At 40.0% G+C, this 115,343-nt stretch carries 75 protein-coding genes and 3 pseudogenes (2 of these 78 cut by a window edge); 40 read left to right on the top strand and 38 right to left on the bottom strand.

Annotated elements, in window-relative coordinates:
• The 5 genes and pseudogenes from NXV01_RS12445 to NXV01_RS12425 all read left to right on the top strand — a co-directional run.
• Positions 1-1,110: pseudogene (locus tag NXV01_RS12445) on the top strand (cellulase family glycosylhydrolase); its annotated part reaches 22 nt to the left of the window's first position; the annotation flags it as partial.
• A gap of 132 nt (positions 1,111-1,242) precedes the next feature.
• Positions 1,243-3,690 carry a beta-galactosidase GalB gene (gene galB, locus NXV01_RS12440; RefSeq protein WP_259022584.1) on the top strand — a complete coding sequence of 816 codons (2,448 nt, stop codon included), beginning with the start codon at positions 1,243-1,245 and terminating at the stop codon, positions 3,688-3,690.
• A 261-nt stretch (positions 3,691-3,951) separates the two neighbouring features.
• Positions 3,952-4,401: a nuclear receptor-binding factor 2 gene (locus NXV01_RS12435; RefSeq protein WP_259022583.1), complete on the top strand. Its 450-nt coding sequence runs from the start codon at positions 3,952-3,954 to the stop codon at positions 4,399-4,401.
• A 49-nt stretch (positions 4,402-4,450) separates the two neighbouring features.
• The gene (locus NXV01_RS12430) at positions 4,451-6,886 is read left to right on the top strand and encodes a DUF3160 domain-containing protein (protein WP_259022582.1); all 2,436 of its coding nucleotides are present in this window, start codon (positions 4,451-4,453) and stop codon (positions 6,884-6,886) included.
• A complete protein-coding gene (locus NXV01_RS12425; RefSeq protein WP_259022581.1) occupies positions 6,880-7,806 on the top strand; it encodes a CapA family protein in 927 nt (308 codons plus the stop codon). The genes NXV01_RS12430 and NXV01_RS12425 overlap by 7 nt, the downstream gene beginning before the upstream one ends.
• A gap of 1 nt (position 7,807) precedes the next feature.
• Here NXV01_RS12425 and NXV01_RS12420 read toward each other — a convergent pair whose 3' ends face one another.
• Together NXV01_RS12420 and NXV01_RS12415 are read right to left on the bottom strand one after the other, a co-directional pair.
• The gene (locus NXV01_RS12420; RefSeq protein ID WP_217722946.1) at positions 7,808-8,494 is read right to left on the bottom strand and encodes a TrkA family potassium uptake protein; all 687 of its coding nucleotides are present in this window, start codon (positions 8,492-8,494) and stop codon (positions 7,808-7,810) included.
• Positions 8,495-8,498: 4 nt separating this feature from the next.
• A complete protein-coding gene (locus NXV01_RS12415) occupies positions 8,499-10,328 on the bottom strand; it encodes a TrkH family potassium uptake protein (protein ID WP_148367968.1) in 1,830 nt (609 codons plus the stop codon).
• A gap of 132 nt (positions 10,329-10,460) precedes the next feature.
• On the opposite strand from NXV01_RS12415, the gene NXV01_RS12410 reads away from it, so the two are divergent.
• A complete protein-coding gene (locus tag NXV01_RS12410; RefSeq protein ID WP_195650169.1) occupies positions 10,461-11,831 on the top strand; it encodes a TrpB-like pyridoxal phosphate-dependent enzyme in 1,371 nt (456 codons plus the stop codon).
• A 132-nt stretch (positions 11,832-11,963) separates the two neighbouring features.
• On the opposite strand, the gene NXV01_RS12405 is transcribed toward NXV01_RS12410, so the two are convergent.
• On the bottom strand, positions 11,964-13,109 hold the full coding sequence (locus NXV01_RS12405) for a helix-turn-helix domain-containing protein (protein WP_148367970.1): 1,146 nt from the start codon (positions 13,107-13,109) through the stop codon (positions 11,964-11,966).
• A 210-nt stretch (positions 13,110-13,319) separates the two neighbouring features.
• Here NXV01_RS12405 and NXV01_RS12400 point away from each other — a divergent pair, with 210 nt between their 5' ends.
• From NXV01_RS12400 to NXV01_RS12315, 18 genes and pseudogenes are all read left to right on the top strand, one after another.
• Entirely contained in the window at positions 13,320-14,060 is a 741-nt protein-coding gene (locus NXV01_RS12400) for an anti-sigma factor antagonist (RefSeq protein ID WP_229128671.1), read from the top strand.
• A gap of 11 nt (positions 14,061-14,071) precedes the next feature.
• Positions 14,072-15,022: an ABC transporter substrate-binding protein gene (locus NXV01_RS12395; RefSeq protein ID WP_217722947.1), complete on the top strand. Its 951-nt coding sequence runs from the start codon at positions 14,072-14,074 to the stop codon at positions 15,020-15,022.
• A gap of 13 nt (positions 15,023-15,035) precedes the next feature.
• Positions 15,036-16,973 carry a SpoIIE family protein phosphatase gene (locus NXV01_RS12390; protein ID WP_259022580.1) on the top strand — a complete coding sequence of 646 codons (1,938 nt, stop codon included), beginning with the start codon at positions 15,036-15,038 and terminating at the stop codon, positions 16,971-16,973.
• Positions 16,974-16,985: 12 nt separating this feature from the next.
• Entirely contained in the window at positions 16,986-17,393 is a 408-nt protein-coding gene (locus NXV01_RS12385) for an ATP-binding protein (RefSeq protein ID WP_004325354.1), read from the top strand.
• Between the two features lie 97 nt (positions 17,394-17,490).
• Complete coding sequence (locus tag NXV01_RS12380) at positions 17,491-21,552, top strand: two-component regulator propeller domain-containing protein (protein ID WP_259022579.1); 4,062 nt, start codon at positions 17,491-17,493, stop codon at positions 21,550-21,552.
• A 590-nt stretch (positions 21,553-22,142) separates the two neighbouring features.
• The gene (gene hepC, locus NXV01_RS12375; protein ID WP_217722949.1) at positions 22,143-24,278 is read left to right on the top strand and encodes a heparin-sulfate lyase HepC; all 2,136 of its coding nucleotides are present in this window, start codon (positions 22,143-22,145) and stop codon (positions 24,276-24,278) included.
• Between the two features lie 16 nt (positions 24,279-24,294).
• Positions 24,295-26,555 (top strand): annotated as a pseudogene (locus NXV01_RS12370) (glycosyl hydrolase family 95 catalytic domain-containing protein).
• Positions 26,556-26,805: 250 nt separating this feature from the next.
• Positions 26,806-29,025 (top strand): heparin-sulfate lyase HepC, encoded by a 2,220-nt coding sequence (gene hepC, locus NXV01_RS12365; RefSeq protein WP_259022578.1) that lies wholly within the window; start codon positions 26,806-26,808, stop codon positions 29,023-29,025.
• Positions 29,026-29,043: 18 nt separating this feature from the next.
• Positions 29,044-31,242 (top strand): surface glycan-binding family protein, encoded by a 2,199-nt coding sequence (locus NXV01_RS12360; protein WP_259022577.1) that lies wholly within the window; start codon positions 29,044-29,046, stop codon positions 31,240-31,242.
• Between the two features lie 26 nt (positions 31,243-31,268).
• Positions 31,269-34,425: pseudogene (locus tag NXV01_RS12355) on the top strand (SusC/RagA family TonB-linked outer membrane protein).
• A gap of 14 nt (positions 34,426-34,439) precedes the next feature.
• The gene (locus NXV01_RS12350; RefSeq protein WP_259022576.1) at positions 34,440-36,113 is read left to right on the top strand and encodes a RagB/SusD family nutrient uptake outer membrane protein; all 1,674 of its coding nucleotides are present in this window, start codon (positions 34,440-34,442) and stop codon (positions 36,111-36,113) included.
• Between the two features lie 189 nt (positions 36,114-36,302).
• Positions 36,303-37,589 carry a DUF4995 domain-containing protein gene (locus tag NXV01_RS12345; RefSeq protein ID WP_217722953.1) on the top strand — a complete coding sequence of 429 codons (1,287 nt, stop codon included), beginning with the start codon at positions 36,303-36,305 and terminating at the stop codon, positions 37,587-37,589.
• Between the two features lie 28 nt (positions 37,590-37,617).
• Positions 37,618-39,618 (top strand): heparin-sulfate lyase HepC, encoded by a 2,001-nt coding sequence (gene hepC, locus NXV01_RS12340; protein ID WP_148364554.1) that lies wholly within the window; start codon positions 37,618-37,620, stop codon positions 39,616-39,618.
• 54 nt (positions 39,619-39,672) lie between these two features.
• Positions 39,673-41,289: a sulfatase gene (locus NXV01_RS12335; protein ID WP_259022574.1), complete on the top strand. Its 1,617-nt coding sequence runs from the start codon at positions 39,673-39,675 to the stop codon at positions 41,287-41,289.
• Between the two features lie 165 nt (positions 41,290-41,454).
• Positions 41,455-43,083, top strand: a complete 1,629-nt coding sequence (locus tag NXV01_RS12330) for a Tat pathway signal sequence (RefSeq protein WP_167511734.1) — start codon at positions 41,455-41,457, stop codon at positions 43,081-43,083.
• A 45-nt stretch (positions 43,084-43,128) separates the two neighbouring features.
• Positions 43,129-44,070, top strand: coding sequence for an ROK family protein (locus NXV01_RS12325; protein WP_195650156.1), 942 nt, complete (start codon positions 43,129-43,131; stop codon positions 44,068-44,070).
• A gap of 142 nt (positions 44,071-44,212) precedes the next feature.
• Positions 44,213-45,481, top strand: a complete 1,269-nt coding sequence (locus NXV01_RS12320; protein ID WP_259022573.1) for a sugar MFS transporter — start codon at positions 44,213-44,215, stop codon at positions 45,479-45,481.
• Positions 45,482-45,515: 34 nt separating this feature from the next.
• On the top strand, positions 45,516-48,137 hold the full coding sequence (locus NXV01_RS12315; protein WP_259022572.1) for a DUF4962 domain-containing protein: 2,622 nt from the start codon (positions 45,516-45,518) through the stop codon (positions 48,135-48,137).
• 81 nt (positions 48,138-48,218) lie between these two features.
• On the opposite strand, the gene NXV01_RS12310 is transcribed toward NXV01_RS12315, so the two are convergent.
• The 6 genes from NXV01_RS12310 to NXV01_RS12285 form a co-directional block, all read right to left on the bottom strand.
• Entirely contained in the window at positions 48,219-48,731 is a 513-nt protein-coding gene (locus tag NXV01_RS12310) for a RagB/SusD family nutrient uptake outer membrane protein (RefSeq protein WP_259022571.1), read from the bottom strand.
• A gap of 17 nt (positions 48,732-48,748) precedes the next feature.
• Positions 48,749-50,338 carry an IS66 family transposase gene (tnpC, locus tag NXV01_RS12305; RefSeq protein WP_259022514.1) on the bottom strand — a complete coding sequence of 530 codons (1,590 nt, stop codon included), beginning with the start codon at positions 50,336-50,338 and terminating at the stop codon, positions 48,749-48,751.
• Between the two features lie 73 nt (positions 50,339-50,411).
• Positions 50,412-50,780, bottom strand: coding sequence for an IS66 family insertion sequence element accessory protein TnpB (gene tnpB, locus NXV01_RS12300; RefSeq protein WP_195650752.1), 369 nt, complete (start codon positions 50,778-50,780; stop codon positions 50,412-50,414).
• Positions 50,764-51,096 (bottom strand): IS66 family insertion sequence element accessory protein TnpA, encoded by a 333-nt coding sequence (gene tnpA / locus NXV01_RS12295; protein WP_217723764.1) that lies wholly within the window; start codon positions 51,094-51,096, stop codon positions 50,764-50,766. Before tnpA ends, tnpB begins: the two co-directional genes overlap by 17 nt.
• 78 nt (positions 51,097-51,174) lie before the next feature.
• Positions 51,175-52,272: a RagB/SusD family nutrient uptake outer membrane protein gene (locus NXV01_RS12290; RefSeq protein ID WP_259022570.1), complete on the bottom strand. Its 1,098-nt coding sequence runs from the start codon at positions 52,270-52,272 to the stop codon at positions 51,175-51,177.
• A gap of 13 nt (positions 52,273-52,285) precedes the next feature.
• A complete protein-coding gene (locus NXV01_RS12285; RefSeq protein ID WP_229128670.1) occupies positions 52,286-55,432 on the bottom strand; it encodes a TonB-dependent receptor in 3,147 nt (1,048 codons plus the stop codon).
• A gap of 731 nt (positions 55,433-56,163) precedes the next feature.
• Between NXV01_RS12285 and nfo the strand changes: the two genes are divergently transcribed.
• Complete coding sequence (nfo, locus tag NXV01_RS12280) at positions 56,164-56,997, top strand: deoxyribonuclease IV (RefSeq protein WP_217722961.1); 834 nt, start codon at positions 56,164-56,166, stop codon at positions 56,995-56,997.
• A gap of 184 nt (positions 56,998-57,181) precedes the next feature.
• On the top strand, positions 57,182-59,134 hold the full coding sequence (locus NXV01_RS12275; RefSeq protein WP_259022565.1) for an LruC domain-containing protein: 1,953 nt from the start codon (positions 57,182-57,184) through the stop codon (positions 59,132-59,134).
• A gap of 87 nt (positions 59,135-59,221) precedes the next feature.
• On the opposite strand, the gene NXV01_RS12270 is transcribed toward NXV01_RS12275, so the two are convergent.
• From NXV01_RS12270 to NXV01_RS12200, 15 genes are all read right to left on the bottom strand, one after another.
• Complete coding sequence (locus NXV01_RS12270; protein WP_148364549.1) at positions 59,222-60,793, bottom strand: ClC family H(+)/Cl(-) exchange transporter; 1,572 nt, start codon at positions 60,791-60,793, stop codon at positions 59,222-59,224.
• Positions 60,794-60,883: 90 nt separating this feature from the next.
• Positions 60,884-63,640: an outer membrane beta-barrel protein gene (locus NXV01_RS12265; protein ID WP_259022564.1), complete on the bottom strand. Its 2,757-nt coding sequence runs from the start codon at positions 63,638-63,640 to the stop codon at positions 60,884-60,886.
• Positions 63,641-63,688: 48 nt separating this feature from the next.
• On the bottom strand, positions 63,689-64,249 hold the full coding sequence (locus NXV01_RS12260) for a hypothetical protein (protein WP_234133325.1): 561 nt from the start codon (positions 64,247-64,249) through the stop codon (positions 63,689-63,691).
• 32 nt (positions 64,250-64,281) lie between these two features.
• Entirely contained in the window at positions 64,282-64,626 is a 345-nt protein-coding gene (locus NXV01_RS12255) for a hypothetical protein (protein ID WP_148364586.1), read from the bottom strand.
• 4 nt (positions 64,627-64,630) lie between these two features.
• Entirely contained in the window at positions 64,631-65,170 is a 540-nt protein-coding gene (locus NXV01_RS12250) for an RNA polymerase sigma factor (RefSeq protein WP_004302175.1), read from the bottom strand.
• Between the two features lie 164 nt (positions 65,171-65,334).
• Entirely contained in the window at positions 65,335-65,847 is a 513-nt protein-coding gene (locus NXV01_RS12245) for an RNA polymerase sigma factor (protein ID WP_259023448.1), read from the bottom strand.
• 28 nt (positions 65,848-65,875) lie between these two features.
• Positions 65,876-67,495, bottom strand: a complete 1,620-nt coding sequence (locus NXV01_RS12240; RefSeq protein WP_259022563.1) for a DUF1080 domain-containing protein — start codon at positions 67,493-67,495, stop codon at positions 65,876-65,878.
• Positions 67,496-67,578: 83 nt separating this feature from the next.
• Entirely contained in the window at positions 67,579-68,541 is a 963-nt protein-coding gene (locus tag NXV01_RS12235; protein ID WP_259022562.1) for a VOC family protein, read from the bottom strand.
• A 7-nt stretch (positions 68,542-68,548) separates the two neighbouring features.
• Entirely contained in the window at positions 68,549-69,547 is a 999-nt protein-coding gene (locus tag NXV01_RS12230; RefSeq protein ID WP_259022561.1) for a sugar phosphate isomerase/epimerase, read from the bottom strand.
• A 39-nt stretch (positions 69,548-69,586) separates the two neighbouring features.
• Positions 69,587-70,738: a hypothetical protein gene (locus tag NXV01_RS12225; RefSeq protein WP_259022560.1), complete on the bottom strand. Its 1,152-nt coding sequence runs from the start codon at positions 70,736-70,738 to the stop codon at positions 69,587-69,589.
• Between the two features lie 57 nt (positions 70,739-70,795).
• Positions 70,796-71,740 (bottom strand): sugar phosphate isomerase/epimerase, encoded by a 945-nt coding sequence (locus NXV01_RS12220; protein WP_259022559.1) that lies wholly within the window; start codon positions 71,738-71,740, stop codon positions 70,796-70,798.
• Positions 71,731-72,567, bottom strand: a complete 837-nt coding sequence (locus tag NXV01_RS12215; RefSeq protein ID WP_259022558.1) for a sugar phosphate isomerase/epimerase — start codon at positions 72,565-72,567, stop codon at positions 71,731-71,733. Before NXV01_RS12215 ends, NXV01_RS12220 begins: the two co-directional genes overlap by 10 nt.
• 4 nt (positions 72,568-72,571) lie before the next feature.
• Complete coding sequence (locus NXV01_RS12210) at positions 72,572-73,213, bottom strand: divalent metal cation transporter (RefSeq protein WP_259022557.1); 642 nt, start codon at positions 73,211-73,213, stop codon at positions 72,572-72,574.
• Positions 73,140-74,045: a divalent metal cation transporter gene (locus NXV01_RS12205; RefSeq protein WP_259022556.1), complete on the bottom strand. Its 906-nt coding sequence runs from the start codon at positions 74,043-74,045 to the stop codon at positions 73,140-73,142. Before NXV01_RS12205 ends, NXV01_RS12210 begins: the two co-directional genes overlap by 74 nt.
• An 11-nt stretch (positions 74,046-74,056) precedes the next feature.
• Positions 74,057-75,355: a Gfo/Idh/MocA family protein gene (locus NXV01_RS12200; RefSeq protein ID WP_259022555.1), complete on the bottom strand. Its 1,299-nt coding sequence runs from the start codon at positions 75,353-75,355 to the stop codon at positions 74,057-74,059.
• 74 nt (positions 75,356-75,429) lie between these two features.
• Between NXV01_RS12200 and NXV01_RS12195 the strand changes: the two genes are divergently transcribed.
• The gene (locus NXV01_RS12195) at positions 75,430-76,518 is read left to right on the top strand and encodes a LacI family DNA-binding transcriptional regulator (RefSeq protein ID WP_008651343.1); all 1,089 of its coding nucleotides are present in this window, start codon (positions 75,430-75,432) and stop codon (positions 76,516-76,518) included.
• A 339-nt stretch (positions 76,519-76,857) separates the two neighbouring features.
• Here NXV01_RS12195 and NXV01_RS12190 read toward each other — a convergent pair whose 3' ends face one another.
• The 3 genes from NXV01_RS12190 to NXV01_RS12180 are packed head-to-tail and all read right to left on the bottom strand — an operon-like array spanning position 76,858 to position 82,067.
• The gene (locus NXV01_RS12190; protein ID WP_259022554.1) at positions 76,858-77,211 is read right to left on the bottom strand and encodes a hypothetical protein; all 354 of its coding nucleotides are present in this window, start codon (positions 77,209-77,211) and stop codon (positions 76,858-76,860) included.
• 51 nt (positions 77,212-77,262) lie between these two features.
• Positions 77,263-79,056: a RagB/SusD family nutrient uptake outer membrane protein gene (locus tag NXV01_RS12185; protein ID WP_259022553.1), complete on the bottom strand. Its 1,794-nt coding sequence runs from the start codon at positions 79,054-79,056 to the stop codon at positions 77,263-77,265.
• 11 nt (positions 79,057-79,067) lie between these two features.
• The gene (locus tag NXV01_RS12180; RefSeq protein WP_259022552.1) at positions 79,068-82,067 is read right to left on the bottom strand and encodes a SusC/RagA family TonB-linked outer membrane protein; all 3,000 of its coding nucleotides are present in this window, start codon (positions 82,065-82,067) and stop codon (positions 79,068-79,070) included.
• A 583-nt stretch (positions 82,068-82,650) separates the two neighbouring features.
• Here NXV01_RS12180 and NXV01_RS12175 point away from each other — a divergent pair.
• Both NXV01_RS12175 and NXV01_RS12170 read left to right on the top strand, forming a co-directional pair.
• A complete protein-coding gene (locus NXV01_RS12175; RefSeq protein ID WP_259022551.1) occupies positions 82,651-83,817 on the top strand; it encodes an Ig-like domain-containing protein in 1,167 nt (388 codons plus the stop codon).
• A gap of 43 nt (positions 83,818-83,860) precedes the next feature.
• On the top strand, positions 83,861-89,323 hold the full coding sequence (locus tag NXV01_RS12170) for a TIM barrel protein (RefSeq protein WP_259022549.1): 5,463 nt from the start codon (positions 83,861-83,863) through the stop codon (positions 89,321-89,323).
• 95 nt (positions 89,324-89,418) lie between these two features.
• On the opposite strand, the gene NXV01_RS12165 is transcribed toward NXV01_RS12170, so the two are convergent.
• The 5 genes from NXV01_RS12165 to NXV01_RS12145 form a co-directional block, all read right to left on the bottom strand.
• Complete coding sequence (locus NXV01_RS12165) at positions 89,419-89,595, bottom strand: DUF4250 domain-containing protein (protein WP_004302174.1); 177 nt, start codon at positions 89,593-89,595, stop codon at positions 89,419-89,421.
• A 61-nt stretch (positions 89,596-89,656) separates the two neighbouring features.
• Positions 89,657-91,201, bottom strand: a complete 1,545-nt coding sequence (locus tag NXV01_RS12160; RefSeq protein ID WP_259022548.1) for a carboxypeptidase-like regulatory domain-containing protein — start codon at positions 91,199-91,201, stop codon at positions 89,657-89,659.
• 21 nt (positions 91,202-91,222) lie between these two features.
• On the bottom strand, positions 91,223-92,077 hold the full coding sequence (locus NXV01_RS12155) for a FecR family protein (RefSeq protein WP_259022547.1): 855 nt from the start codon (positions 92,075-92,077) through the stop codon (positions 91,223-91,225).
• Positions 92,077-92,628, bottom strand: a complete 552-nt coding sequence (locus tag NXV01_RS12150) for an RNA polymerase sigma-70 factor (protein ID WP_259022546.1) — start codon at positions 92,626-92,628, stop codon at positions 92,077-92,079. Before NXV01_RS12150 ends, NXV01_RS12155 begins: the two co-directional genes overlap by 1 nt.
• Before the next feature lie 50 nt (positions 92,629-92,678).
• Positions 92,679-93,938: a carboxypeptidase-like regulatory domain-containing protein gene (locus NXV01_RS12145; protein WP_259022545.1), complete on the bottom strand. Its 1,260-nt coding sequence runs from the start codon at positions 93,936-93,938 to the stop codon at positions 92,679-92,681.
• 168 nt (positions 93,939-94,106) lie between these two features.
• Between NXV01_RS12145 and NXV01_RS12140 the strand changes: the two genes are divergently transcribed.
• From NXV01_RS12140 to NXV01_RS12110, 7 genes are all read left to right on the top strand, one after another.
• A complete protein-coding gene (locus NXV01_RS12140; protein ID WP_032843206.1) occupies positions 94,107-94,553 on the top strand; it encodes a GNAT family N-acetyltransferase in 447 nt (148 codons plus the stop codon).
• 84 nt (positions 94,554-94,637) lie between these two features.
• On the top strand, positions 94,638-95,069 hold the full coding sequence (locus NXV01_RS12135; protein WP_122136839.1) for a hypothetical protein: 432 nt from the start codon (positions 94,638-94,640) through the stop codon (positions 95,067-95,069).
• A 149-nt stretch (positions 95,070-95,218) separates the two neighbouring features.
• On the top strand, positions 95,219-95,854 hold the full coding sequence (locus tag NXV01_RS12130) for a DedA family protein (protein WP_004305686.1): 636 nt from the start codon (positions 95,219-95,221) through the stop codon (positions 95,852-95,854).
• Positions 95,855-95,991: 137 nt separating this feature from the next.
• Positions 95,992-96,582: a DUF47 domain-containing protein gene (locus NXV01_RS12125; protein ID WP_259023447.1), complete on the top strand. Its 591-nt coding sequence runs from the start codon at positions 95,992-95,994 to the stop codon at positions 96,580-96,582.
• Positions 96,583-96,597: 15 nt separating this feature from the next.
• Complete coding sequence (locus NXV01_RS12120) at positions 96,598-97,614, top strand: inorganic phosphate transporter (protein ID WP_259022544.1); 1,017 nt, start codon at positions 96,598-96,600, stop codon at positions 97,612-97,614.
• A gap of 51 nt (positions 97,615-97,665) precedes the next feature.
• On the top strand, positions 97,666-99,921 hold the full coding sequence (locus NXV01_RS12115) for a cation:proton antiporter (protein ID WP_259022543.1): 2,256 nt from the start codon (positions 97,666-97,668) through the stop codon (positions 99,919-99,921).
• 474 nt (positions 99,922-100,395) lie between these two features.
• Complete coding sequence (locus tag NXV01_RS12110; RefSeq protein ID WP_259022542.1) at positions 100,396-105,270, top strand: RecQ family ATP-dependent DNA helicase; 4,875 nt, start codon at positions 100,396-100,398, stop codon at positions 105,268-105,270.
• A gap of 106 nt (positions 105,271-105,376) precedes the next feature.
• Here NXV01_RS12110 and dnaK read toward each other — a convergent pair whose 3' ends face one another.
• Positions 105,377-107,290 carry a molecular chaperone DnaK gene (gene dnaK / locus NXV01_RS12105; protein ID WP_143260363.1) on the bottom strand — a complete coding sequence of 638 codons (1,914 nt, stop codon included), beginning with the start codon at positions 107,288-107,290 and terminating at the stop codon, positions 105,377-105,379.
• Between the two features lie 325 nt (positions 107,291-107,615).
• Positions 107,616-108,404: an META domain-containing protein gene (locus tag NXV01_RS12100; RefSeq protein WP_148364544.1), complete on the bottom strand. Its 789-nt coding sequence runs from the start codon at positions 108,402-108,404 to the stop codon at positions 107,616-107,618.
• A 144-nt stretch (positions 108,405-108,548) separates the two neighbouring features.
• Here NXV01_RS12100 and NXV01_RS12095 point away from each other — a divergent pair, with 144 nt between their 5' ends.
• The 4 genes from NXV01_RS12095 (at position 108,549) to recA (ending at position 112,668) form a co-directional block, all read left to right on the top strand.
• Positions 108,549-109,832, top strand: a complete 1,284-nt coding sequence (locus tag NXV01_RS12095) for a hypothetical protein (protein WP_259022541.1) — start codon at positions 108,549-108,551, stop codon at positions 109,830-109,832.
• Between the two features lie 97 nt (positions 109,833-109,929).
• Positions 109,930-111,123, top strand: a complete 1,194-nt coding sequence (locus tag NXV01_RS12090) for a saccharopine dehydrogenase family protein (protein WP_004302080.1) — start codon at positions 109,930-109,932, stop codon at positions 111,121-111,123.
• 29 nt (positions 111,124-111,152) lie between these two features.
• The gene (bcp, locus tag NXV01_RS12085) at positions 111,153-111,608 is read left to right on the top strand and encodes a thioredoxin-dependent thiol peroxidase (RefSeq protein ID WP_004325328.1); all 456 of its coding nucleotides are present in this window, start codon (positions 111,153-111,155) and stop codon (positions 111,606-111,608) included.
• A gap of 25 nt (positions 111,609-111,633) precedes the next feature.
• A complete protein-coding gene (recA, locus tag NXV01_RS12080) occupies positions 111,634-112,668 on the top strand; it encodes a recombinase RecA (RefSeq protein ID WP_148364542.1) in 1,035 nt (344 codons plus the stop codon).
• A 117-nt stretch (positions 112,669-112,785) separates the two neighbouring features.
• On the opposite strand, the gene NXV01_RS12075 is transcribed toward recA, so the two are convergent.
• The 4 genes from NXV01_RS12075 to NXV01_RS12060 all read right to left on the bottom strand — a co-directional run.
• Positions 112,786-113,778: a YeiH family protein gene (locus NXV01_RS12075; RefSeq protein WP_148364541.1), complete on the bottom strand. Its 993-nt coding sequence runs from the start codon at positions 113,776-113,778 to the stop codon at positions 112,786-112,788.
• A gap of 120 nt (positions 113,779-113,898) precedes the next feature.
• Complete coding sequence (locus NXV01_RS12070) at positions 113,899-114,273, bottom strand: YccF domain-containing protein (protein WP_148364540.1); 375 nt, start codon at positions 114,271-114,273, stop codon at positions 113,899-113,901.
• A gap of 18 nt (positions 114,274-114,291) precedes the next feature.
• Positions 114,292-114,723 (bottom strand): DUF1810 domain-containing protein, encoded by a 432-nt coding sequence (locus NXV01_RS12065; RefSeq protein ID WP_258979851.1) that lies wholly within the window; start codon positions 114,721-114,723, stop codon positions 114,292-114,294.
• A gap of 59 nt (positions 114,724-114,782) precedes the next feature.
• Positions 114,783-115,343, bottom strand: partial view of a GNAT family N-acetyltransferase gene (locus NXV01_RS12060; RefSeq protein ID WP_258979848.1) — the 3' portion only. The gene runs 372 nt beyond the window's last position; the window shows 561 of its 933 coding nt (coding positions 373-933); the start codon falls outside the window, past its right edge; the stop codon is at positions 114,783-114,785.

Genomic DNA, 115,343 nt, shown 5'->3' with positions numbered 1-115,343 from the left:
CCTTTATTTGTTTGATATCCGTCTTTGTCAAAGTGCAGGGCAAATCATCCTCTACACCTATTATATATAGATGGCAATGGGGTAATGCGTTGGAGTGACACCCGCCAGGAGGCTTCCTTTTTCGGTGTTAATTATACGCTGTCTTCCGCCCATGCTTACCGTGCCATTGGATATTTGGGACTAGACCGCAAAGCTGCCGTAGATAAAGATGTATATCATATTTCCCGTTTGGGGCTAAATGCTTACCGTATTCATTTATGGGATGTGGAACTAACAGACGAACAAGGAAATCTCCTCGAAAACGAGCATCTCGACCTGATGGACTATCTGATAACCAAACTCAAAGAGCGCAATATCCATATTGTGATTACCGCACAGACTAACTTTGGAAACGGATATCCCGAACGAAACATATAAACGGGCGGTTTCTCCTATCAATATGATAAATGCGATATGCACTCCCATCCGGAAGCTATCGTTGCACAAGAAACCTATCTTCATGGTTTGGTAAAGCACGTCAATCCATATACGGGGTTAGCTTACAAAGACGACCCTTCCATCGTAGGATTCGAGATCAATAATGAACCTTGTCATTCCGGTACGAAGGAAGAGGTAAAAGTCTATATCAACCGGATGCTGAAAGCGATCAATAAAACAGGAAACCGCAAACCTGTATTCGATCGGACTGGTATCCGGACAGACACAGCAGGGAAATTTCCTTCCCTATATAGACCGCTATGATATTCCCTTTTCCGATAGGTGCTTATTTCATGGATTGCTTCGAAGCGGGAGTCTGGAGACTGGAAGTGATGCCGGACGCGGTAGTAGTGAACGATCCGTTTGCTAAACCGTCTTGTCTGCCGGGGCAACAGCACTCGCACTTATCCCACAGGAAATTCCGGTTACAGGAATCCATCATCGGGAATAAAGGGAAATCCACTGGACTGGAATTATACTTCCGGAGCCTATTGGACTACTCGTGTTGTTGCCTCAGATAATGCGATACCACTATTGACTATTACGGATGCAGATAGCCGGATAGAAGCATACACGCTTCCCGAATGGAATGATCTCCAACGTACTTTGGTTGATTCTTCTCCGGTGGAAAGGCTATCACAAAGGCTTGTTTGACGATACCGGTAAACCCACTAACGCATTTAATGCTTTCAAGAGATAAGATTATTGAATCATTTTTTATAACTTTACCCCGAATCCAAAATATTTTATACCTGAAAAGCAAAAATGAACATGAAACACCAAAAACAGTTATTAGCTGTACTTTTGATGGGCACCGCTTGCACATTGCAAGCGCAACGCAGTGAGACGCTGCTCGAGAAAAACTGGAAATTCAGTAAAGGAGATTTTAAAGAGGCTAGCCAGCCGGAGTTTAATGACACAAAATGGGAGTCGGTTGTTATTCCACATGACTGGGCGATTTTCGGTCCATTCGATATGAATAATGACCTGCAGAATGTAGCTGTGACACAGAACTTCGAGAAAAAGGCTTCCTTGAAAACAGGACGTACCGGTGGGCTCCCTTATGTAGGCACCGGATGGTATCGAACCAGTTTTGATGCTCCTGCCGATAAGGAGGTGACACTGCTCTTTGATGGCGCCATGAGCGAAGCACGTGTCTATGTAAATGGAAAAGAGGCTTGTTTCTGGCCTTTCGGCTACAACTCTTTCCACTGTAATGTGACGCCCCTAATGAATAAAGACGGAAAGAACAATACGCTGGCCGTACGTTTGGAAAATCGTCCGCAGTCCTCGCGCTGGTATCCGGGAGCAGGTTTGTATCGCAATGTGCATCTGATCGTGACAGACAAAGTGCATGTGCCTGTATGGGGAACACAAATCACAACTCCTCATGTTAGTAAGGACTTTGCAGCCATACGTCTTCAAACGAAGATTGACAATGCGGGTGAGAAAACACAAATCCGTGTAGAGACAGAGATTCTTTCTCCGGACGGAAAAGTGGTTACCAGCAAAGAGAATACGAACCGCATTAATCACGGACAACCATTCGAACAAAACTTTATTGTAAATGCGCCCGAACTCTGGTCACCGGAAAGTCCGTCGCTCTACAAGGCTGTTTCCAAAATTTACGCAGATGATAAACTGGTGGATACTTATACGACCCGTTTCGGTATCCGCAGCTTTGAATATATCGCTGATAAGGGTTTCTATCTGAACGGAAAACACCGCAAATTCCAAGGGGTATGTAATCATCATGATTTAGGTCCGCTGGGTGCCGCTATTAATGTGGCAGCACTTCGCCATCAGCTTACATTGCTGAAAGATATGGGATGTGATGCTATCCGTACTTCTCATAATATGCCGACTCCCGAACTCGTAGCGTTGTGTGACGAAATGGGATTTATGATGATGATTGAACCGTTTGATGAATGGGACATCGCCAAGTGTGAAAACGGTTATCACCGTTATTTCAATGAATGGGCAGAACGTGATATGGTAAATATGCTCCATAATTATCGGAATAATCCATGTGTGATTATGTGGAGTATCGGTAATGAAGTACCGACCCAATGTAGCCCCGTCGGCTATAAAGTGGCTAAATTCCTGCAAGACATTTGCCACCGAGAAGATCCGACACGTCCTGTCACCTGCGGAATGGATCAGGTTACTTGTGTACTTGCGAACGGATTTGCAGCCATGATTGACATTCCGGGACTTAATTACCGTACCCAACGCTATAAGGAATCTTATGACCAACTCCCGCAGAATCTGATTTTGGGTAGTGAGACTGCTTCTACTGTCAGTTCACGTGGGATATACAAATTCCCGGTAGAGGATAAGAAAAGCGCCAAATATGAAGACCATCAATGTTCCTCTTATGATGTGGAAGCCTGTTCATGGTCAAATATTCCGGATGAGGACTTTGCACTGGCCGATGATAACCATTGGACAATCGGACAATTTGTATGGACAGGATTTGACTATCTGGGCGAACCATCACCTTATGATACGGATGCATGGCCCAATCACAGTTCCATGTTTGGTATTATCGACCTTGCCAGTCTGCCTAAAGACCGCTATTACTTGTATCGCAGTGTATGGAACAAGGATGCGGAAACCTTGCATATTCTGCCTCACTGGACATGGCCGGGACGTGAAGGTGAAGTGACTCCTATATTTGTATATACCAACTATCCTACAGCCGAACTGTTTATCAACGGTAAAAGTTATGGTAAACAAAGCAAGAATAATAGTTCGTTGAAGAACCGCTATCGTCTGATGTGGATGGATGCTGTATATGAACCGGGAGAAGTAAAAGTAATAGCCTATAACAAAGATGGAAAAGCAGTAGCGGAAAAAGTGGTTCGCACTGCCGGAAAGCCTCATCACATCGAACTGGTCAGCAACCATAACGAATTGACTGCAGACGGAAAAGACTTAGCGTATGTGACTGTGAAAGTTGTAGACAAAGATGGTAACCTATGCCCTACTGATAATCGTCAGATAAACTTCTCTGCAAAGGGAACCGGTAAATATCGTGCTGCAGCCAATGGCGACCCGACAAATCTGGAACAATTCCATCTTCCGAAGATGCATACTTTCAACGGAATGTTGACAGCTATCATACAAGCTGGTGAAACTGCCGGAGAAATTGTATTTACAGCCAAAGCAAATGGAGTGAAAGCCGGAAATATTCGTATTCAAACGAAATAAGGCATACGCTTTATAATATCTGATAAGCCACCGGATTTCTTGACTAAAGAGAAGTCCGGTGGTTTTCATATATAATATACTGGACTTTTCACTTTTACGAGAAAAGAGGCAAGTAAATACAGGTTAATGTCTATCTTTGCCAAAGAAAACGTTACAGATATGTCGCACAGGATTCACTTCCTTATTTTTACAGGTCTTTTACTGATGTTCTGTTCATGCCGGAAAGAAAACAGGTTTGAATGGCAAGTAAATCAAAGACACATGGAAGTATCTCTGAACAAAGAATCTGATTCGCTCTATGTCATTCATTTGAATACAGACCAACCCTCCCACTCTGTTTGGAAATTGCCTTATCCTGTCTATCAATTTGATTATGGAGATGTTACAGGAGACGGGATGCCGGAAATTATTGTGGGGGTTATCAAGCCTACCCGATTCGATCCCAAACCTGACAAGCGGTTATTCATTTACCGGATTGCAGATGAAGCGTATATCCGCCCACTTTGGTTAGGTTCGAGGGTAGCACAACCTTTGGAAGATTTTAGAGTGATTCGTGAACATACTCCTGTATTGATACGTACCATGGAACGGGAACGAATTGGAAAATTTCTGATAGCGGAATATGCATGGAGAGGTTTTGGTCTGGATTTTAAGGGATATCTGAAACGCGAGACAGAAGAAAAGGAGGCCAAACGCATTCTTGAACGTTAACGTTAGATACTATCATTTATATATAGTAATTTATAGAATAATGAAAAACATGAGACGACTATTATTACTGTCCTGTACACTAATTCTTATTCTCTGCGGATGCAAGAACAAGAACAAAAACACCTCAACGGCATCGGCACAAGATACTGTTATGACTGCCACCTCATTATTGACCGATACTGTTCTACCTCAATCTATTGATTTGAAGCAGGATATCAGTCGTTACTCTTTTCAGGAGTTACGTTTATTACGTAGTTATCCATACGCTATACATGGTTATCATTTTATGGAAGCGGACATCAATGCTTTCTTCTCGGCCAATACGAAATGGTATAATGATCTTGTCTGGAAGTTATGGGATGAATCGGAGGCAGACGGAGAGAATAAATTTCCGGAAAACTATGATGAAGTCAAACTGACGGCTGAAGAGAAGGCTTTCGTAGAACGCATCGATGCTCGCATGGCAGAAATGCGTCAGCAACAGTTTACTCAACGAGACTCTTATTATTTAGGAAATGCAAATAATATAGTCAACCTGTTCCAATTCAAAGATATAGACGAGGCATTACTAGCCAAGTTGCAACAGAACAACTTTGCCATTACAGAGGGAAGTAACTTACAGTTGTTTCATGCTTACGAAGAGAATGATTATCGCCAAGTGCCCAATTTCATTACCACTGACTTATATTTACAGGCATTCCACATGTATTTCTCTTATGTACTGAAAAGTCTGGAGAAACAACACGTCATTCCTACTTTGGAAAGACTATGTCTATCACTCAACGCAACTTGCATAAGCATCTCCCGCCAGACAGAAGACGAATCTCTGAAAGATATGGCAGAATATGCCGCTACTTTTTATGCTATCCCTTATTATTTGCTGACAAAGGAAACGCCCAGCCTCCCTGCTAAGTATCAAAAAGCATATCAACAGGAAATAGAACATATTAATGCACAAGAAGATGATTTCTCGGAGTTTCTTTCATACAAAGATGCATACTTCCCATACAGTCTTTTCAAACCACGCGGACATTATACCCGTGAACCCCAATTACAGGCATACTTTCAGGCTATGATGTGGCTTCAAACTGCCTGCTTTTGCAGAGAACAACAAGAACAGCTCAAACAAGCAATCTTTCAGGCTACCGTACTATCTAGTTATAAGGATATGACCAGGACACCACTAATGGAACTATACCAACGCGTCTATACACCACTTACTTTCCTGATGGGTGAGACTGATAATCTTTCTCTTCTCGATATTGCACAGATTCTGAAGAAAAATAAAGCAGAATATACTGAAGATGCATTGACTCCGGTTCAAATAGAAAAGGTGAATCAAGCGCTCATTGAACTGGCAAAAAGCAAGAATAGGATCAAACCTAAAATAGAAATCTCCTGCCGGGACAAAATCAACTTTATGCCACAAAGATATCTGGCAGATAATGAAGTACTTCAGGAATTGGTAGATGTCACCCCAAACAGCAAACGTGCTTATCCGAAAGGATTGGATGTCTTTGCCGCTTTCGGAGTAAACTCCGCCGAGACTTTACTGACTGATTTTTACAAAGAACCGGGCAACTGGAACCAGTATACCGGAGAATTACAAAAACTGAAAGATAAATTCAAAGCTTCCCAGCCTGCACAAGTATCTGTCTACGAATTATGGATGAAAAGTCTGTTCACCATGCAGAAAACGGACAAGAGCCAGCCGGGATTTATGCAAACACCCGAATGGGGATACAAGAACCTGAATACAGCTCTGGCATCTTGGGCTGAATTGAAGCATGACGCGATCCTTTACGGAGAACAGCCCATGGCTGCAGAATGTGGAGGTGCCGGACCTCCTGATCCGATCGTAGTGGGGTATGTAGAACCGAATCTTCCTTTCTGGAAGAAAATGTCAGGGATTCTGCAAGCCACCCAACTGGTTCTGCAACAAAGCAATTGCCTGACGGATGACTTGAAAGGAAAAACTGAGCAGTTGCAGGACTATATCAGCTTTCTGATTCAAGTAACAGAAAAGGAACTGCGGGGAGAAAAACTGACCGAACAGGAATATCGCACTCTTGAGTATATGGGAAGTAGTATAGAATATTTCACTCTGTCTGTGCTCGATCCGGATTTACATCTGGATAACTGGTCATTAGTGCAAGGTCCGGACAAGTCGATAGCTGTAGTGGCTGATATTTATACACGCAACGTGAGGGGATGTGATAAGAATGGAGTACTGCATGTGGCAACAGGAAATGCCAACAATATCTATGTGATAGTAGAAATAGAGGGTAATCTCTATCTTACCCGTGGTGCCACATTTAGTTACTACGAGTTTGTCCAGCCACTGGATACCCGGCTCACGGACGAAGAGTGGCAGAAAATGCTGGAAGAAAAGAAAGCGCCTGCCGTCCCGGAATGGATGAAAAATATCCTGTTGGAGAAAGAACCTAAAGTAGATGACAGAGTTTTTTATAGTTCAGGATGCTAATATCCTTTTCCCGAATTAACCGGATTATAGGTAGTATAGGTCTGTTATTACTTACTGCCTGCCAGCACCCGTCAGAAGAATGTCTCTCTATCGCTTTCACCGGAGATGTTCTTTTGGACAGAGGGGTACGCCAACAGATTCAACGGGGAGGTGTCGAAGATTTATTTGCGTCGGTAGCTCCTCTCTTTCATCAAATGGACGCTACGGTAATCAACCTGGAATGTCCCGTCACTTCGGTTCGTTCACCACTACACAAGAAATATATCTTTCGCGCGGAACCGAGATGGATGGAAGAATTGGTTAAAGCCGGCATCAGTCATGCGGCTTTAGCGAATAATCATACTATGGATCAGGGGCGAAACGGATTGACAGATACTTATCAGCATCTCTTATCGGCAGGAATCACTCCGATAGGATATGGTAATACTTCTTCCGAGAGTTGCCAACCTGTAGTGATAAAGAAAGGAAAAATTAAAGTAGCACTCTTCAATTCAGTTACACTTCCTTTGGAGAATTGGGTATATTTAGAAAATGATCCCGGTATTTGCCAGCAAACCACGGAAGAAATAGAAGAGGAAATCAGGAACTTCAAGCAAGAGAATCCCGAAAGTTATGTGGTCGTTATTCTCCATTGGGGAATCGAATACCAATCTTCCCCTACTCTGAGCCAAAGAAAGGGAGCACACCGACTCATTCGTGCAGGTGCGGATGCTATCATCGGACATCACCCGCACATCATTCAGAAAGAGGAATATTTCAATGGTAAGCCCATCTTTTATAGTCTGGGCAACTTTGTATTCGACCAACGAAAACCGGCAACATCACAAAGCCAGATTGTGCAGCTTGATTTCACATCTACGGCATGCAAAGTTAAAGTGCATCCCGTAACGATCCATCAATGCAAACCGGAAATCCAATAAATTAAATAGCTTTCCAAAAAGTTTGGAAATCTCGGTATCTGCCGTAACAAACCAGCTCATCTCCCTCTTCCACTTTCTCATCCGCCGATAATTCATTCTTCACATGAAGTTCGGTCAGAGAAATACCCAGGCAATTGGTTATCTTATTTGCCCGTTTCAAGCCTATCATTTTCAGATGAAATTCTTCATCCAGATTTAACTCATTCACAAAATATCCTACAAATTTTTCTGGAACCGTGAACTTCACAACATAATAATCCTGATCAATGCGGAACCCTTCCATGTTTGTGCCGAAATCGAGCAGTTGCACCAGACTACGGGCAGCATCTTCTTCCGGAGTCAGGATTCTTTCAAGATCAAAGGCTTCAAGCACTGCTTTATGTACTGCATCAATAGCACGGGCAAAGATGCGGGGAACCTTTTTCTGCTTCAACAGAGCAACAACACGTATCGATGCACCAAAATTCTCACCAATCGCTACAATCACTATATCCACACTATTCAACGGTAACACTGACAATGATTGTTCGTCAGTGGCATCAATGACAAAAGCTGTAGCAACCTTATCTTTGATTGAATCTATACGACTTTCACTAATATCCGCACCAATAATCTCGTGTCCTAACGCAGACAATTCCTCGGCCAACACATGACCGTAATTTCCTAAACCGATAATAATATACTTCATATCTTTAGTTTATTATAATGTTATCACTCGGATAACGGTATTTTGTATTCTTTTTCTGTTTTACAATTCCCAACATCAATGTTATCAATCCCACACGTCCGATAAACATCAACAAGGATACCAACAACTTACTGGCATCACACAAATGAGGGGTCAGATTCAGACTGGATCCCACAGTACTAAGTGCAGAGACACATTCGAAAGTCAATGCCATGATGGAAACACCCGGTTCGAGTATGCTCAATGTGAAAATAAAGATGAATAACACTCCCAATGACATGACTACTGTTGCGTTGGAACGCCGGATTGAATCGTAAGACAATTCCCTGCCGAACACTTCTACCCGTTCAGTACCACGCAATACGGCTACAAGATTCAGAACCACGACCGCAAAAGCATTCACTTTCACACCACCTGCCGTAGATTGTGAACCACCGCCAACCCACATCAAGAATAGATAAACCAATAAAGTCTGCACGCTCAACGATGCCAGATCGACACTACTGAAACCGGCTGTTCGCGGACAAGTGGCATTAAAGAAGGCTTGAGTCCATTTGTCTGCCAAAGGCATACCGGCAAAGGAAGCATTCCACTCAAAAGCAGCAATAGCTAATGTACCGATTAATAAAAGCAGGAAAGTCATGATTAACACAATTTTCGTATTCAGGTTATAGAGATGCTGCATTTTGTGACGATCCAGTTTGCGTGTACAGACCAATTTCCAGAAACGACGCAGGTGATACAATACAATATCCTTGAAATTGACAAGAATGGGGAAGCCGATCCCCCCGAAGATTATCAGTAAAGAAACAGAAATAAACAGTCCATTATGATTGGTCATCACCATCGGATTCCCTAAATTACCGGAAAGTGTAGAAAAGCCTGCATTACAAAAAGCTGATATAGAATGGAAAGCAGCAAAACCTAACTCCCCTTCCAAAGTCATTCCCAACGTACCGTGAATACTAAACCAAATCGAGGCCATGCCAATCCCTTCAATCACTAAAGTAAAACCTAATATATATAGTAAGGTAGACAGTAATGAGCCTAACGAATTGGAACTAACCATATCACGCACAACGAGCTGATTGTAAATGGAAGTGTTCCCCATGAAGAACATGGCAAAGAAGCTGGTTAATGTCATCACTCCTAATCCGCCGATCTGAATCAATAGAATTATGACAACTAATCCGGAAGTGGTGAATGTTGTAGATACATCTACCGGAACCAACCCTGTAACACATACGGCACTGGTAGCCGTAAATAAAGAGTCCACCCAAGTAATGCCATTCACCGTGCAGCGCGGAAGCATCAACAAGCCTGCTCCAATCAGGATAATAGCCATAAAACTGACTGCCAATATCAAGGACGGATTGGTACGCCGTCCCAACAGGCGCACTAGCCCATTGGACAAGTTGAGGAAGGAAAGGACTAATAGTAACAGGAGATGATAAAACTTCCCATGCAAGAATTCCCAAATCTGCAAAATAGCTCCTTCTTCTTCCGGACGGTGAAAAATGACGGGTATTAGAGTGAGATATAACAATCCGCTTAATATCCAGGCCAATCGCCGGTATTGTTTTTTAGTATTCCGGTATTCCAGTGAGATATGTAAAGTTACATCAATCAGAAAGATGATCCAGACTGTTTTATACAATGTCTGCAAATTCGCCACTTCATCTATGGATAAGGGAAAGCCGTGTTCATATACTACTCCGACAATCAACAACAGAGATGCCAGATAGGTGAGTGCTTCTACCAGTCCTAACAAGATACGTACATAGGGTTTTAGCAGTTTATTCTGATACAATAAAAACTTATGATAAATCTTCATATCATCTTTTTTAACAGGGTCGTGCAAACTTAAGTAAAATAACAATTAGAACCGATTCTTTGTTGACAAAATTTTCTGAATATTAAAAATTTGAGTACTTTTGGCAACAAGAAACTAAAAAACTACAATATTATGAGTGAAAAAAGAAAACGGTATATTTTACCCGAAGAAGAAATTCCACACTACTGGTACAACATTCAGGCTGATATGGTAAACAAACCTATGCCTCCGTTACATCCGGGAACCAAACAACCACTGAAAGCGGAAGACTTGTATCCGATTTTCGCTAAGGAACTGTGTCATCAGGAACTGAATCAGACCGATGCATGGATCGAAATACCGGAAGAAGTGCGCGAAATGTATAAATACTATCGCAGTACTCCGCTAGTTCGTGCTTACGGATTGGAAAAAGCACTCGGTACTCCGGCTCATATCTATTTTAAGAATGAGAGTGTCAGCCCTATCGGTTCACATAAGTTGAACTCTGCATTGGCACAGGCTTATTATTGCAAAGAAGAAGGGGTGACCAACATCACCACTGAAACCGGTGCCGGACAATGGGGAGCCGCTCTTTCTTATGCAGCTAAGGTTTTCGGTTTGGAAGCTGCAGTTTATCAGGTAAAGATCAGTTATGAACAAAAGCCATACCGCCGCAGCATCATGCAGACTTTCGGAGCACAGGTAACCCCTTCTCCATCCATGTCTACCCGTGCCGGTAAGGATATTCTAACTAAACATCCCACTTATCAGGGTTCGTTGGGAACAGCTATTTCGGAAGCTATCGAACTGGCACAAATGACTCCCAACTGTAAATATACGCTCGGTTCTGTACTTAGCCATGTTACTCTTCACCAGACTATTATCGGACTGGAAGCTGAAAAACAGATGGAAATGGCAGGTGAATATCCGGATATCGTAATCGGTTGTTTCGGAGGTGGTTCCAATTTCGGAGGTATCTCTTTCCCATTCATGCGTCACACGATACAGGCAGGAAAAAAGACTCGTTTTGTTGCTGCCGAACCTGCTTCTTGCCCGAAACTGACACGTGGTAAGTTCCAGTATGACTTCGGTGATGAAGCCGGATATACTCCGTTGCTACCGATGTTTACCTTGGGACACAATTTTGCTCCGGCCCATATTCATGCCGGTGGTCTTCGTTATCATGGTGCAGGTGTCATCGTTTCACAGTTGCTCAAGGACAATCTGATGGAAGCAGTAGATATACAGCAATTGGAATCTTTCGAAGCAGGCTGTCTGTTTGCACAGTCTGAAGGTATTATTCCGGCTCCAGAGTCCAGCCACGCTATTGCAGCGGCTATCCGCGAAGCCAACAAATGCAAGGAGACAGGAGAAGAAAAAGTAATCCTGTTTAATCTTTCCGGACATGGCCTGATTGATATGGCTTCTTATGATAAGTATTTGGCCGGTGACTTGGTAAACTATTCATTGACTGATGATGATATTCAGAAGAATTTAGACGAAATAGGAGATTTAGCTAAATAAATAACCTGTTAGTTTCAAGTTTCACCACAGATTACATAAAAGAAACATTGATTCTGCATTGATAATCTTTGAATTACAATCAAATCCGTGCTAATTCTATGATCTGTGGTGATTCTTTTCCCACACTCCTTATTAATTTTCTCTATTGAGCATCTCCATATATTCACTGGGAGACATTTTTTCCACACTCGCAAAATAACGGTAAAAACTGGAACGGGAGGTAAAGCCGCTCAAAAACATTAATTCCTTTACTGTAAGGTCTTTTTTCAGCTGTGCCTGTTCTTTAAAATACTGCAAACGGTAGAAATTAATATAATCTCTGAAACCGGAAAAGCCATCATAATGAAGAGCCTTATTGAGTCTGTTTTCATTCGTATTCAAATCATTCAAGAAATCCTGTAAGGAATATAGAGGATTAGTAAACGATTTACTATGTTTCATAAGACTTTGCATCTGATTGGATAGTTCAAGAACGACAGGTGAAACTGCAATTTCCCGAATGGCTTCTATTTCTTCCATCTCCAGCTCTTCTACAGGCTGGGGAGGTAAAGAAAGCGGATTCTCATTACGCAAATATAGTATATTTAAAAAAAGGACGGGAAGGATTACAATATAACCGAACACGTTAAAGCATAATCCACTAGTACCCAGCATCAGCCAAATATAGCCGGACATGATGATAGCAAAACACATCATATAAATCGACATTGCCTTACTCTGTTTACGTCGGACTGGGATCCATCGTCTCATATATGGAAAGAGGAAATTTACGGAAGGAGTAATTACACTGATTATAAACAGCATCAGCCTTACCCGTACATCCTGTTCACCAATATTCTCCCGAATGGAGGCAAAAGATTTTAGAGTAGTATAGTGACCGTTGAAAAACTCATAACAACAAGCTATACATGTGATCAGCAAAATAGGAATACATAAACTGACGACTCTTGAAAAAGTCATCCATCCCGGTTTCAATGAGGCTATAGGAAAAATAGAAAAGAATTGAAAAAAGACAATCACCCGGACAATATGCCATATCGAAAGATGATTCATCGGAACTTCAGTAAAACGCGGAATCGTCTCCTCACCTCCTCTACTGAAAATCCACATCCATTCCAGATTATCACACAAAAGAAGAAGGGACAGAGTGATAGCCAATACTCCCCATGCTTTTGTAAGTCCATTATTGTCTGAAGAACGTGAATAAACAAGTATTCCCAATACCAAGCCCACAATATCCAGCAACAATTCAATGCAGAGAACAATTACGTTTACCATGTTTTTTTGTTTTGAGCGACAAAAGTAGTCTTTTCGCGAAAAGAACGGGAGCATCCCACTTGCAAAAAGCGTCCCAATATAGGGAGATTAGCTAAAATGGGAACTATTTGGGGGTAATATATTTCAGACTTTTCACCTTTACTAATACTTTTGTGGCAGCATTCACCCCAAACAAGAATAAATTATAATATGACGCGCTACTTAAAGAATATGGAAAAGGAAATCACTATCGAAAATCAGGTAGAGGAAATTGCAATAATTGCCCAATTCATCGAAGAATTAGGCATATCATTACATTTACCTTCCGGCATTACAATGAGTCTCAATCTTGCTATTGAAGAAGCAATAAGCAATATTATCCATCACGGTTACCCTCAAAATCAAAAAGGTGAAATCATATTGAAAACTTCCGTGGCACCCGGACTACTGATTGCCCAAATTATTGACGATGGTATTTCATTCGATCCCACAAAATCTGAAAATGAAGCATCAGGAGATGCACTATCTCTGGAACAGCAACTGACACAAGGTTTGGGGCTCTTTCTGATTCGCCGCACCATGGATAAAGTAGAATATCATTCGACGGACAGTCAAAACGAACTAATCCTGACTAAAAAAATAGACATGGATTTCAAACCGGAAGCAACTCTTAAAACGAACTTATGTAAAATAGAGGAAGTTATCATACTCACTGTTGAAGGACGATTGGACACTGCCAATACGAACGAATTCAATGCTCTCATCCAACCTCTGCTAAGCATTCAGAATCCTAATATAATAATCAACTGCGAAGGATTACTATATATCAGCAGTTCCGGTTTAAGAAGTCTGATAACCCTCCAGAAAAGTGTAAAGCAACACAGCGGACAACTTGTATTGGAAGCTATGCGTCCGGAAATACGGAAAATATTCGATATGACAGGCTGTTCCGGCCTTTTTATCATTCGTTAATCCCACTTATAATGAGAAAAGCATCTATTATTTGCTGTATCTTGCTATCTCTGTTCTTTCTGACAGAACCGGTGAATGCGCAGTCGATTAACCTCACACCTAAATGGACGGCACAAGCACAATTTGCAGGCTATTACGTAGCTGACAAACTAGGATTCTACAAGGAAGAAGGACTTGACGTACACGTAGTACATCCTTCGCTTTCGGCAAGCTCTTTTTCTTTCCTGCAGAAAGGATATTCGCAAGCGGTAGTTATGAACCTATCGTATGCCCTGACTGAATATTTTGCAGGTGCACAGGTAGTCAATATCTTGCAAACCTCACAGGAAAACAGTCTGATGCTTGTCAGTCGTTCGCCACTCAAGGGTATTTCATCTTTGCAACATAAGAAAATAGGGGTATGGAATCATCTTAGTCAAGAACTACTGGATCAAATAGCCAACAAATATCAACTGCAGGTGGAATGGATACGTTTCAATGGGGGAGTCAACATTTTCCTATCAAAAGCTGTGGATATTTGTCTCGTAGGAAGTTACAATGAGTTTCTACAACTAATTGAAGCCGGTGTAAAGACTGATTCAATTCATATCATGCATTTCTCGGATTATGGATATAACCTGCCGGAGGACGGACTTTATGTTAGCAGAGAATTCTATCAGAAATATCCTCAAGCAGTACAGAAATTAGCCCGTGCCAGCATGCGTGGCTGGGAATGGGCAAATGAACACCGCGAACAAACATTGGACATCGTAATGGAACAAGTGCATCAACACAACATAGGAACCAACCGGTATCACCAACGTAAAATGTTGGATGAGATACTAAGGTTACAAACAAACAAGAAGAGCGGGCAACGTCCCTATCGGCTAAGCCGGGAAGAGTTTAATCTGGCAACAAGTATTTTGTTGCCGGATCAAACTCAAAATTCCAATGATATCCGTTATGAAAATTTTGTAAAATAATAGACATTCATTCATGAAATACACATTCTCCCATTCTTTTGCAACCCGGCTAAGTATCTACGTACTATCTTTTACGTTAATTATCTTTGCTACTATCATGGCGTTATTTTATTATTATAGCCAACAGAAAGTAACGGGCTTTGCAATCGAACGCACTCATGGACTATTAAGTAACATTGCTACAGAAATCAGCGGTCAGCTACTGTCTGTTGAGACGACTGTCAACCAATCTGTCTGGGTCTTGGAAAAGAATATTGATCACCCGGACTCTTTACACAATATTATAGAATCTGTTGTAAGAAACAATCAGTTCATCGTCGGAAGCGGCATAGCTTTCGTTCCCGACTATTACAAAGAAAAAGGGAAATATTTCATGCCTTATGCTTCTTTCAAGGATGAAATAAATGGAGAAATAACCTATCAGGTATTGGGTAGTCAGAATTATGACTATCCATGCATGGATTGGTATCTTATTCCCCAGTTACTTAAACAACCTTATTGGAGTGAGCCTTACTATGACGACGGAGGGGGAAACTTCATCATGAGTACTTATGCCAAACCTCTGTTTGACAGCAAAGGGGAACTATATGCAGTTTTCACTGCCAATATATCCCTGACACAATTCACTGATACAATCAGTCTACTGAAGCCTTATCCTTCCAGCTACACCTATTTAATTAGCCGCAACGGAAGCTTTCTGACTCACATGGACCGAAGCAAGATCATGAATGAAACGATATTCTCCGAAGCTTTCGCCAAAGAAAATCTAGCACAGGAACAGATCGGACACGAAATGCTGGCAGGACATACCGGAACTATGTGCTTCAATAATAAAGGAGTCGACTCGTATGCATTTTACACAACCATTCCTCAAATAGGATGGTCGGTATGTACTGTTTGTCCAAGCCAGATTATTCTTCAGGAATTGGATAACACCTCACGGAAAATCATCTATACCTTTATGGTTGGTATGATAGCTTTATTTCTAATCATATACAGCATTATCCGACGCCTTGTCAGTCCACTGGAGAAATTCTCCGAATCAGCCCGGGAAATTGCGACCGGACGGTTTGATGTTATCCTGCCGGAAGTACATTCCAAAGATGAAATAAAGGATTTACATGATTCACTTGTCTTCATGCAACACTCTTTATCTACCTACGTAGGTGAACTAAGAGATACCACTGCCAGCAAAGAACGGATTGAAAGCGAGCTTTCCATAGCACGGGAAATTCAAATGGGGATGCTTCCTAAGATATTCCCTCCTTATCCCGAACGCAATGATGTAGATTTACATGCTATACTCCATCCCGCCAAAGAAGTAGGTGGAGACCTTTATGATTTCTATATGGATGGCAATCACCTCTACTTTTTAATCGGAGATGTTTCGGGGAAAGGAGTGCCCGCCTCTCTATTTATGGCTATCACCCGTAGTTTATTCCGCACCTTGTCACAACAGGTACTTTCGCCGGCTAAGATTGTGACGGATATGAACAACTCGATTTCTGATAATAACGAATCCAACATGTTTGTTACGCTTATTGTCGGAATCCTTGATTTGGAAACAGGTAAACTGAAACTGTGTAATGCCGGACATAATCCTCCCATATTGATTCGTCCGGACGGACAGGTTTCTTTCCTTGAATTCAAAACACAGATATTTGTCGGTGTCATTGAAGAATTTGCCTATACCGAAGATGAAACAACATTGGAGAAAGGAAGTAAACTGTTCCTCTACACCGATGGAGTGACAGAAGCTGAAAATACAGACAAAGAACTATATGGAGACGAAAAGTTATTGAAAACATTGTCTGATAATAGCACGTCTGATGTACGCACCACTGTTAATGGTATAGTGGACTCTATAGCAGAGCATGTCAAAGAAGCAGAAGCCAGCGATGACTTGACTATTTTACTTATTCAATATGAACCCGGGACAACAAACAATTAAGCACATATCATTATGGAAAGAGAAATAAAGATCTCAAACGATTTAAATGAAATTTCAGTTTTAGCCAGTTTCATCGAAGAACTGGGAGAGGAACTTTCTTTGTCATTTGAAACGACAATGAATATTAATCTGGCATTGGAAGAGGCCGTAGCCAATATAATTATGTATGCCTATCCGACTCAAGAACAACACACCATCCTATTAAGAGTAACTTACAGCGAAAAACAACTCGTTTTCCTATTAACGGACAAAGGAGCCTCTTTTGATCCGACACAAGTAGACGAGGTAGATGTTACGCTTTCTTTGGAGGAACGTCCAATCGGGGGGCTGGGAATATTCCTTATACGAAGCATTATGAACGAAATATCATACCAACGTATCGACAATGAGAATCACCTCATTATGAAAAAAGACATTTAACGCGGGGCGGAAAGATTGTATAGTTTTCCGGTCAATTCATGGGGTATATCAAAGATTTCACTATCTTTGATGCCATTATTAATCTTATGAACTAATAATGAGCAGCCTTAACAAAATAACAATCTGTCTACTTTTTCTATGTGCAGGGGTTAATTATGCTTTTTCTGATATTCCGGAGCAAATCAACTTCTCCTATATCTCTATTAATGAAGGATTGTCACAAAGTACCGTATTCTCTATCGATCAGGACCAACGAGGCAATATGTGGTTCGCAACTTATGACGGAGTAAACAAGTACGATGGGTATTCATTTACAGTTTATCAGCATAATGAAGATGATCCGAACAGTATCGCTAATGATATTTCCCGAATCGTAAAGACCGACAGTCAGGGACGGGTTTGGATCGGTACACGGGATGGTTTGTCATATTATGACGAAGAGAAAGACAAGTTCAGGAATTTCTTCTATGAGAAAAAAGGCAAGAAACAGCAAATCAATGGTATTGCAGAAATCTCGCCTGAGCAGTTGCTTATAAGTACACAGGAAGGTCTGACTATGTTCGATATTAAAGAATCACGATTCGTTGATGATTCTTTTAGCACAGCCATGCATAAGATAGTGGCTTCTGCTCTTTACCGGAATGGTGATATTATCTATATCGGTACCCCTGTTGACGGGCTTTACAGCTATTCCATTCCCCGAAAGAAACTGGAGAAAATTAGTCCGATAACAGGAACTAAACAGATTCAGGCCATTTTACAGCAATCCCCTACCCGCATCTGGATAGCTACCGAAGGAGCCGGTCTACTTCTACTCAATCCGAAAACGCAAAAAGTAAAAGCTTATCATCATTCTTCTTCCAATCCTAAAAGTATCAGTTCCAATTATATCCGTTCCCTGGCACTAGATTCGCAAAATCGCCTATGGATAGGAACATTCAATGATTTAAACATTTATCATGAAGCAAACGATTCTTTCGTTTCTTATAGCAGCAGTCCGGTAGAAAGCGGGAGTCTGTCACAGCGTTCGGTCCGCAGTATCTTTATGGATTCGCAGGGCGGAATGTGGCTTGGAACATATTTCGGAGGACTAAATTATTATCATCCGATCCGCAACAGATTCAAGAATATTCAGCGTATTCCATATAAGAATTCTTTAAGTGACAATGTAGTCAGTTGCATTACCGAAGATAAGAATAAGAACTTATGGATAGGAACGAATGATGGTGGATTGAATCTATATAACCCAAAGACACAACAATTTACACACTATATTCTACAGGAAGACGAACGGGAAATCGGTATTGGTTCCAACAATATCAAAGCCGTATATGTAGATGAACAAAAATCACTTGTATATATAGGAACACATGCGGGTGGTCTGACTGTTCTCCACCGTAACAGTGGACAAATGGAAAGTTTTAATCAGCTGAATAGCCAGTTGGTCAATGAAAATGTATATGCCATTCTTCCTGACAAGGAGGGTAGTATTTTATTAGGAACTTTAAGTGCGCTGGTTAGTTTTAATCCGGAGAAACGGAGCTTTACCACCATAGATAAAGAAAAAGACGGTACGCCATTTACTTCACAACGAATCACAATCCTGTTCAGAGATTCCCGTAAACGTCTTTGGATCGGTGGCGAAGAAGGTATATCAGTCTTTCAGCAGGAAGGGATCGAAATAGAAAAAGCTCCTATTCTTCCGGAATCATCTGTAACAAAGATGTTTACCAATTGCATTTATGAAGCTGCCAATGGCATCATTTGGGTAGGTACGCGTGAAGGTTTCTACAGTTTTAATGAAAAAGAGAAGAAAATCAAACGATATACAACAGCTAACGGTTTACCCAATAATGTGGTCTACGGTATTCTGGAAGATACCTTCGGGCGTCTCTGGGTAAGCACCAACCGCGGTATCTCCTGTTTCAATCCGGAGACAGAGAAGTTCCGTAATTTTACGGAATCCGACGGGTTGCAGAGTAATCAGTTTAATACTTCTTCATTCTGCCGCACCTCTAATGGGCAAATGTACTTCGGGGGTATCAACGGTATCACAACTTTCCGCCCGGAACTCCTACTGGACAACCCTTACACTCCTCCGGTAGTTATCACTAAACTTCAACTGTTTAACAAGACAGTCCGTCCGGATGATGAAACCGGTATCCTGACTAAGAATATCAATGAAACAGAAAGTATCACGCTAAAATCATGGCAAACAGCTTTCACTATTGAATTTGTGGTATCCAACTATATTTCAGGTCAACACAATACTTTCGCTTATAAATTGGAAGGATATGATAAAGAGTGGTATTATCTGACAGACAAACGTACTGTCTCCTACTCCAACTTGCCGCAAGGTACTTATCATTTTCTGGTGAAAGCAGCTAATAGTGACGGAAAATGGAATACCGTACCTACAATGTTGGAAATCATAGTTCTCCCTATATGGTACAAGACTTGGTGGGCAATCATGCTTTTCCTTGCTGTTTTTATCGGCTTTATCACTTTCGTCTTCCGCTTCTTCTGGATGCGGAAGAGCATGGAGGCAAAACTGGAGCTCGAGCGCAAAGACAAGGAGCATCAAGAAGAAATCAACCAGATGAAGATGCGCTTCTTCATCAATATTTCCCATGAACTTCGTACGCCGTTGACTCTTATCTTGGCTCCTTTACAAGAAATAATCAATAAGATCAGTGACCGTTGGACTCGTAATCAACTGGAATATATCCAACGTAATGCTAATCGTCTGCTACATCTTGTGAACCAACTGATGGATTATCGCCGAGCCGAATTGGGAGTTTTCGAGTTGAAAGTTAAGAAAGAGAATGCGCATCAACTAATACAAGATAATTTCTTGTTCTATGATAAACTGGCACGCCACAAAAAGATTACTTATACTCTCCATTCTGAATTGGAAGATAAAGAGGAACTTTTTGATCCTAATTATCTGGAACTGATTGTTAATAACCTGCTTTCAAATGCTTTCAAATATACGGAAAGCGGTCAAAGCATCACTGTGACATTGAAAGAGGAGAATAATTGGCTGGTACTGCAGGTTAGTGACACCGGCATCGGCATTCCTATCAACAAACAGGGAAAAATATTCGAACGTTTTTATCAGATAGAGAGTGAGCACGTAGGAAGTGGTATCGGTCTTTCATTGGTACAACGTCTGGTAGAATTACACCATGGCCGTATCGAATTGGACAGTGAAGAGGGCAAAGGCAGCACTTTCTCTGTTTATCTGCCACAAGACATAAATACCTATAAGTCCTCCGAACTGGCTTCTAATGACAGTCTGAATGAGGAAGGTCAGGTATATTCCACCAATTCGAAAGAAATGTATTTCATTGATACGGAAAAGATCGAAAGCGAAACGATCGAAGCCGGTGACAAGAAGCGTGGCACTATTCTTATTGTAGAGGACAATAATGAAATCCGCCATTATCTTAGTAGCGGACTTGCCGAACTTTTCAATACGCTGGAAGCCGGGAATGGTGAAGAAGCTTTGGAAAAACTGAAAGACAATGAAGTTGACATCATTGTAACTGATGTCATGATGCCTGTGATGGATGGTATTAAATTATGTAAGAATGTGAAGCAAAATATCCGTACCTGTCATATTCCCGTGATTATCCTGTCTGCTAAAAGCGAAGTCAAAGACCAGATGGAAGGTCTGCAAATGGGTGCGGATGATTATATCCCGAAACCATTCTCGCTGGCTATCCTGACTACGAAGATACAGAATATGATGCGTACCCGCAGACGTATGCTTGAACGGTATTCTAAATCTCTGGAAGTGGAACCGGAAAAGATTACGTTTAACGCCATGGATGAAGCCTTACTGAAACGTGCCGTAGCCATTGTAGAAAAAAATATGGATAATATTGAATTCTCTACTGACGAGTTTGCCAGAGAAATGAACATGAGCCGTTCTAATCTACATCTCAAATTGAAAGCTATTACAGGCGAATCGACTATTGACTTTATACGAAAGATCCGTTTCAATGAAGCGGCCAAATTATTAAAAGATGGTCGCTACACGATAGCAGAAGTCAGCACAATGGTAGGTTTCAATACACCTTCTTACTTTGCTACGAGTTTCAAGAAGTATTTCGGATGTTTGCCTACGGAGTATATCAAGAAAGCAAAAGGATAATTCCAGAGAAATCATAAATCCATAACCTGCCACATTATTGTATTTATTCTAAGTATTATAGGGGGAAATATAAAAATGTGGCAGAACTAAAAATCAGCTATTTAACCCTAAAAATAGAGTAAAATAAAGATTAGTTTACAAAAAAGAACAGGATGATTTTGCTTTTTTCCGAAAGAAAACTGCATTTTGCATATAATACTTTATTTATCAATCCATTATCCAAGAATTCCGTCTATTGCTTTCATTAGTGAACTGCAGTTGTGCAACCATCAAGTTACACTTGTCCATCTAAGTAGATACACAACTGCAACCAGCGAGTTGTCTAACTGTAACTGACTAAACTAATTAAAAGAAGTTACTAAAAAGATAGCATGATTTATAAAATTCAATTAGATGAAATCGTTAATACTTCTGCATCATTTAGAGAAAGAATACTGTCCTTTATATATATCAAGCAGAATCATTGCACAAATTTGATATACTATTCGATAAAACTATTAGCAACAAAGCTACTTTACCCCATATATTTGCATAGAGTTAATAACCAGCTCTCATATAAATTAAAATCTATCCAAACTAAAATTTATACTATGAATTTCAAAAACGGTTTCCGGATTAATATATTGCTAGTCTTTGTCTTTACAATCGTAGGATGTACTGATAATGATATCCCTCAAAAAGAGAACAATGACATTCCGTCAAAAGAGGAACCGACACCTCCGAAAGAGAATACTGAAGAATATTTATTTGAAATACTCAATCTTGATTATCCCGGATTGGAGGAGGTAAAATCTCTGTATGAAACCGGTGACAGTGATGCTGCCCTGAAAAAGCTGCTCACCTATTACAAAAATAGAACAGAGATAATAAATCCAAACCTATCTACTACCCTTAATGAAACGGAACAAGGATATGCCGACTATGCAATAAACGAATATCGCTTTTATGTCAATGACAATTATCTGGAAGACAAAACCAGAAAGATCCCTTATTCATTGCAAAACAACGATAAAACAATTAACTGGGAATTTGCTCCCAAAGGAGCCGACAATGAATATCAAAAACAATTACATCGTCATAACTGGATGCCCCTTCAAGGGAAAGCTTACCAAAACTCTCACGATGAAAAATACATATATTCATGGAAAGAAGTATATACCGACTGGATTGCCAAGAACCCCAAACCTGATGGAAAACCGGACAAGTTCAAATGGTATCAACTTCAGGTATCCACACGTATCATGGGACAAACAGAATCATTCGAGCATTTCAAGTCCTCTCCCAACTTCACAACCGAATGGCTTTCTTTTTTCCTCATACACTTTGCAGAACACGCCGACTATTTGTCCATGTACAAATACACCGGAGAAAACAATATTCTACTAAGCCAAGCAGTAGCATTAGTCTTTGCAGGAACCTTATTCCCCGAACTAAAAAATGCCCCACAGTGGCAAAAAACAGGATGTAACATCATTAATGAGCAAACCACAAAATTGTTTTTAAGAGATGGGATGACGAATGATCTCTCACTCCACTATCACATAGGTATAGTGGACGGGCTATATGATTTAAAGAGATTAATCCAATTAAATAAGCTACCGGACAACCTGCTTTCTCCAGAACTCGACAACGTCTTGCTGAAAGCCACTAAAGTCGTCATGCACTTTACATATCCTAGCTACTTCATTAAAGGAAGTAAGGATTGCAGTCCTGCATTCAACGATTCGTGGATAAAAACACGCAGTGTACTGAACAAGAACTTCGTAAAATATGCCAAAATGTTCCCGGATGATTCAGAACTTGACTACATGAAAACATACGGAAAAGGAACTCCACCCGATACCAAAATCAAAACGTTCGAATACTCTGGATTCTATGTATTACGCAATGGCTGGACTCCCCAATCAACAATGTTGGTACACAGCAACAATGTATCTTCCAAATTAGAAGATTCAAGTCACAACCAACTCGACAATGGGACGTTCGAACTATATCACAATGGTCGCAACTTCTTTCCGGATTCCGGCGTTTGTTCATATATGAAAGAAAATGATACGGAAGTAATGGAATTACGCAGGTGGTTCCGTCAGACCAAAGCGCACAATACTATGGTTTTGGGACAATTGGAAGAGCATGAAGCCACCGGAACCGAAGACATCAACAAGGCACAAGGCAAACTATTATTATCAGAAGAAAACGATAACCAACAACTAATAATAACAGAAAATCAAGGATATAGTAACTTCAAACACCGCCGTGCCATCTTCTATGTGAAAAAGCCTGTCGAATTCTTCGCTTTTGTAGATGAAGGCTTTGGAGCAGCTACCGGATATTCCAAATTATATTTCCATCTTTGTGACGAGACATCAGTCAACAATGTCAATTTGGATATTCAAGAGATGGGTGCGCATACAACTTTTGAAGATAATAACAACTTGCTTATTCGCAGTTTTGGGAATCAAGACATTGTATTAAAACCTTTTGAGGGACGAATCTCATATCAGACAGATAGAAAATTCTCTGTCAGAAAAGCTTATTCATTAGTTATGGAGAAAAAGAAAAACACATCCGTACGTTATATTACCATATTATATCCGGTAACAACAGCTTCCAATCACAAGATTAACGCTAAATTCACAGATAATCCTTCAGATTCAGATAATGTTTCTATTGAAGTGACAATTGATAATGAAACATATAATCTAAATTACGAACTTAAGAATTAATATAAGAGATAGCACTATGAATATTCGACGTAAATACCTTAACTGTATCTTTCTATTTTTAATCTGTTCTTTCACTGTAGACGCCCATTCTACAACTCTTAAACAGGATATTAATTGGCCTGAATTCATGAGCCAGCAAGATATGGTATGGGAAAAGCTGCCAGAATACTGGTATGAATCAGCTTATCTAGGCAACGGCAAATTAGGATTAATGATCTACAAAGCACCCGGTGAAAACTACTTGCGTCTGGAAACCGGTAACTGTGATGTGCATGACCATCGTACAAAAGAGATGTATTCGGGATCCCCCGACTACTTACCGGTTACTTTGCCCTGCATCCTAGAGGAGAAATAATCAGCGGTAAGATGCGCCTTGACCTTTGGAATGCCGAAGCATCAACAGATATTATCACCACCAAAGGGGTTATCCACCTACAAACCTTTGCCCATGCTGACAATATGATAATAGCAGTAAAAGCAACTACAGAAGGAGAAGAACATGACTTCAAATGGGAATGGGTAGCGGCTGAAGCCAATAGTCCCCGCTATCTACTTTTTAAAAGGCGGGGACAAATCAATAAAATTCCCAAAGACTATGAACTCAATCCTGGACCAACAATCACTCGAAAAGAATATATCAACTTATCTGTTCAGAAGCTATTGGCAGGTGGTGAAACAACAGTAGGCTGGAAAGAGACTCAATCAACTAAAAAGGAACGTACCTTATGGATAAACCTTACACATACATATCCTCAAAATAACTCGAGTGAAATATGTAAAACTGAAATCCGGAAAGCTATAAGCGAAGGCTATCCATCCTTGCAAAAGACACATCGTAAATGGTGGAATTCCTTTTATCCAAATAGCTTCATCACATTACCGGAAGCACAAAAAGAGAACTTTTATTGGATTCAAATGTACAAACTAGCTTCTGCTACCCGTGGCGACCGTGCTCTAATAGACAATACAGGTCCATGGCTGACGGAAACTCCCTGGCCAAATGCTTGGTGGAACCTCAATGTACAGCTCACATACTGGGCACTAAATGCTTCCGACCATTTAGATCTCGCAGCCTCTTTAGAAAATGCACTTTACAATCACATAGACCAGTTACGTCTCAACATTCATCCTAATTATCGTCATAATTCATTAGGCATAGGAGTCGCTTCCAATTTGGAATGTATGACTACAGAAGTAGGTATTCCCGGAAAAGGTAAAGCGCAAGTAGGCCTGCTCCCATGGGCCTGTCACAACCTATGGCTTATCTACCGTCATAAAATGGATGATGACATTCTACGGAATAAACTATTTCCTTTATTAAAAGAGTCAATCAACTACTACCTGCATTTTCTTAAAAAAGGAGAAGATGGGAAATTTCACCTTCCGGCAACTTATTCTCCTGAGTACGATAGTACGGAAGATTGTAATTTTGATCTTGCATTATTACGTTGGGGATGCCAAACTCTATTGGAATCAGCCCATCGTCTGAACATTCAAGATCCATTGGCTAATACATGGAAAGACGTCCTTTATAATCTAACTCCTTATCCTATGGATAAGAATGGATTACTTATTGGGAAAGATATGCCATATGCATTCTCTCATAGACATTATTCGCATCTACTCGCCATCTATCCGCTGTACCTTATCAATAAAGAACAGCCGGGCGGTATCGAAACGATTGAAAAATCACTCACTTTCTGGCAAAGCAAGCCCAAAGCTCTCTTAGGTTATTCATGTACAGGTGCATCTTCCATATCCTCTGCCATCGGAAAGGGAAATGACGCACTAACTTATTTAAACAAATTATTTGGCAAGTTTCTCAGTCCAACCACCATGTATAGGGAGAGCGGTCCTGTTATTGAAACGCCTCTTTCCGGTGCTCAAAGTATTCACGACATGCTACTACAAAGTTGGGGTGGAAAAATCCGCATTTTTCCAGCTATTCCTGATGCATGGAAAGACATCGCCTATTCCGGTCTGCGTACGGAAGGAGCGTTCAAAGTTTCTGCTAGCAGAAAACAGGGAAAAACACAATTCATCCATATCAAAAGTCTGGCTGGAGAACCTTGCATTATAACGACTGATATAGTTAACCCTATCTTTAAAGGAGAAAGAGACTTCACTGTACAATCACTCGAAAGCAATACTTATCGGATTGATTTAAAAAAAGGAGAAGAGGTCTACATTTCCCCTCAAGGAGAAAAGCCAGATTTTATTATTTCTCCGATTCCTCATACTTCCAAAAATCATTATGGATTAAAAATCATCCAATAGAACACCTAAAAATGTACAAAACCAACCTTGTAAACACTGGTAGATTAGATTACATTATGATACAAAAATAGCCTTCTATCAGTTCCACAACAGTTTTTTTAGACAGAAATAACATATGATTCAACAAATTTAATATCAAAAAAATCATTTTTGAACAAAGTGTGAACAAGGTAGACTATAGTCTATAATTTAATAAGCTAATTTTGCAAACAGTAAAATATAACTTTTAATAATTAAAACCTAATAAAGTATGAAGAACATCTTCTTTATTTGTATGTTCGCAACCGTTGCTTTTACCGGATGCGTAGATGATGATGATGACTTATTAACAGGTGAAGTTAGTTCAGGAGTAGAAATACTTCCTGAAAACAAACCTAATGAAGTTGTAGACTCAAAGTTATTTGAGATCATTAACCTCGATTACCCTGGATTAGAAAAAGTGAAAAAATTCTATGAAAATGGAGAATACTATTATGCAGCTAACGAATTACTAGAGTATTATAGAACAAGAGTAGACGTAAACAACCCTAACGTCAACTTAATTAACCCAACAATTTCAGAGAAAGATCAACGCATTGCTGATCAAGCACTTGAACATCGTTTCTATGTAAAAGGATTCGTCGAAAGTGTAGATGAGGCAACTAAACTAGAAACATATTATTCTTTCTATGATGCATCTGCAAAAAAAATAGATTGGAATGCCAACGAAGATAAACAGAAAAAAGAACAGGAATTCAGATACCAACTTCATCGTCATCAATGGATGCTTCCCCAAGCAAAAGCATACCGTATTAGTAAAGATGAAAAATATATTCAATCATGGATTGAAGCATACGGCAGTTGGATAGAAACATTCCCATATACTCCCGGAACCATATTCCCACCAGCTGGCGGTTCTGAAAATGATGTAGACTATCAATGGAAAGGCCTACAAGTAGCAGAAAGAGTTCTTTCCCAAGTAGACATCATGCCCTATTTTATTCATTCCACAAATTTCACTCCGGAATGGCTTTCTACTTTCTTGGTTGCATTTGAAAAAGAGGTAGAGTGTATTCGATTGAATTATTATCAAAGTGGTAATATCTTGATATCACAATATCAAGCCGTAGCTACTGCTGGCATGTTAATGCCGGAATTTAAGAACGCATCAACATGGGCTACAGAAGGAACACAAGGATTAAATGAATCATTAGACACACAATTTAATGATGATGGAGTAGAATATGAGTTAGATTTTAGCTATCACACTGCTGCCATTAGCGACTTCCGTGAAATATATCTTATAGCCCAAGCCAATAACAAAACTAATTTATTGTCTCCCAGCTACATTAGCAAACTAAAGAAAGCAACAGAATTTGTTATGGATATGATTTACCCTAATTATACTATAGACAATTTCAATGATACTCGTTCAGCTTCATATTCTAAAAGCACTTTATTGAATAGACTAAAGGAATATTCAGCTATGTATCCTGACAATAATGAGCTATTATGGGTAGCAACAGAAGGAAAGAGCGGAAGTAAACCTTCATACACAACCAAAGCTTATAGCACCTCTGGATATTATATGTTACGTAGTGGTTGGGATAAAGACGCAACCATGATGATTCTAAAAAACAACTACAATCCTACCAATCAATGGCACTGCCAACCTGACAATGGGACCTTCGGTTTATACCGCAAAGATCGTAACTTCTTCCCTGATGCAGGTGTATTTACCTACAATACTGGAGCTGCTCGTACTAAATACGCTTCAACTGTTAATCATAATACAATGACTATTATGAGTAAAACTATTGGAGTTGCTAAGCCAACCGGCCAAGGTGGCGTAATGGAAGGAAAAATGGTCAAATTAGAAACTAAAAATAATGTAGACATTTTAGTTACAGAAAACCAACAATCAGATGATATAACCCACCGTAGAACCGTATTCTTTGTTAATCAGAAATTCTTTGTGATTGTAGACGAAGGTTATGGCACATCCACACTTGGTACTAAGACAAATATAAATTTCCATCTGCTTAGTGATAAAGATACTCCCTCCGTATTTGACAAAAATTTGCAAACATCTGTAAACAATAATAAGTATTATCAGGCATATACTAGTTTTACTAGTAATAACATTTTTGCTGGCACATTTACAGAAACGAGTCAAGATCTAACAGCCAAAACATTATCTACAACAGATGTGACCAATGTAGTATCTACAAACACAGATAAAGAAGATGGTCCTATACGTCTAGGCTACCAAATCACTCTTCGTCAGCCTAAAATTACACCTATTGAAATCAGTGCAACCCGCTATATAACAATTCTCTACCCATTTGAAAACGATGCAGAACGGGAGGAGCTGAAAGTAGATGCCAAATTCACTGATAACGAAGATGGAACAGCTGGAACCTTCCATTCGGAAGGTGTATCTATTCAAGTGACGGTTAAAGGTACAGTATACGATCTTTCTTCAAAATAAATCTAATAATCACATAATATGAAATCTAAATTACTAAAAGGCATTTCGCATTTTTTAGGTATCTTGATGGCAGTTGTATTAGTTATGACCTATACATCTTGTTCAGATGAGGATACCACTGACACTACTGGTTTCTCACTCTATTATTTAGGCATGACCGATATAGGTCCATCTATGAGCGGAATCATTTCAGAGCCTTCCTACAAAGGGAGTGTTCCGTCCGATTTTACAATCACAAGCATCACATTAAACGGTGAACCTTATACGGGTAATGACTTTATTATCAATAAAGAAACCGGTGCTATTGAAATCAATAGTGCAAAAGACACCCCGGTAGGTTTATATAAAATTTCCATTTCATGTATGGCTGATGGTTCGTATCATGAGTATAAGAATATTGTAGAAATAAACATGATGAAACCTGTACCAGATGGCATCACTGTAGAACCTAATGAAATTCAAATAGAATACAGCATTGTTTCAGATACAGAAAGCACGGAAGAATTACCTACAGCACAAGTTAAGACTGATGGTAATCATGTATCTATTACTAAATATGAAATAGCAAAAAGTGACATTTCTTCATTCTTCAATATCTCCCAAACAGGAGAAATTACCATTGTAAGAGGAAGCGATATTACACCTGGAATACATACTCTTTCATTAAAACTCACTACCGGCGCATCGTCTGAAGATGAAGGAATCTTTGAGAATGCATTGACTATCAATGTCACATCTAAACCTTTAGGATTAACTTATGAACCTAACGAAGGATTGATAGAAGCTGAAACAGCGGAAGAACCCGAAACTACTTTCAAAAGCGAAGCTCCAATGCTAAAAGGCTCTTTGGAAAATATAGCCTATTCTATTGAAAGCATAGAACCATCAACAGATAAAATTAAAATTGATCCGACAACAGGTGTACTCTCTGTTGACAAACATCACGGTTTTGAAATAGGTCAGGAATATGTAATATCTATAAAAGTAGCAAATAAATATGCTACAGATGGAGTATTATTCAACAATGTATACACTCTTAAAGTAGTAAACAGAATTGTACCTGTAGCAAACTTTAACTATCCTGTGAATGTAGAAATATATGAATCATCACCACTAAAAGTAACTCCTGATGAAGGACTTGAAGGAGATGGAATTACATTCACATTAAAGGATGATCTAAATAAACAGTTGTCTATTGACAAAAATGGGGTAGTATCTGCAAAAAAAGGCCATACCATACCAAACGGAGACTATACCATTACAGTGACTGCATCTAATACTAAAAATTCAAAAGAAGCGTCATTCAACTTAAAGGTTAAGAATAATCCGAATAAATTTAGCTTCATACGCTACGGAAATAACATCGGTGTAGATGCAGTGAGCAATGCCAATCAATTTAGAATTACAGTAGATAAAGCTGCCAATGCTGCTACAACTCTAAGCAAATTCACAATAGATGCTCCTACAACAGATATCACAGGAAAAAATATACGATGGAGTATCAGAAATGGAAAGAACTGTGACAAGCTAGAAATAGATGAAAATGGTAAGATTTCATTTACAAATGCTATATGGCCAGGATTAGATGCAACAACCCCATCAGCTACAAACGGGTCAGGATTCTTCTTTGTGACAGCCACTGTCGGTGAAGATAAAGATTCAGAATTCTCATTGGAAGTACCCGTCTTTATACATTATGACTTGGTTGTAGCTGGTGTTCATGTACAATACAATCCATTTGTATTCCAAGTTAACCCAAAAACAATTGGTAACAGTACTTATTCAGAAAAACCAATTATTAAAGGTATAGATGTGGAAGCTTTATCATTATTCACTTTAGACTATAGACGTTCATTCAACTATACGGCAATTAGCGGTACATTTACCAATGGCGATCCTAAAAATTCTAACTTCCTGAATACACTTTGGACTAAATTCGGAGAAGATTCTGGTCGTGGGGTTAATACAGGTTCCAGAAATGCAATTTCCTATTATGCCAATATAGAGAAAAATAAAAACACATTAAGTTATGCTATAGGATATGTTGATCCTACTAACGGGCTTGCTCTCAAATTGAATCCAAATAAATGGGTTCTAGACGGAGAGTATCCTAATGGTATATTCACAGGCCAGATGACTTTCGATAAAACTGGAGCAGATCCTCAAAAAGGTAGTCAGGTATTCCCGCTAATCATCTGGTTCGATCCTAACTTCTAAATACTAATACGTTAAAAATAGAAATTATGTATAACATAAACAATCTAATTAAATCAATAAGCATAAGAGGGTATTTTACCCTCTTAGCACTGATAGTTACAATCAGCGTATATGCTCAAGAATTAACCTTAAAAGGTGTCATTGTAGACGAAACAGACACACCTCTTATCGGAGCAACTATACAGGCAAAAGGCACCTCAACAGGAGCTATCACAGACTTTGATGGTAGATTTACTCTGAAAGTTAAAAAAGGAGTAACAATTTCTATCTCTTACATTGGTTATAAAACACAAGAATTAAAATTCAATGGTCAAGGGTCTATTAATATAAAAATGGTTCCGGATAACCAAGCATTAGATGAAGTAGTAGTAGTTGGATATGGCGCAATGAAGCGTAGCGATTTAACAGGCTCTGTTGCTTCCGTTGCTGCCAAAGACATTGAAGGATTCCAAACAAGTTCTGTAGCAGGTGCATTAGGCGGACAAATAGCCGGAGTACAAATCACATCTACAGATGGTACTCCTGGTGCAGGGTTCAATATCAACATTCGTGGTGTAGGAAGTCTGACAGGTGATTCAAGTCCTCTCTACATTGTAGATGGTTTTCAAGTAGACGACATTGATTATCTATCAAACTCCGATATTGAGTCTATTGAAGTACTTAAAGACGCTTCATCTTCTGCCATCTATGGTGCACGTGCAGCAAACGGTGTTGTGATGATTACAACAAAATCCGGAAAAAGCGGGAAACCGCAAATCAGCTATAATGGTTCTGCAAGCTATCGCAAAATCTCTAAAATGCTGGATGTATTATCCCCCCTACGAATTTGTGAAACTACAAGGTGAAGTTAATAATGACCTTTTAAACAGTTATATCTCTGATAAGGAATTTGATGATGCAGGAAAGCCAATCAGATACCATTCGTTAGAAGATTATATCGGTGTAAAAGGAGTAGACTGGCAGGAAGAAACTTTCAATCCGACCTGGTCCCAAGATCATAATATATCTCTTAGAGGAGGCAGTAATGATACACAATATAATGCAGCTTTTTCTCGTTATGTAGAAAACGGTATCTTTAATAACAGCGGTTTTGACAAAACAACAGCTAAATTCCGCATAGACCAGAAAATTAATAAGAATATATCGTTCAATGCTACTATTAACTATGCTTTAACCAATCGTAAAGGTGTAGGGACAACAGCTGATTCCGGACGCTTCAATATGTTAGCTCAGATTCTTAGTGCACGTCCCACTGGTGGGAATAAACTAACCGATGAAGAATTATTGCATTCAGCAATTGACCCGGAAATGTTAGAAACAGGCGAAAGTTTAGCACAGGTTAATCCCGTCATGCAAACTCAATCCGTAACTAACAATAAGCGTGGTGAGATGTGGTCTGGAAATGCATCTATAAGCTGGCAAATTATAAAAGGACTTACTTTTAAAAGTGCCGGAACATATAATACTACAAATAGTCGCACTGACATTTTTTACAAAAATGGTTCTAAGGAAGCATATCGTAATGGTGAACAACCTTATGGACGTACAACAATGCAACGCGATGTACGTTGGACCAACTTTAATACTTTAACCTGGAAACAGAAGGTAAAAAAACACAATTATGATGTCATGCTAGGACACGAAGTATCCTACAAAAGTACAGAGTATTTGCTGGGTGAAGCAATGGGATTTCCTTTCGATCAGATGGAAAATGATAATATGGGACTAGGTGCAACTCCAAGCAAGGTTGAAAGTACTTACTATGATAAAACGTTATTATCATTTTATGCACGTACCAACTATAATTATGATAACCGTTATTTATTTACGGCAACCGTACGTGCCGATGGTTCTACCGTATTCTCGTCAAATAAGAAATGGGGATTCTTTCCTTCTTTCTCTGCAGCATGGCGTGTATCAGAAGAAGCATTCATGAAAGATGTCAAATGGATTTCAAACTTCAAAATTCGTTTAGGCTGGGGTACAGTAGGAAACGATAATATTCCTAACTATCTATCTTTAGACTTATATGAAGCAAACAAATATGGTATAGGCAATAGTAGCGTTACAGTTTTAAATCCTAAACAACTCAGAAACAAGAATTTGAAATGGGAAGGGTCAAATACAACCAACTTAGGTATTGATTTAGGCTTCTTTGACAACCGTCTAAATGTAACAGCTGAATTTTTTATCAAAAATACAAAAGACTTGTTATTGTCACAATCACTGGCACATATTACAGGATTTGACTCACAAATGCAAAACGTAGGAAAAATCCAAAATAAAGGTATCGAATTAAGTTTAAACAGTACCAATATTCAAACCCGAAATTTTACCTGGCAAACCAACTTTAATATATCATTCATCAGAAATACATTAAAATCATTGGCGTCAGGAGTAAATTATATGCAAGCACGTTCCGGTTTTGATAGCAATTTCACTTCATATGACTATATGGCTATCGTTGGGCAATCACTTGGTTTGATTTACGGATATGAATTTGATGGTATTTATCAATATTCAGATTTTTATTCAGTTCCAGGTTCTAGCACTTTAATATTAAAGGAAGGCGTAACAAGCAATCCAAGTCTTGGAAACAGATTGTCTCCGGGAGCAGTTAAATATAAAGATCAAGATGGTGATGGAGTAATAACAACTAAAGACCGTACTGTTATCGGTAATGCTTTGCCTAAATGGTATGGTGGTATCACTAACACATTCAACTATAAAGGTATCGATTTTAGCTTTATGCTACAATTCAATTACGGCAATGACATTTATAATGCAACCCGTTTGTATGCAACTCAAACCAATACACAACGTAGAAACCAATTAGCAGAAGTAGCAGACCGTTGGAGTCCGACAAACGCTTCAAACAAGGTACCCCGCTATAATGGATACGTAGTAAATGATGTGTATTCACGATTTGTAGAAGATGGTTCTTTCTTGCGTTTGAAGAATATTACGCTAGGATATACACTTCCTCATAAATGGACCCGTAGTTTCCATGTATCTAAGCTTCGTGTATATGCTACCGGACAAAATCTCTTCTGCCTTAACAACTACAGTGGATATGATCCGGAAGTAAGTACAGCCAGCAAAAGTCCTATGACTCCCGGACTGGATTGGGGTGCTTATCCTAAGAGTAGAGTATTTACATTTGGTATTGATTTACAGTTCTAATATGAGAAAATAATATGAAGAAATTAATATATTACATAGCTATGTCCATTCTGTGCATTTTACCTTATTCATGTTCATTAGATGAAGAGGCAAGAAGCGAAATGGAAAAGAAGAATTACATGACGAATGCTAAAGAAGCACAAGATGTTCTATTAGGAGTATATCGTACGACTGTTGAAGATGCTGCATACGGGTATCATCTATCTTTTTTGTTCAACATGGGAACAGATATATCTCAAGGAGAAGGTTCAGATATAACGAATTATCGTATCATTGTTAATAATGCTTTTCCTACTACCCAAGTAGAAATTCAACAAACATGGCAAGTTCTTTATAAAGGTATCTACAGAGCAAACGATTTTTTGGAACGTATCAGTGGAAAAATAGAAAGTTATACTACTACTGATAAAAAAGTAGCAACTCTTTATATAGCCGAAGCCAGAGCATTAAGAGCCATGTTCTATTTCGAGTTAGTGCGTCGTTATGGAAATATTCCTTTGATTACCAGTACAGAGATGTCTTATCAAGCTCCTACTACTTTTACACAGGCTACTCCTGATAAAGTATATGAATTTATCGAAGACGATCTTCTTTATGCTAGTGAAGTTCTACCATATGCAATTGACGATCAGCTTCGTGAGAACACATCATATCGTTTTAGTAAAGGGGCAGCACTTGGGCTCTTGGCAAAAGTGTACGCTACATGGGCAGGGTATCCTGTACAAAATACAGCTAAATGGGAAGATGCTGCTAAAACAGCACGTATCCTCATTGAATCCGGAAAACACTCGTTACTGCGCAATTATGAAAAGTTATGGGAAAACACTTGTAGTAGCGTATGGGATCCGACAGAAAGCTTAATCGAGATTTCATTCTATTCTCCTACCGTATCTGGTTCTGGAGACCCCGTAGGACGTATCGGCAAATGGAACGGAGTAAAAACAACTGCTATCGCCGGTGTACGAGGTAGCTGTGCAGGAAATATGAAAGTAGTCCATACATTCGTACTCGACTGGAGAGATGGCAAAAATGCGAATGACAAACGCCGTGATCTATCAGTAGCGAACTATAAGTATGATGACGATTACGTATTATGGGCTAAAGGTAAAAGTGATACGGAAGAATCTGCAAAATTAAAAGACCAAGATCCCACTCAAGCTCAAAAAGAAAAACAAAACTATACACCAGCCAAATGGGATCTTATAAAATACCAAAAGACAGGTGGAGTTATCAATAACGATAAATCTAATGCAAACTGGTATTTCTTACGTTATGCAGATGTATTACTCATCTATGCCGAAGCGATGAATGAATGGAAACATGGTCCTACCACAGAAGCTTATGCTGCAATTAACGAAGTTCGTCGTCGTGGATATGGATATCCTAGCAATACAGGAAGCTGCGATCTTTCAAACTTAAATGAAGAAACTTTCCGTGAAGCAGTCAGAAAAGAACGTGCGTATGAATTAGCATTTGAAGGTCATCGTCGCATGGATTTAGTTCGCTGGGGCATCTATTATGAAACTATACAAAAAACGAATGCTGCTTTAGCAAACTGGTGGGATTCTGCAGATAATTACAGATATTTGTTATATAAATATACAGAGAAAAACAAACATGAATTACTGCCTATTCCACAACGTGAGAAGGACTTGTGTATTCAGTTCAAACAAAACCCTGGTTGGTAACAAAATCTCTATAACTTCTCTCCAATATGCCCCAACCAAGGCATATTGGAGATATTTAAAACCTTTTTCAACAAAATCGAAACTTGAAAAGCTCTATTTAAATGCCTTTTCGACAATCCTGTAACACAAAATTAGGTCTTTCGCTTACTTTTGCATCAGTTACAAAACTTCTAAAAACAATCACTTAAAATGAATAACATGAAAAAGAAACTTGTTCTCTTTGCTTCGGTTAGTATTGCACTCGCGTCGTGCCAGACAACCCCAAAGGAAGACTACAGTTGGATAAAAAAAGGACTGGATGTAGCTTCTGCCCAATTACAACTTTCCGCAGAAGAGGTTAGTGGTACAGGGATGTTGCCACGTTCCATCCGTACCGGCTATGACATGAATTTCCTTTGCCGCCAGTTGGAAAGAGATTCATTAACATTTAAGGATTCACTACGCGCACAACCCACTGCTGACCAGCTAGGCAAACGTCGCCTCTGCAACGTTTATGACTGGACGAGCGGTTTCTTCCCCGGTTCATTATGGTATGCATACGAACTGACAGGAAACAATACACTGAAAACTCAAGCAATCGAATATACAAATCTTCTGAATCCGGTGCGTTATTATAAAGGTACACATGATTTGGGATTTATGGTCAACTGTAGTTACGGCAATGCAGAACGTCTTTCACCTAACGATACAATCGCTGCAGTGATGAAAGAAACTGCCGATAACCTCTGTGGTCGTTTCAACGATTCCATCGGCGCTATTCGCTCATGGGATTTCGGAACATGGAACTTCCCGGTTATTATCGACAATATGATGAACCTTGATCTTCTGTTCAATGTAGCAAAAGCAACAGGTGACAATAGATATAAAGACATCGCTATCAAGCATGCCATGACTACAATGCATAATCACTTCCGCCCGGATTATACTTGCTGGCATGTAGTAAGCTATAACAACGACGGAACAGTGGAAAACAAACAAACTTTCCAAGGCAAGAACGATGACTCTTCATGGGCACGGGGACAGGCATGGGCTATATACGGATATACCGCTTGCTACCGCGAAACGAATGACAGCATATTCCTGAACTTTGCAAAGGACATAGCTGATATGATTATGAACCGCGTAAAAACGGATGATGCTATTCCTTACTGGGATTATGATGCTCCTGTAACCAAAGAAACTCCACGTGATGTATCGGCCGCTTCTGTTACTGCTTCTGCAATGATCGAACTAAGTACGATGGTTCCCGACGGACAGAAATATCTGGATTATGCAGAAAAGATTCTGAAAAGTTTGTCAAGTGATGCATATCTCGCAAAAGTGGGTGACAATCAAGGATTCATTTTGATGCATTCCGTAGGTTCACTGCCGAATGGTTCTGAAATAGACACTCCACTGAACTATGCTGACTACTATTATCTGGAAGCATTGAAGAGATTCATGGATCTGAAAGGTATCAACTATAAAGATATCTAATACATTAAATTATAACACCTATTATATCATGAATAAAACTTTAAAGTACATCGTTCTGCTTGCAATCGCATGTTTCGTAAGCAAGGGTTACGCCCAAGAACTGAAAAGCGAAGTCTTTTCTCTCCTTAACCTGGACTATCCGGGACTGGAGAAAGTAAAAACTTTGCATCAGGAGGGTAAAGATGAGGATGCTGCCAAAGCATTACTGGACTATTACCGTGCACGTACCAACGTAAAAACTCCGGATATCAATCTGAACAAAGTGACTATCAGCAAAGAAGAACAGCAATGGGCGGATGACGGATTGAAACATACATTCTTCGTACATAAAGGTTATCAACCTTCTTACAATTATGGAGAAGATATCAACTGGCAATACTGGCCGGTGAAAGATAATGAGCTCCGCTGGCAGTTGCACCGTCACAAATGGTTCACTCCGATGGGTAAGGCTTACCGTATATCCGGTGATGAAAAATATGCTAAAGAATGGGCACACCAGTATATCGATTGGATTAAAAAAAATCCGTTAGTGAAGATGGACAAGAAAGAATATGAGCTGGTAAGTGATGGAAAAATCAAAGGCGAAGTAGAAAACGTACGTTTTGCATGGCGTCCCCTGGAAGTGAGTAATCGTCTGCAAGACCAGACTTCACAGTTCCAGTTATTCCTTCCCTCACCTTCTTTCACTCCGGACTTCCTGACAGAATTCCTGGTGAACTATTACAAACATGCTGTACATATCCTTGCTAATTACTCGGATCAAGGCAACCATTTACTGTTTGAAGCTCAACGCATGATTTATGCTGGTGCCTTTTTCCCTGAATTCAAAGATGCTCCGGCTTGGAGAAAAAGTGGTATCGACATTCTGAACCGTGAAATTCACGTACAGGTATACGAAGATGGTGGACAGTTCGAACTTGACCCACATTATCATCTGGCAGCTATTAACATTTTCTGTAAAGCCTTAGGTATCGCAGATGCTAACGGATTCCGTAAGGAATTCCCCCAAGATTATTTGGATACCATTGAAAACATGATTATGTTCTATGCAAACATTTCTTTCCCTGATTACACTAATCCATGTTTCAGCGACGCCAAGTTGACAACAAAGAAAGAAATGGTGAAAAACTACAAGTCATGGAGTAAACTGTTCCCGAAGAACCAGACAATCAAATACTTTGCTACAGAAGGAAAAGAAGGTGCATTGCCGGATTATATGTCTAAAGGTTTCCTGAAATCAGGCTTTTTTGTATTCCGTAATTCATGGGGAATGGATGCTACCCAAATGGTAGTAAAGGCAGGTCCGAAAGCTTTCTGGCACTGTCAGCCGGACAACGGAACATTTGAACTTTGGTTCAACGGTAAGAATTTGTTCCCGGATTCAGGTTCGTATGTATACGCCGGTGAAGGCGAAGTAATGGAACAACGCAACTGGCACCGTCAGACTTGTGTTCACAACACAGTAACCCTGGATAATAAGAATCTCGATACAACAGAATCTGTTACTAAGTTGTGGCAACCGGAAGGTGCTATCCAGACTTTAGTAACTGAAAATCCGAGTTATAAGAATTTGAAACACCGCCGTTCTGTTTTCTTCGTTAATAACACTTACTTTGTCATTGTAGATGAAATGGTAGGTAGCGGTAAAGGTTCTATCAATCTTCACTATCAGATGCCGAAAGGAGAAATTGCCAACAGCCGCGAAGACATGACATTCCTGACACAGTTTGAGGATGGAAGCAACATGAAACTGCAATGCTTCGGCCCTGCCGGCATGAGTATGAAGAAAGAACCGGGATGGTGTTCAACAGCTTATCGCAAACGCTACAAACGTATGAATGTATCATTCAACGTAAGAAAAGACGGTGAAGAAGCTGTACGTTACATCACTGTTATCTACCCGGTTAAGAAAAGCGCAGATGCCCCTAAATTTGACGCTAAATTCAAGAACAAAGCGTTCGATGAAAACGGTCTGGAAGTAGAAGTGAAAGTAAACGGAAAGAAACAGTCATTAAAATACAAACTATAAAAAACCTCAGAGTCTCTCCCTACTCCTTTTCTTGGGAGAGGCTTCTTCATCATTATGGAAAACTATTACACCTCCTCTACCCTACTCCTCCCATTGGCAGCATTAAACCTCGTTTCTTGCAACAGCCAAAAGAAAGAAGAAGTCAGACAACCGAACATTATCTTCATGATGACGGATGATCACACCACTCAAGCGATGTCCTGTTATGGAGGAAATCTAATCCAAACTCCTAATATGGACCGGATTGCCAACGAAGGTATTCGCTTTGATAATTGTTACGCAGTCAATGCTCTTTCGGGACCTTCACGCGCTTGCATCCTCACCGGCAAGTTCAGTCACGAGAATGGTTTTACCGATAATGCAAGTACATTCAACGGCGATCAGCAGACATTCCCCAAACTTCTTCAGCAAGCCGGATACCAGACTGCCATGATCGGCAAATGGCACCTCATCAGCGAACCGCAAGGTTTCGACCATTGGAGTATCCTTAGCGGTCAACATGAGCAAGGCGACTATTACGATCCTGATTTCTGGGAGGACGGAAAACATATCATAGAAAAAGGATACGCTACGGATATTATTACCGACAAAGCAATTAAATTCCTCGAAGGACGTGACAAGAACAAGCCTTTCTGCATGATGTATCACCAGAAAGCCCCACACCGTAACTGGATGCCTGCTCCCCGTCATTTGGGTATATTCAACAATACCACTTTCCCGGAACCGGCTAATCTGTTCGACGACTACGAAGGTCGTGGAAGAGCTGCTCGTGAGCAGGATATGTCTATCGAACACACGTTGACAAACGACTGGGATCTCAAATTGATGACCCGTGAAGAGATGCTGAAAGATACAACCAACCGTCTTTATAGTGTATATAAACGTATGCCTGTTGAAGTTCAGGATAAATGGGATTCTGTATACGCCGGGCGCATTGCCGAATACCGCAAAGGTGACTTGAAAGGCAAATCTTTAATCAGCTGGAAATATCAACAATATATGCGCGATTATCTGGCTACGGTTCTGGCAGTAGACGAAAATATCGGCCGACTATTGAATTATCTCGAAAAGATTGGTGAACTGGACAATACAATCATTGTATACACCTCCGACCAAGGTTTCTTCCTTGGCGAACATGGCTGGTTTGACAAACGCTTCATGTATGAAGAATGTCAGCGTATGCCTCTTATCATCCGTTACCCGAAAGCAATCAAAGCAGGAAGTACCAGTAATGCAATCAGTATGAATGTAGACTTTGCTCCTACCTTCCTAGACTTTGCCGGAGTAGATATTCCGTCAGATATTCAAGGAGCTTCTTTGAAACCGATATTGGTCAACGAAGGAAAAACCCCGGCCGACTGGCGTAAAGCAGCTTATTACCACTACTACGAATATCCTGCAGAACACTCTGTAAAACGTCACTATGGTATCCGTACACAAGATTTCAAGTTGATTCATTTCTACAATGATATTGACGAATGGGAAATGTATGACATGAAAGCTGATCCGAGAGAGATGAACAACGTCTTCGGCAAACCGGAGTATGCTAAAGTACAAGAAGAGCTGATAGAGCTGCTTCAGGATACTCAAAAACAGTACAAAGATACTGACCCGGATGAAAAGGAAAAAGTCCTCTTTAAAGGTGATCGTCGGCAAATGCAAAACCGCTAAGAAGAGGACATATCAATAAGAATTAATATGCTTCATAATTAGTTTACATAATAAATTTAGGCACGGATTACACGGATGAACGCTGTTGTTTTACCTCATCATCATTCTAAAAACCGTGAAATCCGTGTAATCCGTGCCTCATAACCGAATAAATTAGATAAAACCATGGATAGAAGAAAGTTTTTAAAAAACACAGGCTGGTCTTTCCTCGGATTGGCAGCTTCAGGCAGTTTACTGGGTTCTTGCGCAGCTGGAAGCAAAGAAGCAAAAAAAATTATGCCGTCAGCCAGTAACCTCAAAATGTACTGGGGCGACTTACACAACCATTGCAACATCACATATGGACACGGCGACATGCGCGACGCTTTTGAAGCTGCAAAAGCACAATTGGATTTTGTCAGTGTCACTCCTCATGCTATGTGGCCGGATATTCCCGGAGCAGATGATCCCCGCCTGAAATGGGTGATCGATTACCACACGGGAGCTTTCAAACGTTTGCGTGAAGGCGGTTATGAGAAGTACGTAAAAATGACGAATGAATACAATAAAGAAGGTGAATTCCTTACTTTTGTCGGATACGAAGCCCACAGCATGGAACATGGTGACCATGTTGCATTGAATTATGATCTTGACGCACCGCTTGTGGAATGTACTTCTATCGAAGACTGGAAACAGAAGGCAAAAGGCCACAAAGTATTTATCACTCCGCATCACATGGGTTATCAGGGTGGCTATCGTGGTTACAACTGGAAATGCTTTACCGAAGGAGATATTACCCCATTCGTAGAAATGTATTCCCGCCACGGTCTGGCAGAAAGCGACCAGGGAGACTATCCTTATTTACACGATATGGGTCCGCGCCAATGGGAAGGAACCATTCAATATGGTCTTGAATTAGGTAACAAATTCGGTATTATGGCTTCTACCGACCAACATTCCGGTTATCCGGGAAGCTATGGCGACGGTCGTATCGGTGTCATGGCTCCGTCATTGACTCGCGACGCTATTTGGGAAGCTCTCCGCACCCGCCACGTATGTGCCGCAACCGGTGATAAAATTATTATTGACTTCCGCCTCAACGACGCTTTCATGGGTGACGTAGTTCGCGGTAACAGCCGCCGTATCTATCTGAACGTCACAGGTGAAAGCTGTATCGACTACGTGGATATTGTCAAGAATGGACAGATTTTAGCTCGCATGAACGGCCCTCTGACTCCGATTGCTCCGGAAGGTGATACGGTACGTTGCAAAGTTAAAGTTGATTTTGGTTGGAATCGTGAAGAGAAATACGTACATTGGCAGGGCAAACTGTCAGTAGACAAAGGACAGATCCATAGTGTAACTCCTTGTTTCCGTGGCGCAGCGTTCACTTCTCCGCAAGAAGGTGAAACTGAATTCCACACGCATGTCAACCGTATTGTATCCGTTGGCGACAAGGAAACGGAATTGGATATGTACAGCAGCAAGAATCCGAATACAACTACAGCAGCCATGCAAGCCGTCATTCTGGATGTGGAAATGCCCAAAGACGGCAAGATCATTGCCGAATTCAATGGCAAGAAGTTTGAACATACATTGGGCGAATTGCTCGAAGGTTCACGCTCACACTTCATGATCGGTTGGTTGAGTGAGGCAATCCTCTTCAATCGTGCTATGCCGGAAAGCTGCTTCACTTTGGAACACTACATGGAAGATAAAGAGCCGCAGCGTGATACGGATTACTACTATGTACGCGTTCGCCAACGTGACGGACAATGGGCTTGGAGTTCACCGATTTGGGCAGAGAGAGTGTGATTTTTTTAAGTATTAAGTATTATGTATTAAGTATTACTTGGTGATATGGAAAAAGAATACGCTATAGGAATTGACCTTGGCGGAACTTCTGTAAAATACGCCCTAATTGATAATGAAGGCGTATTTTACTTTCAAGGGAAGTTACCGTCGAAAGCCGATGTATCAGCAGAAGCTGTCATCGGACAGTTGGTTACTGCTATCAATGAGGTAAAAGCTTTTGCACAAGAACAAGGCTACAAAATCAATGGTATAGGAATTGGTACACCAGGCATCGTAGATTCTACAAACCGTATTGTTCTAGGAGGTGCGGAAAACATCAACGGTTGGGAAAACATACATCTGGCAGACCGTATTGAAAAGGAAACCGGACTCCCGGCTTTATTGGGAAATGATGCTAATCTGATGGGATTAGGAGAAACAATGTATGGAGCCGGACAGGGAGCCACTCATGTTGTTTTCCTAACAGTAGGAACAGGCATTGGCGGTGCAGTAGTCATTGATGGCAAATTGTTCAACGGTTATGCCAACCGGGGGACAGAACTGGGGCACGTGCCTCTCATTGCCAATGGCGAACCTTGTGCCTGTGGTTCCGTCGGCTGTCTGGAACATTATGCTTCCACTTCTGCTTTGGTACGCCGTTTCAATCAACGGATAATAGACGCAGGTATCTCCTACCCGGATGAAGAGATTAATGGAGAACTGATCGTCCGCCTTTACAAACAAGGAGATAAGATTGCACAACTATCGCTGGAAGAACACTGCGATTTTCTGGGACACGGAATTGCAGGGTTTATCAATATCTTCAGCCCTCAAAAGATTGTGATCGGTGGAGGACTTTCCGAAGCCGGAGACTTTTATATTCAAAAAGTAAGTGAAAAAGCCCGCAGTTACGCTATTCCCGACTGCGCCGTGAATACTCAAATCATAGCTGCCGCTCTTGGAAACAAGGCCGGAAGTATTGGAGCTGCTTCACTCTTTTTCAAATGAAAACAAAAATAAATGATAGTTGATAGTTGATAAATGATAGTTAGTAAATGAAAGTTATTCCAACATACAAATACTCAATCATCATTAATTATCAACTTCCATCTATCAGTTATCATTTATCAACTATCAACTATTTAAGATTATGAGAAAAAATTTAGGAATGCTGGCGCTGATTATGGCGTTCTGGTTTACCATCTCGTTTATCACCAATATTCTAGGTCCACTCATTCCGGATATTATCCACAACTTCAATCTAAGCGACCTGGCAATGGCGGGATTTATCCCGACTTCTTTCTTCCTGGCCTATGCCATCATGTCTATCCCTGCCGGATTGCTCATTGACCGTTTCGGTGAAAAGCCGGTATTATTCGGTGGGTTTCTGATGCCGTTCATCGGTACCATCTTGTTTGCCTGCATGCACACGTATCCAATGTTATTAGCTTCTTCTTTCATCATCGGGTTAGGAATGGCCATGTTACAAACGGTATTGAATCCACTCCAACGTACCGTAGGAGGAGAAGAAAACTATGCATTTATCGCCGAACTGGCGCAATTTATGTTTGGCATTGCTTCTTTCCTAAGTCCTCTGGTATATACTTATCTGATTCGCGAACTTAATCCGGCGACATATACAGCAGGTAAGGGTTTCTTTATCGACTTGTTGGCCGATGTCACTCCACGGGAAATGCCGTGGGTATCTCTTTATTGGGTATTTACAATCCTGCTATTGGTCATGCTGATTGCTGTCGGTGTATCCCGTTTTCCCAAAATCGAGTTGAAAGAAGACGAGAAAAGCGGATCTAAAGATTCATATCTGGCTTTATTCAAACAGAAATATGTATGGCTGTTTTTCCCGGGAATCTTCTGCTATGTAAGCACGGAACAAGGAACTTCAATCTTTATGAGTACCTTCCTGGAACAATACCATGGAGTTAACCCGCAAACAGACGGTGCACAAGCCGTGAGCTATTTTTGGGGATTGATGACAGCCGGTTGTCTGGTAGGCATGATCCTACTCAAGTTGATTGACAGCAAACGATTGTTACAGATTTCCGGAATTCTGACGATCATTCTATTATTATCAGCATTGTTCGGAAGTAAAGAAGTATCTATGCTTGCTTTCCCAGCTGTTGGCTTCAGTATCTCCATGATGTATTCCATCGTATTCTCATTAGCACTGAACTCTGCGTCACAGCACCACGGTTCATTCGCAGGTATACTATGCTCGGCAATTGTAGGTGGTGCCGGTGGTCCGATGATTGTAAGTACGCTGGCAGATGCAACATCACTTCGCACGGGTATGCTCTTTATCCTTGTTTTCGTAGGATATATCACCTTTATTGGTTTCTGGGCACGTCCACTGATTAATAACAAGACTATTCGTCTGAAAGATTTGTTCAAACAACGCTGAACAACAAAGCGATGAATAATAAAAGCAAAGTTATATGATGAAACAACGAATATCTATTTTCCTCTTATTCACCCTTTTGCTATTCGCCAACGGGTATGCACAAAAAGGAATCATGCATCTGACTCAACAGACCTTGATGCATGAAGTCCGCGAAACGCCTTCGCCCCTGGACGGACAGCATATTACCGTCAATCCTCCGCGTTTTATGTGGCCGGATAAGTTCCCGCACCTCGGTGCCGTATTGGACGGAGTTGAAGAAGAGGACTACAAACCGGAAGTAACCTACCGCATCCGTATTGCACGCGACCCCGAATTCAAATCGGAAGTGATTACCGCCGAAAGAAAATGGGCCTTTTTCAACCCATTCAAACTCTTTGAAAAAGGGAAATGGTATTGGCAACATGCCTACGTTGACAAAGAAGGAAAAGAAGAATGGTCACCTGTTTATCATTTTTATATAGACGAACACATACGTACATTCAGCCCTCCTTCTCTACAGGAAGTATTAGCCAAATTACCCCAAACCCATCCCCGCATCTTGCTTGATACCGAAGATTGGGATAATATCATCGAACGGAATAAAAACAATCCGGAGGCACAGGCTTATATCCGAAAAGCCGATAAATGCCTGAACCACCCGCTGAAACATCTGGAAGAAGAAATTGATACAACCCAGGTTGTCAAGCTGACAAACATTGTTCAATATCGTTCTGCCCTGATTCGGGAAAGTCGTAAGATTATAGACCGTGAAGAAGCAAATATCGAAGCCATGGTACGCGCTTACCTGCTAACGAAAGACGAGGTATACTACAAAGAAGGTATAAAGCGGCTTTCCGAAATTCTTTCCTGGAAAAACAGTAAATACTTTGCCGGAGATTTCAATCGTTCTACTATTCTGTCCATGAGTACTTCAGCGTATGATGCATGGTACAATCTGTTGACTCCGGATGAGAGAAAACTACTTCTAAGAACGATTCGTGACAATGGAAAGAAGTTCTATCATGAATATGTCAATCACTTGGAAAACCGCATTGCTGATAATCATGTCTGGCAAATGACTTTCCGTATCTTGAATATGGCGGCATTTGCTACGTATGGTGAGCTACCGATGGCTTCCACCTGGGTGGATTATTGCTACAATGAATGGGTATCCCGTCTTCCGGGCCTCAACGCTGACGGAGGATGGCACAATGGTGATTCCTATTTCCAGGTTAATCTTCGCACATTGATTGAAGTTCCCGCTTTCTACTCCCGTATCAGCGGATTCGATTTCTTCGCTGATCCGTGGTATAACAACAATGCATTTTACGTCATCTACCAGCAGCCTCCATTCTCAAAATCTGCCGGACAAGGCAATTCACACGAGAGCAAGATGAAGCCGAACGGTACACGAGTAGGTTATGCGGATGCCTTGGCACGTGAATGTAATAATCCGTGGGCGGCCGCTTATGTACGTACTATTCTGCAAAAAGAACCGGATATTATGGAAAAGACTTTCCTCGGAAAATCCGGAGATTTGACCTGGTATCGTTGTACAACCAAGAAAACTCTCCCCAAAGAAGGACATACTCTTGCCGAGCTACCCATGGCGAAAGTATTCAATGAAACAGGAATCGGTACGATGAATACTTCTTTGGGAGATATAGACAGGAATGCCATGTTATCGTTCCGCTCCAGTTCTTATGGTTCCACTTCCCATGCACTAGCCAATCAGAATGCTTTCAATACATTCTATGGGGGTAAAGCCATTTTTTACAGCAGCGGACATCGTACTGGTTTTACGGACGATCATTGTATGTATTCTTACCGTAACACCCGTGCACACAACAGTATTTTGGTAAATGGAATGACTCAAAAGATTGGAACAGAAGGATATGGCTGGATTCCGCGTTGGTATGAAGGAGAAAAAATCGCTTATATGGTAGGAGATGCTTCCAATGCTTATGGCAAAGTGACTTCTCCCCTATGGCTGAAACGTGGCGAACTATCCGGTACGCAATATACGCCTGAAAAAGGATGGGATGAGAATAAATTGGATATGTTCCGCCGTCATATCATCCAATTGGGAACTACCGGAATTTTCGTGATTTATGATGAGCTGGAAGGAAAAGAAGCCGTAACATGGAGTTACCTTTTACATACTGTAGAATTACCGATGGAAATACTGGAACTGACCAATGAAGTGAAAGTAACCGGAAGAAATAAAGCCGGTGGTATCTCTGTTGCTCATCTTTTCAGTTCGGCAAAAACGGAACAGGCAATGGTAGATACTTTCTTCTGTGCTCCGACCAACTGGAAAAATGTAACGAATGCACAAGGAAAAGCGGTGAAATATCCTAATCACTGGCATTTCTCTTCTACAACAGTTCCTTGCAAAACCGCCCGTTTCTTAACGGTTATGGATATACATGGAAATAATCGCCCGGATATGCAGTTAGTTCGCAAAGGCAATACCATTCAAGTAGGTGACTGGACTATCACTTGCAACCTTACGGAAAAAGGAAAAGCCGCTATTCACGTTAGTAATAAAGTGGAAAAAGTTTCCTTAAACTATGATGCAGGTAAAAAGGAAGGTGCGACGACTGTTATTGACCAAGTAAAAGGGAAACAAGTTAGTAAAGTGCTGACAGACTATTTGCCTGATTTTGAAATTTAATCAATGCTCTTTATATCAAAATCAGCCCCTTCTTTTTTGATTATCAAAAGAAGAAGGGACTGGTTTTATAGTTATACGGATTTATAAATCATAAATAGACAATCTCGGATATTTCGAATAAAGTCCGGTATTCTGCAACTCTTCCTTTTCAGGAATGCGGAACAGATAATATTTACTATTCGGAACAAAAGGAGTATTATCCGGTAAACTAATAATAGTATGTCCCTTAACCGATATTTCTTTGCCACCCACAGTAATCTTTCCATCATATTCCTTACGTTCCACTGATTGTTGGTTACGGATAAGGTCAGTCAAAGCAAAACCTTCACCCCACAATTCTTTACGACGCTCTTTCCATATTTCCTGTATCAACGCATCACCGGTTTCCGTAACTGCATGCGCAGTTTTACCTTCCTTCATACGGGCATTACGCAAAGTCTGTAACAACTGTTGTGCTTCACCCTCTTTACCTGCTAAATGAGCAGCCGCTTCAGCTTTAATCAAATACATCTCCGAAGTACGCATCAATAGTAAGCATCCGATAAAGTACACTATAAAAAAATGGCTGTATCTCCTTTCCTGGTAAGCAGCCATCTATCGTTGTATCTCCATCATTCTTTATTCTTTTCCTTCCATTTGTGTGGCAACATTTGTAACAGTTCCTCATAATTTGCCTTCTGCATATATGGTATTCTTGCTATAACGTCATTCAGATAAGTGCGCGGATTTACTTTATGCGCTTTGCACGTAGCCAGTAACGAACAGACGACACTCATGCTGACGGCCGCCTGATGGTCTCCACAGAACAAGTAGTTCTTTCTACCCAATGTGATTGGTCGGATGGCATTTTCCGCCAGATTGTTATCAATATGGATACGTCCATCCTGCAGATACCTCATCATATTCTCCCAGCGGGTATAGGCATAGGTTATCGCCTTTCCGGTCAGGCTGTTTGGGCTGTATTTTATCCCTTCTGTTTCCATCCATAGCTTCAAGGCATCCATAATAGGTCCGGCAAGTTCCTGACGTTTTCCCATTCGTTCATTTTCTGTAAGCTGCTTCTGGTCACAGTCATGTTCTATGCGATATAGAAGCTGTATTTCTTTTAAGGCATGTTCCGCCATCTGCCTGTTTTCAGCAAGTGCCTGCTCAAAATACCTGCGTATATGAGCCATGCAGTTAACAAGGCGCACATTCGGGTTGACCTTGAAAGCCGATTCGTAACCCTCAAAGCCGTCACATTGGAAATAACCCTTGAAGTCTTTAGCCAGTTGCCCTATCACCGTACCTGACCGTGATCCTTTGTCATAATGGAAAAGCACCAGTCGTTCGACTACCGCCCTGACCATCCACAAGTATTCCTTGTTGGTCTGATGTCCTGCCTTGTCCAGTACAGGTACGGTCGTTTCATCCCCCTGTATGTAGTCGGATTTCATGATTTCCTGCCTGAGTACCTCGTAAAGTGGCTTGAGAAGTTCAACCGCAGGCTTGAACCATCCGTCTATGGTACTTTCACTAGCTTTGAAGCCCAGGTGATGCAACTGTTTCACCTGGCGGTAGAAGGGAAGATGATACTCATATTTCTGCAGGAGTATCTCCGCCAAAAGTGTAGGTCCCGCTATTCCTTTGTATATAGGCAACAGCGGCATGGCGGCTATCTCCACTCCTTTTCTGCCGACCGGTGGAAGTGAAGTGTTGTCTTTAAGGGCATATTTGGGCCGTACAATCTCCTTTATATAAAGTTGTCCGGGCTTATGTTCCACCACACGGGTCACTTCCTCACCAATCTTCCTGTACAGTTCCAGGTCAATGTCTTCCGGCTCGATGATTACCCTTTCAAGTACGGGAAGACCTTCCATTATCCTGCGGTTATTCCGTTCCCGTTTCTTGCTCTCCACCGTTTCTTTTGTGATTGTCTGCACCGCTACTTCACGCGCTTTTTCCAGTTCAGCCGCGTTATCAGGAAGAAAGTCACCGAACAGGTCAGGCTGGTTGGAATCAAGAGACGGGAGTTTCTCTGACTTGTGACCGAAAAGCTGGCGGTTCAGCCATGCGACTTGAGCCGTCAGCTCATTGAGACGGTTCTGTAAGGATTCATTCTGCCGGGTAAGCCTGATAATGGTCTCAGCCTGGGATGCGTTCACCTGCTGCAGGGACTGCAGCATTGAGTTCATCTGTGAAAGCATCTCTTCCTGAGTCATAATCCGTTTCTTTTAATTACACTATAAATGTACAAAATATATCCCGGACAGACAAGGAATACGACATCTATTTTTATACAGTATATACATTTCGTTCCGCCCTCAGACGTCTCAAACGCTGCCCGGGAGATTCACGGATTCCTTCCACCATAATGACAAGATCGCGCCATTCCATCGGATAGCTGCACGATTTCTCGTCATATTCGGGAATCTTGAAATGACCGGCTTCAAGGCGCTTGACATACATCACCAGACCGCCATCCTCGGCATGGAGAAGCTTCATCAATTTACGGCTGCTGCCAATGAAGATGAATACATCACCGTTCCTGACACTGCAGCCCATACGCTCGTGTACCACACCGCAGAGAGAACTGATACCCTTGCGCATATCAGTCCTGCCGGGGCAGAGAAAATACCGCATCGTATCATTCAGGCAGAACATGGCAACAGGCGTATTGGTTAATCAAACGGGAAGCGGCCTCTTCCATACCGGCACCCAAATGGGCACGGACGCCATTAGGAAACAACAGGGTCATTCCGGAAACAGAAGAGGAGGAAGCAATACAGGGGGACGTCAGGCTGATGGGGGCTAAGACTGATTGGGGAGCAGATGTCTCGTGATCAGGAACACTGGAAGATTTACGTTTCCAATAATTGTACGTGGAGTAACTGACATGTTCACGTTGCAGAAATTTCAGAAGACTCAGACCGCTTAAACGATGCAGTTCCTGTAAAGAGGTAAATTGTTCTTTTGTCATAATGAAAATATGTTAGAAGTTCATGCAATATTGCACAGGCAAAGGTGCTATGAAAATATGACAGAGAAAACGGGTACTTTATCGGATGCTTACCATCAATACTAAATCCGCCAACATATTGTCGAGGTCTTTAAATATGAATTTCTTATTCAACATAGCCCAGTCTCCATAAGCCGTCTGTCCCCAATCGAATAAATCCTTACGGTAGTCACCATCTTCAAACTCTTCCTTGAAATAAGGATCGGCATTGAGGTTTGTATAACCATCGGATGTGCAATCCTTGAAATAAAACAGATAACAGGGCATATTATCGTCAATTGTACATGACAATCCCCACATCCACTCTTTATTGGTATAATCATTAAAGCCACTCTTATATTCATTCTCATTCATTAAATAAGAATTGATAGCTAAAGCATCCGTCGCATAATCATACGCCTTCTGCCAGCTACGAGCATATAGATGAGTACGTGCCAGCAAGCCCAATGCAACAGAATAATCAATCTGATACTGGGCATTCGCATCATTCCCATGTGAATAGTTTTCAGGAATAAACAACAAGGCATCTTCCAAATCACTCAGAGCTTGAGCAAAAACTTCTGATACACTAGAAGCAGGTTTTCCTGTCAAAGCTACTTCGTTATCTGTTGGTTCAGTATATATTGGAGCGCAAACAGCATTCGGATCTTTGTCGATGGCAAAAGAATAATGTGTAGCCAAAATCATATATGCGTACCCACGTGTAGCCAATGCCTGTCCTTTGATCCTGGCCTTATCTTCTTTAGTTCCCGCCACATCGTCTATATACTTCAATATGCCGTTACAATTATTAATCGGATCATACATCAAATCCCAAAGCACGCCATTATACTCGCCGCGTGAATATCCGTTTGTCAGGTTATAACTGCCGGAGAAACCATAGCTTCTTGTTCTGACAGCGTCTGAACCGGCAAAATCGTCATTCAACATTATGGAACCCATACCAATAGATGCATAAGTGGAGCCCGTATTAAAGATATAGTTCCATGCGCCCCTCAACACACGTTCCGCATTCTTCGTATCTTTATATACATTCGGAGCATCCAATGAAGTGGTAGGAGTAGTATCTAAATCACATGACACCACTGCACATACCATCAAAATAAGTCCACATACATTTTTAAGTTTTATCTTCATTGTTGTATTCATTTTAAAGTTTTACATTGATACCAAATGAAATTGTCTTCATAGCCGGATAACGGAAAGAAGCCATACCACTGACCGGCTGTTCCGGATCAAGTCCCTGCTGCTTACTGAATGTCAGCATATTTTCACCTTGCACAAATACGCTTGCATCTTTCAAAGTCAGTGGGTGCAACCATTTCTTCGGTAAGTTATAGTTGAGTGTTATTGTTTTTAAACGAAGGAAAGAACGATCTACCAGCCAACGTGTAGACGAGGAAGTAAACTTGCTTGTACCATCCTGTGTCAACCGGGGAATATTTGTATTTGTATTTTCTGGTGTCCAACGGTTCAAGAGTTCTTTACTCATACTATCTCCATTACCACCGTTTACTCTCATCAGCATCGTTATATCATTATTATAGATTTTTCCACCGATACCATAAGAGAACAACATAGATAATGACAGATCTTTCCATGTAAGATCTGACTGGAAACCTCCACTTAATTTCGGCAAAGAGCTACCAGCTTTTACCTTCTTATCAGAAGTCAGAGCCGAATAGTCATCTGTTAAATGCCTCATGCCGTCAGCATCATAATAAGCCCATTGCGCACTTCCGGTTTCGGGATCTACACCACCCCATTCATACAACCAAAAGTCATACAATGAACCACCCTGTACCCATTTCTTACTACCTTGCCACATTACTTCCGTGGGCAACTGCACTATTTTATTTTTATAAGTCGTCATATTAACCGACAACCGCCATGTCCAGTCACGAGTCAATACAGGTGTAGCATTTACAGTAAATTCCCAACCGTAGTTTTTCAATTTTCCAATATTGGCATCAATAGAACTAAAACCGGAAGAAAGTACTAAATCACGGCTGAACAGCAAATCTTTGGACGCACGGTTAAAGTATTCAATCGTACCATTGATGCGGTTATTCAAAAAACCGAAGTCCAAACCGACATTAAAGTTCAAGTTCGTTTCCCACGACAAATCAGGAGTTGCCAGACGAGAAGCGTGAAGAGTAGTCTCACCCAAGAAGCTACCGATACCGTATAATTCTTGATACGCATAATAACCCACATTATCATTTCCCTGAGCACCATAACTGGCACGAATACTTAGGTTTGACAGCCATTTGTCAGCAACACCTTTCATAAAAGACTCCTGATGAATTTTCCAGGAAGCCCCAAACGACCAAAATGTTCCCCAACGATTGTCGGGATGAAAACGTGATGATCCATCAGTACGCATGGACGCCGATAAGAAATAACGCTGATTGAAAGCATATTCGGCACTTCCGAAATAACTAAGTAATTTATACTGATCGCTATTTCCACTGAAACCTGTCAATGTAGAAGCTGCGTCCGGTTCAAAAAAGCCATCAGTAATGACACCGGAACGTGATCCTCCGAAGTTGGAAGTATTGTACTCATAATATTCTTGACCTGCCATCAAACGAATATTGTGGAGTTCTTTGAATTTATGCTCCCAATTTACCACATTATTGAATGTCATACCTGTAGTCCGATAATTGCGCTTACTAACCGAACCTACCAAAGGTTCTTTTCCATAAGTGGGATTAGTATAATCATGCGAAAATTTACTGTTGTAATCTATGCTCAAAGACATCTTATAGGATAATCCCTTAATCGGAGCAATCTGCAAATATCCGCGTACCGAAGCCGCATCCCTCTTTATCTCATTCTTGTCATAGGGCATAGATTGAACAAAATTATAACCGCGGTAAGAACTCTTGCGATAATTTCCGTAATCATAGATTTTATTTCCATCGTCACCGAGCAAATACTCACCGGTATCGGGATTCCGCTCGTAAACCGGATAGAATGAAGGTAATGAACGTGCAGCCAATACAATATTACCGATTGCAGTATCATCCTGCTTCGGATAATCCTGAATAGAATGGGTACCCGAAACGTTCAAACCCACCTGTAACCAGTCACGCAGATCGGAAGTGATATTAGAACGCAATGTATAACGCTTGAAGCCAGAACAGATATATGCCCCTTGATCGTCCAGATACCCCAACGAGAAGTAATATTTCGTATTCTTACTTCCACCTGAAATTCGAGCACTTAAATCCGTATAGTGTGCGTCTTGCGTTAAAGCATCCTCCCAACTGTCGTCCCACAATGGTGTAGCTCCTGCCACCAATTTACCATCTACCCCAACCGGCTGGACATATTTGCTTCCATAAGGATTAATGCCAATAGCAGATATTAACTCGGATGAAGATCGCTGTGCAGCATCTTCTGCCGAATGACCATCGTTTATATATTTATTACGCATAGCTTCCCATTGCAACATAAAATAATCATTGGTACTTAACTGGTCATAATCTCTTACCGCACGACTTGAAAAACCGAATTTAGCAGACAACTCGATAACCGGAGCAGACTCGACTCCCTGTTTGGTGGTAATCATGATTACACCGTTTGCAGCACGCGATCCATACAACGTAGCAGCCGCAGCATCTTTCAACACAGTAATAGAAGCAATATCCTGTGAAGAAATGGAAGACAAAGCACCGTCGTAGGGAACGCCATCCACTACGTAAAGCGGAGTGGTAGATGCATTGGCCGAACCAATACCACGGATATAGATACTAGCATCTTCTCCGGGTTGTCCACTCGTTGAGAATGATTGTAAACCTGCCACACTTCCTTGTAATGCTTTTGAGACACTACTTACTTGTGATGACGCAATCAACTTTTTATCAACAACTCCGGCCGAACCGGTAAATGTAGATTTCTTAACAGTTCCGTAAGGCACAGTAATGATTACTTCATCAACAGCCAAAGAAGTTTCTTTCATCTCCACATTGATTGTAGTACGCCCTTTTACCGGAACCTCCATTGTTTCACAACCAATATACGAAAAGATAAGAGTTCCTTTACTATCCACTTTCAATGAATAATTGCCATTAACTGAGGTTACTGTGCCCTGCTGTCCATTGCTACCTTTCACAACAATAGTCACACCTGCCATTTCCTCTCCATGAGTAGAAACTTTTCCTCGTACAGTGACATCCTGCGCGTAGCTAGCCATACATAGGAAAAGAGCACATAAACAGCCGATACTTTTAATAAAGGCTACATTCAAATAAGAAAACAAAGAATTGGGAGCATGATAATTCATTTGCATGTTATTTATGGCTTATAGCCTCCCCGGATTGAGCAGTAAATAAAAAAAGGCATGGGAGTCTGTACTTCTGCTTATCCCGAACTCAGGCTCTCGCATTGCCCATCTACAAGGATAAGCAACACAGCTAGCCCACGCCAAGACGAGATATACAGAACATTATGCAAAGCACAATGTTTGATAACACATCCTTAGTGAACGCTTCCGTTGCCTTATCTTCTTGTAGATTTCAAATTTGCGAGATTTGAGTTCAGAAGATAACGTTTGGTAAACGCCTTTCTTAAATAAAAAAAACACCCCACCGCCCCCTCCGGAGCTAGCTGGATATCGCAAATATAGAAAGTTAAATTAAGAACTACAAACTTTATTTCACTTTTTTCCTTTCTATGAGCGTTTTGAACTAAATTCATAGTTACAAGGATTAATCTAACGCAATACTATTTTTAGTAACTCTTCTTGGAACTGCTATTTTCTTCATTCCTATGAATTTACGTTCAACAGTTGTGGAACGTAAACTAGAATGCAGTTCAAAGTATTATTAGTAAAAAACAGGAAGTTAAATACTGCATTAAGACAGCTTACCTCTTACTAACTATTGGAAGCTACCATTTAGTTCATCTCCACTCCTATTAAAACATTTTTGGTGCAGTCGACCTACCCTAATTATTTTTTCAAACATTAGTTCTTCCAAAAATGTTATATTTGCAAATTGGAATCAGATTAAAAAACAAAATATGAAATATATCGGAGCACACGTTAGCGCATCCGGTGGCGTTGAATTCGCCCCCATTAATGCGCGCGAAATAGGAGCAAATGCTTTTGCATTATTCACCAAGAATCAACGTCAATGGGTAAGTAAACCTTTAACGAAAGAAAGTATCAACCTCTTTAAAGAGAATTGTGAGAAGTACGGTTTCCAACCGGAATATATCCTGCCACATGACAGTTATCTTATAAATCTGGGGCATCCGGAGGAAGAGGGACTTCAAAAAAGCCGTGCCGCTTTTCTGGACGAAATGAAACGTTGCGAACAGCTTGGTTTGAAACTTCTAAATTTTCATCCTGGTAGCTCTCTCAATAAAATATCAACAGAAGATTGCCTGTCGCTTATTGCAGAAAGCATCAATCTTGCTTTAGAAAAAACAAACGGAGTGACAGCCGTTATTGAAAACACAGCCGGACAAGGTAGTAATTTAGGAAGCGAGTTCTGGCAACTGAAATATATCATCGACCGGGTAAACGATAAGAGCCGGGTAGGTGTTTGCCTCGATACTTGTCATACTTATACTGCAGGTTACGACATTGTCAATGAATATGATAAAGTTTTTGATGAATTTAACAAAGAAGTGGGATTCAACTACCTCCGCGGTATGCACTTGAATGATTCTAAAAAAGCATTAGGTACCCATGTTGACCGCCACGACAGCATTGGTGAAGGATTGATTGGCAGAGCTTTTTTTGAAAGATTGATGCAAGATTCCAGATTTGATAATATTCCGTTAATACTCGAAACCCCAGATGAAAATAAATGGAAAGAAGAAATTGCATGGCTAAGAAGTATGGAATAATGAGACAAAAAGAATGGAAAATACAAGTTATAGAACATATTTTTGAAAATTATTCAACTTTTCTATGATTGTATTGAATAATATATATATCTTTGCACCCGTAAGCTTTTGAACTTTAAAGAGCTTACGGGTTTCTTTTAAAACAAAACGAACTAAATTATTGCATAAACAAAAAACAACACATATGAAGAAATTTTGGTTAGCATGTACAGTGATTATTGCAATGGGTGTAAGCAGCTGTGTAGACAGTGATAAAGACTTATACCAAGAAGCTCCAGGAGCAGAAATTAACCCCTCTAACTTTTCTACTATACAAAAAGTACAAGTAGAAATTGACTATTCTAATTCTGAATCAAGAGTTCCTTTCTCCATTTATGATGGAAATCCATTGATTGAAAGTGAAAACACTACTATTCTAAAAGAAAATGTTCAGCCATTAGATGGTGCATGGACAGATGAACAAGGCAAATTCACTACAACAATAGAATTGCCGGCTTATGTATCTAATGTGTATATCGTTTCTACATCACCTTTTGCCAGACAGGCAATACCCGGAAAAATAGTTAACGGTGTTTTAAAGGTATCAGACACAGATGAACAGCCTACGACTAGAGCGTCTTATAAAGAATCAACAAAATTTGATGGAAATCGGTTTAATAATCTAGGATGGAATACTAATCTCGGCTCATTTGATAAACGTAGTGGGGTTATTGATTATGCTTATAAAGGTAACGATCCTAAACTCACTTTGAGTAAATCTGAAATGAATGAATTGCGTACTACTGTAAATAAAGTATTAAATACATTAGGAAGTTGTCCAGAGGGATTTCGCACTCCTGCCGATTTATATGTTGAAAAAGACGAAACAGCCGTAGTTCTAACCGCATTAAAAGGATGGACCTGTTGGAACAGTTCATTAGGCTACTACTATTACCGACTTGACCAAGCTCCTGCTAGCCTGAAAGATGCAAAGGTATATGCTATATTCCCAAACACTCAAATGACTTGGAATAACGGAAGCCTTCAAGCTTCTCCACAAGGCGTAAAAGAAGGCACTGCTGTACAGCTAAAATATTTTGATGATCCTGAACATCCGGAAGGGACAAATTTCCCCAAAGGATATAGCATCGGTTTTGTTCTAGCATGTAACGCATGGAACACCTATTTTACAGGCTTCAATAGCTATACCCAAACCGCAGGATTTTATGCTAGCTCCACCAAAGAATTTAGCACTAAAGTGAATAGCAATATAGATGTACGTACGGCTATGTTTAAAGATAAAAACAACAACATTGCTATCGCTTTTGAAGATTTCATGGATGACCAGAACTTTACAGATGTTGTGTTCTCCTTAAAAGCCAATCCTGAAATCACCAATGTTCCTCCTGTAGATGAAGATTTAAATACAACCATCGAAAAGACAGGTGTATACGCATTTGAAGATGAATGGCCTAAAGCTGGTGATTACGATATGAATGACGTATTGGTTCAGTATACTTATCAAAAAGTTTTCAATATATATAATGAAATTTTAAGCGAATCATTTACGCTTAAAACTTTATATAATAAATCGACTGTATTTACTAACGGATTAGGTTTCACTCTTTCAAATGAGGGAAACGCACAGTCAACTGAATACTTTATTAGAAAAGAAAATGAAAAGGACTTTACTGTAGCTTCGGGAGCTGACAAATTTACTCGTGAAAGTAATGCAATCATATTGACTGATAACGTCAAAACAAACCCGAATGCCGAATATAAAGTAACATTCAAATACGGAGATAAAAACTCAAATAAGAAACAGGAAACATCAATCGATGCATTCATTTATCGTCCTAGCAAAGAAGGTAATCGCCTGGAAGTTCATAGTCCAATGCAAAAACCGACTTCTAAAGTAGATACTTCCCTCTTCGGACAATATGACGACCGTTCAAAACCTAACGAAGGTATTTACTATGTATCGGATCAAGAGAATATTTATCCTTTTGCATTCTACCTGTCAAATGCCAATGTAAATGATATTGCAGAATTAAAAAACTTCGATAAAAACGAGAAAAAACCTATCAGTGAAATCTATCCTAAATTTATAGACTGGGCTAAATATGGTACAAACCCCGATTGGTATAAGAAAAAATAAGTATTTAATATACTGAAAGAATAGCTGGAAGAATCTCTCTTTCAGCTATTTTTATATATCAAGGACCAGAATCTAAAGATGAAATACTTAATAAATATTCGCCATACTTACTAAAGGTTCATACAATTTTTCTATATCCTGTGAGTCCATTTCTATTTGAACCTGATCGCCAGGCATTAATTTCTGCCCCTTGGGAGGCCAGTTCTTACGATCACGATGTATATTAATGATCATACAACGTTCTGGCAAACGAAGTTCGTCCACCATCTTTCCATCCAAATAGGAGCCACTCATTACTTCTACAGATAGTGTATAACGGGGTTCTTCCGTAAATGCCGGTGAATGAATCATATCGTCATACAAAATAACATTAAACGGCTTGATCTGAAGCATTTCCGTAAAGTAATAAGTTAATCCCCCTACAACAATGGAAGGATAAAAGACTTCCAAATGCCCTGTAATCTCGGTTATTAGTACAATAGCTGTCAAAGGGGTACGGATTACTGCTACAAGGAATGCAGACATACAAATCAACATGATATAGCTGATATTTTCATAAGCAATAACACCTTGTTGAACCATAATCAATCCTACTATTTGTCCAAGAAGTCCTCCCGTCACCAGTGTCGGGATAAAACTTCCTCCCGGTAAACCCGAAGAAAAAGAAAAAGTGCTAAAAACAAAATGCAATAACATCATGCCAACAATCCAGAGGATATGTGTGTCCGGATGCATAGCTTGTGATAACAAGAACTGTTCGCCTCCTCCGGTCAGATTAAACTCGGCCATAGAAATTAGAAAAGCTATAAAAAGCAAATACAGCATCTTCACGTATTCCGGATGCTTAATGCCAGGGTAAATACGTTTCACCTGAAGAGTGGTGACAGAAAAGAACTTTCCAAAAACAGAAACGACTGCTGCCAACAAAAGAAACAATTTCACTTGTCCCCAGAAAGTCATTCCCGGTACAATAGCATCAATATGAAAATAAGGATTAATCGGGAAAATCCAACTGGCAACTCCACCTGCCACTACTCCTGCCAGAAGTGTGGTAATAGCTGTTTTAGGTGCATCGAACCGCTCGATAGATTCGATCACCAACAATGACGAAGCCAATGGGGCAGCAAAAGCTGCCGCTAACCCGGCACCGGCACCAGCGGACAATAACTGTTTCCGTTCACCGCTAAGCACCCTCCCCCATTTGGATACCAGATATCCTACATACGAACCTATTTGTACAGAGGGACCTTCACGCCCCAAAGACAATCCGGTACTTAATGCAAGTATTCCCCCTACAAACTTTGCCACCAATTCCAGAAAAGGATGTTTATAATCAACCCTGCCATTGATAACTCCACGTGTTTGCGGAATACCCCCACCGGTAATAAGCGGCATTTTCTTTACCAACCAGGATACGAATACAAGTATTCCCCACATCAAAAGAAAAAGAGGTATGTACCAATACCACTTAGGACGAGAATCAAAGAAATCGTGACGGAGATTAAAGAAAAACTGTAATAGGTAATGATAAGGCACAGCTACAAGTCCTGTCAGTAATCCTACGAAGATACTGACAAAGTACAGTCGGGCATCAATCAACTTCAGTTTAAAAATACGCCAACGACCTTTATCTTTTATCTTTTTTATCAGTCGAAACATTCAGCCAGCCTTACATTGTTTTTATACGTAGGACATACAACAATCAAAACCCTGCTGTGGTTTTCGAACTAATGAAGATTTAATTTCTAATTATTTTCCCATCATATTCAAACGAAGTATAGCATGCACCATAAAATAAGAACCCAGTGCATTATAATCAGTGTCACGAATGGCAGTAGCGGTTATCGTGCGTATCATGGAAATGTCCTGATGAAGAATATCATATATTTTGAAGCGGATTAGTAACTGTTTCCTCTTCAAAAAGGCTTTTGACAGCTGGCAGTTCCACATGAAATTTGCTTTGGCATAACCCTCATAACCATATCCGGTACGGAGAAAATAAGTCAAGTCATTATATAACTCCATCCCCCAGAGAAGATAAAGCTGCAATTCGGTCCCTGCCTGATAATCAAAAGTTTCAGTACGCTTCTCCCGTACGTCATTATAAGAATTGTTATAAGTCAGGCCAACAAGCCCTGTAAGTTCCATTTGGCGGGTACGATAAGTAATCCGTAGACGTTCGCGTCCCGTTAAATGCTGTACGGAAGTTTTCACCGGTTCTTCTTTATTCAAGGTTGTATAGCCATTCTGATTCCGGTATTGCAGATAGGAGTAAGTACGAAATATCCAGTTACGATTCTTAAAAGGGGTATTGAGAGAAAAAGAACCCATGGCCCGCCAATTACCATTCATATTGACCGGAGACGTAGTTCGTACACCAGTTTCACTATCATAAGTCACCTGATTGGTTACATTGTTAATGGTATTCTCGAACAAAGCGGTAGCTACCATATTTCGCTGATGTCTGGTATTGTAAGAATTGAAATTCAGCGTAAAAGTATTCATATATGAAGGCTTCAACGAAGGGTTTCCGACACGGATATTCAAAGGGTTGGTACGGTCGGTCACAGGTTGGAGATCACGTATATTAGGCTGTTTCCCTTTTCCCCTATACACAATTTGCAAACGGGTGCGTTTTGAAAACTTATAGCGGAAATTGACAGTAGGCGAAAAATTCATGACCGTTCTTTCCAACTGATCTTCGGGAGCATCACTCAACAATGAATGGCTAACAGACTTTTGAGGTTCAAAATCAACACCAATATTATAATTGTACTTTTTTTGCGAGGTACGTATCGCAAGATTTACTAAATGATTACTATATTGATTCTCAAAACGGTTACTGGATTCTTCATCAAAGTCAGGAGCAAACTCTTCCAATTCCTCATCCCAGTCATAGACAAAGCGATCAGAATTGTTCACTCTATACTGATAACTGTAACGCAGTTGCAGGAAATGCCGCCACGGTAATGGCTCTACATACACCAACTGCACCCGGTAATTGAATCCGTCAACATCATCCTCTATTTTCTGATTCTGAATCTTCTTCGTATTATTTTTGAAGTACCGGGTAGTAGAAAGGTTCGTCCGCTCTGTAGCTGAAGCATTAGCACCATAGTCTACCTTCAAAGCAACATTTCTCCCCAGACGACTCAATTTCCGACTAAACTGCAACATCAGTGCCAGATTATACCGGGAATTATGATTAGTGCCGGAGGACTCTCTCTCATTCAGCAACACATCATTCCCCCACCCTTCCTGAAAACCATTATTCTCTCTATCATTGGCTGCGAAACGATATTGAGGACGGAAAATCAATGTAGTAACAGAATCCATTTTCCATTCAAGAGAAGCATTGGCTACCAGTTCGTGATTCTGTTGCCGGCTATGACTTGTACCCAGATTGATTGATTTATCTTCCCGGAGAAAGTTGTCGACTGTGGTACGGCTATCTTCCAAACGATCGGTGCCAACATATTGAATATTTGAACGTAATTTAACGCGCTTCCAGTCATAAGTTGCATTAAGCCCCAATGAGCGGGAAGTAGTCAGTCCCATCCGGCTACGGATATTGCCTGTTGAACTGGAAGATTCATTCTGTAATTCCGAGAATCCCTGGTTATTGGTATTATTCAGATTCCCGATAATGGTTAATTGAGAGTTTTCACGAAAACGGTTCAAAGTATTGGCTAATTCATAACGGTCTTTACTTCCATATCCCCCCATAAAATTCTCCATCCAGCCCCGTTTCATATTTTTTTTCACAGACAAGTCCAAAATCATCTCTTCCTCTCCGTCATCTATTCCCGTAAGACGTGCCAAATCTGATTGACGTTCATACGCTTTTAACTTCTCCACCATCTCCACAGGAAGATTTTTAAGAGCGGCTTTCGGATCATCAGAGAAAAACTCTTTACCGTCCACCAAAATCTTTTTTACTTCCTTGCCATGTATCAGCAACTTACCGTCTGCATCTATTTCACCTCCCGGAAGCTGTTTTACCAATTCTTCAAGCATTGAACCTTCGGGAGTACGATAGGCAGAAGCGTTGAATACCGTTGTATCCCCCTCTGTCACCGCCATTGGAGCCTGTCCTACTACCACTGCTTCATCCAAAGCATAACTTTCCGGAGTCAGATTTATATCCCCCAATTCATAAGAAGAACTTTTGCTGGAAATGGAAACGGGATGAAAAACCGGCTTATATCCGATATATGAAACCTGTAATAATAAAGACTTCGCTTTAGTTGCATGATTAGGAATGGAAACGGAAAGTTGAAATTTACCGATAGCATCCGTAGCGCCGCCGCCCAACAATGTACTATCCGGTAAAGCTAAAAGCCGGACCGTAGCAAACGGTACCGGCTGATAAGTTTCAGTATCAATCACACGACCGGAAAAACGTTCTTTGCCGGACTGAGCAAAAACAGTCAAACTAATCAGTAACAAGACATAACAAGTAATCAAACGGTACTGAAAAGAATAAATATGGCTGTCTATGTTCAAATTGTGTTGATTTAGTAAAATAAAACTATAATAAAATAAACCTAATCTTTATTTCTGGTCTGAACGCGGACTACGAGTTCTTTGTCCCTGGTGGTGTCCTTGTCCAGGTTTCTGTCCTTTTCTGCGGTCAAACTCTTTCTTAAACTTATTAGCATTCATCTTTTCCTGCTGATAAATCTTCAGAATCTGCTTCTGCGAAAGTATCTTACTGAATTCATTGTAATACTTTTCACGAACATCCAGCATTTTACGGCTTTGAGTAAACTGATTCCGCAACATGGTTGCAATCTGGTCGTCAGTCATGGACGACCGTTCCTGCTTAGCATTGGCATCCGTCCCTTGTTTTTTCGCTTTTTCGGTTCTCGGTCTGGACATCATACGACATTCGCGTAACTCTTTCAGATATTTCTCATAAACCGGAGTAAACTTGGTAGCAGTTGCATCATCCAGCATCAGTATTTTCACCATCTGGTTAGTCTGCATCTGCACCATTTGTTCCGGTGTAGGGCGTTGTTTCTTTTCTTTGTTATCTGTATTCTGTGCAGACAAAGTCATCTGGCTTCCCATCAATAGGACAGCCAAAATTACATAAATAAATTTAGTCTTCATAATCTTCACGTTTAAAATAATAATTGAGTTACTTAATTCAAAAATATATCATTTTCAGAGAAGTTGACGAGCTCCTCCAACTCCTCATCCGATAGTTCTTTAATCCATTTATCTACAGATTCTGTACCATTAGCTAATACTTTCGAAGAAGACGTTTTCGCCTCATCTGCCTGTCTCAAAGATGGAACAAACAGAAATCCGATCAATACTGCCGCCATGGTAATCACCGTAGAAATAATCAGCTTCATGTGAGATTTCCGCTGTTGCTTCACTCCGGCGCGTTCCATCACCTTTCGTTGCACGTCCTCGAAGAATCCATCGGGGGTACGGTAAGGTGTCCGTTTACCAATATCGTCAAAATCAAAATCCTTTTTCATCATTCTATCTGTTTAATATATATTCCTTAATCTTCTCTTTCGCATAGTGGTAATTCACCTTTAGTGTATCCACTTTACTATCCAGTACACGGGCAATCTCTTCATATTCAAGTTCATCGTAATAACGTAAGTTGAATACAAGCCGTTGCTTTTCAGGCAAACTTAGAATGGCTTCCTGAAACTTCACTGCCAACTCATTTTCATAATCAATATAATCGGAAGCCTTCAACTTGCCCATCAACTCTTCCTGAACATCTTCTGCAGAAACAACTCCCTCATCTTTACGACCGTTCAGCAAGCGTAAACTCTCATTCGTGGCAATCCGGTAAATCCAAGTTGACAGTGAACTTTCTTCGCGAAACTGATCGATATGCCGGAACACCCGGATAAAGACTTCCTGAAGCACATCCTCCGCATCTTCATGAGATACGACCAGTCTACGGATATAATTATATATCGGTACCTGAAAAGAGTCCATCAACATCTTGAATCCCCGTTCGCGATTCGAGGCACAAGCTTCACGAATTTTATTCTCGTTTATCATCAATTCTTTTTCTAAGCTTTATTAGTTAGAACGCAGAAGAGCCGGGAAGTTAAATACGGGAATCCGCATTTTGCTTTTATTAACAGGTACGAATAAAAAAGTCGAAATAGGATATAACCTATTCCGACTCTCACCTTTCTCTCTCTATTTCAGTATTATACTTATTATTCAATATCCAAAAGATCTTTCAATTCATCTTTTAAGCGCTTACGAATAAAGAATAAACGATTCTTCACTGTTCCTATAGGCAAATCCAATTTTTCTGCAATTTCTCTATATTTAAATCCGGCTACATACATCTGAAATGGTACTCTCAATTCATCAGGCACGGAATATATCACACGATAGAGCTGCTTGATGTCATAAGACAACTCAAAACGATCACCGTCTTCATCTTCGATCAAACTTTGCTGGAAAACAGTATAGGTCTTATCAATAATATTCATTTCACGCACCATACGCCGATAGTTACTTATAAAAATATTACGCATGATAGTATACATCCAGCCTTTCAAATTATCGGCATGCATAAACTTCTCTGAATTATTCAGTGCTTGCAGTATACAATCTTGTACTAAGTCATTGGCAGAATCATAGTCAGAAGTCAGCTTGTATGCAAAGTGATAAAGATCTCGTTCCATCTCCACTATATTCTGAGTAAAATCCATTTTCTTCATTGCCGGATATGCAGCGTCGGTAATTACTTTACTCAACAACCCAGATATTTCTAAATTCATAAGCAGTCCCATGCTCTTGGAGATAAATAGGTCCTAATGGTCCCAAAGGTGTACGTCCTCCAGCTGCTCCCTTAATAAGATCAAGTTCATAATCCTCGTAAATCGGCATACCATTCATACTCATTGATACACGTGCATTAGCTATTTTCTCACCTTGCTCATTAAAACGTGCTGCTTTGTACTGAATATCCATCGTCTGCCATACCATTGGAGGTAGTGCATAATTAAATTCTGGTTCTTTCGAATTTACTAAATTACCAAAAGTACCACACGGAGCCCCTTTGCCCTGCCCCCATGAATCTTTAATATTAAATTCATAACGACTTTGCATATACACGCCTCCATTCGTCACTTCTCCCAATAACCGGAATTCCAAATGCAAGTGTTTAATATCTCCATAATCTTTCTTCGTAATAATGGACTGTTTGCCCGGAATCATGCGAATATTACCAGCGGGGGTCAATTCTACCGACTGATCTGCGTCAAAACTCCATTTCAACCACTCTTTTTTAGCCAATCCTCCCCAAGCTTTTACATCATTGCCATCAAATAAAATCTCCGCACCCTCTGGAGCAGGCATGTTCAAGGTAGGAGACTTACGAACGACCAGTCTTCCGGAAAAATCCAATCCTTCACCTTTAACTTTCAATACTCCTTTCTCCACAGTAGCAATATATCCCTGTTCATTAGAGTAAGTTATGCGATTTTCACTAACAGTTCCTGTTAATACAACGAAAGGTTCAGCATTTGCATAAGGTATTTTGGAAACATTCAATTTATATTCTTTTGTAGTCTTGTCTATATAAGACTGGGCTAAATAATTGGTTCGATCATCTTTCCATTCACCGATAAACCTATCTGACGTTTCTCCCGTCCCCACTGGGTTCAATCCTAAATCCTGAATACGTATATTCCTGAAACGCACTTCCATCTTCTTATAATCTTTCAGCCAATGTACTTGTAAACCAATAAAGCCATTTGGCGTCATATAATCAACCAATGAAGATGCGAGTACTCCATTTATATAAGTCCGTATTCCATCCTTATAGGCTTCGATACGACCTTTATTCCAACTATTCGGCTTGAAAGCAGCACGTGCTTCAGGATTCTCAGTCAAATCGTTCAGCCAGCCTCTACGCTTCTCGTCATAAACTCCTCCTGTCCAACTTCTTGGTTCTTTTCCCGAAGGTATTACCTGTCCTTTTGCGTCCTGATTAGAAGGTCGTGCCGTATACTTAGTAGTCTTATCCGGATCTATTTCAAATTGATATCCACGTACCAAGCCATCAGAAAACAAACCTCTAAACTGCACTCCACTATTCAAGCCCTCATCTACCAAAAATTCAAACTCTAAATTGAAATTACCATATTCCTTTTCTGTACAAAGAAATGTATTATAATTCTCACCACCGGTCGAAGTGGTTCCAACTATCATCCCTTTCTCTACTCTAAATGTAGCCTTACCTCCTAATACTCTCCACCCATTTAATGTTTTTCCATCAAATAGGTTAATCCATTTACTCTCTTCTGCTTTCAATGCAGAAAACATCGCAGTAAATAAAAATATAAATAATAAAACTTTTCTCATGACTTATTTTTATAATGTGTACATTAAAAATGATCCTTTCTCGTTTGGACGTCATCAAAGATATATCATTCTTTTATAACTCCTTATTTATCCATAGGAATATATTTCATCAATTTGCCTTTGGAAGATGGAGCGGGAATTCCATCAAAAGGCTGTTCTTCCATTATTTCTATCCGCGTATCATCAATCAAGTAATAATTAATCTGACGCTTTTTATTAAAACCGGCTTTAGGCGGAGTTGGTGCGCGCACCCCCTTCGGCTGTACTCTACCTGCTAATGTAGCTTCAGCAGCATATATATCCTTCACTTCCAAACAGATATGGTTCATAGAGCCCATACGTTCCCAAGTAGGTTCTTTATCATAAAGCATCAGTTCAATCGTCTCATCTCCTTCGGGTACTTGAAGATGCACCCATTTGACTTTATCCGGATCACTACCTCCCCGCCAAACTTCTTTAAAACCTAATACGCCACAATAGAATTCAATAGCTTTATCAACATCGGCCACCATAAAACCAACATGACTCATACGGGGTGAAATCCTATTCTCTGATAAATCTTTACCTTTTTTGGCTGCCATCATCCCGTCTGTACCATATTGAACGATTTCACATATGGTGCCATTCGGATCTGTTACAAAATAATTCAGATTACCTGTCCTACCTTTCGGAGTATGATCGGGAACTTTATACCCTTTCGATTTCAAATAAATTCTCATTGCTTCCGCATCAGTCGTTTCTACAGCAAAATGATACATACGGTTAGATCTCTCCTTGCGTTCGGGGAAAACTTCTATAAATTGTCTTTCATTAATCTTAAAAACAGATAATGAAACTTTACCTTCCGCATTCTTCAGAGTTATCGTTTCATCATATCCCAAGAAATTTTTCAAATAGCTACGGGTATGTTCCAGATCTTTCGTAAAAAAAGCGGCATGGGCTACTCCAGTAATAGATGGACGCTGCGGTGCCTGTCCTTCAACTTTTACCGTTCCACATATTCCTAACAAAGCACATAACAATACAATTAATCTACTTTTCTTCATAATATTATCAATTTGCAAATTCTTCTTCAATGGCTTTACGAACTTTTCCAACAAATTCCGGAACCAGCTTAAACGGTTCGTATGGACGCCCCGGTACGGATAACGTTTCAACAGGCAGATAACCGCGATAGCCAACTTTACGAATCATCTTCATGATCTTTTTCAAATCAAGAGGCTGCATACTTTCTCTCCCCAAAGCACTCTCCTTTATCTGCCAATTAATAGCATAATCCAGACACATCTCCATATCCCGGTATGGATCTTCCGTATGGAAATAGCCAGTATCAAGGATCAAACCAAACCAAGGGTGCTTTACTGCCTTCAATACTTTTACAGTTTGTTCTCCGGTAGCCATCATGTCTCCATGATTTTGCACACCCACCATCACACCTTTACTCTCTCCATACTTTGCCACTTCTTTGAAACAAGGAATCATCCAAGAAACAACTTCATCCCACCTATCTTCGTACCCCTTAGGCACAGGTCCTGAAAATATCCGAAGGACAGGAGCGCCCAGTTTTGCTGCGACATCAATCCAATCTTTCACACGCTGCACGTCTTTTGCACGAGCCGTCGCATCTGGATTAGCAAAGTTATTCATTATTCCCGTACCCGAAATATCAACTCCTTTACAAAAAGCATATTTCTTCACTTCATAAATATATTTATCTGTCGGTACATCAGGATAACCGACAAAGAAATATCCTGTAGCATCCAAGGCATCAATCTTATTAGCTGCACAAAAATCAATTAAATCAAAAAGTGTCATAGGATCATTTGAACGCCCTTTAATATAATCATTCAAATTCTTAGTAAATGAATATGCATTCAAAGCAACTTTCACATAAGGAGCAGATGTATCAAATTTCTTAAAATGTTCGATAGGCGCACCTGTTGGCCTGTTTGTATTGACTGTTTTATTAGATTGACGTCTACCTTGTGCAAAAATGCAGCCTATTGACAGTATAAGTAGAGTAGCAATCAGCAATAATCTATTTTTTATCATGACATTACAATTATTTATATAGTATTTCCACTGGTATTACTAAAGATTTTCTTTCCAATATTTTTTATAGTATTCATCAAATAGAATACAACCTACATTTATCTGTTTCAGCATCATTTTTGAACATCCTGAGCAAGCCATACAGAAATTTATCTTTTCCTTATTCCGTAGTTTCCGAGGTGTCAAAGGATCAGCCAGCGTTTGTCTTCCCCAACCGATAAAATCAGTGTAATGCTTCTCCAACATTTCATCTGCTACAGAAAATGCACGTTCGCGCAAGATAGAATAGACAGAACCTATTACTTTCATTGAAGAATTTTTCAAGACGTTCTTCACTTCTTTAGTATAACGCAAATGATTCAAATACATTAATTCAGCATTCTGAACAGGACGAGTTAAATTCGGAGTTTTTGCAGGAATGCCTGCAGATACATTCACATAGTCCATATGTAACGAATCCATCAAACGAACAAGTTGAAGTGATTCTGTTAAATCTTCAATCAACTCGTTCGGAGCAGAGGTTCCACAACATCCTTTCAGCCCTTCGTATACTGAAATGCGACTGCCTAATATAAAATTAGAAGTTTTACGCCGGGCTATAATCTCTTCGATACCCTCGCGAAGGAAACGCGTGCGATTTTCCCAAGATCCTCCCCATTTATCAGTACGAACATTTGCCGGACGCAACATTTCGGCACCCAAATAGCCATGACAACATTTATAATCAATCCCATCCGCACCAGCTTCTTCCGATAGCAACGAACAAGTTATAAAATCATCTTTAATCTGCTCTATTTCATCAGAGCTAAGTAACCTCCCTTCCGAAAGCGGAGAAATAGATACCTGCTCCGAGAAAGCAGGATTACTAATAGAGCCGGAATGAGTAATTTGAAATAAGAGAGTCACATCCGGATTTATAGCCTTTATCTGGTCAACAAGCTTTTTGAATCCATCTAAGTTTCTATGATTCATCACCAAAGCGTTTTTTCTCGCCAATGAGCCTGAAGTTACAGATAGTGCTTCTACAATAATGACTCCCCATCCACCTGCTGCCAGCTTTTTATACTTATCTATTGTAAGCTCTGATACAGATCCTCCCAGCCCGCTGGAATTGCCTTCCATGGGCTGGGCAACCCATCTGTTTTGAATAATTCGATTACCTATTATTCCTTTTTTAAATAAATTTTCCATATCTGTTATTATCTACAAGAAAGCCCAATCCGACAACTAAACGCACAACACTTCTTTTCAAAAAGCAGAAGCAATCGCCTGTCTAACCTCATTAATAAATCGCGGAACCTGTTCATAAGGATCATACTTACACATTCCGGTATTCAATGTTTCTACCGGTAAATAACCACGATAATTATGTTTGCGTATAATCTGCATAATTTTTTTCAAATCAGTTCTCACAGATAAGTTCCACCCAAACACACTTTCCTTCAACTGCCAACTAATTACATAAGGCATCAATTTATCCATATCAGCATAAGGATCCTCACTAATTAAATTGCCTGTATCAAGAATTACAGCTACCCATGGAGAATCTATCTTTTTTATCATCTCAATAGTCTCATCAGCAGTCTTTAGCATATCCGCATGATGCTGTAAACCTATCATAATCCCATATTTACCAGCATGAACAGCACATTCTTTCAAACATTCGACTATTTGCCTTACAATTTCCGGACGTTTTTCTTCCGTATATCCTTCCGGTGGAACTCCCGAAAATACCCGAATAACTTCAATTCCCATTTTAGATGAAGCTTCAATCCAGTTTTTTATCAGCTGGACAAAATATTTTCTTCTTTGTGGATCCGGATCTGCAAAATCATTCCAAACACCAGTTCCGGATAAATGAATATTACGTTTGCGAGCATATCTTTTAATTTCAAATAGATAGTTATCAGCAGGAACATCCGGATAACCGATTAAATAATAAGCTGTTAGATCTAATGCTTTAATATTGTGCAAAGCACAGAAATCGATTAGATCAAAAACAGATAATCCGCCACCTAACCCTTTTGCATAGTCTATCAACTCATCATTAAATGAAAATGCATTCAACCCTACTTCTACCTGTGGTTGATCTACCTTATAATCTTTTTGTAAATCGAACCGTGGAACTATTTTTTTTCGAGCCGGAATATTCTCAATCCTCCGTTCTATCTTAGCATCTGTCTCTATACGCATACTATATTATATTTATTACAAAACGCTTTTACATTTTCCAATGCAGCTTTCAGCTGTTCAGGCTTTGTCTCTCCACCAAATTGTCCTCCAGAACTCATATGAGGTTCTAAAGTCACAAAACCTGCATATTTCATAAGGGACAATTCCTTTATCAACTGTTCGATCTGTCCATCTCCCTCACCCGGAAGACTACCAATGTCTTTACTGCCCAGTTTCCAATCTTTAATATGTACGTGAGTAGTATACGGCTTCATCAATGGCCAACATACCTCCACATTATTCACAATATCACTTCCCCATACAAAATTGGCCGGGTCGTACGCAAGAGACAGATGCTCAGAATTAACAGTAGATGCAATATCAACACAGTTTTGCGCACTGTATCCGTAAATATGAGATTCATTTTCATGCACCATATTCACTCCGCCACCTCTTAAATATTCAGCCTTTGCTGTCATACGCTCCATCACTTCATCCCGATACCGGTTTACATCTTCTCCCTCGGGTGCATAATAACTAAAAACCCGAATCAACTCAGTATCTAAAAATGAAGCAACATCGACAGTATGCTTAAACTTATCAAAATGGGGAGAGAAAGGCTGATTCAAACCGTACTTGCCAATCGGTGAGGCAATGGCGCTAACGCCAATGCCACTATCCGATAACATCTGTCTAACCTCTGTCAACTTTTCTTTCGAAATATCCAATATATTTATTCCATCTAAAAAACGCAATTCAATATACTTAAGTCCCACCGAATGAAAAAAATCCAATTGCTGCTTAAAGTTCACATAAACTTCGTCTGCAAATCCACTTAACTTAACCATAGTATCAGAGTTTTGTAAAATATGTAGGTGCAACTTTCACTAAATAATAAACGACACTAATCAGTGTTATAGAAATAGCTATAATCATGCCAGTATTCCACCAAAAACGTCTGCCACCACGAGGCATATCAGAACGCATATATTTTTCACTATTATTCAATAAGAAAAAGCCGATATATGCCACAGGCAATAAAATTAATGCAATGGCTGATGTAGGAATAGCAATCCATGTGCCCATTTTACTCCAAAGTATAGCACCCAAAAATCCTGGTACGGGAACTAATGTAGCCAATTTGTACTTCCAGCCAGTTTCGGGTAATTTAAATATCTCGCAAATTGCAAAACCACAAACTACCATATGAAGTATTATAGCATTCAAAGACATACCAATAATCCCCAAGCCAAAAATCAAACGGGATACTAACGCCGGAAGACCGGCTGCTTCCAGCATACTCGCAGCTTTAATCGGTGAAATAGAGGTTTCACCTGGTGCCAGAGTAATCGTAGCCCCTGCAGCTATTATCATCAAAGAGGTTGCAATAGTGTATGGAATCAACATTCCGGTTATCAAATCAAACTTTGCCAGTCCAGAATATTCCTTTGTCCAACCTTTTTTCAAGAAAGAATATCCAAATAAAAATGTCATATTGATACCGACAGCCGCACTCAACGATGCTATAAAAATCTGAATGCCTTGTGTATCTCCCTGGAATATTTAAATGGAATCCACCTTCCATAGAAAAAGGCAAAAATCCTCTTCCCACAGCAGACCAATCTATTCCATTGCCACTGAAACTGCAAACTACAACGACTATCAAAAATGAAAGAATAATAAACCAAACAATACTCTTGATTATATTCTCAAAAATCTTGATTCCTTTACTTCCTTTATTATAATTCCATACAATACGACATGAAACATACAAGACTACCACTGCAATTCCCAACAACGCAGCAGTTTGTCCTACTGAACCATCTTCCAGCTGAAACCCTCCGAACGCCTGTACCAAATCAAGAGTCATTCCTGAAACTAGAGAATATTGTGGGAAATGCCAGATCATAGTCGCAACGATTGTACACAAAGCCCATGCCCACGCGATAACCGGACTCACATATTTCTTCATTGCATAGAAAGGGCGTTCTCCCCTGCACATAGTCTGATGAGCCAAAGCCGATAGCATAATAATCCCAATTCCCATAGCGACAGGTTGTACCCACAATAACTGGTATTGTGCATGTGCGCCTGAAAACAAAGAAGCCATGGCACTACCTCCTCCAAGAGTCATAGCGCTTTGCATCCATCCTGGACCCGATTTCGAAAAATACCATTTAGTACGTTTCCAAAAGCCTTCATTCTTTAGTCCCCGCAATTCCGCTACTTCTTTCTTCACCAATTCAGACTTCCCTTCCAGAGAATTATAGGCAGCAGAAATTTCATCACTCGACATCGATTCGTATATACGTTTATTATCTTCCATGGTTTATATCATTAAAGAATGGATATTTCTACTTCAGCACCATTTTTCTCTGCTGAAACATAACTTGCATATAGTGTAGACATAGTATCCGCAGCCAACTTGCTATTACTTTCTATCGGTGTTCCATTAGCAGCAGCATTATAAAATGCATTTAATTCATGTTGATATCCCAAAAACCAGCCTTCATCTGGAGATATTTGTGACCATCCCTGTTTGGTCTCGGTCTTTTCCACGACGTAAATGTCATCAAAATATTTCTCATCGGGAGTGTATGTTTCCATAGTATTGTTATGACTCATATTACACAATGTACGATGATTGTTTGCATTGACACGAATCCAGTTATTAGTGCCGCCCAAACTTAATTCATTTGCTATAACATCGGCAATCGTACCATCCTCAAATACAATATGGACAATTGCGAAATCTTCCACATCTTTATAATGAGTTTTCAAATATCCCTGATCATCGAAATTAGGTAAACGGGTAATAGAATGCACGCGGGCAGAAACTGTTTTCGGACGTATAGGTTCGCCAAAGCGGGCTCTTCCTTCCACATGCTTGAAATAGATAACAGCAGTCAACGGATGACAACCTTTTCCTATCAAAGAACCGCCACCGGAAAATTTCCATTCACCATAAGCTAGAGAATGTGAACCCGAATGAGATTGTTCCCCATTCATCCACAAGATCTGTGCTTTTGATTTTTCAATTATCTCACGTTCCTTTTGTACGGGAGGAGCATACACCCAGTTTTCAGCATACATAATCCGCCCAGTACTAGCTTTTTCAGCATCCAACATTCTTTTGATACTTTCTACTGTTTTTTGAAGTCCTTCTTCACGCGAAAAATTTTCCCCACTAAAACCTTCTGTACCATCACCAAAATAACCCGTGAATGGTTTTTCTACAATCACATTCTTATTCTTGGCTAATGCGGCGACTACAATTTCTTCATGTGTCACCGGTGGAGTACACACATGAATAACATCAGAAGCATCAATCAATTCTTCAAGTGTATCAAAAATCACCATATTTCCATGAGTGGCAAACTGCTCTGCTTCTTCTCTAGCCACAGAGAATACACCAGCTATTTCTACTTTTGCACTAAACACATGTTGTAACGCGTTGTAATGGAAGCGTGCTGCAAATCCAGAACCAACAAACCCAGCTTTTAAAGTCTTTTTTTCCATCGTATCTCTTTTTATTGTTTTTAAATATACCACACTCAAACTGTGTACGTCCACAAATATATTTAGTTTTTTTTGAATCACAAACAATATCGATAAAAAACTATGTATTTTTTCCATTTTATATTTTACTATTACCTTATAATAGTTATCTTTGCAGTATTAAAAAAGTTTTAAAGAAGAAGGTAATTCATATGGCAAAAAAAATTAGAATTAAAGATATTGCTGATTTAGCAGGAGTTTCAGCCGGAACAGTTGACCGTGTTTTACACAATCGAGGTAATGTCACCGAAGATAAGCGAATTAGAATAGAAGAAGCCTTGCAAAAAATGAATTACACACCTAACATTCATGTTTCTGCCATTTCTCTTCGGAAAAGCTACAAATTTGTTATTGCCATTCCTAAATCCAGTGCAGGAGAATATTGGTCTTTTGCCGAAAAAGGAATTAATGCAGCTTTAGAAACCTATTCTGCAATAGATATTCAATGCGAATTCTGCTATTACAACCATTTCGACCTTTTTTCATGCAGAACTTCTTTTGAACAAGTTATTCAGCACGAACCGGACGCCGTAATTATCGGCCCCACTTTTAGAGATGAGACAATCTACCTAGCCAACCAACTTTCAGACATGAATATTCCATATATATTTGTTGACTCCACAGTAGAAGGAGCCAGTCCGTTGGCATTTTACACAGCCAACCCATACACATGTGGATATCTCATTGCGAAATTAATCACCCAGATTACTCCTAAAGACGCAGACATCGCTCTTTTTCAAGCCATACGAGTTGGAGATGAAAGCGCCAATACCACCATTCTAAGAAAAGCCGGATTTATGGCCTACTATGCAGAACATAAGCTACAGAATAAACTGTGTCGTGTTAATTACTCTGCACAGGACAACGAGAAAAATGAAGATTTACTAAAAGACTATTTTATCACAAACCACAATATAAAAGGAGCGGTCATATTCAACTCCAGAGCACATGTCATCACTAATTATTTCAAAAGACATAAAATCCGCGACGTCAAATTCGTCGGAATAGACTTAACAGAAAAAAATGCAAAAGCGCTAGACGAAGGTTATCTTGATTTTCTCGTAGAACAAAGAGCCGGACAACAAGCCTACATGGCAGTAGAAACACTTATACAATATTTGGTTTTTGGAAAAAGTGTGCAAAACAACAACTATATGCCAATGGATATTATTGTAAAAGAGAATGCTGATTTATATAAAGAATCCAGTGCGGCAACTTTATTTTTCAACACACAACGATAATAATACAACTACAAGGTTTTAACACTCCCGCAATCCTCAATAAAACAACCATTTACAATCACTAAATTCTCAAACATTCTCACCGTTATGAGAAAAGATTCTCATTGCTATGAGAAAAAGTTCTCATAACGGTGAGATTTTTTTCTCACAACAGTGAGAATAATCCCAGTATTATTAATCCTTCTTACAGCAATCATTTGAAACAAGAAAACATGAATAAGGTGCGAGTTGACACAACCCACACCTTATCCTAAACCTCTAAAATACTAGAGCTTTCCATCCACATAAAGTTCAAGAAAGCTCCTTTCTATGAAATTCAAACTTAATCTTTAAAACTCATCATTTAGCCTTTTCTTTATTCTTATTTCCACCTTTCTTCTCTTGTTTATTTCCAGTTTTTCCTTCGCCTTTCTTCGCTTTTTCCACAGCTTTATTATCCTGATATTTTTTATACTGCTCTACCGTCAAAATTTCTTTCAGCTGAGCATCCACCTTACCACGTTGATCTTTAGGCTTCGAGTATATCACTAGAATTTTATCCTTTTGTTCTTGAGTTAACCCCAACAAAGAATCCAGTTTCTCTACCATTTTCTGCGCCTTTTCTTCAACACTTTTTGTCTTCTGCGCAAACGTAACCACACATGCAGAAGATGCAAACAATAGGCATAACGCCAAAATAATACTTCTCATCATTTTTCTTTTTTTTAATACATAATTTATTTAAAACCAAGTCTCACAATTCTATCATTCACTCGCTGATGTATAGCCCGGGTTTTGCGGCATATACAAAGTACGATTAGCATCAATAACAGTTTGCGGTATCGGAAAGATAGTATCTCTTAAAGCAAAGTTTGTTCCATCAATAGGATTATACGCCTTAATTCGAGGATACATAAAATCCTTACCCCCCATACGAAGCAATGTATATCTGCGATGTTCTTCCAACAATAGTTCTCTACTACGCTCATCCAATATAAAATTCAACTGTTCTTCCAAAGAAGCCCCCAAATCTGCCGCAGTAATTGTTTTCGCATTAGCCCTATCCCTCAGCTCATTTATATCACTAACCGCCGATGCCAAATCACCCAATCTAATAGAAGCCTCTGCCCTTAACAACAACGTCTCCGCCAACCGCATATAAATTTGAGAAAAATGAGATTCCGTATTCTCCGGATACCCAACATCACAAAAAGCAAATTTCAATGGATATGGATGATTATTAGACGTAACCTTAGTATCACTCAAGTTATTATAATCATATCCACCACTTGTAGTTTTAACAGATGCATCTTTCGACGCTCCAATCCAGAGTTTATCCCCTATTTTCCATGGACGTCCCTCCGTAGCATTCATAATATCATTCCCATTACTATCCGTCAGTTTATCAGCATCCGTCAGCACAAAGTATTGACCAATTGCATATTCATTTCCACGCTCATCAATTTGCCCGTTAGCAGGATTCACATCTTTACTTGAACTGTAATATAATAACAACGTATTTTTCAATATACTCATCCGATGCCATCCACGTCCGCCACGCTCCTCTGTATATCCCAGCGTTAACCCATCCGCACCTTTCCATTTTGTATTTCCATAACGCAACGTAGACTCATGACGCATAATATTCTCACCACCGCCAACAATTCCTCTTGCCCACTTCAACTCCCACAAAATCTCCGGATTAGAACTATTTATATTTTCAGGTTGAAACATACCCATAAACACAGACTTGTCCGTACTATGCTTACTTCTCTGGATAGCATATGGACCTTCCGTAATACATTTATTTGCCCACTTGTATGCAGTTTCCGCATCACCAAGTGCCAAATACATCTCCGCCAAATAAGTCATAGCCACTCCTTTCGTCATTGTACCTGCCCGAGAAGGGATCCACGGCAAGTATTCTGCCGCAAATTCCAAATCCTCAATAATAAAACGGCGTACTTTCTCAACTGGTTCCCGCACAAAATCCGTACGAATAGCATCCGTAGATTCTGTAGTAACAATTGGAACCGGCCCCCATAAATAACTCAAATGCCGATATGCCCACGCCCTGAACAACTTAGCTTCAGCCATCACCCTATAATATTGACTGCTACCGCTTCCATCATCCCAACTAATATCAGAATACGGAGCCCTGTCCAAAATAGCATTAGCCGCATTTATCGTTTCATAAAACCACAAAAAATATTTATCAAAATCTTTATAAGAAGGATGATTTGCTACGCCCCAGCTATTCAACATCCTATGCACATTCCCCTTATTACTCCCGGTCGCCATATTATCCGTACCAACAGTAAACAACACATTACGCAAATCTACCGTACCGAAATTGGTCGTATAATTCATCCCTTCAAACTCTTTTCTCACCTCTGCATAAAGCCCATTCAAACCATTTTCATACCCTTCCAGACTCGTATAAAGTCGATCAGCCGTATACAGATGCTTCGGTTCTTCATTCAAAAGATCATTTTGACAAGAAGAAAACCCCAATACAATAATCATTCCCCAAAACAGGGTATATTTTCCTTTTTTCATATTGCCAGTATTTAAAATGCCAGATTAATACCAAATGAATACTCACGACTAACCGGAATTGCACGTTGAGTATCAAATTCCGGATCCATACCTTCCCATCCCGTCACCGTTAACAGATTCTTTCCAGTAAAATAGACCGCTAATTTACTCAAGCCCATTTTAGTCACAATACGTGTTGGAAGCGTATAAGTCAGTGTCACATCCTTAATCCTCATAAAATCTGCACTCTCATAACTACTCGGACTTATAGATTTATTTGCAATATACTTATTTGCATTTTTCTCTGTACTCCAATATTCATTGGTAGGATTATCCACAGTCCAAAAATTATGATTAATCAAATAGGTCTTATCTTTAAACGGATTAGCTTTAGTTGACCCTGAAACTCCATACAACAATACAAACAAAGAGAAATCTTTGTATTTCAGTGTATTTGACAAGCTCCAAGTAAAGTCCGGCTCAGAAGAACCCAAAATTTGCCGGTCATCCGGATCTATCTCACCATTCTTATTAAGATCTTCATACTTCGCATAACCAGGTTTAGCACCATATTTAGCAGCTTCTTCCTCTTCACCCAACTGCCACGTTCCAACAATTTTGTAATCAAAATTACTTAATACAGGATGCCCTATAAACCATTTATTAGTAATATCCGATAAGCCATCTCCATACAGCTCTTTTATTTTATTATCATTCCATGCCAAGCTAAGCCCTGTATGCCAAGAGAAATTTTTCAACGTAATATTATTCGAACTTAAAGACAACTCCACTCCGCGATTTTCCGTTCTACCGATATTCTGCATAACTTCACTAATACCATGTACAGAAGATATCGTACGCTTCAGAAGCAAATCCTTATTCATATTTTTATAAAGATTAAATTCACCGGTAATTCTGGAACGCAAAAAACCAAAATCCAACCCTACATTATAGGAAGTCATGACTTCCCAACCCAAATTAGGAGAACCAATAGTGCCGGGAATATAACCGGGAAGAGGAGAACTTCCATTCGTATATCCATTATCTGACATAATAGGGAGAGTAGAGTAAGGCGACAACCCGCTCTGCCCATTCTTACCAACCGACAACCGAAGTTTTAAAGTACTCATAACCTCTTTTATGGGAGCATAAAATTTCTCATTATGAATATTCCATCCCAAAGCCATAGAAGGAAATGTACCCCAATGTTTATATTGCCCCAATGCAGAAGACGCATCGCGTCTTACAGTAGCCGTAAACAAATAACGACTATCATACGCATAGTTAACACGAGCCATATATGAATGTAAACGGGTTTTATCATTCACAAACGGTTCTACCTTAACCTCTTGAGCATCATGAATACCATAATAAGAACGATCATCTCCACTAAATCCCTTAGCCATAATTGTCGTCCCTTCTTTATGACTTTCCTCAAAGCTAAAAAGCCCCGTTAAAAACAATTCGTGTTTTTGAGCAAACGTATGTTGATAACTCACAATATTTTCTACCAGATAAGAATACTTCATGGTATTAGCCATTTCTCCCTCTCCACCAAAAGCACCACTCTTCTTTGTATTAGAACCCCGATACCAATATTGTTTTCCAGCGCCATATTGAACATTCGTATTCAATTTATACAAAAGTCCCTTCACGCCCGGAATCTTAATTTCCAGATAGTTAGTAGCTGTGAGAGCATAATTTACATTCAAATCATCATATAAATAACATTCCAAAGGATTGATTTTAGTATCCTCACCTGTTGGATTTATATTAACTGTTCCATCATCATTGAATGGTTTTGCAAGCGGAGATTTATTAAACACATCTACGAAAGGCGGCTTAGCTCCACTCCTGTCAATATAAGTCCAACCAACACTATTTCCCATACGAATCCATTTGTTAATATCCGTCGTGACATTCAGCCTGGTATTCAACCGTTTGTATTCATCATTTATCACAATACCATCCGTACCCAAATAGGAAGCATTAAAATTAAAACGTGTATAATCTCCACCACCGGAAACTCCCAATTTGAAATTCTTGGTATGACCAGTTTTCACAATCAAATCCTTCCATGACCAATCCTTGTAAGAACCACTCTGATAAACTGCCCTTTCAAAATCAGTCAACGCAGCATCTTCATCATTAGCATCATCATTTGTCCATCCATTCTTATAATTCAGATATTGTTCACCATTCATCAAATCCGGATAATTGGCAACCTTTTGTATTCCATAGAAACCATCAAAGGAAACCTTAATCTTTCCCTTAACTCCCTTCTTTGTTTCAATCAAAATAACCCCCGCCGCCGCACGCGCACCATATATAGCAGCCGAAGAAGCATCTTTCAGCACATTAATACTCTCTATTTCATTAGTTCCAATTTCAGAAAGGCTCCCGTAATAAGGCGCACCATCCAATATTATCAATGGCTCATTATTAGCACTAATAGAATTTCGACCACGAACCAACATAACAGTTCCACTGCCCGGATCCGTCCCTGCAGCCTGCGACATTACATTCAATCCGGGAACCGCACCTTGCAACAACTGGGAGATATCCGTAGTTATAGTATTTTCAATACGATCTTTAGAAACCGTAGCTACCGACCCCGTCACGTCACTTTTTTTCTGAACGCCGTAACCAACCACAACAACCTGATCCAATGCCTGAGCCTGCTGCGACAGCTTTATAATCAACGGTTCACTTCCCGAACAAGCTATTTCCTTTGTTTGATAACCAATGTAAGAAAAAACGAGATTATATACTTTTCTCTGCTTATCTATAGGCAAAGAAAAATTTCCATCAACATCCGTTATAGTTCCTGTCTTTATCTCCTTAAATGTAATATTCACTCCAATCAGAGGTTCGTTCGTGTCACTATCCAAAACAACCCCTTTTATAGCCCGCTCCACCTTTTTCTGTTGAGCACCAACCTCCACATTCGCCCATGATATCAAAATTGCCACACACAGCAATCGAATCAACAGACAATCTGTTTTCCATAAGTGTATTAGCCTGTTTTCCATTAAATAAAGATTCTTAATGTTTTAATAAAATATTCATTTCTTATACAAATCCAAAACCCTCACCTCCGAATCACTAACCATCATTAAGCCCTCTGGCTGCATTTTTTAAGTTGCAATCTCTTGATTACGCCTGAACAGTGTGCACGAACACACACAAACAAAAGCAGGAGTTGTGTATTTGTGTTGCAAATATATGATTTTATTTGAAACCAACTATATTTTTGCTATTATTTTTTTTCACCCGATTGATTAAAACACAAAAATAAAACATATAATACCCTATATACCAACAATTTAAACAAGCATATTTTTCTTTAAATAAAAATGTGCACGAACACAGAAAACAACAACTCCCGTAATACATAAGACATCAAGAATCGATTTTAAGTATACAAGTTATAAAAAGAATAAGAAGAAATAAAAAAAGATCCGAAAGATTTGGCTTTTAAATATTTATCCATATCTTTGCAGTGCCTGAATATAATACACAGTAATACACAGTCGCAGTGTTGTTGCATTACTCCTATTATAAAAACCATTCATTAAGCCTTTTGGTATTATAATCATTATAAGAGTTATAGCCATGAGGAAGACAACTTATTTATTAAATTTTCTATTTTTTGTTTGCATTGCAACTTTAATAAGTTGTAATGAAGATCCTGCGGATTCTTCTAAAGAAGACGATAAAGTAATATGGATTAAAGCTGATGATATACAAGGAAGCACTCTCAACCTCGAACGAAATGCCAGTTTCACAATTCGACTGAACTTATACCCCGAGGATGCCATAGACAAAGAAGAATACACCTTCCAATACAAATCATCAAACGAGGCTATAGCAACAGTCAGTGAAGAAGGCGTCATCACTGCCATTAAAGTAGGTGAAACAACAATCAATGTGATTCCTTCGCATAATTCCAAATTAGGGTTTACATTTACCGTAAATGTAGTAGCAGGAAAAGTTTCAGTAGAAAACATCACTCTTGCTGAAGACATAAAGAATGGTATTGTCATTGAGAGTCCCGGACAAACATTCGATTTATCAGAGCATGTGATTATTACGCCCGAAGATGCGACGAACCCCAATGTTACCTATTCGATAGATAAAGAAGAGATTGCAGAAATAAATGAATCTGGTATCATTAAAGCACTTGCACCAGGAACAGCGACAATCACGATAACAAGCTCGGAAAATCCGATTATCAAAACATTTGCAGCACTTGAGGTCAAAGATATTCCGATCAAAGTACCTGTAACACTGAATAGAGAAAATTGGGTAGTAACAGAATCCTACGAATACTTAACTCTGTCAGGAGACGAAACCGCAGAGATTGTGAGAAATAGGGTAGTTGACGGAGATGTAACATCAACAATCAAATTCGACAAACCCGGAAAAGGAAATAGACCGCTAGATGATACAAATAATTCATATTTTGTAATTGACAGAAATAGCCAAAATGAATTCCTTTCATTCAAAGTTGCCCAACCTGAAGGTAAAAATTCACGAGCATGCGTTACAACTGTTACAATATATGGAAAAGACTCTGATAGTGGAGCTTGGGAAGTGATTAAAGAAAATATTTCAATACCTAACTCCGACACGGCCGGTTCTGATTCCGGAGAAATAGACTTAAAAGGAAGCACAGCTCATACCTACCGATATATAAAAGTTGAAATAACAGGCTGGAACACACAAAGCAGTTCAACAACAGAAATGGCTGAATTTTATTTAATTGGCTATGAAGAGTAAAGACGCTTTCATTTTGAAAATAAATAACTAATTTCACAACATAATGAAGAAAAAAATAATCGGCTCTGCACTTGCATTGTTATTCGCGGTAGCATTATCAGCTGCTTATGTCAACAAGACATTTAGCATTCCGGACTTTATAACTGAAACTATAAAGTCCACATCAGACAAATTAGTTCTTACCGACAAAAATTTGTCGGGTGGAAAATTGCAATCCAAAATAAACGCTAAATTTGGAAACAATTACAGCCAACTAAGGACATTAATTATCCAAGCCGGAGAATTAACCCCGGATGATTGTAAGTTCATAAAGAACAGCTTAACTGGACTGGAAGAGTTGACTATTGAAGGAACAGCCAATTTCACTAATGGTATTATCCCCAAAGGAGCTTTTGACGGGATGTCCAATCTAAAAAGAGTAAAGGCAACCCTGGCAAAAGAAATAGGACTTAAAGCTTTCAGTGGTTGTGAGAAACTTGAAACTGTTGATTTCCCCAATGTAGAAAAGACCGGTGTACAAGCATTCGCACAGCCTAAAGGCTCGAACAACAGTCAGCTGAGAGTTGCAAAATTCCCTAAACTGAAACATGCCGATCCACGAATGTTCTATTACTGTACTAACTTATCAGAACTATATCTCAATACCCCTCCAGCTTTAAAAAGACCCGAAGGAAAAGAAGGACTATGGTTCGAGCGAGTAACCAAAATGGTCATTCATATACCTAGTCGTAAAGTATACGACGAATTCATGAAAGTGGAAAACTGTGGGTCTGTAGACTGGAGTGCTTTCAACTTCGTTGCCGATAATGGAGATAAATTACCTGCCATTCAACAGGCTGCCGAATACAATGATTCGGCTTACGACCCATTACGCGATCAGCTTCTACCACATTTTGACCGTACAGATAAAGATTACTCGGGAGATTATTACTCGGGAGATTACAAACTGAGCTTGAACATGTATACATTCAATACAAACATCAACGCTTGGATGAATAACTCCACAGTGGCTCCGCAGTTAAGCACACTGGATGCTATTAAATGGGCAGCAAAGGTTGGTTTTGATGCAGTAGATGTCACCTGTTACTATATTCCGGGATATAGCAATACAGCAATGCCTACCCGACCGGACTCTGAAATAATCAAATATGCAAGGAACATTAAGAATCTCTGTTCAGAATTAAATATAGCCATCAGTGGCACAGGCATTCAAAACAACTTTGCCGATCCTAATGAGGCACGTCGAAAAACGGATGTTGAAAGAATTAAATACTGGATTAAAATTGCTCACGAAATGGGAGCTCCCGTACTACGCATTTTCGCAGGTCCGCCTCCCGCAGATATTCGTCGTGAAGGATGGGAGAAAATTGCAAGAGAACGAATAGCGCCACATATCCGTGAGGTTGCCATGTATGCTCAAAAAAATTATCCGGACGTACGCATCGGCGTACAAAATCATGGAGACATGCTCGCTACCGCAAACCAAGTAATACAATTATTAAAATGGATTGATTGTGACAATGTCGGTATTGTAAATGATACAGGGTTCTATCGTGATTTTCTAAATACTGATGCTACCAAGTACGATTGGTACAGAGACATTGCCCTGATACTTCCTTACTCCAACAATTTTCAGATAAAGAAAAAACCGGCAGGAGCAGAAACGCAGGAGTTAATGGACTTAAACCGTTTGATAAGAGATATTCGTAAAAGCCCATATAGAGGATACATTCCTATAGAATTATTGTGGATTAGCAAGGACGCCGGTTCCCCGACTTCTTTAAAGACCCCTCCTTACGAAGAAACGATTGCGTTTATCAAGAAGTTAAAGCAAGCAATGGAAGATACTAAATCTTTCAAAGAAATAAGTAAAGGGAAGCCACTCGGTGTAAAAATGGCTCCTCCCGAAACTACAATGATACAAACCAACCTCCAAAGTGGGGGTGGTTTGTCTTTTGTTTTAAAGTCTCCGTATCCTAATATCTTGGAATTCAATGAAAAGACGAAAATTCTGACTCTATTAACGAATACCAGCCCTTATCAACTGAATGAGCAAATCAATATCCCTCAAGGGTTATCTATGAGAGTAACAGATTCGAATGGAGTTCCCAGAACGGATATAGAAGAGATACAGAATAAAGATCTGTTAATCATAAGTAATGGTAAAACAAAAGAAACTTATTCCATCAATGTCAAAAGATACGAACTGATTAATCTTGCTCTTAATCCTGATCCGCAAAAGATTAAGGTCAGTACTTACCGCAAGAACTGTACGGTCGAAAAAGCTTTCGACGGCAACTCTACAGGAACATCAGGAAGTGGTTATCAAGTAGATGGCTCGCAAGCAAACAGTGAAGGAAAAGAGACTTTTTGGCTGGCATTAGACTTGGGAGAAGAAAAAGACATTCATTCCATCGGAGTGGCTTGGGGAACTTCTGTTGCTAATCTAAAGAAACGATTAATAGATGGAGTTTATCAGATTGCCTATACAAATGACTTAAATAAATGGAATAAACTTTCTAATGCTAAGGAAAGCGGTTCTGATGGGTTGAACGGATATAGTGCTCCTAAAGGATGGACAATCATACATTCGCAAAATGTAGATGAACTGCCTGATGCCAATGGAAACAAAGTTTTCATTCACTCATTCCCAGAAGTGATAAAAGCAAGGTATGTGATGGTAAGTGGCAAACTGGCCAACCGTTTTATTGAGATTTACAATCTATTTGTGTTCCAAAAACAATTAGCTGATGGCGCACTCCCGCAACCATCTTATCCCACTTTTGATGCAGCCAGAATAAAGCCCGATTATGACAAAATGAATATAATGGTGGGACGACCGGCAGTTATTCAACAAGGAACTCATGTGCCATCTTATCATATTATAGCACAAAAGGATATTTCTGTAACAGGAACTCTGATGGCTCCTGACGGTAAAGTAATATATACTTCAAAACCGATTCATATAAAGAAAGGAGATACTTACAAAATTGACATTGATAAGGTAGCCGATGCATTGGGAACATATCATATGGAATTTGCCATAACCAGCGATAAAACCATTTATGACTCATATTACTTTACTTCCATAAAAGAAGATATTTCCTCATATACCTATGAAAACCCCTACCCTACTATTTATATGCAGGAAGGTCGGCTTGTCTATACACCGGATTACAGAGGAAACACAGTAATAGATTACTCCAATGTAGGTTACAAAGGTGGTGGTGTGAAAATTCCGAACGTCCCTGTTCGTGTCATCCTGGAACCTTCCGCTGACCAGAATGCAGATGATACGGAACGTATTCAAAATGCTATTAATATGTTAGGACGCCTTCAACCGGACAAAAACGGATTTAGAGGAGCTATCTTGCTAAAAGCAGGAACATTCCGCGTCAGCCAGTCTATCAGAATAGACAAAAGTGGCATTATCATTAAAGGAGAAGGTGATGGACACGAAAATATAAAACCTCATTCCAAACCGCTTAGTTCCAATAATTGGTTTGATTATGGACAATCGGAAAAAGCAGAAAAGAATATTACCAAAGTAGTAGCTACATGGGTAGCCGACTCATACAATAAAAATGTTGCCGTATTCAATTTTGCCGGTGGAAATATCAACACTGAAAAGACAATAGAAATAGCAGATCAATATGTTCCTTCAGGTACACGTACTATCAGATTGCAAACTGTTGAGGGATTAAAAGCTGGAGATAATATACGTGTCAACCGAATTATTAACGCATCATGGGCACAAGATTTAAAAATGGATGTCATTACAGACGCTCCATCCGTACCTTCTGCAAATCAATGGGCAGTGAATGGGAAACTAGAGAGTTCTTATATGGATGTTTATCAGGAACGCACCATTCTCTCTGTCAATTCTCAAACCAATACGATTACATTGGTAGAACCCATTGTCGATCCATTGAGTATGAAATATGGCATATCAACCGTTACCCGTTTTACATCCGACAACAGAGTACAAAATGCAGGTATTGAAAACATTCAAATTCTTTCCCGCTTCGATAAATCAACTACCGCAGAAAACTCTGCCTTCGGAATCAATTACAAATCATATGATGATGAATATCATGCACAAGTAGCAGTACGTATCGGCAATGCTGAAAATATATGGGTAAGAAGAATCACCAATTACCACATCGACGTGGCAGTTAATATATCAGACGGAGCCAGATGGGTAACCGTACAGGATGTCAATTGCCTCGAACCTGTCAGCGGTACAGGTGGAGAGCGCCGGTATAGTTTCACGAACTCCGGTGGGTCACTCATTCTAAATCAGCGCAACTATGCCCGATATACTCGCCACGGTTTTATTATCATGGGACAAGTGATGGGACCAAACGTATTTTATAACGATCGGAGTGATTATCAGTTCGATGCAAACGAGCCACATCTCCGATGGTCAACTGGCGGATTATTCGATAATATCAAAGGACGTATCTATGTGCAAAACCGTTGGAATAACGGAACGGCTCATGGCTGGTCGGGAGCAAACTACACCTTGTATAACAATGAAGGCAAGTTCATCATCAGCCAGAACCAGCTGGCAGCCAACTATTTGTTCGGACAATCAGATGCGAATGATCGTCTACCGTTTATCATGGCGGAAGTAGATCCGGGCAACGTTCCTAACTTTAAAGCATACGAATACAGTGTTGGTAAAAAGATGAATCCAGGCAGCTTATACCTGCAACAGCTAAAGGACAGAATGGGACAACAAGCCGTCGACAATACAAATTCATCCAACATTCCAGCCTACAAAGATGAGTCCGGCAGTTTCAATGACATGTTCGCTTATTTAAGTGAAATCAGTATCAATGGGGTAAAACTTGAAACATTCAAAAAAGAAGTGTTGAACTATACTATCCCCATCGCTTTAGATTACAAGGCATTACCTCAAGTGACAGCTAAAGGAGAAAAAGGAACTAGTATACAAAAAGATGAAAATAGTAGAGGTATTACTTTTACAGTCACTAAAGATGGAAAGATAACAAGCGTCTATACGATTGCTTATGGATTTGTATCAAAAGAAAAAATTTCATCCAATGGAAGCAGTAAGCAATTGGATAAACTGACTGATGGCAATTACAAAACTCTATGGAGTCAATCAGGTTCTCCATACGTACAATTTTATCTGGGAGATACCCCGGTTGAAATAGAGAAGGTATCACTCGGCTATGGTAGAAACACACAAATCAGAAGACAATATTATTTTGATTTTGAAATTTCAAATGATGGCTATACCTGGAAGAAGGTCAAAAATTCATCATGGCAATCCGACAATTTAGGTCGTGGACACATTATGGGTATGCAAGTGATGCCGGGAGTAGGCAGTAGTAAATCTGATTATGAAACATTCATATTTCCAAAGAATATAAAAGCCAGACTACTACGTATACAGATGTTTGGTGCACGAAACGGACAAGGCGTCGGCTCCACTAATGCCAATGCCTATTGGGCGATAGACGTAGATACTAAGTAGTTTTCACACAATACCTGTAATATAAGAAAAGTCTCTATCGATTTATTATCTATAGAGGCTTTTCTTATATTTTTAAGATAAATAGAACCAATACATTACCAGAACTTATTGTGTTCCACACTATATTCAAAGCCCACGGCTTTCAACTGATTCACTAATTCATCCTTGTCCACATTCATATCTTCACAAAGTTCGTCAAGTGAAGAATAACAATCACGTAACTTCATATTGATGACGCTGAACAACATCATCGGATCTTTTGGTAATTCCATAACATACAATCTTTTAAACCGGATGCAAAGGTACAGCAATCTCATTGAATGACAAAACAAATCAATCACCTATTTCTTCTATCTTCAAAGAGATCTTTTCTATCAGTTTACTGATTTCCTCTTCCAATGGGATCACGTTGAAGTCCTTCCAAAAGTTCTCATCATATTTGAAATAGGTGTCAGAGAAGATGGTACGGGTGGGCAATCTGTCTGTACGGGGAAATACGACCACTTGTTCGGTATCCACCTTGCAAGTAATCATCTCAAACCAGATATGAAGATCCCGGCTGCCGAACAGCATTTTTGTCCGTTTCACTTTGAAATGAAGATCTCCACGGATATGGTGTATGTAATAAGTCCCTTGCCACGGTTTATAAGAAATAGTATATACCACCTTTTGAGGAATCATTCGCACGTTACGCGTACGCCTTTCGACAAACATACCTGCCGCATTCTTCACATATACAGGATGAACTTCCAGACGGGCTTGCAATAGAGCACTTGTCTCGGAATCAAGAAATAGCTCTCCACAAAAAAGAGGTTCGCTGATTCCCTTTTTCTGCTCAAAATGCACCACATTTACAAATCGGTCCTCTAAAAATGTTACTCCTTCTGAAGTATAGTCATAAATACCCTTCTCTACACTAGGAGTCAGGAACTCGGGCATATCTTTGATGATATCCATTTGGATACAAGCCTGAATTCCAGATTTTACTTTTACAAGCAAGCTGTCTTTTGCTTCTACATTACTTAGCCGACTCATCTTCAACAACTTCACCTGATCCGGTACAGAAGAATATGAGGATGTCTTATAAACCTTAAACACAGCTTCTGACAAGTTTTGAAATTTGTTTTTCAACTGAACTCCTTCACGATAAAAAGTAGTCAGATATACCGGAGTATGCGAATAGTTCTTATTCCGCCGCTCAATCATTTCACGCAAAAGTTTCTTTGGATCACTTCGACGAATCACCACTTCCTGCAAAGGGACAACTTTAGGTTCGAGACTAAGTATATTGTGCCGTCCAATCAGCAAAGCAAACTCTATGTCCTGTGAAAGATAACCTATATGAGAAAAAGTAATCGAATCATTTTTCAAAGAATCGGGTAAAGACAGTTTAAAATCTCCATTCTGATTCGTTATACTGCCAATAGATGTTCCTCGCACTCCAACAGTAGCAGAAGAGATAGGTATTCCTGTCTCCTTATCCAGCAAAGTACCGATAATGACAAAGTTTGTTATCTGTTCCGGAACAAAATCTTGTTGCACACGTACCTTTTTCTCCGAAGGGAGAGTAATCAGGATGTGAGTGCCCATCACTTGAAACTCCAGACTGGTATTTCCTACGATGTCATACACTGCCTGACGAATGGAACGTTCGCCTCCCTTTATCTTCACTACTGCATCATTATCAATGACTTTACTATCATAAATAAACATATATCCCGACTGTTGAGAGACATCACTCAACAATGAATAAACAGTACCTTTTATCTTGGGAAGTCTGACTATACGTTCCAGCACATCACTTCCATCCGCTCTCATCATATCGACGAAGAAGAAGAGTATCAGCAGAACGGACAGATAATGATAAGCCTGTTTCATTTTTCCCAACTTTAATGAGTTCTATTCCGATAATAAAAGAATATCTCCTTGCCGGATACATTGCAGACCGAGCGCACTAGCTATCAGATTAGCTATAACTTCAGAAGATTCGTCAGAGAATTCGACAGTCAGCCGACGTTCCTCCAATGCCGGTGAGACAACTTGTATTTGCAAACTATCCGAATTCAAATTCATGACTTTCAGAATGTTCGCTAACGATTCATCTTTAAATCGTATATGCTTAAAGAAGCTCCCCCACTCTTCATTCTCCTTATCTGTATCCAAAACGACTAATCGTTGTGATCGCACTACTACCGTTTCCCCCGCTTTTACATAACACTCCTGATTTCCTTTTTTTAGAGTAACCTTCACTATCCCTCTTTGTACGGATAAACGGAACGGAGCATTTTCATCACTTTGCACACTGAAAGCAGTACCTAGCACTTCAATCTTAGCTTGCTCCGTATCAATCCAAAAGGGTTGTCCCTGCTTCTTTGCTACGTCAAAGAACGCATTTCCCTGTAGACTCACTTCCCGTTTATCAGCAATAAAATGTTTCGGATATAACAGGGAAGTTTCTTTTGCCAAGAGTACGACAGAACCGTCTTCGAGAGTCGTTGCCAAAGTGGAAACACCTTGATTTTCCTGTGTAAGAAAATGCTGTGCCAGTTCTTTATCAGAACCGGTCACCCAATACAAAGTTCCCCAAATGACGCCTATCAAAACGGCGGCAACTGCTCCGTACCTGATCCATTGTGAATATTTGCGTGTATGGTGGCCTTCATCCACTTTCGCAAGTAAACGGTCATTGTCCAAGCGATTATACAATCGATTCCACGCCTGATCTGTCTTTATTTTATAAATATCTGTTTTCATCACTTCATGTGAATATAAATTTCTACTTCTTCTCGCAATGTCCGGAGGGCTTTTGTCATTTCAGCCTCTACCGTCTTAACAGAAAGCGAAAGCTGCGTCGCTATCTCGACATATTTCCGCCCTTCCAGACGATGCATCTCGAAAATCCTCCGTCTGCGAACCGGCAGCTTTTCAAGGGTTCCATTTATGAATCTCTCCAATTCCTCATACTCCATCTGTTGATGAGGATCTGTTGACTGCTCTGGGTTGGAAGTGGTCAATACAGTTTCACGGTATCTGTTCCGAACTTCCTCGTGTTCGCAATACTGCAAAGATTGATTACGAGTCGCTCTATACAAGTAACTTTTAACGGACTGAAAGATCTGTAAGCACTCCCTTTCTTTCCAAAGTACATAAAAAAGTTCCTCCACAATCTCTTCAGCCACTTCCATTTGCCCGGTAATGCCTGCCGCATAACAGCAAAGAGGAAAATAGTAACGGCGAAAGAGTTCCTCAAACGCTTTTATGTCACCTCCCTTTATCTTTTTTAGTATGAGCAGTTCATCCAGCATACTTGCTTTTCTTTATGATTGACCTCAAATATAAGAAAACTATCCCTGTTTCAATTCGATTGCTTTTTTAATTTATCCACTGCGTGCTCCAAAGATTCCGTAGGTTCGATGATATTGTAGTTTCCCCAAAAGTCCGGACTCCAATATTCGTCTACTTTATCATAGAATATTTGATTCAAGCTGAAGGCTTCTTTGTTGGGAATAGTCTCCAACATTCCTTCTTTCTTGTCGGTCACGACCATTTCGGAAGCTACTGTATAGCTTGTGGAAAACAGTTTCTTCTTCCAGTCACATTTGAAACGGATTGTGTTGCTAATATAATTCAGATAAGTTTTTCCATCCACATCTTTATAAGTGACCAGGTAGGACAGCTCTTGCGGCTTGAATCTTAAACCGAGAGGCTTTTTATATAGAATGGCAGTGGTTGCCTTCGATTTATCCTGCATGTCCAGACTCATCTCTATACGGGTAAATGACAAGCGTTCACGATCGATATATAATTTGCCATACAAGAGAGCATACATAAGGATTACCTTCGGGCGGAAATTAATAACATACTGCATACGGTTATCTATAAGCATGGATTCCGCCATCCAGAACTCATAATTATTCAATTCTTCCACATCGAGTAATGCTCCCTTGTTCTTCACAACATCCAAAGTGATGCTCAAGTTAGGGCCGCCAACAACCTTGACAGCTAATGTATCACTCGCTTTCTGGCTAAGCAGGCGACGTCCCTTCACCACCCTTACTTTGTCATAATTAGTATTTCTATTAGTGTAGGCTGTTTTGGACACATCGATCACAGCCTCCGATATACCAATATACCGACGCCCTTTCTGTACAGTCTCCCGATAAAATCCCGTCAGCATATCACGCTTATCACTATAATTTAGAGGAATCTTACTGATTGCCTTCTCTACAATCATACGTGGATTTTCAGCAAACACCACCACTTCATTCAGCAGGTTGGCGTGAGGTGTCAGCCAAACCGTCAACTTAGAGGGTGTTTCTTTCTCCAGAGAGATATGATTATTTACATAACCTATATGTGAAATCTCTAGTTCGTGCGGCGCTTCTGTTTTTTTGATTTTCAAAGCAAATTCTCCTTCCGCATTCGTCACAGTGCCGATATTACTGCCATGCACAGATACATTTACGTTCTCCAGAGCTTTTTTATTTTGCTTGTCTTTCACCATACCAACGATTGTTAGATAATCTCCGGCATCTCCTTGCGCCCACACAGGAAAGCTACAAAGCAGCAAACAAACTGACAGCCATCCAACCAAGTGTTTTTCTACATTCTTCATACTGATGCTTTTTAAAGGTAAATAAATTACGTTTCTATTTATAAGAGCGCTCAGACTGGAAATACCCTACAGCTTTTACAAAAAAAAAGAAAAAGAAATCATATTCCAATGTTATATCCGGGAATTAATAGTAAATTTCCCGGCAAATTAATGATAAAAGCAATCGCCATGATACGCAAATTAGACAAGACCGAATACGACCGGGCTACCTCATTAGCATTAGAGGTATATATACAATGTGGAGCGGAAGACTTCGATGAAGAAGGTTTGAATTCATTCAAAAGTTTTATCTTTAGTGAGCAACTTATGAATGAATTAGTGATTTACGGGGCTTTTGACAATGAAAATCTAGTAGGAATTATGGGAACGAAGAATGAAGGGAAGCATCTATCCCTGTTCTTCATCGGAAAAGAACACCACCGTAAAGGCATCGGCAAACAATTATTCAATTTTGCAATCAAGCATTGCCCGGTAAATGAAATGACGGTTAATTCATCCACATACGCTATTCCTTTTTATCAAAGTCTGGGCTTCGATAAAATTGCCGGGAAACAATGTACCAATGGGATAACATATACTCCGATGAAATTTACGATAAGCAACTTCAAAGAATAATTCCCGGTAATCACTGATATAATTGTTAATTATGCTTGTGAATATGTATTTCATATAAAAATAGTTTCTACCTTTGCGGCGGTTATGATGAAGTACATATTTTGTATACTATTAGGCGTATTTCTGTGTTGGGGATTCCATCTGATTTCCGACGAAGCACAAGAGGCATACCGGTTAGAAGCCGGTAGTAACGGCATACAAACCTATTCCAATTCATACACCTCTAAAGCTAGCATTATACAACTGGATCAAGAACAGAAACTAGTCAAGACAAAAGAATACGCCGGAAAGCAAAATTACAATAACGATAACGGCGTTTTAAATCCATTTTCCTTCCGCCACCTCTCTCCCTTAAAAATACTAAGATTCAATATTCCTTCTGTCACTATCCGCATACTAAGCTCGCTAAAGATTCAACTTCCTCAAAATCAATGGACAGGTTTTTCATATTATACCAATCTTTTTAAATATTCCGATAGATATCATATCTATTCATTAGGACACATACTCATTTAGCCATTTTATATCTTTTTTCGGCATAGGACAATTCAAGTCTTTTATGCCCCACTTTCTGTTTGCATCCACCATTTGAGTGAAAAGAAAATTCACTATGGTCTGGAAGCCTATAACATTCTTTCATTACAATAATAACCAAAGTATATAAAATGGACTTTTTATTGGATTTTATACTTCATATCGATCAATATATGGTGATGATTGTGCGTGATTATCATGCCTGGACATACGCCATCTTGTTTTTTATCATCTTCTGTGAAACCGGATTAGTGGTCACTCCTTTTCTTCCCGGTGATTCTTTACTCTTCGTTGCAGGAGCCATTTCAGCATTACCCGATATGCCCATCAGCGTGCATATACTTGTCATTATCTTATTTGCCGCTGCCGTATTAGGCGATTCCTGCAATTACATGATAGGACATTTCTTCGGTCGAAAGCTGTTTAATAATCCCAACTCCAGGATATTCAAACAAAGTTATCTGGAGAAAACACACGAGTTCTATAAAAAGTATGGTGGGAAAACAATTATTCTAGCCAGATTTGTCCCGATAGTACGCACGTTTGCACCTTTCGTAGCAGGAATGGGAAAGATGAATTACTACTATTTTATGATGTATAATTTAGTTGGTGGTGCGCTCTGGGTTGCCGTATTCTGTTATGCTGGTTATTTCTTCGGCGACCTTCCGTTTGTGCAGGAAAACCTGAAGTTACTGATTGTAGCCATCATATTTATCTCTGTATTGCCTGCCATTATAGAGGTAGTACGTGCCAAACTAAAATCTTAAAAACAGCAAACTATAATCTGTATTCATTTGTTACTAATATAAATAGAGAAGAAAAAACAATTTAAAGTTTTTACACTTATGAAAAAAATTCCTTTTTTAGCCGGTTTACTCCAAAGGAGCCCAAATTTTTCCCTTTACTGAAACAGCTATCAGAAGTGCTCTGCGAAGCATCAGTTGTTTTAATAGAAAGCTTGCAACATGACTCACCTACAGAACGTTCGGACTACTACAAAAAAATCAAAGACCTGGAACGGGAAGGCGACAGACTGACACACCTGATTTTTGATGAATTAGGTACTACCTTTATCACTCCTTTCGACCGCGAAGATATTCATGACTTAGCTTCCTGCATGGATGACGTCATCGACGGAATAAACAGTTGTGCCAAACGAATCTCTATTTACAATCCCCGTCCTATTTCAGAGAATGGCAAAGAGTTGAGCCGTTTGATTCAGGAGGAAGCGATCTATATATGCAAAGCCATGGACGAACTCGAAACATTCCGTAAGAAACCGACTCTTCTCCGTGAATATTGTTCCAAACTGCATGAAATCGAGAACCAGGCGGATGATGTATACGAATTCTTTATCACCAAACTTTTCGAAGAGGAAAAAGATTGCATTGAACTTATCAAAATAAAGGAGATCATGCATGAACTGGAAAAAACGACCGATGCCGCAGAGCATGTAGGCAAGATTCTCAAAAACCTGATTGTAAAGTACGCATAAAGCAAGCCGGAACACATGGAATTATTAGTGACTATCATCATTCTGGCTCTGATATTCGATTATATCAACGGCTTTCACGATGCAGCAAACTCAATAGCTACCATCGTATCTACCAGGGTGCTTACTCCCTTTCAAGCTGTAATATGGGCTGCTTTCTTCAACTTCGTAGCCTTTTTCATTGCCAAATATATAATAGGTGGATTCGGTATCGCCAATACAGTATCCAAGACTGTGGTAGAGCAATATATCACCCTGCCCATTATATTAGCAGGAGTTATAGCGGCTATCACTTGGAACCTGGTTACCTGGTGGAAAGGGATTCCGTCTTCTTCCTCACACACCCTTATCGGAGGTTTTGCAGGAGCTGCCATTATGGCAAACGGATTTGAAGCAATTCAGCTTAACATCATTCTTAAAATTGCAGCCTTTATCTTTCTGGCTCCTTTTATCGGAATGGTCATTGCTTTCGGTTTCACCCTGTTTGTCCTCTACATCTGCCGACGCGCACATCCCCACACAGCCGAGCAATGGTTCAAGAGGTTACAACTCGTATCCTCCGCCCTCTTCAGCGTCGGACATGGCTTGAACGATTCACAGAAAGTAATGGGTATTATTGCCGCTGCCATGATAGCCGCTCATTCAATGGGATTGGGCATGGGCATCAACAGTATCAATGACCTTCCCGACTGGGTTGCTTTTTCGTGCTTCACAGCAATTTCACTCGGTACGATGTCCGGTGGCTGGAAGATAGTGAAAACAATGGGAACAAAAATTACCAAAGTAACCCCACTGGAAGGAGTGATTGCCGAAACAGCAGGTGCTTTCACTCTCTACATTACGGAAATGTTGAAAATCCCCGTTAGTACCACACATACTATCACAGGAGCGATTATTGGAGTAGGTGCAACTAAACGCCTCTCTGCCGTTCGTTGGGGAGTAACCAAAAGCCTCATGACTGCCTGGATTCTTACAATTCCAGTCAGTGGACTCTTAGCTGCAGCTATTTATTATATTGTTTCCATCTTTTTATAGATGGAAACATATTATCTATCAGGAATGTTATAATAAATAAACCCACACCTAATGTCACACTTGCCAACTTTGATTGCCGACCTTGCGCTGATATTAATATCGGCCAGTATCATAACCTTGTTGTTCAAATGGCTAAAACAGCCTTTAGTCTTAGGTTACATTATTGCCGGATTGCTGGCAGGTCCTTATATTAATATTTTCCCTACAGTGGGAGATATTGAGAATATCAATATATGGGCAGAAATAGGTGTTATATTCCTGCTCTTTGCACTCGGATTGGAGTTTAGTTTTAAGAAGCTCATGAATGTAGGTTCCACAGCTTTTATTACGGCTATCACCGAAGTAATCAGTATGTTGCTCATTGGATATTTGGTGGGACAATTATTAGGATGGGGCACCATGAATTCCATTTTCCTGGGGGGAATGTTATCTATGTCATCCACTACAATCATTATCAAAGCCTTCAATGATCTGGAATTGCGTAACCAACGTTTTACCGGTATCGTATTCGGTACTCTGGTAGTGGAAGACCTGATTGCTATCTTAATGATGGTGCTTCTTTCCACAATGGCAGTGAGTCAGGACTTTGTAGGTGAAGATTTACTGATAAGTGTGCTCAAGGTCGTTTTCTTTTTAATCCTGTGGTTTCTCATAGGTATCTTCGTTATTCCGGCTTTTCTCAAAAAAGCAAAGAAGTTGATGAATAACGAGACTCTTCTGATTGTTTCTCTCGGTCTTTGTCTGGGAATGGTAGTATTGGCTACTTACACAGGGTTTTCAACAGCACTGGGAGCATTTATCATGGGATCTATCCTTGCCGAAACTATCGAGGCCGAACACATCGAACATATCATACAACCGGTAAAAGACCTCTTCGGAGCTATCTTTTTCGTTTCGGTCGGTATGCTGGTGAATCCGGCTGTATTGGTAGAATACGCCTGGCCTGTCATCATCATTACACTGGTTACCATTATCGGCAAAGCCATTTTCTCTTCGTTTGGCGTACTCTTATCCGGAGAACCACTGAATACTTCCATCAAATCCGGATTCAGCCTGGCACAAATCGGAGAGTTTGCTTTCATCATTGCCGGACTGGGTGTTTCGCTCAAAGTGCTTGATCCGTTTATTTCACCTATCATTGTGGCTGTATCTGTTATCACCACTTTCACGACTCCTTACTTTATCCGTTTAGCCAATCCTTTTGCCGAATGGTTTTACAAAATATTGCCTACTAAAGTACAGGAGACATTAGATCGTTATGCTTCCGGCAAGAAGACCATGAACCACGATAGTGACTGGAAGAAATTACTAAAAAACATGATTGGGAGAGTTGTTATCTATAGCGTACTGCTCACTGCTATTTGGCTGCTGTCGATACAAATCATTTATCCCGCCATCAGCGAAATGTTTGCTCCTGTCACTGTATGGATCAACCTGGTGATGTGTCTGGGTACTCTTCTACTTATGACTCCTTTTTTATGGGCGCTCATCTCCAACAAATACAACTCTTCGGAATTATTCCTAAAGCTATGGAGAGACGAGAATTACAATCACGGACGCCTGGTTTCCCTAGTTCTGGGACGTGTATCTGTTGCTCTTTTCTTTATCACTAGTGTAGTCATCAGCTACTTTAAACTAAACTGGGGAATAAGTGTGATTATTGCCATAGCCGTGGTAGCATTGATTCTTATTCTTAGGGAAGACCTCACGCAATATTCACGATTGGAAACAAGATTCCTTTCCAATCTTAACCGACGGGAAGAGGTAGCTAAAAAACGGCACCCGCTAAAAACAAGTTTCAATAGCGAATTCAATGATAAAGACCTTGATTTGACATCTATCCTCGTATCGCCTTATTCCGATTACATCGGCAAGTCTTTAGGAGAACTTTCATTCAGGCAAAATTTTGGAGTAAATGTCGTCGCAATCACTCGTGGCGATCTGAACATATATATACCGAAAAGCTCTGAACACATCTATCCGCAGGATAAATTGACAGTAGTTGGTACAGATACGCAATTACAGGAATTCAGAAATAGAATAGAAGATGTAAAAAATACATCAGATATGGATGCAGTGGATAAAAAGATAACTCTCCACTCTTTCACGGTAGACGAAGAATTCCGCTTTTTAAATCAGACCATCGCGCAGTCTCATTTAGGAGAGAAGCATGACAGTATTGTTGTAGCTATTGAACGAAATGACGAACTGATTCCCCTGGATAAAGACACAACTTTCCAATTAGGAGATCTCGTTTGGATTGTGGGCAACCGGGAAAAGATTAGAAAAATACTGTACTTAACGTAATTGGTATCTAAGCCAGAATGAAATACATCTGCTTTACTTATCTAACATTCTATTTACAAAGTGGGGACGTATGAATGGCTTACTTGGTCCTACTGTTGATTTAGCACTGCGCGTTTGTAATTTATTCTGCGAATCAAATACGGCAAACTCCTCATAAGACATTTGTTTACCCAAACTTCTTTCCATTATTTTATCATATATCGCTTTACGGGAAGGAGCATTAAAAAATAAGCTACATTTTCATTACCTGAAAATTTATTCGACAAATCTCCCTAAAAAAAAACGTACAGACTTTTTTTTGAACTTTCCGATATAGAATAATAGTCATTCAAAAATAAAAAGGAAACGGTCATTTTAACAGATTATTCAGTTTTATCCTTACCTTTGTATGTAATATTGGGGTATTATACCCAAACAACAATAAGAAAACGATGCAGATACATAATAAGTTCAAATTATAAAACAATTTATTATATGTCAATATGGAGCAGACTCATAGGAATCAAGAAAACTGAGGATAGAAACAATGTCATCGGTAATAAAATTACATCTGTACCATTTAGTGCCTCAAACTATGCCATAGTAGATGTTGAAGTTGGCTTGAAAGATCATAAAATCCATGATATAGGGGCACTCCTACACAATGGCACGACATTCCATAAAGCTTCCAAAGATGAATTGTTTGATTTTCTTTGTGATATAGACTACATCTGCGGTCACAATATCATTCATCATGATGCCAAATATCTGTTCACAGACAAAACATGCCGCTGGATTTTAGTTGACACACTTTATGTCTCGCCTTTATTGTTCCCGGAACGCCCTTACCACAGGCTTGTGAAAGATGACAAACTGATTAGTGAACAGATGAACAATCCGGTGAACGATTGCAAGAAAGCAAACGTCTTGTTACTGGACGAAATAGCATGCTGGAATTCATTGCCAAAAGAAAAGCGCATACTATTCGCATCGCTACTAAAGGGCAAAAAAGAGTTTGAGGGATTTCTCAGCATAATGAATGCGGAGTATATCAATGAAGGAATACCTGAACTTATAAACAAACTGTATGTAGGAAAGATTTGCCAACATACTGATCTTGACATGTTCATCGAACAATATCCATGCGGATTGGCATACGCATTGGCTCTAATTGATACTACTGATTATCGCTCCATCACTCCCGGATGGGTACTTTACAATTATCCGGAAGTGGAATTTATTGTAAAACTCCTGCGCCACACCAGTTGTCGGGAAGGCTGTGACTACTGCAATACGCAACTGGACGTGCTTCATAACTTAAAAATATTTTTCGGATATGAACGCTTTCGAACATACGAAGGCGAGCCACTGCAAGAACAAGCAGCTCAAGCTGCGGTAAAAGGCAAATCGTTGCTGGCGATATTTCCTACTGGTGGAGGCAAATCACTTACCTTCCAGTTACCAGCACTCATGGCAGGACGTTCTGTGCATGGGCTTACGGTTGTTATCTCCCCCTTGCAGTCACTAATGAAAGACCAAGTAGACAACCTTGCCGATAGAGGCATCACGGATGCCGTGACCATAAATGGAATGTTAGACCCCATCACAAGAGCACTGTCCATACAAAGAGTACAAGACGGAGAAGCCTCACTTTTGTATATATCTCCCGAAATGCTTCGTTCAAAAACTATCGAGAAAATATTGATAGCACGCCATGTTGTAAGATTTGTGATAGACGAAGCGCATTGCTTTTCTTCATGGGGGCAGGATTTCAGGGTTGACTATCTCTACATAGGTAAATTCATCCGGGAATACCAGCAAAAGAAAAAATGCAAGAATCCAATACCCGTATCCTGCTTTACGGCTACGGCAAAACAAAAAGTAGTACAAGACATCTGCGACTATTTCAAACAAACATTGAATTTAGACTTAGAATTATTCGCATCAACAGCCTCAAGAACAAATCTGCGTTATTCCGTCATACATGCCGATAGTGACAATGATAAATATTTAAAGTTAAGAGAACTTGTGGCTGAATCCAATTGTCCGACAATCATTTACGTATCACGTACCAAACGGACTGAAGAACTGGCAACCAAATTGACTCGTGACGGTTATAAGGCACTACCTTTCAATGGTAAAATGGAATCAGATGAAAAAATTGCCAACCAAGACGCATTCATGAATGACCAAGTACACATCATCGTAGCTACGTCTGCATTTGGTATGGGAGTCGACAAAAAAGATGTCGGTCTTGTCGTACATTATGACATTTCCGATTCGCTGGAGAACTACGTTCAAGAAGCAGGTAGAGCCGGTCGTGATCCCAGCCTCAGCGCGCGTTGTTATGTGCTTTATAGTGACAATGATTTGGACAAGCATTTTATACTATTAAACCAAACAAAACTAAGCATCAGTGAAATACAACAGGTATGGAAAGCCATAAAAGACCTTACCAGACAACGTATGAAAGTCAGCTGTTCTGCATTGGAAATTGCCCGGCAGGCAGGATGGGACGATTCGGTATCTGATATTGAAACCCGTGTACGAACAGCATTAGCAGCTTTGGAACAAAGTGGATACTTGATAAGAGGAAATAATGTGCCTCACGTATATGCCACAGGCATCACGGTAAAGAATATGGATGAAGCAAGAAAGCGTATATCAATGTCATTACTCTTCGACCGTGACGAAATAGAAAAGGCAGTCCGAATCATCAAATCATTGATATCCCAAAAACACATTGCCAAAGCCCAAGATTCAGAAGCAGAGTCACGGATTGATTATCTGGCAGACATTTTGGGAATAAGCAAAAGAGAAGTAATATCCGTAGTGGAACGAATGCGACAAGAAGGCATATTGGCAGACAGCAAAGATATATCTGCTTATTTACTGGATGCAGGTGACTCGGAACGAAAGTCGCAAACACTCCTCGAACGTTTTGCAAAACTTGAACAATATATCCTCAGCCATATTCCTGACGAGTCCTTGAGAATATCATGCAAGCAACTGAATGACAATGCAGTAAACAACGGGATCAATACATCCAAAGAAAAAGATATTCGGACACTACTCTATTTCCTCACCGTCAAGGGCTATACCCGCAAAAAAGAGGATGCAGTTCGTAATATAGAAATAAGTCGTCAGGCAGACTTGGAATCAACCATCAAGCGTTTTGAAAAACGATTGGAAATAAGTCGTTTCGCCATAGAATGGCTATACAGGATCGCCTCAGATACGGAAACGGGAAATTCACCCAATAAGGCTATCCAATTTTCTGTAGTAGAACTTCTGAATCAAATAAAATCAAGCCCCCAATCCCTTTTTGGCGGACTTGATGACATTCAATTGGAAGACGTGGAAGAAGCACTTCTGTACTTATCAAAAATCGGTGCGCTAAAACTTGAAGGCGGTTTCTTGGTTCTTTATAACGCCATGAATATCCAAAGAATAAAGGACAACAAATCGAGATACAAGCAGGATGATTACCGGATGCTCAACGAATTCTACAAACAGAAGATTCAGCAAGTACATATTGTGGGCGAATATGCTAATCTGATGGTTAGGGATTACAACACAGCCCTGAGATATGTTCAAGACTATTTCCAAATGGATTACAGGAAGTTTATTACAAAATACTTCAAAGGGGACAGAGTAAGCGAAATACAACGTAACTTGACGCCACAGAAATACAAGCAGTTGTTCGGGCAGCTATCCAAACGTCAAATGGAGATTATTTCCGATAAGGATTCACGTTGCATTGTGGTTGCAGCCGGACCAGGCAGCGGAAAAACACGAGTATTGGTTCACAAACTTGCTTCACTTCTGCTACTTGAAGACGTAAAACACGAGCAACTTCTGATGTTGACATTTTCAAGGGCAGCGGCTACTGAATTCAAACAGAGACTCATGGAATTGATAGGCAATGCAGCCCATTTTATTGAAATAAAGACATTCCACTCCTATTGTTTCGACCTTTTGGGGCGGATAGGAAATCTTGAAGATGCAAAAAGTGTCGTTGCAAAAGCAGCCGAAATGATCTGTCAAGGAGAAGTAGAGCCAAACAAAATAGGCAAGACGGTACTGGTCATAGACGAAGCTCAGGATATGGGAGTCGAAGAATATACACTGTTAAGGGCTTTGATGGCCAACAACGAGGAAATGCGTGTGATAGCAGTGGGAGATGATGACCAAAACATCTATGAATTCCGTGGATCTGATTCCGACTATATGTACCGACTAACACAAGAAAGCGGAAGTAAATTTGTCGAGATGACCGAAAATTACCGCAGTGCACACCATCCGGTGAATTTTGCCAACGGATTCTTGAGAACCATTGATAAAAGAATAAAAAGTACGCCAATTATCTCCATGAGAAAAGAAGAGGGGTGGGTCGAAGTAACACGCCATCAATCAAAGTATATGTATCAGCCGCTCGTTGAAAAATTACTTCAACATAAAGACAAAGGTACTTCGTGTGTACTCACCCAAACAAACGAAGAGGCTGTTATTCTGATGGCTCTTTTGCGGAAACATGGCATAAATAGCAAATTAATACAGTCGATGGACGGTTTGCGCTTCTGGAATATGGCCGAAATAAGGTATCTCTTGCGGTACATAGACAAACGAGCAAAAACGCCTCTAATTCCAGAAGAATTATGGGAGGAAGCCAAACATGCAACCTTTTCTGCTTATGATGGTAGTCTAAGTCTGACATATGTAAAGCGTTGTGTAGAGCAGTTTGAACAAACCAACAAAGCAAAATACCTCTGTGACTTCAAAGAGTTTGTATTTGAATCATCGGTGGAAGACTTTTGTGATGTTTCAGGAGCAGAAGTAGTGGTATCAACCATTCACAAAGCCAAGGGTAGAGAGTTTGACGACGTGTATATACTAGTATCTGATAATTATTCAAAAGATGCCTATCTGATGCGCAAATACTATGTAGGAATAACTCGTGCGAAAAACCGGCTGTTTATACATACGAACGGTGACTGCTTTAATCGTTTAAGTACAGACCGATATTTTGTCGACCAACGACAGTATGACATGCCCGAAGAAATTGTACTACAACTCTCTCATAAAGATGTCTATCTAGGATTCTTCAAAGAACGTAAGCAGGAAGTTTTAGCATTAAGAGGTGGAGATTCTTTGAATTATAATGATTTCTTTTTGTATAGCTCATCAACTAATAAACCTGTAGCAAGGTTATCATTAAAAATGCAAGACACATTATCAGAGTGGGAAGAAAGAGGTTATAAGGTGAAATCCGCATCTGTACGGTTCATTGTAGCATGGAAGCCCAAAGATGCACAAAAAAATGAATCAGAAACAGCCGTTCTTTTAGCAGATTTGGTTCTTTCTTTGTAAGATAACAACCATGAATCCCCAAAATACAAAAGTACAAAAGCGTGCAACTCATTGAGCTGCACGCTTTTTTCTTATTAATTTATTATAAATTAGTTTCTTATCGGAATCATTTGACTTCCTCGAAGTCAGCATCCTGAACATTATCTCCGTGCTTGCTGTTATCTTGCTGGCCGGCACCACCGTTCATATCAGGACCAGCCTGTGCTCCACCTTGTGCACCGCTCTGTGCATACATTTCAGCACTTGCAGCCTGAAAAGCAGTATTGATTTCTGCCATAGCAGTATCAATAGCAGCCAAATCCTGTGCCTTGTGAGCATCTTTCAATTTCTGCAAAGCAGCTTCAATCGGAGCTTTCTTGTCAGCAGGCAACTTATCACCCAATTCCTTCAACTGATTTTCAGTAGAGAAGATTACGCTGTCAGCCTGGTTCAGCTTGTCGATCTTTTCACGTTCTTTCTTATCTGCTTCAGCATTAGCTTCAGCTTCAGCCTTCATCTTTTCGATTTCTTCCTTGCTCAAACCGCTGGATGCTTCGATACGGATAGCCTGTTCTTTACCAGTAGCCTTATCTTTTGCAGATACTTTCAGGATACCGTTGGCATCGATATCGAATGTAACCTCAATTTGAGGAACACCACGGCGAGCCGGAGCAATACCTGTCAAGTTGAACTGACCGATTGATTTGTTCTGCGCAGCCATCGGACGTTCTCCCTGTAATACGTGGATAGTAACTTCCGTCTGGTTATCGGCAGCAGTAGAGAATGTTTCACTCTTGCGAGCCGGGATGGTAGTGTTAGCGTCGATCAACTTAGTCATTACACCACCCAGTGTTTCGATACCCATTGACAACGGAGTAACATCCAACAATACTACACCTTTGATTTCATCTGTCAAAACAGCACCCTGTACAGCAGCACCAATAGCTACCACTTCATCCGGATTCACACCTTTAGAAGGAGTCTTGCCGAAGAAATCTTCTACCAACTTCTGAACAGCCGGAATACGGGAAGAACCACCAACAAGGATTACTTCATCAATATCAGCATTGTTCAAACCTGCATCGCTCATTGCTTTCTTACATGGTTCAAGACAAGCCTGAATCAATTCGTGAGCCAGAGATTCGAATTTTGCACGAGTCAAAGTCTTCACCAAGTGCTTAGGCACACCACCTACCGGCATGATATACGGCAAGTTGATTTCTGTACTTGTAGAAGAAGAAAGCTCAATCTTAGCTTTTTCTGCAGCTTCTTTCAGACGTTGCAAAGCCATCGGATCCTGAGTCAGGTCAGCACCTTCGTCATTCTTGAATTCCTGTACCAACCAGTTGATGATTACCTGGTCGAAGTCATCACCACCCAAGTGAGTATCACCATTTGTAGAAAGTACTTCAAACACACCACCACCAAATTCAAGGATAGAGATATCGAATGTACCACCACCAAGGTCGAATACAGCAATCTTCATATCTTTGTGAGCCTTATCCAGACCGTAAGCAAGAGCAGCGGCTGTCGGTTCGTTTACAATACGTTTTACTTCCAGACCGGCAATCTGTCCGGCTTCTTTAGTAGCCTGACGTTGAGAGTCGGAGAAATATGCAGGAACGGTGATAACTGCTTCTGTCACTTCCTGTCCAAGATAGTCTTCAGCAGTCTTCTTCATCTTCTGAAGAATCATAGCAGAGATTTCCTGCGGAGTGTACAGACGTCCGTCAATGTCAACACGCGGAGTGTTATTGTCACCTTTCACTACTTTATAAGGAACACGAGTCACCTCTTTTTGCACCTGATCCCAAGTTTCACCCATGAAACGTTTGATAGAGAAGATTGTACGTGTAGGATTCGTAATAGCCTGACGTTTTGCAGGATCTCCTACCTTACGTTCACCGCCATCTACGAAAGCGACAACAGAAGGAGTCGTACGTTTACCTTCACTGTTTGCAATTACTACAGGTTCGTTACCTTCAAATACGGCAACACAAGAGTTTGTAGTTCCTAAGTCAATACCAATAATTTTTCCCATGATCGTTATTTTTTATTTATTATTTATTCTATGATTTCTTTTTGTCCGGTTGTTTCTCCGGCTCTTATCAGCGAGCCTCGTCGCGAACGGACGCTTACTAAAAAGCAAACCGTGTGCCAAAAGGAAATTATACGAATGCATGACATAATATCTGCCAAAAAGACAGTTTTAATAAATAGACACTGCTGACATAGTCATATTCAAAGCCAGTCAGCAACTGTTTCTTTAAACAAATGCAGACGGCTCTGGTTCGATGAAAAAAAAAAAATATGCCTGTGTCATCATGTGCGACACAGGCATATCCTATATATAGATAATCTATTTATTACTTTTCCAGCACGATGACCAATGCGCCATTTGCATCATACAAGCCAATGCCACCACCGGACAACACATCGAATGACTTCACCTCATTGATAGCTTTCAGCACCTTACCTTCTGTTTCCATGTCCGGACAAGCCATCATTGTGCTCGCTACTCCCGGGAAAGAAATAGATTTGGCATTACTGGTACTGGTTTCAAAACCGCCATTAATCAGATTACATCCGGCATTGCCATGAATTGTCTTTTTCTTCACATCAAAAGCAATGAAAGGTTGTTTTTCCATTCCGGAAGGAATTGCCTCACCATTCACTTCTTTAATTTTCCATTCTCCATTCAAAACCGAAAGTTTCACATCAGCCTCCTTCTTTTGTAGAACGACAACCGGGCGGTTGGACGAATTGCAAAGATACATTTTGTCTTTACCTGCCTTCTTATATCCTTTTACTTGCGCAAAAGCATTCAATACATTATTTTCAGTAGTCATATCCGGACACATCATCCGGGTACTAGCCATTCCTGTAAGTTCAAGACTTCCCGGCTTCGCATTTACATCGAAGCTACCCATCATCCGATTACAGCCGCTATTGCCGGACACACGACCGGTTGCTGTATCAAAAGCGATAAAAGGAAGGGATTTACTTTCGCCCGGAGTTATTTTCGAGCCATTGACTTCTATGATATTCCATTCACCATTGATAGATGACAGGGGAATTGCCTTCTCAACCGAACGGCACGAAGACATTGCAAGTGCTGCACCAGCAATGCAAATTGAAACAAATACTTTCTTCATATTGTTATAACGTTTAAGTTAAAATCGGGGGCAAAGATATCAAAAGATTGGGAAATAATATCCAATGCAACATAAAATATATACATTTGCCAATAAATATACAACAAACGAACAATTTACATAGTTCACTTAAAGTAAACAAATATGAGAATAATTGTCCTGTCTTTGATTCTATTCTGCTGTGTTACGCCTCCTATCACAGCTCAAAGCGATTATATCGTCACTACTCCTTCCGCACAGGAAATCCCTGTAGGTCAAGAAGAACAGTTTATCAGGAGTAATTTTCCGCTGCTACCGCTGGGCAAATGGACACCCGGAATGAAATTTATGTTCGTTCCATCTCCACGGAGCATGTTCCTTCCCACCCTTTCCAGCTATGACACCGAGAAAGGGGTAGACAACAGCCTGCTGAAACATAAAATACTCACTTTCACAGGAACTGAAGAGAAAGCTCAAAATATCTCCAACGGGACTAACTACTCCACCCGCTTCATCTTCGAATGTGAGGGAGGAAAATATTATTATGAGATAAAGAATATGCGGCTGGAGGAGATCTCCGAAAAAGCTCCCCGTGCCGGCATCAACGGATTGGTTTATCTGAAAGATGTGGATACAGCAAAAGAGCTGTTGGTAGGAAAAACAGTCTATATACAAGCAGAAAGTGTCCGGATAGACGATGCCAACAATTATTCCGGCTACCGGGATATAGCCATTCCCGTCAATACGGAAGCAACGATTACCGCTATCGGAGTCGGCAGTCAGGCATATCCGGCAAAAATCGTATTCAAAGACACACAGGGACATTCTTATTATCTGGAAGTTGCCCTCTCACGAACAAACTCCGGCATGGACCTGAATGATTTTCAAGGAGAAAAGAGAATGAAATATTTCTCAAATGCATTCAGTTTCACCAATAAGAGCCTGGGCACTATCGAAAGCCTGAAAAACAAATATATGGGAATGACAGTTTATCCTAAAAAGGTGCTGCCAGCCAAAAGAATCATATCTTTTGAAAACAAGCAGACCGAATCACGCGTTCACCTGCCCCGATATACAGTTCTGCAAATCAAAGATATTAGATTATCTCCTCCCGGCAGTCTGGCTGTTCTCTCATTAGAAGACAAGGACGGAGCAATCTATGAATTGGAAACCGATCTGAAATATGATGTTATCGTCAGAAATGAAAATTATATCGAAGACTTTTTCGGATTCGAAGATATACATAAAAAATATCCGGGTATCACAGAAAATCGTTGGCAGATTATCTCCCGGGGAGATCTGGAAACGGGCATGAGTACAGTGGAATGTCGTTTATCCATTGGTGATCCGATAGAAATCGAGCTGAAAAAAGACAATCGTTTCGAAACTTGGTTCTACAATGGCAAAACACTGGAATTTGAAAATGGAACCTTGCAGCGTTACAAATAAAAAGGAGTAGCTGCGAATGATTATCTGAAAATAATCACGTATATTTGCAAAGCTAACAATTCCAATATTCTTAATATTTTAATTCGCAATTAACGAAATGGGTAGAGTTCTTATTATTGGTGCGGGCGGTGTTGGCACTGTCGTTGCGCACAAAGTGGCACAAAATGCCGATGTATTTACAGATATCATGATTGCCAGCCGTACGAAAGAGAAATGCGATAAAATCGTCGAGGCAATAGGTAACCCCAATATAAAAACAGCTAAAGTTGATGCAGACAATGTAGATGAGCTGGTAGCCTTATTCAACGATTTCAAACCGGAAATGGTGATTAATGTGGCTCTCCCTTATCAGGATCTGACTATTATGGAAGCTTGTCTGAAAGCTGGAGTGAACTATCTGGACACCGCTAACTACGAGCCGAAGGATGAAGCTCACTTTGAATACAGTTGGCAGTGGGCTTACCACGATCGCTTCAAAGAAGCAGGTCTGACAGCTATTCTCGGTTGCGGATTCGACCCGGGAGTAAGTGGCATCTATACCGCTTATGCAGCTAAACATTATTTTGATGAGATTCAATATCTGGACATTGTAGACTGTAATGCGGGTAACCATCATAAAGCATTTGCTACGAACTTCAATCCGGAAATCAACATCCGCGAAATTACGCAGAACGGACGCTATTATGAAAATGGCAAATGGGTAACTACCGGTCCGCTGGAAATCCATAAAGACCTGACATATCCGAACATCGGTCCCCGTGATTCTTATCTTCTTTATCACGAAGAACTGGAGTCATTGGTGAAACATTACCCGACCATCAAACGTGCACGTTTCTGGATGACTTTCGGACAAGAGTATTTAACTCACTTACGCGTTATCCAAAACATCGGTATGGCACGAATCGACGAAGTTGATTACAACGGAGTGAAGATTGTGCCGCTGCAATTCTTGAAAGCTGTATTGCCTAACCCGCAGGATTTAGGAGAAAACTACGAAGGAGAAACCTCTATCGGTTGTCGTATCCGCGGTTTGAAAGATGGCAAGGAACGTACTTATTATGTATACAACAACTGCAGCCATCAGGAAGCTTACCGGGAAACTGGTATGCAAGGAGTGAGCTACACCACCGGAGTTCCGGCAATGATCGGAGCCATGATGTTCTTCAAAGGTGAGTGGAAACGCCCGGGTGTAAACAACGTAGAAGAGTTCAATCCGGATCCGTTTATGGAACAACTCAATAAGCAAGGTCTTCCCTGGCATGAAGAGTTCGACAAAAATCTGGAATTATAAGAGTAGACCTGTTCATTAAAAAGATAGTTATGATAAACGTAGGAGATAAAGCACCGGAAATCTTAGGCATCAATGAAAAAGGCGAAGAAATCCGTTTAAGTGCTTATAAAGGAAAAAAGATTGTGTTGTACTTCTACCCGAAGGACAGTACATCGGGTTGCACCGCACAAGCGTGTAATCTACGCGACAACTATTCCGAACTACGTAAAGCCGGCTATGAAGTAATCGGTGTCAGCGTAGACAATGAAAAGTCGCACCAGAAATTTATCGAAAAGAACAATCTTCCTTTTACCCTGATTGCCGACACTGACAAAAAGTTAGTGGAAGAGTTTGGCGTATGGGGAGAAAAGAAACTGTACGGACGTGCTTACATGGGTACTTTCCGCACTACTTTCCTGATTAATGAAGAGGGAATCGTAGAACGGATTATCACTCCAAAAGAAGTGAAGACCAAGGAACATGCCTCACAGATTTTAAATCAATAACTCCATTAATTATATTAGATAAGGTATGGCAAAGAAAGATGAACTTAATTTTGAAACAGATAATAAAATGGCATCAAGCGAAAAACTAAAAGCCTTACAGGCTGCCATGGAAAAGATAGAAAAGAGCTTCGGTAAAGGTTCTATCATGAAAATGGGTGATAATAGTGTTGAACAAGTAGAAGTGATCCCGACAGGTTCTATTGCCTTGAACGTGGCACTTGGCGTTGGAGGTTACCCAAGAGGTAGAATTATCGAAATCTATGGCCCGGAATCATCCGGTAAAACGACATTGGCTATTCATGCCATTGCTGAAGCGCAGAAGGCTGGCGGTATCGCTGCTTTCATTGATGCCGAACACGCTTTCGACCGTTTCTATGCATCTAAGCTGGGAGTGAACATTGATGATCTTTATATCTCTCAACCGGACAATGGAGAACAGGCTTTGGAAATTGCAGAACAACTGATCCGTTCTTCTGCTATCGACATCATCGTTATCGACTCTGTAGCCGCACTGACTCCTAAAGCGGAAATCGAAGGTGACATGGGTGACAATAAGGTAGGTCTTCAGGCACGTTTGATGTCTCAGGCACTTCGTAAGCTGACAGCTGCAGTAAGTAAGACACGTACGACTTGCATTTTCATTAACCAGTTGCGTGAAAAGATCGGTGTTATGTTCGGTAACCCGGAAACAACTACCGGTGGTAACGCTTTGAAGTTTTATGCTTCTGTACGTTTGGATATCCGTGGCAGCCAACCCATCAAAGATGGTGAAGAGATTCTTGGTAAACTGACCAAAGTGAAAGTAGTGAAAAACAAAGTAGCGCCTCCTTTCCGCAAAGCTGAATTTGACATCATGTTCGGTGAAGGTATCTCCCACTCCGGAGAAATCATCGACTTGGGTGCTGACTTAGGGATCATCAAGAAGAGCGGTTCATGGTATAGTTACAACGACACCAAGCTAGGACAAGGACGTGATGCTGCTAAACAATGCATTATGGATAATCCTGAACTGGCAGAAGAACTGGAAGGACTGATTTTTGAAGAATTGAAGAAGAAATAATTCGCTTTGAATCTGCTTATCCGTAAACTGAAAGCTAAATAAATAAAGGTGGGAGAAAGTCGTTTACGATCATTCTCCCACCTTTTCTCTTTTATATCATTCTCTCTTTTATCTCTCTTATACAAAATAAATGTATGCCAATGTACTCAAGCTAATAATTACCCAAAGCAATATTCCTTGAATCAGAGGTTTAATTCCAACAGCTTTCAAAACATCAATAGAAAGAGAAGCACCGATAAAGAACATAGTTATCGTCAAAGTCTTACGGGCAATACCGTTGATAGCTGCTCCTAATTGTGGCACTCCATCCAGTAAATAAGTATTTACCACCAATGCCAATACAAAGAAGAGGATAAACCATGGAATACTGATCTTTTGTCCTTTGCTCTTGAATATAAATGAGGTAGCAAAAGCCATCGGGATAATCCAAAGAGCACGGGTCAATTTGATAGTAGTAGCCACTTTCAATGCTTCTTCTCCATAGGCAGCTCCCGCACCTACTACAGAACTGGTATCATGAATGGCAATAGCTGCCCATGTTCCGAACTGTTGTTGATCCATATTCAATGCATGACCAATGGCAGGAAAAATGAAAAGTGCAATAGCGTTCAAGATAAAGATTGTACCTAATGCCACAGACATTTCACTGTCCTTCGCTTTCAACACCGGTCCCACTGCTGCAATAGCACTACCGCCACAGATAGCGGTTCCCGAACTGATAAGATAAGCTGTATTCCGGTCTATTTTAAATAACTTACGTCCGATGAACCAGCCAATCACCAATGTTCCGATTACTGAAATAACCGTAAATTCCATACCTTCCTTACCGGAAGCTAAAGCAGAATGAAGATTCATACCGAATCCCAGTCCTACTACTGAATACTGCAACAGATATTTCGATGTTTTCTTATTAAACTTTGGATGCGCTTGTCCGCAAGTTAATGCAAAAATAAGTCCGAGGAACAAAGCAACCGGAGGAGTTACCCAAGCCGACCATGCTTCCAATCCCGGAATATAGTCTAAAAACAGGAAAAAAGTCAGAGTGGAAAGCAGTGCAACATAAATCATTTTATTATTTGACTGCAAAGTTTTTGTAGCTGTTGAAATCATATCTTTTTATCTTTAATTGTTTTCCGGGCGCAAAGGTACGGTAAACAATCAAGACCCGCCAATAGTTTCTAATTATGCATTATAACTTTTAATTATAAGCATACTCTCTCCCAACTACTCTTACACTGTTACAATGTCTTTCCCAAAAGGTGATAATGCCAAAGCTGCCAACTTGAAGTGTTGCAATCCAAAAGGGATTCCGATAATGGTAATGCACAATATAGCCCCGAAAACCAAATGTGACAGACAAATCCAAATGCCACCCAGAAATATCCACAGGATATTCATCAATATATAGAGGCAGCCACCGGAACGGTTCCCACTTCTGACTTCTTTACCGAAAGGCCATAAAGCAAGTCCGGCCAACTTCAATGTTTGCATTCCAAAAGGAATGCCGATAATGGTCAGCATCATCAATAAACTCGAAATGAGGTATTCGACAGCGGTAAAGATACCACCAAGCAACAGCCATAATAGATTCATTAAACAGCCCATATAAATTAGTATTAGTTATTATTCCAATTTTCTTTTTGTTGTCTCATCCACTTTACCCTGATAATAACGGTCGATCACTTGCTGAAACAAATCATCCGAAGCAACTTCATTAAAAAGCGTCATGCATGACAATACTTTCACCGCATCTAACGGACCGAAAACTTCCTGCGCCGTTTTATTTTTCAATTGAAGAAAAACAGACGTTATTTCACGCAGTCTTTCTCCCAAAATTGGATGGGCAAGATATGCTTCAGCCTCTTCTTTGCCGCTAAGACCATAATACTGTGAATTATAACTCATGCCCAATCCTTTCAGTTGAGGAAATATATACCAAATCCAATGGGAATATTTCCGCCCGTTTCTAACTTCTGCAAGGGCTTGTTCATAATCCCCTCGCTGAGCATCTAAAAATCGTTGTAAGTTATAGTCAGTCATAGATACTTCTCGCATTTTTTTAAGTTATCATACTTTCAGGAGATAACAGAATCAAATAAGTGATTTATTTCGAATCACAGCACTTTTTTCAATTCTATTAAAGCCGAGACTTCGTTTTCCTTATTAATGTACTTCTCTATTTCATAGGGTTTATATCCTAATTTAGTATATAACAGAAGCCCATTCGTATTAGTATCAAAGCAAGACAAATGAAGCTCCGATACATTATATTTCTTTTTCCCAATATATTCCATAGTATTTATCAGAAATGTACCAACGCCACGATTACGAAAACAAGGACTTACTATTACATTTCCAATAGCACAATATTGAGATTCTCTTACCTCATAGAAGTTTGCAAACCCTACTACTTCATTATTAAATAAAACAACAGTCGAATCAAATCTATCTTTTATTGTATTCTTTAATTGATCGATTGTTAAAGGAAAATCAGCTTTAGGAAACATAAAAAACAGTTCCTGCTTGTTTCGAGGTAATTTACAAACAGTTTCTAAATCGTCAGACGTAAAATCTCTATAAGTAAGTTTTTCTTTTTCCATAATAATCATGCTGATACCCTCCATTTCTTTTCTACATACAATATTATAACCGACTTTGCTATATAGATGCAAAGT

This window comes from Bacteroides sp. BFG-606, assembly GCF_024788145.1.
In the GTDB taxonomy this organism is placed as follows: domain Bacteria; phylum Bacteroidota; class Bacteroidia; order Bacteroidales; family Bacteroidaceae; genus Bacteroides; species Bacteroides vicugnae.
This window is presented reverse-complemented; position numbering and strand designations above follow the sequence as displayed.

What these genes read in the sequence shown, in the direction of transcription:
- galB (WP_259022584.1), top strand. Translation starts at nt 1,243, where the DNA reads ATGAACATGAAACACCAAAAACAGTTATTAGCTGTACTTTTGATGGGC.
- NXV01_RS12435 (WP_259022583.1), top strand. Translation starts at nt 3,952, where the DNA reads ATGGAAGTATCTCTGAACAAAGAATCTGATTCGCTCTATGTCATTCAT.
- NXV01_RS12430 (WP_259022582.1), top strand. Translation starts at nt 4,451, where the DNA reads ATGAGACGACTATTATTACTGTCCTGTACACTAATTCTTATTCTCTGC.
- NXV01_RS12425 (WP_259022581.1), top strand. Translation starts at nt 6,880, where the DNA reads ATGCTAATATCCTTTTCCCGAATTAACCGGATTATAGGTAGTATAGGT.
- NXV01_RS12420 (WP_217722946.1), bottom strand. Translation starts at nt 8,494, where the DNA reads ATGAAGTATATTATTATCGGTTTAGGAAATTACGGTCATGTGTTGGCC.
- NXV01_RS12415 (WP_148367968.1), bottom strand. Translation starts at nt 10,328, where the DNA reads ATGAAGATTTATCATAAGTTTTTATTGTATCAGAATAAACTGCTAAAA.
- NXV01_RS12410 (WP_195650169.1), top strand. Translation starts at nt 10,461, where the DNA reads ATGAGTGAAAAAAGAAAACGGTATATTTTACCCGAAGAAGAAATTCCA.
- NXV01_RS12405 (WP_148367970.1), bottom strand. Translation starts at nt 13,109, where the DNA reads ATGGTAAACGTAATTGTTCTCTGCATTGAATTGTTGCTGGATATTGTG.
- NXV01_RS12400 (WP_229128671.1), top strand. Translation starts at nt 13,320, where the DNA reads ATGGAAAAGGAAATCACTATCGAAAATCAGGTAGAGGAAATTGCAATA.
- NXV01_RS12395 (WP_217722947.1), top strand. Translation starts at nt 14,072, where the DNA reads ATGAGAAAAGCATCTATTATTTGCTGTATCTTGCTATCTCTGTTCTTT.
- NXV01_RS12390 (WP_259022580.1), top strand. Translation starts at nt 15,036, where the DNA reads ATGAAATACACATTCTCCCATTCTTTTGCAACCCGGCTAAGTATCTAC.
- NXV01_RS12385 (WP_004325354.1), top strand. Translation starts at nt 16,986, where the DNA reads ATGGAAAGAGAAATAAAGATCTCAAACGATTTAAATGAAATTTCAGTT.
- NXV01_RS12380 (WP_259022579.1), top strand. Translation starts at nt 17,491, where the DNA reads ATGAGCAGCCTTAACAAAATAACAATCTGTCTACTTTTTCTATGTGCA.
- hepC (WP_217722949.1), top strand. Translation starts at nt 22,143, where the DNA reads ATGAATTTCAAAAACGGTTTCCGGATTAATATATTGCTAGTCTTTGTC.
- hepC (WP_259022578.1), top strand. Translation starts at nt 26,806, where the DNA reads ATGAAGAACATCTTCTTTATTTGTATGTTCGCAACCGTTGCTTTTACC.
- NXV01_RS12360 (WP_259022577.1), top strand. Translation starts at nt 29,044, where the DNA reads ATGAAATCTAAATTACTAAAAGGCATTTCGCATTTTTTAGGTATCTTG.
- NXV01_RS12350 (WP_259022576.1), top strand. Translation starts at nt 34,440, where the DNA reads ATGAAGAAATTAATATATTACATAGCTATGTCCATTCTGTGCATTTTA.
- NXV01_RS12345 (WP_217722953.1), top strand. Translation starts at nt 36,303, where the DNA reads ATGAATAACATGAAAAAGAAACTTGTTCTCTTTGCTTCGGTTAGTATT.
- hepC (WP_148364554.1), top strand. Translation starts at nt 37,618, where the DNA reads ATGAATAAAACTTTAAAGTACATCGTTCTGCTTGCAATCGCATGTTTC.
- NXV01_RS12335 (WP_259022574.1), top strand. Translation starts at nt 39,673, where the DNA reads ATGGAAAACTATTACACCTCCTCTACCCTACTCCTCCCATTGGCAGCA.
- NXV01_RS12330 (WP_167511734.1), top strand. Translation starts at nt 41,455, where the DNA reads ATGGATAGAAGAAAGTTTTTAAAAAACACAGGCTGGTCTTTCCTCGGA.
- NXV01_RS12325 (WP_195650156.1), top strand. Translation starts at nt 43,129, where the DNA reads ATGGAAAAAGAATACGCTATAGGAATTGACCTTGGCGGAACTTCTGTA.
- NXV01_RS12320 (WP_259022573.1), top strand. Translation starts at nt 44,213, where the DNA reads ATGAGAAAAAATTTAGGAATGCTGGCGCTGATTATGGCGTTCTGGTTT.
- NXV01_RS12315 (WP_259022572.1), top strand. Translation starts at nt 45,516, where the DNA reads ATGATGAAACAACGAATATCTATTTTCCTCTTATTCACCCTTTTGCTA.
- NXV01_RS12310 (WP_259022571.1), bottom strand. Translation starts at nt 48,731, where the DNA reads ATGGCTGCTTACCAGGAAAGGAGATACAGCCATTTTTTTATAGTGTAC.
- tnpC (WP_259022514.1), bottom strand. Translation starts at nt 50,338, where the DNA reads ATGACTCAGGAAGAGATGCTTTCACAGATGAACTCAATGCTGCAGTCC.
- tnpB (WP_195650752.1), bottom strand. Translation starts at nt 50,780, where the DNA reads ATGTTCTGCCTGAATGATACGATGCGGTATTTTCTCTGCCCCGGCAGG.
- tnpA (WP_217723764.1), bottom strand. Translation starts at nt 51,096, where the DNA reads ATGACAAAAGAACAATTTACCTCTTTACAGGAACTGCATCGTTTAAGC.
- NXV01_RS12290 (WP_259022570.1), bottom strand. Translation starts at nt 52,272, where the DNA reads ATGAAGATAAAACTTAAAAATGTATGTGGACTTATTTTGATGGTATGT.
- NXV01_RS12285 (WP_229128670.1), bottom strand. Translation starts at nt 55,432, where the DNA reads ATGCAAATGAATTATCATGCTCCCAATTCTTTGTTTTCTTATTTGAAT.
- nfo (WP_217722961.1), top strand. Translation starts at nt 56,164, where the DNA reads ATGAAATATATCGGAGCACACGTTAGCGCATCCGGTGGCGTTGAATTC.
- NXV01_RS12275 (WP_259022565.1), top strand. Translation starts at nt 57,182, where the DNA reads ATGAAGAAATTTTGGTTAGCATGTACAGTGATTATTGCAATGGGTGTA.
- NXV01_RS12270 (WP_148364549.1), bottom strand. Translation starts at nt 60,793, where the DNA reads ATGTTTCGACTGATAAAAAAGATAAAAGATAAAGGTCGTTGGCGTATT.
- NXV01_RS12260 (WP_234133325.1), bottom strand. Translation starts at nt 64,249, where the DNA reads ATGAAGACTAAATTTATTTATGTAATTTTGGCTGTCCTATTGATGGGA.
- NXV01_RS12255 (WP_148364586.1), bottom strand. Translation starts at nt 64,626, where the DNA reads ATGAAAAAGGATTTTGATTTTGACGATATTGGTAAACGGACACCTTAC.
- NXV01_RS12250 (WP_004302175.1), bottom strand. Translation starts at nt 65,170, where the DNA reads ATGATAAACGAGAATAAAATTCGTGAAGCTTGTGCCTCGAATCGCGAA.
- NXV01_RS12245 (WP_259023448.1), bottom strand. Translation starts at nt 65,847, where the DNA reads ATGAAGAAAATGGATTTTACTCAGAATATAGTGGAGATGGAACGAGAT.
- NXV01_RS12240 (WP_259022563.1), bottom strand. Translation starts at nt 67,495, where the DNA reads ATGAGAAAAGTTTTATTATTTATATTTTTATTTACTGCGATGTTTTCT.
- NXV01_RS12235 (WP_259022562.1), bottom strand. Translation starts at nt 68,541, where the DNA reads ATGAAGAAAAGTAGATTAATTGTATTGTTATGTGCTTTGTTAGGAATA.
- NXV01_RS12230 (WP_259022561.1), bottom strand. Translation starts at nt 69,547, where the DNA reads ATGATAAAAAATAGATTATTGCTGATTGCTACTCTACTTATACTGTCA.
- NXV01_RS12225 (WP_259022560.1), bottom strand. Translation starts at nt 70,738, where the DNA reads ATGGAAAATTTATTTAAAAAAGGAATAATAGGTAATCGAATTATTCAA.
- NXV01_RS12220 (WP_259022559.1), bottom strand. Translation starts at nt 71,740, where the DNA reads ATGCGTATAGAGACAGATGCTAAGATAGAACGGAGGATTGAGAATATT.
- NXV01_RS12215 (WP_259022558.1), bottom strand. Translation starts at nt 72,567, where the DNA reads ATGGTTAAGTTAAGTGGATTTGCAGACGAAGTTTATGTGAACTTTAAG.
- NXV01_RS12210 (WP_259022557.1), bottom strand. Translation starts at nt 73,213, where the DNA reads ATGACATTTTTATTTGGATATTCTTTCTTGAAAAAAGGTTGGACAAAG.
- NXV01_RS12205 (WP_259022556.1), bottom strand. Translation starts at nt 74,045, where the DNA reads ATGGAAGATAATAAACGTATATACGAATCGATGTCGAGTGATGAAATT.
- NXV01_RS12200 (WP_259022555.1), bottom strand. Translation starts at nt 75,355, where the DNA reads ATGGAAAAAATACATAGTTTTTTATCGATATTGTTTGTGATTCAAAAA.
- NXV01_RS12195 (WP_008651343.1), top strand. Translation starts at nt 75,430, where the DNA reads ATGGCAAAAAAAATTAGAATTAAAGATATTGCTGATTTAGCAGGAGTT.
- NXV01_RS12190 (WP_259022554.1), bottom strand. Translation starts at nt 77,211, where the DNA reads ATGATGAGAAGTATTATTTTGGCGTTATGCCTATTGTTTGCATCTTCT.
- NXV01_RS12185 (WP_259022553.1), bottom strand. Translation starts at nt 79,056, where the DNA reads ATGAAAAAAGGAAAATATACCCTGTTTTGGGGAATGATTATTGTATTG.
- NXV01_RS12180 (WP_259022552.1), bottom strand. Translation starts at nt 82,067, where the DNA reads ATGGAAAACAGGCTAATACACTTATGGAAAACAGATTGTCTGTTGATT.
- NXV01_RS12175 (WP_259022551.1), top strand. Translation starts at nt 82,651, where the DNA reads ATGAGGAAGACAACTTATTTATTAAATTTTCTATTTTTTGTTTGCATT.
- NXV01_RS12170 (WP_259022549.1), top strand. Translation starts at nt 83,861, where the DNA reads ATGAAGAAAAAAATAATCGGCTCTGCACTTGCATTGTTATTCGCGGTA.
- NXV01_RS12165 (WP_004302174.1), bottom strand. Translation starts at nt 89,595, where the DNA reads ATGGAATTACCAAAAGATCCGATGATGTTGTTCAGCGTCATCAATATG.
- NXV01_RS12160 (WP_259022548.1), bottom strand. Translation starts at nt 91,201, where the DNA reads ATGAAACAGGCTTATCATTATCTGTCCGTTCTGCTGATACTCTTCTTC.
- NXV01_RS12155 (WP_259022547.1), bottom strand. Translation starts at nt 92,077, where the DNA reads ATGAAAACAGATATTTATAAAATAAAGACAGATCAGGCGTGGAATCGA.
- NXV01_RS12150 (WP_259022546.1), bottom strand. Translation starts at nt 92,628, where the DNA reads ATGCTGGATGAACTGCTCATACTAAAAAAGATAAAGGGAGGTGACATA.
- NXV01_RS12145 (WP_259022545.1), bottom strand. Translation starts at nt 93,938, where the DNA reads ATGAAGAATGTAGAAAAACACTTGGTTGGATGGCTGTCAGTTTGTTTG.
- NXV01_RS12140 (WP_032843206.1), top strand. Translation starts at nt 94,107, where the DNA reads ATGATACGCAAATTAGACAAGACCGAATACGACCGGGCTACCTCATTA.
- NXV01_RS12135 (WP_122136839.1), top strand. Translation starts at nt 94,638, where the DNA reads ATGATGAAGTACATATTTTGTATACTATTAGGCGTATTTCTGTGTTGG.
- NXV01_RS12130 (WP_004305686.1), top strand. Translation starts at nt 95,219, where the DNA reads ATGGACTTTTTATTGGATTTTATACTTCATATCGATCAATATATGGTG.
- NXV01_RS12120 (WP_259022544.1), top strand. Translation starts at nt 96,598, where the DNA reads ATGGAATTATTAGTGACTATCATCATTCTGGCTCTGATATTCGATTAT.
- NXV01_RS12115 (WP_259022543.1), top strand. Translation starts at nt 97,666, where the DNA reads ATGTCACACTTGCCAACTTTGATTGCCGACCTTGCGCTGATATTAATA.
- NXV01_RS12110 (WP_259022542.1), top strand. Translation starts at nt 100,396, where the DNA reads ATGTCAATATGGAGCAGACTCATAGGAATCAAGAAAACTGAGGATAGA.
- dnaK (WP_143260363.1), bottom strand. Translation starts at nt 107,290, where the DNA reads ATGGGAAAAATTATTGGTATTGACTTAGGAACTACAAACTCTTGTGTT.
- NXV01_RS12100 (WP_148364544.1), bottom strand. Translation starts at nt 108,404, where the DNA reads ATGAAGAAAGTATTTGTTTCAATTTGCATTGCTGGTGCAGCACTTGCA.
- NXV01_RS12095 (WP_259022541.1), top strand. Translation starts at nt 108,549, where the DNA reads ATGAGAATAATTGTCCTGTCTTTGATTCTATTCTGCTGTGTTACGCCT.
- NXV01_RS12090 (WP_004302080.1), top strand. Translation starts at nt 109,930, where the DNA reads ATGGGTAGAGTTCTTATTATTGGTGCGGGCGGTGTTGGCACTGTCGTT.
- bcp (WP_004325328.1), top strand. Translation starts at nt 111,153, where the DNA reads ATGATAAACGTAGGAGATAAAGCACCGGAAATCTTAGGCATCAATGAA.
- recA (WP_148364542.1), top strand. Translation starts at nt 111,634, where the DNA reads ATGGCAAAGAAAGATGAACTTAATTTTGAAACAGATAATAAAATGGCA.
- NXV01_RS12075 (WP_148364541.1), bottom strand. Translation starts at nt 113,778, where the DNA reads ATGATTTCAACAGCTACAAAAACTTTGCAGTCAAATAATAAAATGATT.
- NXV01_RS12070 (WP_148364540.1), bottom strand. Translation starts at nt 114,273, where the DNA reads ATGGGCTGTTTAATGAATCTATTATGGCTGTTGCTTGGTGGTATCTTT.
- NXV01_RS12065 (WP_258979851.1), bottom strand. Translation starts at nt 114,723, where the DNA reads ATGCGAGAAGTATCTATGACTGACTATAACTTACAACGATTTTTAGAT.